Genomic DNA, 115,343 nt, shown 5'->3' on the forward strand with positions numbered 1-115,343 from the left:
AACCTCCAAATAATTTATAGTTATTAGTATATAATTTTCTGATAGATTGCTTTTGCAATTCTGATCATAACTTCTATACTACATCAATCTATTCGACACATTTCAATATATTCCTCTAAAAATTTACAAATAAATTGCCATTTACTGATTCATAAGACCTGCTTTTTTGATTTTATAGGTTTATTGGTCTAGTAGTGTCACAGTTTTACCATGAATTTTCCAAAAGGATTTTGCAGACCCATCAGCGAATACAATATTTAATAACAGCGGCATAAAGGAAGGAGTGATATCCACTTAAACTTTTGTCGAAGTTTTCCAGCAAGATTCCTCAGCCCGTTTCGTGTTTAATGTTATATAGGAGTAGTGTATTGCATTTCTCACGGGGTACACCTTAATTTTTACATCCACCTATCACCTCGACACAACAAGTACAGGCAATTCTGCACGTATCATCTACTTTCAGACATTACAAAGAACAACGTTCGGCTGCAATTCTAAGTAACACAGTCTGTACAGCATGCTCCTAATCATGACCAAAGTGTCCACACAACAGCATATCGGATTATGGGCTCTGAAATGATTTAGAACGAATGCACATGGAGGAGGCTGTAATGATGGCAAAAAAAGAAGTTGTAGCGATGCTGCTCGCTGGAGGGCAAGGCAAAAGATTAAAGGGACTGACCAAATCACTGGCCAAGCCTGCTGTTTATTTTGGCGGAACCTACCGCATCATTGATTTTCCTCTAAGTAATTGCTCCAATTCTGGCATCGACACGGTCGGTGTATTAACCCAATACGAACCTCTGGTGCTTCACTCTTATATCGGCATTGGCAGTGATTGGGATCTGGACCGCAAAAATGGCGGGGTATATGTACTTCCTCCTCATGAACGTGAAGACGGTAGTAACTGGTACCGTGGTACGGCGGATGCTATCTACCGTAACCTGAATTTTATCGAACAATTCGATCCTGAGCATGTGCTCATCTTGTCAGGGGATCATATCTATAAAATGGATTACGAGAAAATGCTTCAATACCATAAAGAAAAGGATGCAGATTGCACCATATCGGTCATTGACGTTCCGTTGGAAGAAGCTAGCCGGTTCGGGTTGCTCAACACCCACGATGATTATCGCATCTATGAATTCGAAGAAAAACCTCCTGAACCCAAGAGCACGCTTGCTTCCATGGGTATCTATCTCTTCAAGTGGGATGTGCTGAAACGCTTCCTGATCCAGGACGAACAGCAGGCCTCCACCTCCTATGATTTTGGCAAAGATATCATTCCCTTGCTGCTTGAAAATGAAAAATCACTATACGCTTATCCGTTTGAAGGGTATTGGAAAGACGTCGGTACAATCCACAGTCTGTGGGAATCCAATATGGACCTGCTGGATGAAGAAACGCCGTTTAATCTGAACGATCCGGATTGGCGTATCTTTACTCGGAATCCCAATCAGCCTGCGCAATATATTTCTCCATCGGCGAAGGTGCGGAATTGCATCATTAGTGAAGGCAGTGTGGTACATGGTGAGGTTAAACACTCGGTGTTGTTCTACGGTATTGAGGTGGGAGAGAACAGTTCCGTAACCGATTCAGTGATCATGCCAAAAGTGAAGATCGGTCAAAATGTACACATTCACAAAGCTATTATTGCCGAAGGATTGGTGATCCCGGATGGAGTACATCTGTCGCCCGCCCCTGAGGATGAGAGTGATATATTACTGGTCGATCAGGAAGAACTGGAACGACAGCTTCTCGAGGGAATGACAAGCAAAGCCTAATCTAAACCCCAAAGGACGGTGCATGCGATGAAACCATTGATCGGAGTTATTAACCTTGACCATGAGCTTGAGGAATTGAAGGAATTGACGTACTTTCGCTGCGGAGCCGCGGTGCCTTATGCCGGGCGTTACCGTCTGATTGATTTTGTATTATCCAATATGATGAATGCTGGCATTGAGAGTATCGGTGTATTTGTGCGTCGCAAGTACCGTTCACTCATGGATCATCTGGGAGACGGTAAGCCGTGGGATCTGGATCGCAAGCATGGCGGTATGTTTATTTTACCACCGGACTGGAACGATCCAACCGATACGTCACAAGGGGATTTGCAGCATTTTCACAATAATCTCGATTTCTTCCGCCGGGGTTCAGGGCAATATGTAGTCCACGCAGGTAGTCGGCATGTAACCAAAGCAGATCTGCAGGACGTGTACAGATACCATATTAGCAAAGGCGCGGATGTAACGCTGGTCTGCAAAAAAGTGGATCAACTGCTGCCTGAGCATGATGCCTGTGTCAAAGTTGAAGATGACGGGAACGGTAATGTGGTGGACATTCACCAAAGCGCCGATCACCCGAATATATATACAGAAATTTTCATTATGGAAAAAGAACTGTTCCTGCGCCAAGTGCAGCGCTGCATCGCTCATGGCGAAAGCCATTTCTTCCGTGATGTAATTCAGAAAAACCCGGATGGCTTGAACATTGCGGCGTATGCCTATGATGGCTATCACGCCGTGATCAATTCAATTGATAGCTATTACCGCAACAGTCTGGAATTGTTGAATAGCGGATTGTATGAGCAGCTGTTCAAGGAACAGCCTGTTCAAACCAAGATTAAATACGAGGCACCTGCCAAATACCTGGATACTGCTGAGGTGAAACATTCCTTGCTTGCGAACGGCTGCATTGTGGGCGGAGAAGTCGAAGACAGCATCCTGTTCCGTGGGGTGCATGTGGCGAAGGGGGCCAAAATTAAAGGTTCTATTATTATGCAAAAATGCTACATCGGAGAAGGCGCCGTTCTGGAGAACGTCATTCTCGACAAAGATGTAAAGTTAAGCGGCGGCCAGACGCTGATCGGCGACCCGTCGAACCCGTATATTTTGGCGAAGAGTACTATTATCTAATACCAACACTTAACCGATATCATCTATAAATATATATAAAATAAAAATCCTGTAGGATGGATTTAAGGTTCATGCTTCTTTGAAGCATTGGGTGCCACAGCTAAAGCTACGGTTATACGTGCTAACGCAGTGGAGGTGACGAAATCGATTCTGAAGAAGCGTAAGCGTTCGCCTTTGTCTTCAAATTTCAACCTTTTATAAAGTTCATCAAGAAATTTGAGAGACAACAGCGATCGGAAGAACGATTCGTAACCGGAACGGCCACTTTGCTGGATGTATGAGCACTTAAGTGTATGAACCGCCACCACCCTACAGGATTTCACCGGGAGGAACCTTCTTTTGTTTGACAACAAGGAAACGTTCAAGAGTATTTTTAGACGCAATCTGGTTAGCAAATTGGGCAAACCACTAGCAGAAGCAACGCAAGAGGATGTCTATCACGTACTTGGAAGTATGATTCGCGAATACGCGGGTCAAGATTGGGCGGCGTCGAATCAGGGGTTTAAGCAGCGCCAGGATAAACAGGTCTATTACTTCTCGCTGGAATTCCTGATTGGACGTCTGCTCGGCAACAACCTGTTAAATGTGAATGAATTGGAACTCGTCCGAGACAGTCTGGCTGAACTGGGCTTCTCTTTGGAAGAAGTGGAAGAGCAGGAGGCGGATGCAGGGCTCGGCAACGGAGGTCTGGGAAGACTCGCAGCCTGTTTTCTGGATTCACTGGCTTCCCTCGGCTATGCAGGACATGGATGCGGAATCCGTTATAAATATGGCTTGTTTGAGCAAAAAATTATTAACGGCAATCAGGTCGAATTACCCGATAATTGGCTCGAGAAGGGCAATGAATGGGAAGTGCGCCGTCCGGACAAAAAGGTGGAAGTGCAGTTCTGGGGCCGTGTGGAAGCCTATGAACAGGATGGACATTACCAATTTGTCACGAAGGATGCCGAATCAGTTGTAGCTGTTCCTTATGATGTGCCTGTGATTGGTTATGGCCAGCCCCATGTAAACACCTTGCGATTATGGAGTGCGGAGCCCAAGCGGGAGACTTCACTCGATACCCCTTCCAACTATTACGGATATCTGGATTACAGCCGTTCGGTAGAATCGATCTCGGAGTTCTTGTACCCGGATGATTCCCAATACGAGGGCAAGCTGCTTCGTCTGAAACAGCAATATTTCATGTGTTCGGCAGGCGTACAGAGTGCTTTGCGTACATTTAACAAGCTTGAGCTTTCGTATGATCGATTGCCGGATAAAGTGGCGTTCCATATTAACGATACTCATCCAACACTCGTGATTCCCGAACTGATGCGCATTCTGATCGATGTCAAAGGATATGGATGGGATGAAGCGTGGGATATTACAACCCGCACCGTATCGTATACCAACCATACAACGTTAAGTGAGGCGCTTGAAAAATGGCCTGTGGCCATGATCAGCAAGCTACTGCCACGCATTTACATGATTATTGAAGAGATCAACAAACGTTTCTGCGGCATGCTGCTTGAACGTTATCCCGGAGACCAGGATCGTATCCAGCATCTGGCGATTATTGCGAACGATCAGGTGCGGATGGCTCATCTGGCCATTGTGGGCAGTCATAGCGTTAACGGTGTTGCGGCATTGCATACCGAAATATTGAAGGAACGGGAAATGGCTCCGTTCTATGCACTCTATCCGGAGCGCTTCAATAACAAAACGAATGGCATTACCCATCGCCGCTGGCTGATGCATGCCAATCCGAAGCTGTCGAATCTGATCACAGATACGATTGGAAGTGAGTGGATTAGGGAGCCGGGCAGACTGAATGAGCTGGTAGGCGTTGCAGACGATGCTTCATTCCAGCAGCAGTTCCATTCCATTAAACGTAATAATAAGGAGCGACTGGCCGCGTACATCCTGGATCATACCGGGAAGGCTGTCAATCCGGATTCCATCTTTGATGTACAGGTGAAAAGGCTGCATGGGTACAAACGGCAGCTGCTGAACATTCTGCATGTTATGCATTTGTATAACCGTCTCAAGAGCGATGCTTCGTTTGATATCGTGCCACGTACGTTCATTTTTGGAGCAAAGGCCGCGCCAAGTTATTATTTTGCCAAGAAAATTATCAAATTGATTAACACAGTGGCAGATACGGTCAATCGCGATGCGGCCGTGAAAGATCGTCTACAGGTATTTTTCCTGGAAAACTACTCGGTCTCTCTTGCCGAGAAAATTATACCTGCTGCGGACGTTAGCGAACAGATTTCAACCGCAGGCAAGGAAGCCTCCGGTACGGGGAACATGAAGTTTATGATGAACGGTGCGTTGACCATTGGTACTATGGACGGCGCGAATGTGGAGATGGCAGAGCAGGTTGGTCAAGACAATATGTTTATCTTTGGTCTGAGTGCAGACGAGGTGCTTGAATATTACCGCTCCGGCAGTTATCGGCCAAATGAGATTGTACAGCAGGATGAACGAATTAGGGAGGTAGTGGAGCAGCTGGTACATCCGGGAACGTTCTGTGAGCGTGATGGTGAATTCTGGGATATCTATGATTCCTTGCTGGCCCATGGTGACGAGTACTTTGTATTGCGTGACTTTGCTGCCTACGCCGATGCGCATGCTGCCATTGATTTGGCATACCGCGATGTAGCGGGCTGGACACGTAAGGCGGTGCTAAATACCGCTCAATCCGGCATTTTCTCCAGTGATCGCACTATTAGTGAATATGCGACTGATATCTGGGGCATTCATCCGGTTTCCGGACACTGGAAAGGTTAAATAATTATTGTTTAACAATTAAATCCCCTTGTACACTAGGTGGATCTCTGTTGGGTTCATAAACCTTTGTCAGAGATCACTCCTTGTTGCACAAGGGGATTTTTGTATGAATCAGCCGATTGGTCGGGACACACTTTGTTTGCTATCACGCCGCCTTTCACGACGAAGGATGATCGGAACTGTGATCACTGCAGCGATCACCAACAACGGAGCTAATAAACCAGCGATGGGTAACGCCGATGCGCCATTCGCTGAGAAGACGCTCAAGTCCCAGAACCCGTGCAGGAATATGGAGGCCACGAGTGATCCGGTAGACCGCCGAGCGAGGTAGAAGATCGAACCGAGGCCAAAAGCGATCATTACCTGGAATAGGGCACCCGCTCCGATGCCCAAAAACATGTTCGGCAGGTGGAAGACTGCGAACATCGCTGTTGAGAGCAGCCAGACCCCGGTTTCCCCGAATCGGCTGCGCAGAGCAACCATTAACTGACCTCGATTGATCATCTCCTCATTGAAGCCGACCATGATACTGCCGAAAATGAGATACAGCCACATGAGGGGGGTGACACGGGTGAAATCACCGATTAGCATGTTCACGATCGCGATGACCATCATGATGATCGGGAGAGTCATTGTCGATCGAGAAAGACGCTGCCTTTCAACCAGGCTAGGACGCCACCATCCGTAGATCGTGACCATTGTGATGGTCAGCACGGCACCGCCGGACAGCGGTGCTATGTACCAGAGAAGAAGGGTCCGCTCACTCTCACCCACTCGCGTGTAATCAATGCCGTTGAGCAAGAAGATCGCGTAGAAGACTGCGCTGTATAGGAAATATGTGAGAACACCCCATCCTACGCGGGGACGAACCCGAAGGGCAGGGTCCAAAGTTTCTTGAAGCTTGTCCCTATTAATTGACATGTTAAACACTCCCATTATCCAATAATATTTTTTTATTTGCTCATTTTTCTTATGATTTTAACTTCGATTAAGTCAAGATATAGTCCCGCAAAGCCTTTGGTAACAGTGCCGACAATTTTGCGGAGTTTCATACCGAGGATGCGAACGTCCAGCCCTTTCATTTCACCCCACCTTCGACGCGCGCTTTTAAATGGTTAGGACCATGCGTCCTCCTTCCCGTAAATTCTATTATCTCTTGTGTTAATTCTTCGAATGATCCAGAAATCCAACAAGAAGCTTCGGTGACGAGGAGCATATTTTGATTACTGGCTTATTTAAAATTCTAGTTGCCCAAGTTAAATAGAAGCTAACCAAATGGATAAAAACCAGCTAAATTTTCACTGCTGTAGTTTAGGTTCTGTTTAGGTAACGATGTGGTATAAAGGATGAGGCAGACTGGGCCGAAGTCTAACTATGAACGAAGGGAAGGACAGGATTTTGAGGTGACAGATATACGGAAGTCCACGCCTGAGCAGCTGGACATGAAGATCTGTATCCCTTTAAAATAGACCTACCGCTCTGCGGGAAAAAAAGTCGGAGGAATTCAGACAATGAACGAACGTTCGTGGCTCCACTCCAGGTGGATGCTTGCTATCGTTGCCTGCATGGCAGTACTGTACACGTTGATTATGGGCAACTTGCTATTTGTCAGCGGGAGGATGCCTGGCGTGAATTATCAATATAATCTGGTACCATTAGAGACAATTAAGCCCTTACTTTTTGAAAAGAACAGATACCATACGGAAGCCTGGGTGAAGAATCTGTTCGGAAACATTGTTTTATTCATACCGCTTGGAATATGGATACCATGGTTATTCCGCATGTGCCGAAAGTTTTTACTATTTACAGGTATTGTTGTAATGCTTTTGTTAGCTGTTGAGATTACGCAATTGATTACCCGTGTTGGTTCGTTTGATGTCGATGACATTATTTTGAATACGTTGGGTGCCTGGATTGGATACATAGGGTTTACCTTATTCATATATTCACAGAGAAAGACTCGAAAATAAACTGCGAATAGCGGTCAAAGATCGGGTCTTTTTGTGTTCATGGATCTTTTCTGTTTATAAGAAGAGCATTTCGGATAAAACATACTAACGGGTTATATAGTAAAGAGTAAAGAAAGCGAGGTGGTCTATATCGTTTGGTGGAAAGAGAGTGTGGTGTACCAGATCTACCCCAACAGCTTCAAAGATTCCGATGGGGACGGTCAGGGTGACTTGCAGGGGATATATGATAAGCTCGATTATTTGACTGATCTGGGCGTGGATGTAATCTGGATCTGTCCTATTTACGATTCACCTAGTCATGATAACGGATACGATATCCGTGATTATTACTCCATTTTACGTAAGTACGGCACGATGGAGGATTTCGACCGTTTGCTGGCGGAAGCGCACAAGCGTGGTCTCAAGATCATGATGGATCTGGTACTGAATCATACGTCGGATGAACATGCGTGGTTTGCCGAGTCACGTTCATCGAAAGTGAACCCGAAACGGGATTATTATATTTGGCGTTCAGGTAAAAATGGTCAGGTTCCAAACAACTGGGAGTCCTACTTTGGGGGTTCTGTGTGGAAGCATGATCCGGAGACGAATGAATATTATTTGCATCTCTATACTGAACACCAGCCTGACCTGAATTGGAACAATCCACAGATGGCAGAAGAGATGTATGAGATGGTGCATTGGTGGTTGCAAAAAGGTGTGGATGGTTTCCGTTTCGATGCGGTGGCCCATATCGCCAAGGCAGAGGGGTTACCCAGCGCACATAATCCGGATAATCTGCCGGTCGTTCCTGCGTACCAGCTTTTTTCCAACCTCGAGCAAGTACATTCGATTCTGAACAAACTTAACGACATGATCCTGAAGCCTTATGGTCCAATGACTGTTGGGGAGACTTCCGGGCTTGGACCGGAACAAGCGCTGGCCTATGTTGGGACAGATCGGAATGAGCTCAATATGGTGTTCCAGTTTGAGCATATGTTTGTGGATGCTCAATCATCCGGAATCGGCAAATGGAACTATCGGGAATGGAGGCTGCCCGAGTTGAAAGAAATAATGAGCCGCTGGCAAACCGTACTGCATAACAGAGGCTGGAATGCCAATTACATGGGCAATCATGACCAGCCGCGCCCAGTATCCCGTTTCGGTGATGATGGAAAGTACAGAGTGCGCTCTGCCCAAATGCTGGCTACGTGGATGCTCACCCTGGAAGGTACTCCCTACATTTATCAAGGGGAAGAGATTGGCATGACCAATGTTGCTTTTCCTGATATTGAGGATTATCGTGATATTGAAACGATGAATTATTATCGGCAGCATATTGGTCAGGGGCGAGCGAAACATGAAGTCATGCAAGCGATCTGGCGCAAGAGTCGTGATAATGCACGTACACCGATGCAGTGGGATGATACGAAACATGCCGGATTTACCGATGGTGAGCCATGGATTCAGGTGAATGCGAACTATCCTGAGATTAATGTGGAGGATGCCGAACGTGATCCCCAGTCCATTTTGCATTATTACCGTAAACTAATCGCTCTTCGCAAACAACATAAAGTACTCATCTATGGGGCATATGAGCTGCTTTTGCCGGATGATCCCGATATTTATGCCTATACCCGGACGCTGGATGATGAGCAGATGCTGGTTATTCTGAATTTCCGGCAACATGAGCCTGAGATGCAATGGCCTGAAGGGTGGAACGAGGAGAATGCCAAGATGGTCATCAGCAATGTCAGTAAACGATATTCCACCGATAAGGGCGAGATTCTTCTTCAGCCTTATGAAGCACGGGTTTATCGAATGCAGCGATGAGGCGTTATTTTGCTTTGGCGAAGAGTTTTGAATTATAATATAGGTTGAAAATCAAACTAACGAACGCATATGTCAGGAGGATACCAAGTTGCTGAATATTACTTACCACGGACACTCCAGTGTACAACTGGGCACAGAAGAGAAGTCGTTAATCATTGATCCTTTCCTGCGTGGCAATGAACTTGCTGTCACCAAACCGGAAGACATCAAGACCGATGCCGTTTTACTGACACATGCACATATGGATCACATTTTGGATGCTGAACCGATCGCCAAAGCCAACAATGCCAAGGTGGTTGCGATTGTGGAACTGGCTACATATATGTCCTGGAAAGGTCTGGACACTCTTGGCATGAACATGGGTGGAACGGTGGATCTTGGTTTTGCGCAAGCCAAAATGATTCAGGCTTTCCATACATCCGGGATCGTGCTGGAAGAGGAACAACGGATCATGTACGCAGGATTGCCTGCAGGATATATTATTAACATTGGTGGCAAAACCATTTTGCATGCCGGTGATACTAGTCTGTTCGGTGATATGAAAATGATTGGCGACCGCCATGATATCGACGTTGCACTATTGCCTATTGGTGGACATTTCACCATGGGACCGGAGGATGCTCTGCAGGCTGCTGAATGGTTCAATGCCAAGCTGACGATTCCAGTACATTATGATACGTTCCCGGTGATTCGTCAGGATGCCGAGAAGTTTGTGGAGCAGCTTGCTTCCAAAGGTCTGGAAGGCCGTGTGCTGGCACCGGGACAATCTCTTACCTTGTAATGCTCTATTAATCACTGTTCAATCATAAAAGCAATACAAAGCTAAAGACGAATATCACGTCAAGATAACTGACGTGATATTCGTCTTTTTTCGGTTCCAAGTTCAATTTAGCACGCCTCAGTTGGTCCGAATGACAAAAATCTTGAAATCCCATTGTTGAGGTTCGAGCTGCAATGTTATAAAAAATTACACGGAAACCAAACGGAAATCCGAATTGACCGAAAAACAGGGGGAGCGTTCATGTCATTTGTGAAATCATTGTTTTTTCAAATTATTGTAGCGGTTATCATCGGGATTGGTGTAGGCATTCTGTGGCCTGATCTGGGCAGTCTGCTGCAGCCGCTCGGAACAGGTTTCATCAAGTTGATCAAAATGATCATTGCTCCATTAATCTTTATGGTGATCGTGACAGGCATTGCCAAAATCGGTGATCTGAAATCAGTCGGACGCATTGGGTTTAAAGCCATTCTGTGGTTCGAAATCGCTACGACGGTTGCGCTGGTCCTTGGACTCGGCACAGCGAACCTGCTTCGTCCGGGTGCAAGCATGAACGTGGACCCCTCGACCCTTGATGCAAGTGGCATCGAAGCCAAAACCAATGGCTCTGAACTGCCGCATGTCGTCGACTTTATCATGAATATTATTCCAACAAGTGTTGTAGATGCATTTGCACAAAATGCATTGCTGCAAGTGCTGCTCGTTGCCTGTTTGTTCGGGGTAGCCTTGGCAGCAACGGAAAGTAAGGCGAAGGAGAATGTGCTGACGCTAATTGAAAATGTACTGGGTATCTTGTTCCGTATTATTGGGTACATTATGAAACTGGCACCGATTGGAGCATTCGGAGCCATGGCATACACTGTTGGAGCATATGGTGCATCCACGCTGTCCTCCTTCGGCTTGCTGATTATTGCCTGTTACGGAGCTGCGTTACTGTTTCTGGTGATGCTTGCACTAGCTGCCTGGTGGATTACAGGACTGAACTTTTTGCAATTTGTAAAATATACACGTTCCGAAGTGATGCTGGCGATTGGTACAGGCTCCTCGGAAGTCGTTATGCCTCGCATGATGGACAAGCTGACCAAAGCAGGCTGTGATCGTGCTGTCGTCGGCCTTGTGGTTCCAACAGGGTACTCCTTCAATCTGGACGGAGCCTCGATCTACCTGTCGCTGGCGACCGTTTTTCTGGCCCAGGCGGTTGGCATTGATCTGACACTGGGACAAGAGATTACGATTTTACTGGTGTTAATGCTTAGCTCCAAAGGAATGGCGGGTGTACCTGGCTCCGCATTCCTTGCTTTGTCTGCTACAGCAGCGGCTCTGAATGCATTCCCGGTAGCTGCTGTTGCCTTACTGCTCGGTGCGGATCGTTTCATGGACACCATGCGAGTATTCACGAATCTAATGGGTAACTGTGTTGCGGCATTTGTCGTGGCGAAGTGGGAAGGGCTGCTGGACCAAAAACGTATGCGGGCTGTACTGTCTGGCGAGATCAGTGCCGAAGAGCTGGAGAGAGAAGAACAAGCGTCGATATCCTCGGTGAAGTTGAACAAAATGGAACAGGGAAAAGGAATGGTTTCGACGGACATGCTGTAATAAACAGGAAGTGAAAGGGCTTCGTATGAACTTTTAACTGATCCTATCTTTAAATTTGAACCGTCTGTTTACCCGCATGAAATCATGGGGTAACAGACGGTTTTTTCGTTTCAGATACAGATATCATGGAGTTCTCGAACGCATGCAGCAAAATAATTGTTACAGAGGAATCATTAATGGGGAATGTGTAGAAGAGGAAAAAGATAGCATATTGAAGTTTCAACTTGTATATACATGTTTAGTTATGTAATATATAAATGGAGTTAGGCCAAGAGAACCACATAAGCAATACAATTTATTGGAGGCGTTAACATGAGTTCAACCAACACAACTTCATCATCGTGGTGGAAAACTTCCACGGTGTATCAGGTATATCCCAAGAGTTTCAACGATACAACTGGATCGGGCACCGGAGACATTCGGGGATTGACCGAAAAGCTGGATTACTTGCAACATCTCGGTATTGATATCGTGTGGCTGCAGCCCGTATATGTCTCTCCACAGCATGATAACGGTTATGACGTAGCGGACTATTATCGGATTAATCCTCATTTTGGTACGATGGAGGATTTTGACGAACTGCTTAAAGGTCTGAAGGCACGTGACATGAAGCTGATGATTGATATTGTGGTGAATCACTCTTCTACGGATCATGAGTGGTTCCAGCAATCGCGTTCTTCCAAGGATAACCCATACCGCGATTATTATATTTGGAAGGACCCTGCTCCGGACGGCGGTGTGCCGAATAACTGGCAATCCAAGTTCGGCGGACCTGCTTGGCAGTATGATGAGCAGACAGGACAATATTTCCTAACGTTGTTTGACAAAACACAGGCTGATTTGAATTGGGAGAACGAGCAAGTACGCAAGGCAGTACGGGACATGATCAAGTTCTGGGCGGAGAAGGGTGTGGATGGTTTCCGTATGGACGTCATCAATCTGATCTCCAAGGACCAGCGTTTCCCCGACGATGATGGTAGCGTTTCCCCAGGCGACGGACGTAAGTTCTATACCGATGGACCACGTGTGCATGAATACATTACAGAGATGTATGAAGAGGTGTTTGGACCACATAATATGGTAACGGTTGGGGAGATGTCTTCGACTACGCTGGAGCACTGCATCAAATATTCAAACCCTGCTTCCCGGGAATTCTCGATGACGTTTAACTTCCACCATCTGAAAGTGGATTATCCGAATGGACAGAAGTGGGAACTGATGCCTTACGATTTTGAAGCGATGAAACAGTTATTTAGTGAGTGGCAGACAGGTATGCAGGCAGGTGGCGGATGGAATGCGTTGTTCCTGAATAACCATGATCAACCGCGGGCGTTGTCTCGTTTCGCAGATGATGGCGATTATCGTGCTGAGAGTGCCAAAATGCTCGCTACGACCATTCATGGCATGCAGGGAACACCTTACGTATACCAAGGCGAAGAGATCGGGATGCCGAATCCAGTCTGGAACGACGTTAGCGAGTTCCGTGATATTGAATCGACTAATATGTATCGACTGCTTCAGGAAGAACGGGGCAAATCCGCGGAGGAAGCATTCCAAATTGTGAAAGAGCGTTCCCGAGACAATTCCCGGACACCGATGCAATGGGATGGAAGCGAGAATGCCGGATTTACAACGGGTACACCGTGGATCAAAGTGGATGAACGATATCCGTCGATTCATGTGGCTCAGCAGATGGCTGACCCGAATTCGATCTATTATCACTATCGCAAGCTGATTGCTCTTCGCAAACAGGTTGGTGTGCTGACCGACGGTCTGTATGAACGTTTGGACGATGCACATCCGGATGTATTCGCATACGCGCGGACCAATGGAAGCGAAACGCTGCTTGTGGTATCGAACTTCAGCAAGCGGGACGTAAAATTTGCTTTCTCTGAAGCCGTCTGGAATGACCACATTGCGGGTAAATCAGCAGAGCTGCTGATTGGCAATACGGAGGTATCGCCTGCACTCGAGCAAGAAATCTCCCTGAGCCCGTATTCATCCTATATGTGGCTTGTACCGCAACAGGACTAATTCACATTATATAAATGGGAAGTGACAATATGGCAATTGATAAAAAACAGGTTGAGGAGATCGTACGCGCGGTCGGCGGCAAAGAAAATATCGAAGCTGCAACGCATTGTGTCACACGCCTCCGTTTTGCCCTGTACGACGAAAGTAAAGTAGATACGGAAAGTCTGGAACAGAACGATCTGGTCAAAGGCCAGTTCTCCTCTCAAGGACAATTTCAGGTAGTCATTGGACCTGGGCTTGTGGATAAAGTGTATGATGAAATGATTCAGATTACCGGGGGCGAACGTGCTTCCAAGGATGACGTGAAGGCTGTTGCGGGTAAAAAGCAAAACCCGATTCAGCGTGCGATCAAAACGCTATCTGACATCTTCATCCCGATCCTGCCAGCCATCATCACAGCCGGTCTCTTGCTCGGTATTAATAACATTCTGACAGGGCCAGGCATATTCTTTGATGGAAAATCACTGGTGGATGTATATCCAGCATGGAAGGATCTCGCATCTATTATTAATACCATCGCGAGCACAGCCTTTACCTTCCTGCCTGCGTTAATTGGTTGGTCCGCTGTAACAAGGTTCGGCGGCAGTCCGTTGCTCGGGATTGTACTTGGTCTGATCCTGGTTCATCCCGACCTACTGAGTGCTTATGGCTACGCCAATGCAGTCAACGAAGGCACCGTGCCTACGTGGAATCTGTTCGGCTGGCATATTGAGAAGATCGGTTATCAGGGGCAGGTTCTGCCGGTATTGGTATCAGCCTATCTGCTTGCCAAGCTGGAGATCTTCTTGAACAAAAGGGTGCATGATTCGATCAAACTGCTTGTAGTTGCACCTGTCACCTTATTGATTACCGGTTTCCTGGCATTTACGATCATTGGTCCGGTTACATTTGCCATTGCGAATGGAATTACATCCGGCTTGATCTATATTTACGATTCATACGCGGCTCTGGGCGGTCTGATCTATGGTGGACTGTACGCATTGCTCGTTATTACAGGAATGCACCATACGTTCCTGGCGGTAGACGTACAGCTGATTGGTAGCCAGGGCGGAACGTTCCTGTGGCCAATGCTGGCACTGTCCAATATCGCGCAAGGTTCAGCCGCACTTGCCATGATGCTCGTGCTTCGTGAGAAGAAAATGAGAGGACTTGCGGCAACTTCGTCCGTTTCAGCCTTCCTCGGGGTAACCGAGCCGGCGATCTTCGGGGTGAATATCCGTTATCGTTATCCGTTTATTTTCGGTATGGTCGGTTCTGCGATCGGCGGTGTACTGCTTACGATGAATAATGTTCAGGCCACCTCTATCGGTGTAGGTGGCGTACCTGGATTCCTGTCCATTTTCCCGAACAAATGGGGAGTATTCTTCATCGGTATGGCGATTGTACTGGTTGTTCCGTTCGTACTGACTGTTCTTTTTGGAAGAGCGAAGTTGAGAAAAGAAGACCGCAACGCAGATCAAGCTACTGTAGCTGGTGGTCAAACACCTTCAGCGAAATCCGCTTCTAGCACAACTACAACAAATGCAGTTGCAGAGCCACGCACACGCAGTGCTGCTCAGGTGGCGGATGAGCCTGTGAATACACTGGAAATCATGGCACCATTAACAGGTAAAGCTGTTCCGCTTGAACAAGTACCTGATCCAGCGTTTGCAGAGAAACAAATGGGTGAAGGGGTTGCCATTGAACCTTCTGGCAATCAGGTCGTTGCCCCGTTTGATGCTCAGGTTGCCCATGTCATCAAGAGCAAACATGCAGTCATTCTTGAGCACGCGAGTGGTGTGCAGATTCTGATTCACGTCGGGATTAATACGGTATCGCTCAAAGGCGAAGGTTTTAACATGCATGTTGAAACTGGAGAGAAGGTAAGAGCCGGGCAAACATTGCTTGAATTCGACCGTAAAGTGATTGAAGCTGCGGGATATCCGCTCATTACGCCAATCATTATTCCGGATGGTCAGGACATGGTTGATCGGGTGGAGGTCACTACAGGTGATGTTACATCCAATCAGAACGGTGTGCTTAAGGTTCATTTGAAAGGTTAAGTATACGAACAAATGGGGAGCTGCGATATTCGCAGCTTCTTTTTTTTATCCTGAGACCGAGATCAAACTGAACGCATACAATTTGTGTAGGGTGACCTTGATGCAGTTCGTTTTTTTTATTTATATCGTGGTAAACTGTATCTAGGATACATGTGGCAAAATCTCATGTTCACAGCGATCGGAAAGCTTGTTCATCAGGACTATGCATGTTCAGGTTGAGAAGTTCATATGGTTCAAAGAGAGTGGCTAGTCAATGGACGGAGGGGGAGAGCCATGACTCGTGTTGCGGTAATGGTCATTCATGGTCTGGGTATGCAAAAGGAAAATTATGCGGATACACTGATTTCGCGTTTGCATAAGGAATTGGATCAAGTTATGGTGTTGCCGGGAGCAGCCAAACAGATGCTGGATATTGAGCCTGTATTTTGGGCTGACGTATTTGAGGATCGGGAAGAGGCGCTGTTTCAGCAGCTTGTCAGCTCTCAAGGATTGAACTATCAAGTGTTACGTCGATTTGTAATACATTATCTGGCAGATGCCGTCGCGTATCAACCTGTGGAAAATCAAGGGCATAACTATGATGCGGTACATTATACGCTGAATCGGGCGATGCACGCACTTGCACAGCGGAATGGGCCAGAAGCTCCACTCTGTATCATTGCACATAGTTTGGGCGCGGTGATTGCAAGTAATTTTTTCTATGATCTGCAATATCCGTCTACTCGTACACCTTCCATCGTGGATGTTACTTCCGCATTGGAACGGGGAGATACCTTAACGAACTTTTATTCCTTTGGAACGACGTTGCCATTATGGAGCTTACGGTATCATGATTTTAGCCGGCCGATTCAGGTGCCTTCACCACTGGCAGGGCAGTACTTTCCTGGGCTGGAAGGGGAATGGATTAACTTTTATGATCGGGATGATATTCTGGGTTACCCGCTGCGCCCTATTGATCCTGCCTATGAGGCAGCGGTCAACGAAGACGTGGAAATTAACTCTGGCGGTGTAATTGGGAGCTGGAATCCGTTGAGTCATGGTGGATATTTCTCGAATGGAACCATGAATCGGAGAATCGCACAAGGTTTGGCGCGAACATGGACGTGGGTGAATCGTGGATCAGGTTAAATGTCAGTTATGGAAGGAGGACAATAATTATGGAATGCAGGACAGGCTGTGCCGCATGCTGTATCGCAATTTCGATCTCATCGCCGATACCCGGGATGGCTAACGGCAAGCCCGCAGGTGTGCGTTGTGTACAGCTGACGGAGGACAATCGCTGCGGAATCTTTGGTCAGAAAGAACGCCCCGCTGTATGCAGCGGATTACAGGCCTCGGAAGAGATGTGTGGCAGCACGGACCAGGAGGCGTTTGAACGTTTGAGCTGGCTGGAGCAGGAAACTGCCCCGAGTTCAGCGTGACAGAGTTGTTTTGAGGGAAAAGGATAATTATACTTAATATGGAAGGGGATTGAGATAAGAAAGGGGTATGGGATGAATGGAACTTGCCAAGCGGTTTGTAATGATCGTTTTGAATATGATTGGAGAACTGTGGATGGGCTTCTACAGGCGAAATTCAGACTTCTATGACAAGCAGACATCAGGGGCAAAAAGCAAACTTGGCTATTATGCATTTATTATTGGGGCGACCGCTGTAACCGTGTGCATTGTGAGCTGGATGTATAGTCAGGTTTATTCATAAAATGAGCAAACACATAAAAGAGAGTATCCGTACGCTGGAAATCAGTCGGATACTCTCTTTGGTATGTCCACTTCCTATTTTACGTGACCGAAGAGTGGGTGCTCACCTCTTTTTTCCTCAACATATGCATGAGAATTATCTTAAGGAGCGAAGAGACGATAAAGAAAATAAATAAGATGCGAAACAACTGATATCCGGACACCACCGATAGGTTGGCATTGACTTCATGAGCCATGATACTCATTTGGTCCATTCCGCCAGGTGCCATGCTCAGCAATGATGTAGCCGCGGAGAGGGAGAACATCTTCATTAATATATAGCTCAAGCCAAGCGAACCTGCAATGAGGAGAACACTGCTCGTGATTGCGAGTGTTATGGTTTGCATTTTGCGTTGCAGCTGCTGAGGACGAAGCATCAGACCCACATGACTGCCAATCATCAATTGTGAAATGTTAAGCAGGGACGACGGCAGATTGGGTGTGTGCATTGTTGTGCTTAATTGAATAACACACATGACGATCATGGGCCCAAGCATAAACGCTGTCGGAAACCGAAGCTTGCGTGCAATCCACGCACCAGCGACACAGAGCGGGGCATAGAGCAAGATTTCGGGAAAGAGTGTTGCCCAAGTTGTTGTCTCGATCATTGGTTGGTGCAAGCCTCCACCTGTCGTTCCGCCGATCCATGGACTAAACAGCAGGAACGGAACACAGAATACAATCATGATCAGGCGCGTGACCTGCAAAAAAGTAACGAGCGTCAGATTGATGGATTTCATCTCATCCGCAAGGGAGACCATCTGCGACAGCCCACCAGGAATGCTGCCAACCAGCAGGGAGGGAAAGTCAAAGTCTGTCAGCTTTGAAGCAACATAGGCGGTCAATGTACATAATCCGATTAAGAGCAGGGTCATGAGCAACATCATAGGTAACTGGTGCAGAATGCCTTGCAGTGCTTCTCTCGTCAGTGTTAATCCGATGGAGTAACCCACGATTAGAATACCATAGTCCCGAATGGAAGCGGGCCACATGAGCGGCAGCTTGGCAATCTGTGAACCAACCAGCATAAAAAACATCGGGCCAAGAAGCCAAGGAATAGGAGTATGGATCACTGTAAATAGTAACCCGCCAAGAATGGAGACACCCAAACTTAGAAAAAACCGAAAGACAACGTGGGAACCGAGCTTGTGCATCAGTTCCATCCGCGTTGTCTTCCGGCTGCATGAGGTAGATTGAAGTACATGTAAGATCACTCCTGATGATATGATACAATGATTGATCCTTGGACGGTGATTGGTTCATACCAAGCAGGACAGGCAGCTGATTTATCCACTGTCCTGCTGAATGGTTATCATTTATCTGTTCGCCGCGAGAACACGGGCAGATGGCTTCGGTTCTTTGAACATCATATAGTACATCAGCGATGAAATCACGTATAAACTGCCTGTAATGCTGAACGTGATCGCGTAACCCCAATAAGTGCCATAAGTGGTTACGAGGTAGGATTGAACGGGTCCCATCGTAGCCCATCCAATCATAAAGGCGGTCTGCATCAGTGAATTGGCGATTCCACGGCGTTTGTCCGATACTCTGTCCACCAGAATGGCGGATTGAATCGGATTAGCTGCATTCATCAGCGCTTGTCTGAATAAGAAACTCACCGAAGCGATGAGCAGCAGATTCGTGAAGCCGGTCAACAGCAGGAAGGGCAGTGACATGATCTGAAAGATGACGACAGCTCGAACACTGCCCACCTTGGCCGCAAGTGTAGGTCCAATCAGCATCGATACAATGGTCATGATCTGACCCAATGAAATGAGCAGACTCATGGCACTTAAGGATACCGAAAAACGGTTAGTGAAATACAGATTCAAATAAGGCACAACCAGTCCAGAACCAAATCCAATTAATAATTGGGTTATGACAAATTGACCGATCAAACGGGAATCTTTCTTTTGGTTAAGAGTATCGTTATTACTGCCTTGTTCTACGGAATGAACGACATCCTGTTTGCCATCGGTTGCAGATGTTGCAGATTCAATGACAGGTTGCGCCGGAGTATCCGCTTGCGGAGCCTTCTTATCTTCGGATACAAATAACATCGGAATAAACGCAACCAGTGTAGCTGCACCACCTACGAACAATACTGTCTGCAAACCCGTGACTTTGGCAAGGCCGGCTGTATGAAGCAGGTCTGCAAAAACGCCACCACCTAAGCTGCCGAGTACCTGAGAAGCGAGTACGAGGGAGGAGTAGTAGCTGAACATCTTCAGTCGTTGACTTTTCTTCACATTCTCAGCGAGGAAAGGAATGGCCAGTACTTGAAATACGCCAGCGAAAAGTCCTGAAAATACAGCAAACCAGATCAGTCCGCTAGCAGAATAATCGAAGGAACGGCCAATCAGAAAGATTCCGCTGAACAATGCGCCGGTAATCAGCAGCCGCTTACGGCTAAAGAAATCGCCGCATAGTCCGATGGGAACAAACATAATCGCTGTCGCAAGTGATTGAATACTTACAATCTGGCCGTTCATTGTATCATTGTAGCCTAGACCCTGAATGTACAAATTGTACAAGACAGAGAACATGCCATTTCCGATCTGATACAAGATGCTTGCCAGAAAAAACAATTGAATATTGCGGGACCAGCCCCGAATTTCAGCATGAATCTGTTGTAGAAGTCTCAAGTGGTTTCCCCCAGTCTGCCTGTGCAGTGATTTTAGTTTAACAGGAATGGGGGATTTGAGGAAGAATTGACCACCGTTTATTTTGCAGTAGGGGATTCCAGCACTCGGGCAATCACGAATCCATCGTAGCCTTTAGTGCCTACAGTCTGCAGTGCTGTAGCTTCAAGACGCGGGTTATCTGCAATTAATTTCAGGAAAGACTGAACGCCCTGAACTCTATTGTCCGTACTGTCTGCATTGATAACTTCGCCGTCCCTGACGATATTGTCACCAATAATCAGACTTCCCGGACGAGCCAGACGCAGCGCCCATCGCAAATAGTCGGGATTACTCGGTTTGTCAGCATCAATGAAGATGAAATCAAAGGGTTCTCTGTACTCTTCCTGAACGTCGGGAAGCGTAGTCAGGGCAGGACCTACTCGAAGATCAACCTTGTGCATAAGTCCTGCACGCGTGAGGTTGGTTCGTGCCATCTCTGCATGGCGTGGCTCTGCTTCCAGTGTGACGATACGTCCGTGGTCGGGAATGGCTCTGGCCATCCAGATCGTACTGTATCCGCCAAGCGTCCAGCACACGAGTTGCGCCTTGTATTTGAAGCAGGAGCTGAAGCAATTTCCCTTGATTAGGTGCTACATCATGAGCGGGCAAGCCGGCTTCCGCATTGGTACGTAGTGCCTGCTCCAGCAGGGAATCCGAGGGGATTAATAAGGTGTTCAAATAGTTGTCGACTTGACTCCAGGTTTGCTGTTGAGCAGAACCATTCACATTGTTCATCGTTATCTGTTCCTTTCCGATTGCATGTATTGGATTTCATACTTAAACTATAAAGCGAACAGATACATAAATAAAATATATATTATGTATGTTAATATAACTTTAGATTATATATTTCAAGTGAAGGAGGTGTAGCGGTTGAATTTGCACGGATTACGATTGTTTCATGCTATTGTGAGATATGGGGGAGTTACGCGTGCGGCGGAAGAACTCAACATTAGTCAGCCAGCGGTATCCTCTCAGGTAAAGAGATTTGAGCGGGAATTGGGCATTCCATTATTTGCTTCGGAAGGGAGAAGACTGGTTCTTACCGATGCTGGAATGCAATTAACAGGCTACGCGGAACGTCTGTTCATGCTGGAGCAGGATGTCGAGAACTTTGTGCAGGATTTTCGGGCAGGCAAGAAGGGGTTGATTCGTCTTACCGCAACCTATTTGCCTTCGAATTTTCTTCTGCCGGGCTGGATTGCCCGCTTCAAGCAAATGCATGAGGATGTGGAGCTGGTTGTGAGCACAACCAATACTCGGATGGCTTTTGACCAACTGCTGCGTTATGAGGCCGAGATTGCAGTTTATGGTGGAAGTGGCATTACACATTCAGGTGTTCATTGGGACGAATTGTTTGAAGATGAAATGTGGTTTGTGGTACATCCCGATCATCCTTATGCGGGAAAGGAAATTGAGCTTCGGGAGATGGTGGCAGAGCCCTTCATTATGCGTGAAGAAGGCAGCGCTACACGGGAGCGTCTCGTCTCTCTTTGCACAACAAATAACCTGGCCGCTCCCCGCATTGCGCTTCAGTTCAATGGGTTGAACGAAACAATTAGTGCGGTGAAGGCAGGTTACGGGGCCAACTTTATTTCTTCTCTGGTCGTAAAGGAAGATGTACAACAGGGCAGGTTGGCACGTGTATTCGTTCGAGGTGTACAGTTGAAAAACACGGTAGCCGTATGTACACGAGCAGGTGAAGTGTTATCTCCTGCCGCACAGCATCTGGTTGAACTCATCAGACAGGAAGCATCATTAATGAAATGAAATAAACTAGTTGAAAAATTGCATGAGAGCTAACGTTGAACGTCATCCGTCGCTGTTTTGTTCGCTCCTCTGGAGTATAATCGGGCGTACAGGGTGACTCCACCAACGATCAGAACAGGTATCCATACTGCCATCATAGGTACGTGGTGGAACAACATCGCAGCTAGAATAACGCCGCCCAAATAGATCACAACGGCACCTGCACGAAGGTAGGAATCTACTGATAGCGCTTTGACCAGCGAGCGGATATTGGCGTGTCGCAGTCGCTGAAGGATGCTTACCGCATCCTCAACCACGGCGGCCAGATTATTGGTGAGCACGGTCGTCGAGATACCGGCAATTCCAATGCGGCGTGCTGCAGTCGTTTGCATCCCCATGGCTGTGGCCAGCATGGCAATCAGCAGATAGGATAGTTGTTCCGAATATGGACTGATCATGGCGATGGCAAAGAGCAGAAGCAATATACTTTCTACAGTGAACACGGTGGTGACTCGCGAAGACCAGCCATTTTTCGTCTGCACATGTCCAATCATGTGTGCAGCAATGGCATTTCCGGCAATAAAACCAATGAGGGCAAGGAGTGCACGCAGCACAACAAATTCCTGAGCACGGGCAATTGCGATCCCCAGCAGTACAATATTGCCCGTCATATTGGCTGTGAGCACATGGCCCAGTCCCAGGTATCCGATCACATCTACCATTCCAGCAGACATGCATAACAGCAGCATTGCGTACTTTTGGAGGGTATTTTGATTCATAATCATCCGTCCTTTCCAAAAACGTAACCCCTCCAGTATACATCCACAACGCATGATCCTTCAAAATGAAGTTTATGATGCCAGCCAAATTTTCCATAGCAGCAAACATGTTTAAATCTTCCCCATCTTGAAGCTAAGGAGCTGCGAGCCAATCAAACATATTGTTCACTGCCGCCTCATGCGCGCTTTCCTGAAAGCGATGATCCTGTCCCCCATAAGCGTGAAACGTAACGTTGGCACCTCTGCGTTTCAGCCAATGATACATTCGGGTTCCATGACTGTAGTTCACCTGCGTATCAGACGTGCCATGCATGATCAGCACAGGACAATGGAGTTTGTGTGCCTTCGACAAGGGGGAACGGGCGAGATAAGCCTCCGGAACTGAACGTGGTGTACCGCCCAGCACTCTTTTCAAAGTACGTCTCAAGTCGGTTCGTTCATGATAGGTGCGTTCCACATCGGCGACACCGCTCCAAAGCACCAGTTTATGTACCTGCTGAGGCCCTTCATTGTAGGTTGTTGCTGTATGTACGGCATTAATGGCTCCACGCGAAAATCCCATCATTGAAATTCGCTTCGTATCGGCAAAGGGCCACTCTTGTACAAGTCGATAAGCGGCATGTACATCCTCGGCATCTCGTCCGCCATATTCGTCATGTCCTTCACCACCCTCGTTACCACGATATGATGGAGCGAACACGATATAACCTTTACGGACAAATTGCTCCAGCCAAGTGGTATTTACCCCACCATAGTTGCCCAGCCCACCCCGGCAATAGATCAGAACCGGCCAACGTGTATCAATACTGTCCATGGTGTGTTGTTCTACAGGAGGGTAGCGGCTAGCGAGCTGTTGCATTTGCATGGATTCTTGGGTCACGGTGAAGCTTTGGAAGGCAGAGCTGGTATGTGGGTCTTCTAATTGCGAGAAGGCGGGTAAGGAGCACCCGTCAGGCAGGCATAAATAGCCTTTTACCCGAAGCGCATCGGACGAATACGTCACATGATAGAGCAGGGGAATCGACCTCTTTCATCGGAAATGGCGTGCCAATTGACAATGATTCTTCTTTAGGATGCGCCTAAACGAGGTTCCCATACCTTTCCGTCAGCAACAGCCGTTCGGTGCGAGAAATTCGTTTATTGGCTCCATATGATTTATAATGGTTCAGGAGACATGTGGATTGACCTCTGTCCTCTTATTTATAAAACTAACTTTAGTGTGCACGAAGAAAGGAAGAAAACCATGATGAACGCTCCACATCCGATTGATCAATTCAAGAAATTTAAATATGAAATTACGAGATTTATGATGATCTATAAATTTGCTTTGGATCAAATGGAGACCAAAATTGAAGTGCTGAAGGAAGAATTTCAGTCGCTGCATGATTACAGCCCGATCGAACATACGAAATCCAGATTAAAGTCACCTGAGAGTATTATGAACAAGATGTTTCGTAAAAATCATGAGTTAACTTTTGAAAGTATCAAGGAAAATATTAAGGATATCGCCGGTGTACGTATTACCTGCTCTTTTATCTCCGATATCTACCGCATTAAGGATATGCTGTGCAATCAAAGTGACCTGCGTGTGCTGGAAGTGAAAGATTATATCCAGAATCCGAAGCCAAACGGTTACCAGAGCCTTCATCTTCTGGTTGAGGTGCCTGTTTACATGTCTAATGGACAAGAGCGGGCGTGTGTGGAAATCCAGATTCGTACCATCGCGATGGATTTTTGGGCGAGCCTGGAGCATAAGATCTTTTATAAATACAATAAGGATGTTCCTGAGCGTTTAACGAAAGAACTGAAAAGTGCAGCAGACTCTGCCAACGCATTGGATCAGCAAATGGAGAGACTTCACCGGGAGATTCAGGAGATCAAGGACGCCGAGAACGAACGTGATGAAGAAGAATTGCGCCGGATCATCATTAACAATCAACAGTTCACACTACCTTCCAACTTGCTCAAGCTGCTGGGAGACGGGGAACACTAAGGAAACGAGAACTACCGCAGGGAAAGGAATATGTTATTCATATGAAAAGTACACCAGCTTCATTAAGCACCAATTCTACATCCCGTGTACGTATGGCATTGATTCTGGGGACACTGTCGGCCTTTGGCCCGCTGTCCCTGGATATGTATTTGCCGGCGCTGCCCACACTGGCCGATGAGTTCCAGTCATCCACTTCCTATGCGCAGCTTAGTCTAACTGCATGTATGGTCGGACTAGCGGTAGGGCAGCTGCTGGCTGGACCTTTAAGTGATGTGCGTGGTCGTCGTACACCGCTTATTGCGGGCCTTATACTTTATACGATTGCTTCCATACTCTGCCTGGTCAGCCCAACGATGGGCTCCTTTGTTGTGCTGCGTTTCATTCAGGGTGCAGCAGGAGCTGCGGGAATAGTCATCTCACGTGCAGTAGTGAGGGATGTGTATTCCGGTCCGGAACTTACCCGTTTCTTCTCCCTCTTAATGCTGATTAATGGGGTCGCACCGATTGCTGCACCAATTATAGGCGGGCAATTGCTTGCGTATACGTCGTGGCGCGGCGTATTTATTTTGCTGAGTATCATCGGTATTTTGACTTTAGTTGCTGTCGTGGTTGGTCTTGGTGAGACACTGCCTACAGAACGACGATCCAGCGGAGGACTGAAGCAGACGCTGGTTACATTCCGCAAAATCGCAGGGGATCGCCTGTTCATGGGATACGCTTTAACCCAAGGGTTTGTATCTGCTGGCATGTTTGCCTACATATCGGGTTCGCCGTTCGTGCTTCAAAAAATATATGGCATCTCCCCGCAAATGTTCAGTGTCTGCTTTGCCATTAACGGTCTCGGTATCATACTGGCAAGTCAGATTGCCGGAAGACTTGCGGGTAAAGTATCTGAAACCCGTCTATTAGTCGCAGGACTGATAACTGCTGCTCTGGGAGGAACATCACTGCTCATCGCCATTCTGGCGGGAGGTAATCTGATTTCGGTCCTGATCCCGTTATTTCTTGTGGTATCCAGTGTGGGTCTGGTTAATACGGCTTCCTTCGCACTGGCGATGGCCAATCAGGAGAAATCAGCAGGCAGTGCATCAGCACTTATCGGAGTGATGACGTTCCTGTTCGGTGGTATTGTCGCTCCACTTGTGGGTCTTGGAGGAGAAGGCACAGCCGTGCCAATGGGCATTGTAATCGCTTGTGCGGATCTTGGCGCATTGCTGATATACTTTTTGATGGTAAGCAAAGGCAAGAGGGGGATCCGTCGGGATAAACAACGGTTGGCGTGAAATGTATTGCCTTGTTGTTCTGATTTGAAAAATGTATTGCTCGCAATAAAGAATATTTTGACTATAAAAAGCGCTCCAGTTGGAAGGCTCATTCCTTCAACTGGGGCGCTTGTTCTATGTCTGAACGTGCTTTAGCAGAGAGCAAACAAAATCTGTGTATTAAGCAGGATACCTGGAGTAAGGAACGGATAGAAGTAACCGATGACAAAACCGAACAGATTGGTGGAAGGCCACATTAAGTAAACGTCATTGTACGTGAATACAAGGGACCAGCGGTTATAACAGAAATTTTGCAGTACACGTTGCTCGGGATCACGAGGTGTTGCTACTCCTGTTTGGGCAAATTGCACAGCCTGGGTCAGATTCTGGGGCTGTTGCTGGATAAATAGTGGTAGAAGACCAGGGCTGCTTTTGATCAAGTTATACAGAAAAACCATTTCTGCCGGGGGCTGACCTACTGGGCGAGGATAGGCACCAAGCAAGGTAGGCAGATTGCCTTGTGTTAGCTGAGCGGGTATACCCGGTGCCGTACCGGGGACGCCTCCAGGAAAGTAAGGAGGTTGACCACCACTAGCTCCGCCCGGAATGAATGGGGGATAGGAACCTGGTGCTCCTGGGAAACCTGGCACTGGCTGACCTCCTGGAGCGCCTCCCGGGAACAGCGGCGGCAATTGAAACGAACGATCCTCATCATATCCTGAATAAGTGTTATAAACGTAATCCATGTACGAACATCCTTCCTGTCATCGTATTCTGGAATCAGCATATGGCGGCATCCGCCTAAATGTGAATCGTTGGAATGAAGGTGTCTTCGACCTTAAAAGGCAAAAGCTGCATTGACAACTTCGTTGATAACAATTATCATTGTCAATGGAATTGGACAAAAGTACATACCTGTATTATATGCATGAATAATGTATAAACGTCTAAGTCTGTCATAACAACTCAATCCATTGAGGTGTTCATATTGAAAGGGGATAGTCACGTGTTTAAGAAAAATAAAAAAATGATCATGCTTCTGATCACCGTAATGGTCATGTCCATCTGGCTGGCAGCTTGCGGATCGAAACCAGCAGATAACGGTACAGCAGCAGGAGAGAACAATACAGCAACGGAGACAGAGACACAGACAGAAGCTCCGACAGAACGTACATTGACAGATGCAATGGGGCATGAAGTGAAAATTCCTGCTAATCCGGAGCGTATCATCGCTTCGTATCTGGAAGATAACCTGGTTACACTCGGCGTTAAGCCAGTTGCTCAATGGTCTGTAGCCAACGGAATCCAAGAGTATTTGCAAAAAGATTTGGACGGCATTCCTACGATTGCTTTCGATCTTCCTTTCGAAGCGGTAACAAGCTTCAACCCGGATCTGATTATTATCGGTTCCGAAAGTGTGGTTGAGGGTGAGAAATACGCTCAATACAGCAAGATCGCACCTACTTATGTACTTGGCGATGAGATCAATAGCGATTGGCGCAAAACCCTGTTGAAAATCGGCGAAATTCTGAATAAAGGCGATGAAGCACAAAAAGCGCTGGATGAATACGAAGTGAAAGCCACAGAAATCAAGGAAAAAATCAACACAGTCACAGGTGGAACGAAATCGGCAGCGGCCATCTGGTTGGTTAGTGGCAAATTCTTCATCGTAAGTGACAATGTATCCAGTGGTGAAGTGATGTACAAGGAACTGGGACTTGCTGAGCCTGAAGTAGTGAAAGAAATCTCTGCTAATGCGACAGGTAACTGGTCTTCCATCTCGCTGGAAAAATTGGCGGAAATGGATGTAGACTACTTGTTCTTTGTGAATAGTGATGAAGGTACAGGTTCAGAAGCACTGAAAGATCCGGTATGGCAAAGCATCCCGGCAGTGAAAAACGGTAACTTGTTTGAATTTACCCGTTCGAGCAGCTGGTTGTATAGCGGAGTTCAAGCGAACCTTCAAATTATGGAAGACATTCAGAACAGTATTGTAAAATAATAGAGATCAAATACGAAACTGAATGCATACACTCCTTGGTGCGATGGGCACCAGGGAGTTTTTTGTGATTTCAACATTTTACGATATATAATAAATGAAGCGAAGATCGTGAGAAAGTAAGTATCATTTTACGATCATGGAAGGGGATAGCTTATGATGTATACTTTGGACCCACGAGAACTGACGGGCAGAGATAACTATAAACTGATGAGTGGTTCGGTTGTGCCACGCCCAATCGCATTTGTGACAACACTTTCTCATGATGGCAGCGTCATTAATGCAGCACCCTTTAGTTTTTTTAATATCGTTAGCTCTGACCCACCGATATTATCGATATCCATCGCTCGCAAGGATGGCGTTATGAAAGATACGGCTCGCAATGTGCTTTCCGGGAAAGAACTCGTTGTACATATCTGTGATGAATCGATCGCTCTTGACATGAACGAGACGGCTGCCTTGCTGGAGCCCCACGAGAGTGAGCTGGAACGGACAAACCTGACGACTGTACCAAGTACTGTGGTTTCCGTACCATCAATACAGGAAGCACTCATTCGGATGGAGTGTAAGTTGTATCAGCATATTCCGATATCGAACGATGAGGGAAAACCTGTGAGTGATCTGATTCTGGTTCGAATTGTACAATATCATTTCAGTGAAAACGTGTATGATCCTGCCACCAATTATATATTGATGGATCAGCTCAAACCGATCAGCAGGCTGGCAGGGAATGACTATGCCAAACTTGGCGAGAGATTTACCGTGGTCAGGCCGGAGTAACAGTGGAGCGGGTTGAACGACATGTTGAAGGAAGGGTCGGGATAACATAATAGTAATCATCCTTTAATAAGACGGACAACATGTGCGGAATTCGCATGTGTTGTCCGTCTTTGCGTGTTTCGTGAACATAAAGGGGGCAAGCCTCGAATAGACTTGTACTATATCCTGCACATGTGACATGAACCTATTTTATATATAAGGAGGTTGGAGCCGATGAACCAACTTGATGGAACTGTACCCGCAGCAAGTATCATGGGAATTGGAACGGCATTGCCTGTTCACCGCATTGAGCAAAAGGATGTGTCTGCTCGGCTCGCACAAGCGCTGGAGCATGAGCCGGATTCCAGACGATGGGCCAAGCGAATATTCAACCAGTGTGGTGTTGAGACACGTTATACATGTGAACCGAATCTGCTGGAGCCAGTTGAGTCTTGCCGTTATCTACCCTTTACCCAGAGGGAGAACGTTCCGACCACAGCCGAACGTATGGGAAAATATAAGGAAGCAGCCGTTCCGCTTGGAATTCAGGCAGCACGTCTGGCACTCGAGGATGCCGTCGTTTCGACCTCGGAGATTACACATCTCATTACCGTTAGTTGTACAGGGCAATTCCTGCCCGGTCTCGATGTTCGGCTGATTCAGCAGCTTGAACTATCGCCGCGTATTAACCGAATTCCGCTTGTATTTCAGGGGTGCGCAGCCGGTCTGAAAGCTGTACAGTTGGCGAATTCGATTGTGACGAGTGACAAAGACGCTACCGTTCTTATCGTATGTGTGGAGCTGTGCACCCTTCATTTTCAGCCTTCCGCCAAGCGGGATGATCTGTTCGCGGCGTCCTTCTTCGGGGATGGCGCATCTGCTTGTGTTGTGGGCCTGTCCGGATTAGGACGTAAAGAGCTGTTCAGATTGGGTAGCGGGGATTCCGTATTGCTGCCAGACTGTTCAGAAGAGATGATCTGGGAGGTGGGCAATACTGGCTTCGATCTATATCTTTCTCCACAGATCCCAAAACTGCTCGGCTTACATCTTGGTCCAGAGGTTGAACGATTGCTGGACGGCAGCGATCTACCGGAGATCTGGGCGATCCATCCTGGGGGCAGAGGTATTGTGGATGCGGTGCAGAAGCTGTATCAGCTGTCAGATGAGCAAGTTGCTTACAGCCGGAACATTTTACGGGATTATGGAAATCTATCCTCTGTGACGATTTTGTTTGTTTTACAAGCCATCCGCGATGATTATCGCAAAAGGGAGGAAGCTTCCAGCGGAATTGCACTTGCATTTGGACCGGGACTGACGGCGGAATTGCTTCCTTTTACTTATGTTCCTGCATCCGTTGAAGAAAGAGAACCAGTGAATCAAGGCATGATTTAAAAAGAGAACGGAATTACCAATCTGATAGCAGAGGAGCTTGGGTATGGGTTATCGCAGCCTTGCTGTCCTCATTAGCCGATATCCGCGGTTCATCATTCTCTGCTGGGTGTTTGTCATCGGGATGTCAGCCGTCTGGGCATGGAAATTGCCTGGCATTGTTCAGGATCATGGGTTGAACTTGGATCAGGGAGATGCTCATGCTGTAGAGCTTATTCTGGAAAAAGAGTTCCATGTTCCTGCTGATCCGGTTATTCTTCTATTTGAAAAAAAGACCGGCACTACCCCCGCCGAATTCCGGGGCTGGATTAAAGATCGTCTGCAACAGGTGAGTAAACTGTCAGGTGTAACGTCCATAATCTCTCCGCTTGAAGCACGTGGAAGCAGGATGCTGCGGGGGGACGTGGCCTATGCTTTGCTGGCGTTTGATGTACCGTCTCACAAGATGGGCCCGCCGCTTGAACAGCTGCGTTCTGTGCTTACAACAGACGGTCCGGGAACGATCCAAATCACAGGGAAATCCGTTGTACAGCAGGATGTGAACCGTCTCAGTTTTCGCGATTTGGAACGGGCAGAGGTTGTGGGATTGCCACTTGCCTTCGTCATTTTGTATTTTGCATTCAGAGGTCTTTATGCAGCGCTAATTGCAGTCATTATGGGAGTGTCCGGCGTCATAACGGCAATGGGAGTTACATCCCTGATGGGTTACCATCTGGCGCTCTCCAACTTTGTGATCAACGTTATTCCGATGGTGGGAATGGCGCTCAGCATAGACTTTGCTCTGATTATTCTCAGCAGATACAGGGAAGAACTCCGGCGAGGTCAGAATAGTGAAGCAGCAGGTTCGGGCGACGAAGAGGTTCTCCAAAGAATGCTGCGTACAGCGGGAAGAGCCGTATTCTTTTCTGTGGCTTGTGTGCTGTTAGGACTGCTTGGTCTACTATGGATTAGATTGCCGATGTTTCTGAGTGTATCCCTTGGAGCCATTGTTGTGCTCGTCATATCGGTCCTGCTGAATATAACACTGCTGCCAGCCATTCTATCCCTCTATTCTGTGCGAATCTTTAGACAGCATTCCAGGAATTCCATCTCTTCAAAACAGGGCCAGCATCAACAATCGTTGCCGTCACGTTCGATCTGGTCATTCTGGTCAGGCATGATTATGAAGCGGCCGATTAGGATGGCGCTGATTGGAACAGGTGCGCTGCTTCTCTTTGTTCTACCGGTTGCCCGGTTAGAGATCGCTATCCCGGATGCTACTTCCTTGCCTGACAGAATGGAGTCTCGCCAAGCGACTGAGCAGATTCAGCGCATTTTTGGACAAACGAACGTCTCTGCTGTAGAGATTGTAATTGGTGGAACGGGAGAGCCGTTGACCACATACCATTGGCGAATGGCGTTGAGTAAAATGCAAGAGCTCCAGCAGGATTCGAATGTGGTGGCTATTGAGTCCGCATGGGGGATCATGGTGCCGGACAAGCTGTCGGGCCAAGCTCAAACTAATATTAAAACTCAAATGAACATTCCATCACCTTCTTTGAGTGAAGCACTGAAAGAAACCCAATCTCAACAGCCTGCATGGCTGCGTTCATATGTGTCCGACCATTCCATTCGTATGGTGGCTACCATTCACGGAGCACCGGGCTCCGATGAGGCTGCATCCTGGCTCGAACAGATGAGGGCAAAGGACATCGCTAACTCCATGTCTTTCATACCCCTGCGTTACGGGGGAGAAGCAGTTATGCAGCATGAAATCATGCAAGAAGTTTCAGGTCAACTGCCCAAAGTGCTGGTGTTTGTTGTGGTATCGAATTATCTCGTATTGCTCGCAGCATTCCGGTCACTGCTCATCCCAATCAAAGCCATTCTGATGAATCTGCTCAGCTTGGCTGCTTCATTCGGCGTGCTCGTACTGGTCTTCAATCAGGGCCATTTTGGCATGGAGCCATCTGCCATTGCCATTATGATACCTGTGTTCATTGCCGGGCTTGTCTTCGGTATTTCGATGGACTATGGCGTTTTTATGCTGACCCGTATCCAGGAGGTTTACAGACAAACAGGGGATAGTGATCTGGCCGTACAGCAAGGACTGGCCTCAACCGGACGTCTCATTACTTCGGCGGCAGCGATTCTGCTGGCAGTGACTATACCATTTGCCTTTGCTGACGTGGCGGGTGTCAAACAGCTGGGAATCGGAATTACAGCGGCGGTGTTCATTGATGTAACCATTATCCGCCTAGTGCTGGTGCCTGCACTAATGAAACTGATGGGTAGATGGAACTGGTGGCTACCAGGGCACAGGGAATAAAAGGCCAGATTAAGAAGGATGTTCTCGGAGCCTGAAGATCAGGTATTCGAGAACATCCTTTTTTCATCAAAAAGGTGTGAATTCAGCCCAAAACAGGCAATAATGTTCAATTCATGGGTTGTACCGTGATTTATAATAGACTGGACAAGTCCGACATATATCTTTTTACATACGTCTATCATTTGAATCCACAGGAGGGATGAACGGTAATGTCTGATATTGAATCTTATCTGCAAAAACAAACAAGCCCGCGTGGACGCTCTGCGTACCAGACGGGTCAATCTCTTGAGCAATGGCGGAGGCAGTTGCGAGTACGGATTATAGATCGGCTGGGCGGCTTCCCATCCGTGGTGTCGGAGCTGAATCCTGTAATGCTCGAACGCACTGTATGTGACGGATATATCCGAGAACGGGTTGAGATTACGACCTATGCGGGGTTGCGCATGCCCATCTATTTGCTGATACCGGATATGGTAAGCGCTACCAAAGAATCACGCCCAGCCATTATAGCCTGTCATGGACACGGGTATGGCAGCCGGGAGATCTCAGGCATGGAACCCGATGGTTCACCGCGTAGAGGAGAGCCTGGTTTGCATAAAGACTTTGCCGTCGCCCTTGTACAGCGTGGATATGTGGTTGCCGCTCCTGAATTGCTTGGATTTGGTGACCGAAGGCTGGAGGAGGATCGAGAAGCACCACCCGGCGCAAGCTCCTGTACCAAAATTGCCGCCCATCTGCTCATGACAGGGCATACGCTTGCTGGGCACCGAATCTATGAAACGATGCGTGTGCTGGATTACGTAACCACACGTCCTGAAGCTGATCCAGCACGTATCGGAAGCATGGGCATCTCGGGTGGTGGACTCGTGACGGCATTCACAGCTGCATTGGATGAACGCTGTCGTGCGGCTGTCGTGAGCGGTTACGCAAGTACATTCCAGGGTAGCATATTGGACAGAAATCATTGCCTCGACAATTATATTCCAGGAATTCTGAGGGAAGCAGAGCTGCCGGATATCATAGGTCTGATCGCACCGAGGCCGCTATTTATTGAAGCCGGAAGTGAAGATCAGGTATTTCCACTACCAACAGCCAAAGAAGCTTATGCACGATTGACAGAGATCTATGAACAAGCGGGAGCACAGAAATGGCTCGATGCAGACTTTTTTACAGGAGGCCATGAGATCAGTGGAGCGAAAGCCTATGACTGGCTGGATAACGTTCTGTAAGGCAATCATATATAAATGAACCTTTGAGAGGAGAGTTTAGTTATGAAATGGTCAAAATCCGTGCGTTATCTGCTCTGCCTAACCCTGTTTACTAGTCTGATTGGAGGTGCTCTGACAGCTAATGGAGGACAGGTCGCCCAAGCTGCGGCGAATGAGTACAAATTTGACTTTGGCGCGGGTGCAGTTGAGAACGGTTACACAGGTGTATCGGCAACAGAGGCCTACACTTCAGCGAAAGGTTATGGATTCAATACACCTGCCAACATGCGTAATGTATCGGCATCTGGAACAGGTATTGCAAGCGATGCCGTACAGTTTGTCACTTTTGGAACGAAAAGTACGAATACGTTTAATGTGGATCTGTCCAACGGTCTTTACGAGGTTAAGGTGGTCCTGGGCAATACAGCCAGATCGAGTGTGGCGGCAGAAGGTGTATACCAGATCATTAATATGACGGGTAATGGGGCGACCGATCAATTTCAAATTCCGGTGACGGATGGACAGTTAAATCTGTTGGTTTCGGAAGGGAAAGAAGGCACCGCATTTACACTTAGCGCACTTGAAATCCGGAAAATTTCGAATCAGACGGTGACGAACCGTACGATCTATATTGGCGGCGATTCAACGGTCTGCAATTACTATCCGCTCAGCAGTAGTGTACAGGGTGGCTGGGGGCAGCTGTTTCCTTCCTACGTGAATACGAGTACGTTTCAGGTTCGCAATATGGCCTCTAGTGGTCAATTTGCAAGAGGTTTCCGCGATGATGGGCAGATGGAGGCGATTCTGAAGTATATTAAGCCAGGAGACTACTTCATTTTGCAATTAGGGATTAATGATACCAATGCCAAGAACAATACAACCGAAGCAGAGTTCAAGGAGATCATGCGTGACATGGTCCGTCAGGCCAAAAATAAAGGAGCTAACGTCGTTCTATCGACGCCTCAGGGTCGGGCAACTGATTTCAATTCAGCCAATGTGCATACTGCAGAAAATCGCTGGTACAATGCATCTACACGTGCACTTGCTCAGGAAGAGGGCGTGACGCTTGTAGAACTGAACAAACTCAGTTCGGCCTATTTCACTTCCATTGGACCGGCTGCAACACTGGCCTTGTATATGACAGGCGATACGCTTCATCCGAATCGTGAAGGGGCAGCCCAGCTTGCACGAATCGTTGCTGCTGATCTGAGAAGGCAGGGACTAAATGGATTTTGATTTGGTTAAAATAAAGCTTCGTTCCGCTGCTCCTCGAACATAGATTGGACTTAACTGAATCATATAGCCAAAAATACCCCCGGGACAGCCAATTAATCTACGGCATGTCCCGGGGGCATTTGATTGTAAAACAAGTGACTATTCCATCATATCCTTGGCTTCATGGTTGACCTTTTTACCTTTCAAGAGTGGTTCAAGTTCATCCTGTACACTCTGTTCCCATAGGGGCACGTCTGTACGATAGGCAGCCCGTCCGTTGAGATGTCCGGCTACTGGTGCTGTGATAAATACAAACACAATGCCAAGCAATACCCGAGCACTGATATAGTTATCGAAATACCAGAAGAAGAGAAACGTTCCGCTCAGTACACAAAGTACGCCGAGTGTAGTACTTTTGGTGGCGGCATGTGCTCGTAAATATACATCTGGCAGTCGGATCAGTCCGAACGCGCTAAATGCGCTCAGTAGTGCTCCCAGCAAGACAATGAGCCCAATGACAATTCCGGCGGTTCCATCAACGATCTCCTTCATTTTTGAATACCGCCCCCCGTTCAATATATCGTGCAAATGCAACTGTGCTTAGAAAAGCGAGAATGCCGATCAACAGAATGATATCCAGATAAGCTTGGGTATGAAGCATCATGGACAGAACAGCAACGATGGCAATGACGTTAATACCGATCGTATCCAGTGCCGTAATCCGGTCGGCCATGGATGGTCCCCGTAGCACCCGGTACAGACAACCCAGGATTGCGAGGGAGAGAATAAGCAAGGATATGAACAACATTGAGGATAACATTATCGTGTCACCTCCATAATGGCTTTTTCGAACGTATTTTTGATATCATCACTCATTTTCTGTTCGTCTTTGATATCCAGCGCGTGTATAAATAATTTGCGTTGATTCCCTGAAATTTCAAGTGGGAGGGAGCCTGGCGTCAGTGAGATGAGCAGACACAGGAGTGTAACTTCCCAGTCAGAGGACAGCTGTGTCTGATAGGTAAATATGCCGGGCCGAATATCAAGCTTCGGCTTCACGATCTGGCGAATAACTTCAATACTGGCCCGTACCAGTTCCTTGAACAGCAGGGCAATCAGCTTGATGATCGCCCAGACACGAACAATATAGAAGCGTTGCGGAAAGAAACGTCGCATACTCCCAATCAGCAGTAGACCCAGCAGGTAACCCGTGAGAAAGCCAACCCCATTCCACGCATTATTCAGAAACATCCATACAAAGCCAATGATCAAATTAAGTACAATCTGAAAGGCCATACGCATCTACTCCTTCAAGACTGCATCAATATAAACATTGGGATGCAGCAGAATGTCGCCTGCGCGGGAGGTCAGTTGGAACATGCCCTCAGCCCCCACACCCATTGCGATGATGAACACAAACAGAATTCCGGCAGGGATGAGCAGGCCGTTCACGGCGTAAGGTCTTCTCACTGCGCCTGCCGGCGGTTCACCCCAGAACGCCTGGATGAAGATGCGAAGAACCGAATACAACATCAGCAGGCTGGAAAGGACGGCAATGCCTGTCAGTCCGTAGAGACCTGCCTGCAACCCGCCTTCAAATAACAACAATTTCCCAGGAAATCCACTGAACGGAGGAATACCTGCCAGCGCAAGTGCACTGATGAAGAACATCCAACCAAGCAGTGGGTAGCGGTGGATCAGCCCGCCCATATTGTCGAGTTTGGAGGTGCCTGCGACCGCGATCAGAGCGCCTCCGAGCAGGAATAGCAGTGTTTTGATGAGCATATCATGCAGCATGTAGAAGAGTAGACCTTCCAGTGCAGGACGGCTGGCAGCAGCCATCCCGAAAGCTACAAATCCCACCCCTGCGATCACGTTGTAGATCAGTATTTTATTGACGTCACGATAGGAAATCGCCCCGATTACCCCGAGTACCATGGTCGCTCCAGCCATCCAGCCGATAAGGGCATGGAAGAAATCAGGATCATGATAGAATATCAGTGTGAATGTTCGCACAATGGCGTACAGACCTACTTTGGTCAGCAAACCGGCGAATAGAGCAGTGACCACTGCCGGAGGGGCTGCGTAAGAGCCGGACAACCAGAAGAACAGGAACAGTCCGGCCTTGATGCTGAAAACGATCAGGAAGAGGACAGCGATAAGGGTGATCACTCCGCTCTGTCCGACTTCAGCGATCCGATTGGACAAGTCGGCCATGTTTAAAGTGCCGGTAACAGAGTAGAGAAAACCAATAGAGGCAACAAATAGCGCAGAAGAGACAATGTTAATCAAGACATACTTGATCGTTTCTCGTAGTTGTCTTTCCGTACCTCCCAATACAATTAGTGCATAAGAAGAGATAAGCATCAGTTCAAAGCATACAAACAGGTTAAACAGGTCTCCAGTCAGAAAGGAACCGTTCACGCCTGCAATCAGGAAATGAAAGAACGGGTAAAAATGATGTTCTTCCCGTTCCTTATTTACACTTCGGAAAGCGTAGAGCAGGCATGCCAGTGCAATGATTGAAGCAGCCACGACGAGCAATGCCGATACCATATCTGCAACAAGTACAATGCCATAAGGCGGTTCCCATCCTCCCATATTGAGCGTCTGTATCCCGGATTGTGTCACTTGGGTAATCAGTACGGTTGAAGCGGCTGCCGTCAGTAAAAGGCCAATAACACTCACAACCCGCTGAATATTTACCCGCCGGAAGAATAGAAGGGCTATAACCCCGGTAATCAGTGGCAGCAGAATGGGCAGAACAACGAGATTATTCATAAGGACGCCCCCTAACTTCTTCCATATCGTCTGTTTTCAGCTTCAGATAGGAACGATAGGAGAGTACAAAGAAAAAGGCGGTTAGTCCGAAATTAATGACAATGGATGTCAATATCAGCGCCTGGGGAAGTGGATCGACATAGCGTTCAGCTTGCTCCCCAAGCAGCGGTGGTGCTCCAGTTTTGAGACGGGACATCGTGATCAGCAGTAGATGAACTCCGTGAGTGAGTATGGACATACCGAGCACGATTCGGAGCAGGCTCCGCGATAAGATTAAAAAGACGGCGACTGCAAACAAAATGCCAACGGCCACACACATCAATATTTCCATATCAGCGATCCTCCCCGATCTGTAGAATGATATTCATGGTGACTCCCAGGACGGCGAGATATACGCCGAGGTCAAATAGCATCGCGGTTGCAAGTTCTGTTTCTCCAAGTATGGGGAGATCGAAATAACCAAAGGTCTGGCTCAGGAAGGGTACGCCGAACAAAAAAGAGCCAGCTCCAGTCAATAAGGCAATGCCCAGCCCGATGGCCGTCAAGGTGCGGAAATCGATAGGTAACGCTTTGCGTACAGTATCCGTACTGAATGCCAGCGCGATTAAAACCAGGCCAGCTGCCGTTACCAGGCCGCCAATGAACCCGCCACCCGGGTTATGATGTCCTGCGAAGAACAGATGCAGCGCGAAGGTCAGAATGATAAAGACAACAACTTTAGTCGTCGTTTGCAACAACACATCGTTGCTTTGAAGTGGTACGGTATCCCAGGTTGATGAGCTGCGTTCACGGTTGCCATACTTTTTCGTATTGTCCGCTTTGTCATCCGCATCTTCTTCGGTTTCTTCAGTCTGTTCTTTCTTGCGGAATTTCAGTCTAGCGCCAAGGTCCCTCGCTTCGAGATTCAGATTAATCATGGAGTAGATGGACAACGAAGCTACCCCCAGTACCATAATCTCCAGTAGGGTATCGAATCCACGGAAATCCACCAGCAGCACGTTGACAACATTTTTGCCGCCAGCCAGATTGTAACTTTCCTGAATGAAAAAGTCGGAGATGCTATCCAGTGATGCGGTTCCGCTCGCTGCTAATGCAACAAAGGTCATGACCACACCTACTGCAATCGCAACAACCATATTCACACTGAGGTAGCGGCGGCTAGATTTGCCCCGTTGTAGCTCCGGCAGATGGTAGAAGCAAAGCAGGAACAGTGCAACCGAGACCGTTTCGACAATCATCTGGGTCAATGCCAGATCCGGCGCTCGGAACAGCACGAATAGTAATGTGACGAGGTAACCCACTGCGCCAGTCATTATGACTGCGGATAGTCTGTTCTTCGCAAAAGGGATCGAAACCGCTGCTGCGATCAGTGCGATGAGCAGTACTGCTTCATAGAAAGAAAAAGGGGCATTACCCTTGAAGTTCCACGTAATATTTTCCCCTGAGCGGAAAAAGGCATAAACCAGCAATGCAACGGTGAACGAGAAAATATATACCAGATAGTTACGAACCGAGCCATTCATATAGGCTTCTGTCCATTTACGTGCATAATGCTGAAGATTATCTAGTACGACATGGTACATATTGTTTATCGTTAACCCTTGTGGGTAATGCTCATAAATCGTTCTCCAGCGCGGCAGCAGTTTGTACAAAGTAATACCGAGGGCGATTACACCAATGGTCATGATTAATTCTGGTGTGATGCCATGCCATAGGGAGAAGTGAACATCAAAGTGTTCATTTCCGTTCAGCAGTGATGGAAGTACAGCAGCCATCGCTGGTTCAATTAATGATCCAGCCAGCAGATTCGGGAATAGACCGAATATGATCACCAGTATCCCGAGAATAACCGGAGGAATCAACATGCCAACGGGAGCTTCATGCAGCTTCTCAGCAGGAATCTCGCTGCGGGTGCGACCGAGGAATGTTTTGAACACAATAATAAGCGCATAGATCAGAGTGAACACACTTGCGAGCCAGGCGAACACAGGCAAGAGTACACTCCATGATCCGAGTCCAAAGATGCGGAGGTGTGTTACTTCCACCATAGCCTGGAAGAACAGCTCCTTGCTCAGAAATCCGTTAAACGGCGGAATTCCGGCCATGGCGAGTGCTCCGACGAGCGCTACCGTAAAGGTCACTGGCATAAATGAAGCAAGTCCGCCAAGTTTCCTTATATCCCGCGTGCCTGTCTCATGATCCACAATGCCAACGACCATGAACAGTGCCGCCTTGAAGGTAGCGTGATTGAACAGATGAAGCAGTGCTGCCGTAATGGCAACTGTGTACATCGCGGAGGATTCGCCATATCCGAAATAGATGGCTGCCGAGCCAACGCCGAGCAGAGACATGATCAGACCAAGCTGTGAGATGGTAGAATAGGCCAGGATCGCTTTAAGGTCATTTTTTTTCACGGCAAGGAATGATCCATAACATAGGGTGAGCAGTCCAACCCCGGTGACAAGCCAGAACCATAATCCCTGTCCACCAAAGATGGGTGTAAACCGGGCTACGACATACAGCCCCGCCTTGACCATGGTCGCCGAATGCAGATAGGCGCTGACAGGTGTTGGAGCTTCCATGGCGTCAGGCAGCCAGATGTGGAACGGGAACTGCGCCGATTTGGTAAAAGCTCCGATCAGAATCAGTACAAGAGCAGGCAAGAATAGTGAACTGTCCTGAATCTGGCCCCATTCCGTAATCGTTGCGCGAATACTGAACGTACCCGTCATGAGGTACATCAGCATGAATCCGGCAAGCATGGCAAAACCACCAAAAACGGTAATGAGGAACGACTTTTGTGCGCCCGAAGTGGACGCCTTGCGTTTGTAATGAAAAGCGATCAGGAGAAAGGACGTTATACTGGTCAACTCCCAGAATCCATACAGTACAATCATATTGTCTGACAGTACCACGCCAAGCATGGCTCCCATAAACATCAGCAGATACAAATAAAAGCGGTTTAAAGCTTCTTTGGTATCCATGTAGAAAATGGAGTAGAGCACCACCAGTGTTCCTACACCGGTGATTAACAATGTCAGCAGCAAACTTAGACCATCCAGATATAGATTAAATCCAATGTCCAGTGACGGAATCCAAGGGATATACCCGGATACTGTATTTCGCTGAGACACGGCGGGTACGAGGCTCGCAAAATAAACAAATAATAGGGCCGGGACAAGTAAAACCAGCCATCCCATATGTATTTTACGGAAGAAACGATGCAGCATGGCAAGTACAATACCAGCGGCAAAAGGCAGAATCACAGCAACATGAAGCAGGCTCAACATTACACCCCCAATGACTGAATTTCTAATGCTCTTTATTGTGACAAACAGTGCTCATATGGCTCTGTGAGCATGCTTGCTCTCTATATTCATAACCCAAGTATGTATATACAGAATCGTGACTATTCTTTGAATGGAAGAAACACGGTGTGAATAGCGTCCCCATATTGTATGGATATATATAATGAAAAAAGACATTATTTCCGATAAAGATGAAAACGAATAGGTGACATCCCGTAGTTCTTAACAGCATGAATGATGTTGAAAAAAGCAAGCTGGTTCACCGTTTATTGGAGGAAGTTATGTCATTCAAGCTTAAAACTGTTCTCACCATGACCTTCGCTGTGTTATCCCTGTTGGTTACACTCACGATTGGTTATATTCTAAGTCAAAAATCATCCATAGCTGTTGAAACGGAGATTGGTCATTCCCTCATCAGCACAGCTTCTCAGACTTCAGACAAGCTGGATCGTTTCATGTGGTCGCGTTCAGGAGAATTGGATCTTCTGGGCCGAATGATTGCCCTAGAGGACCGTTTCGAGCCTGCCGAAATGCAGATGCTGCTGAATCAGCTTCAAGATAGCTTTCCCACATTCTCATGGGTTGGATTCATGAATCCCAAAGGAAAAGTGCTGGCTTCCACAGACGGCATATTGCGCGGTGAAAATTTATCGGAACGACCTGTGTATCAGGAGGGAATCAAGGGTAAATTTATCGGAGATGTCCATGATGCTGTCCTTCTGGCGAAGCTTCTTCCGAACCCAACCGGCGAACCACTTCAATTTGTCGATATCAGCTTTCCGGTAAACTACAAGAACGGAGAGATTGCTGGCGTGCTTGCGGCACATTTGAGCTGGGCCTGGGCGAAGGAAATGGAGAAAAGTGTCCTGGAGCCGCTGAAACATGAAGAAAAGGACATCGAAATGTTTATTGTCAGTCAAAAGGAAAATACGGTGCTGCTTGGTCCAAAAGAATGGATTGGTCGTCCTTTGAAGCTATCGGGCATTGAAGGGGCAAGACTGAACAAAAGCAGCTGGTCTATAGAAGAATGGCCGGATGGAAAAGAATATGTAACAGGGTTTGCTACTAGCCAGGGGCATCTGGACTATCCCGGTCTTGGGTGGACGGTGGTTATTCGTCAGCTCAAGTCAGCGGCGTTTGCTTCCGTGACCGACATGCTCTGGTTCAATGTCTGGGCAGGGCTCTCGGTTACGGTGCTGTTTGCATGGATTGGCTGGCTGATCTCCCGCCAGATCTCGGCCCCGATTGCACGGCTGACTCAAGTGGCGAATCGGCTGGGTGCTGGAGAGCAAGTACAGATTCCGGAAAATCGAGGTTTTAGGGAAATCGAAGTACTATCACGTTCCCTCGGAGATATGCTGACTTCGCTAACAAATAAGGACTCGGAACTCGTTATTATGCAGAATCTGGCCCACTACGACCAATTGACCGGACTGCCAAACCGAACAGCGCTCGAGCACTATCTGGAAGAATCCTTGGAGATGGAAAGTGAAAATCACACATTAACATTCCTTTACCTTGATCTGGATGGATTCAAAAGTGTGAATGATACGCTTGGGCATCAGACCGGAGATGTTCTGCTGCAGAAAGTGGCTCAGCGTTTGACCAGTATCCGTCATGATAAGGGCATCACGGTAAGGCTTGGCGGAGATGAGTTCCTCATTGTGCTCCGCTCTGTGGGAAGCAATCCAAGAGAAGAAGCTCGTACCTATGCGGAAGAAATCATCCAGAGCCTGAATAAGCCGTTTATTATTGAATATGAACGAATTCATATTGGCTGCAGCATTGGGGGTGCTGAATATCCTACCAACAGTGGCAATCCGAGTGAAATTATCCGTATGGCAGATGAGGCGCTGTATGAATCGAAACGTGCGGGCAAAAATAGAATGACATTCTATCCAGAATTGAAGAACACAGTTAGAGAATAATATAATATAAATTGCAGTAACTGATCCGCATACAGGCAAGGAGCGATGAGATGTCTGGAAAATATACCAATGTACCCTATGGTTATGAACCTCCACCGGCTACCCGGAAAGGCACGCTGATTTTCTATGATTCATTTGAGCACATAACAGATGAACAGCTTGAACACGCCGCTGATATTGCGGACACACGTTCCTTTGTGCAACTTGTGCTCTATCCGCTGCATGAGAATACAGTGAAGCGAATGAGCAAGGATGGTGTGCAGCCTTTTTACAAAAGGGAAGATCGCCTTCATAACTGGAGAAGGGAGCATGCATCCTCCCGCATACGGGTGGAAGGCTGGGAAGGCAAGAGGAAGAAGTATACGCCGATCGAAGCAGCCCTGCGTCATATGGCAGAAGAATATCCCGCTCCCCATTTTCTGTATCTCACGGTGGAGATGGCGAATCAGTTCGCATCATTTGATTCGTTCAAAGATTGGATTAAGGAAGTACGTCTGATAATTGATGGAGCTGCCGTTAAGCTCCACCCGAAACTAGAGCAAAATGCACATCGCTGGGAATGGGCAGAATGAACCGGTACATTCGAATTGACGATTAGGCAGTAAAAAAAGTAGTGCTGCACAGCCGGCTTCCCGGTGAACAGCACTACTTTTTTTTGCATTTTTTTATGGAGTACTATACCAGATCAAGGGACGTCATCGTTTTATTTTTTCCTGTTCGTTTGGCTGCATAGAGACACGCATCCACTTCCTCAAACAGCTTGTCCTTCGACAGATGGGCGCTGTAGCTTTTGAGTCCGACACTTACCGTAATATAAGCGCCTTCAAGCTCCAAATGAACATGACGGGCGATCTTCTTGCGGATCTGCTCCACCAAGGCATATGCCTGCTCGAAAGGTTGCTCAAACATTAACAGTGCAAATTCTTCTCCACCATAACGTGCTGCAATATCGCTTGAGGTGATATTCTCCTGGATGACCTGAGAGACTCTCTCCAGAATGGCGTCTCCAACCCGGTGCCCATATGTATCATTAATTGACTTGAAGTTGTCAATATCAATCAGAGCTAAATGCAGACTCATGCCATTATTCGCATATTCAAATGCTTTTTCATAGTAGTCCTTAAAGGAGCTTTGATTATACAGATTGGTTAACCCGTCTGTCTTGGACTGCTTGGTCATAATTGCGTTTCGCACAATCAGATCCTGCTTGGCAAGCATACTGGCCTGAAGATCATCCAGTACCTCCACACCGCTCGTAACAATTAACTGTGCAACATATGTACCTACAATAAGAAAAGCGGGAATGGACACCATGTCAAACGAAGATAAGTACAGCCGATAGGCTGGGTCGCAGAGTACGATGACATAACCAATCATCTGCATGAGGCATACCGTCCATACTCTTTTCTTGCTGAAGAACAGAACAGAAGCAAAGATCGGCAACAGGCAGATGGCCAGGATGATCCGAATATCGTAATTGACATGAATGATAGTCCAGGCAATGACTGTGCTGGCCATGGACATGGAATAGAAGGAAAATGAACTGAAACGGCGTTCTACCCAACTGGCAATCAGAATAGCTAAAGCGCTGGATATCGTAGGCCAAAATAAAACGTAGATCATGAAATCTTCTGGAGTGCGATCATAATCGAGAAACAGAAAGCAGCCTATTTGAATGACAACATGCGTTAATACGACGACCCAGTAAGCACGAAGCATTTTTTTGATCCATTTGGAATGCTTGAATTCGTACTCGGTTGGGATATGGTTGCTATGTAAGTTGGGACTCTTCAATATATCACCGCTGACTGCATCATAATGATACGACAGACACTGCTCTCGTATGCTTTAATTATAAAACACATTGCACGAAACGCAAATCATTTAATTTGTGTTATGAAAACAAAGCTTACATAAGTGCAAATCGCATAAAGTTCTTTTATAGGACAAACAAAAATCCAAATCAGGCTCATAGACTGTGTGTGAAGGCTCCAATTCATATGATTCCAATTAAGATGAAGGGGAGGTGAGATCAATTCCTCTTGTCGTTCGTTCAACCGTTAATGCTACGGGAGCAATTACATTTACAGGTAACACGCTTGGACTGAGTCGTTCGGACACAGCCGGAGTACCCGGAACACAGGACAGTATTGGAGCTTTTACGACAACCAACGCTTCCGTCCAGTACGGAACCTATCCGCTAGGCACCACGAGCCTGTATCAGAGCAACAGTTCAGCGGCAATACTCGTTCTTCCTGCTGGCAGCACTGTCTTGTATGCAGAATTGATCTGGGGTGGAAGTTACATCAATGGGACAGTCAATCTGAGTGCTGCAATCAATAATCCGGTTACGTTTACTACACCAGCAGGTACATCCAGTGTTACTCCTGATCCAGCTACTTATAATCAATTTGATCTGGGGAATGGCGCTGCCGGCTATGTGCGTTCAGCCAATGTTACTTCGCTTGTACAAAATGGGGGAGCGGGTACATATACCACCGGAGCAGTTGTAGGAACGATTGTCATCACTAATGATGCTACAGCCAATCATGCAGGCTGGACACTTGGAGTCATTTATCAGAACCCCAGCCTGCCCTTTCGCAACATGTCCTTACGTGCAGGTGGAGTACTCGTCCAGTCTACATCGGCGCCAGTTGTTACCACACTGACTGGATTTGCTACTCCGCTTTCGGGTGCATTGGGAGGCAGAGCCCTGTTCAGTGCACAGGAAGGGGACGCGAACCGGACCGGGGATCAGGCACTATTCGGGCCAACCTCGGCAACTTCGGTTGCCTTGTCCGGACCAAACAATCTGGCTGCAAACTTTTTTGCTTCTCAAATCAACGGCGATACAGGAACCCTTAATACAACAGGGACTTTCGGAACGCGGAACCAGACGAACGGGGCTCCAGGCACCAATATTATTGGCGGACGTCAAGGCTGGGATATTACCAATGTGGATGTGTCAGCGAGACTAATCAATAACCAGTCTTCTGCGGTGTTGACGTTAACGACCTCCGGGGATGCATACATTGTCAATGCCAATGCGATTCAGGTTGATATCAATGCACCCAAAATTTCAGTGGCCAAAGCATCTGTAGCCTCTGGTGCGGTAGCGGGGGATAGCATTCTTTATACCGTTACCGTCAGCAATGCAGGTACAGCCAGTGCGGCCAGCGTTGTGCTATCTGATTCATTGCCTGTAGGGCTCACCTTCATTCCAGGGAGTGTGACGGTCGCTGGTGTGTCTCGCCCAACACTCGATGTAACCGCCGGCATTCCGCTTGGTTCATTAAACCTATCCAACAGTATTGTTGTAACCTATCGTGCACTCATTGGTCAGGATGCAAGCATACTGCAACTGGTGAACTCAGCGAATGCCGCCTTTACGTTTCAAAGTGTGGCAGGGGGCTCAGTGATTACGGGAGTCATTCCGTCCAATAACTCTACACTTCCTGTTTATTCACCAAACCTGTCCATTGTGAAGTCGGCGAGCACAACCAACGCCACAGTAGGTGACCAGGTCACGTATACGCTTCAGGTGAACAATGGGGGGAATGTTTCTGCCAACGTTACATTAACGGATAACATTCCGAGTGGCAGCTCGTACGTAGCGGGCAGCTTCCGACTAAATGGAAATGTGATTGCTGGTGCTAATCCTGCGACTGGCGTTAATCTGGGGAGCCTCGCGGCAGGAAGTACAAATACCGTAACCTTTCAGGTACTCGTAACAAGCTTGCCTACGCCTCCAACCCTTGTGGATCAAGCCACGGCCACCTATTCCTTTAACTCTCCTGATGGTCGGACTATTAACGGCACAGTAGCTTCGAACACCTTGACGATTCCCGTTACATTGCCCAATGTAACAACGGTAAAATCGGCATCAGTCATTGATGTTGCAGTTGGGGAGACGTTTACGTACACCATAGTTACTACCAATAGCGGCATCCAGGTAATTAATAATGTGGTACTCACGGATACTCTCCCCGCTGGAACTACGTTCGTACCCGGCAGTGTGACCGTCAGAGGGACTGTCATACCAGCGGCCAATCCGAGCAGTGGAATTTCGTTAGGAACGCTGACAGCCGGAAGTTCTGCGACGGTGACGTTTCAGATTAATGTGCAGTCCCTGCCCACATCAGGTTCGCTGGTCAACCGGGCTTCCGTATCCTATAGCTCAGGTGCGTTCACGGGCATTTCCAACTCTAATTCAATCACAACCCCTGTATACCAGCCGATCATCGGTATCAACAAGTCGGCGAGTCAAACGAATGCCACACTGGGAGATCAGCTTGCATATACACTAGTGGTGACGAACACTGGAAACTTAGGGGCACAAGTAACAGTGACCGATACGATTCCAGTAGGTCTGACGTTTGTCCCCAATTCAGTAACCGTGAATGGTGGTGCACGTCCCGGAACTAGCCCGTTAACCGGAATAACGCTGGGAAGTCTCCTGCCAGGAGCAACTGCAACGGTAGTGTTCCGAGCTACACTCACTTCACTCCCATCTCCGCCAACGCTGGAGAATCAGGGGACTGCTAGTTATACGTACCAGCTTCCGAGTGGACGGAATCTCTCAGGCAGCAGCCAATCCAATCTCGTTCGCATACCTGCATCTGCGCCCAATATCTCTATTAGCAAAACAGTAAACACTCCGGATGCAACTGTAGGAGATGTTCTTACCTATACGGTTGTTGCAACAAATGCTGGGAGTAGTGCGGTACAAAATCTGGTGATCTCGGATACGCCAACCGGTTCGGAATTCGTCTCCGGCAGTGTCACTATTAATGGAACTGCTGCAAGGAATGCAAGTCCGCTTTCGGGCATTGCTGTCGGTGCATTGAACAGTTCAAGCAGCGTTACAGTGACCTATCAAACAAGAGTGACATCCGTTCCGTCCACAGGTTCAGTCAGCAACCGGGCAAGTGCAGCATTTACGTCAGGCAGTTTTAACGGCGTTTCTTCGTCTGTCACGGTGAATACACCCATATATCAACCAGTCATCCAAGTAGCTAAAACAGCTAGCACCTCGAATTTGACAGTAGGGGATTCCTTTAATTACTCCATTCAGGTCAACAATTCAGGCAATATTGCTGCAACGGTTACCTTGACGGATCCGATTCCTGCGGGAGCTGTATTCAGTACGAATAGTGTCATTATTAATGGCGTACCAACACCAGGTGTTAGCCCGGTAACAGGAATTAATTTGGGGCCGATCGCTGCAGGCTCGAACGTAACGGTCACTTTTGTTGCCACGGTCACAAGTTTGCCTGATTCAAGGCAGTTGACTAACCAAGCAGTTGCATCATTTGCCTACACTCTTCCAAGTGGGAGAACAGTTGCCGGTTCTTCGTTATCGAACACCGTTAACATTCCCGTATCCTTGCCCAATGTAACGATAGTAAACAGTGACAATGTAGAGTACGGCGTGGTCGGGGATGTCATTCGATACACATCTGTTATTCGTAACAACGGAACAGTAGCCGTTAACAATGTGGTATATGTCAACCCTCTTCCTCCGAATACCCCATTTGTACCCGGAAGCGTCATTGTGAACGGGACTTCATTCCCGCTCTCCAATCCGACCGCCGGCATTCCAATCGGTACGTTGGCTCCAGGAGCCGAGGTTACCGTAACTTTTGAGGTGACGATTACTATGCCGATCCCTTCACAGATTAACAATCAGTCGACGGTCAGCTTCACATCCGGTTCATTTTCGGGGTCATCATCATCCAATACAACACAGACTCCGGTCATACAACCGCAAATTTCACTCATCAAAACAGCAAATACAGTTAATGCGACCGTAGGCGACACGGTTGTATATACAGTAACTGTCAGTAACACAGGCAATCTGGAGGCAAACGTTACAGTGACAGATACGATTCCTACTGTCACAACTTTTGTACCCAATAGCCTCGTGGTATCTGGTGTACCACAGCCTGGAGCAACACCAGGAACGGGTATTCCTGTAGGCATTGTGGCAGCGGGAGCGACAGCTGTTGTTACATTTGCCGTTGTTGTGGATTCACTTCCATCTCCGCAGCAACTTAGCAATTTTGCGACGTCATCTTTTACTTTCACACCTCCTGACGGGCGAACGTTAACAGGGACAGCCACCTCAAATACACTGACGTTTCCAGTCTCGTCGCCAAACGTTGCCGTAGTTAAAAGTACAGTTTCTACTGCGGCTGCCGTAGGGGATACTGTTACTTACTCCATTTTGGTAACGAACAGCGGAATAGCACCGGTAAATAATATTCAGTTTTCGGATCCAATTCCTACGGGGGCCTCTTTTGTTGCAGGAAGTGTCACTATAAATGGGGTAGTGCAGCCTGCTTCCAATCCGGCAGGGGGGATATCACTAGGTACGCTCGCTCCCGGAACGTCTGCAACTGTGACTTTCAGTATCAATGTCAATGCGATCCCACCAAGTGGACAATTAAGCAATCGATCCACAGTGAGTTTTACCTCGGGGACATTCTCAAGCACAACGTTCTCCAATACTGTGGTTACACCGGTATTTCAGCCCATTCTATCAGCACAAAAAACGGCGAGTACACAAAATGCTACCGTTGGGGATACCGTCAGTTACACGATTACCGTCAACAATCAAGGTAACTATGGTGCCCAGATTAACTTAACGGACAATATTCCTACAGGAACCATACTTGTTCCGAACAGTGTGATTGTAAATGGTCAGCCATTACCTGCAGCCGATCCTGCAACAGGCATTCCGGCAGGCACTGTTGCTGCTGGGGCAACAACAACGGTTACCTTTTCCGTAGTTATTGATACTTTGCCGACCCCGCAACAGCTGGTGAATCAGGCTTCGGTTGCTCTTTCCTTTACGCTGCCTGATGGACGCAACATCACGGGTTCTGTTTTGTCTAACATACTTACCATTTCAGTGTCGGCTCCCGATGTCGATGTGGTGAAATCTACGACATCTACGTCTGTATCTGTTGGTGATGTTGTGACGTACAGCATTGCAGTAACTAATAACGGAATAGCGACTGTCAGCAATGTGGTCTTTACGGATGCATTGCCGGCAAGTACTGTTCTTACAGCAAACAGCGTGTTTATTGATGGAGTTCCTCGACCGGGTGTCAATCCTTCAACCGGAATAACGCTTGGTTCCATCGCGCCTGGAGTTACCGTGACCGTTGTGTTTAGTGTGCAGGTTACAGCACTCCCATCCAGTGCAGTATTAAACAATCAGTCTACAGTGAGCTTTACATCAGGTGTTTTTTCAGCTACCACATTTTCTAATACGGTCACTACCCCGGTATACCAACCGATTCTGTCGGCAGTCAAAACGGGAGACCAGGCTATAGCAACGGTAGGGGATACGGTCGTTTACAGCATCGCGATTACCAATTCAGGGAACTTTGGGGCATCTGTCACGTTAACGGATACCATTCCGGCAGGAACAGAACTTGTGCCAAATAGCGTCATTATTAATGGAGCTTCAGCACCAGGAGCCGATCCGGCTTCAGGGATTCCACTGGGTGTAGTCTCCACAACAACTGTAGTCATGTTCTCGGTCGTGATCATCACCCTACCTTTAAGCCAGGCCATAACCAATCAGGCCTCAGCAACCTATTCCTACACGCTGCCGGATGGAAGAACACTGGGAGGCAGTCTTTCGTCCAATTCTCTCAATATTCAGGTGTCTGCTCCGAATGTCAGTGTCGTCAAGACGACACCAGTAATTGATGCTGTAGTGGGTGATACGATTGTATATGAGATGGTCGTAACCAATAACGGAATTGATCCTGTCAACAATGTCGTGTTAACCGATCCAATCAGTTCGGCTGTTACATTTGTCACGGGCAGTGTCCTGGTTGACGGCGTTCCGCGTCTCTCGGCTAACCCGACACTGGGGATAGCGCTTGGTTCTTTGGCACCTGGAGCATCTGTATCCGTTTCTTATGCGGTTCGGGTCAACACGCTGCCTGCACCACCGCAAGTGAGCAGTCAGTCATCGGTAAGTTTCACATCGGGTGTATTCTCGGGAGCGGCCTATTCAAATACCGTGGTAACACCAATTTATCAGCCGATTATTTCCGTAACCAAAACAGCGAGTACGTCCAATGCCACCATCGGTGACATCATTACCTATTCTTTTACCATTTCCAACAGTGGGAATTTAGCAGCCAATTTGACAATTACGGATAACATTCCAGATGGAGCAGTACTGCTTCCTAATAGTGTCCTGATTGATGGTGTTCCACAGCCAGGTGCAAATCCGGAATCAGGGATTGTTGTTGGGACGATACCTCCAGGAGGGTCTGTTAATGTAACGGTTACCCTTGAAGTGACTGTGGATTTCTTGCCGCAGAATCAGCAGCTGGTCAATCAGGCTGTGGCCAATTATACATTTAGTCCGCCGGATGGACGTCAGTTGACAGGTACGGTATCCTCAAATGTTCTGGTCATTCCTGTCTCTTCACCAGATGTCGTCGTTGTCAAAAGTACAAATGCCATTGATGCTGTTGTCGGTGATGTCATCACTTATACGGTTGTTGTAACCAACAGCGGTATTCAAGTGGTCAATAATGTGGTCATGGTAGACCCTGTACCCGTAGGAACTGTGTTTGTACCAGGAAGCATAACGGTGGATGGCGTGGCAAGGCCTACGGGGAATCCGAATACAGGGATAACACTCGGTTCGATTGCCGCCGGTGCTTCAGTTACCGTTACATTCAGAGTGGAGGTTGTGGTGATATGAGCCAATCTTCCGGTCCGTTGTCCCACACGCTACAGAATCAGTCACTGGTTCGATTCAGCTCGGGTGCGACTGAACTGGTACAGGTGGCCTATTCAAATACAGTAGTTACACCATGGATCGGCCCCAGGCTGGAGGTTCACAAGATTTGCAACGTTGCTGAGGCTGCTCTGGGGCAGACACTGACCTATCTGATTGAAATTGTGAATTCGGGTAATTGTGCTGCCATGGTCCATGTGTTGGATTCGCTCTCGTCAGAAACTTCACTTCTCCCCAATAGTGTACTCCTGGATGGAACTCCGCTGCCGGGAGTATCACCGGAGAGAGGGATTCCTACGCAGGAAGTCGTACCTGGAGCGACGTTGCGAATTCATTTTCAGGTGATCATCGTCGGTCTTCCACCGTCCTTGAAACTGGTGAATCAAGCGAAGATACGTTATACGTTTGTGACGCCGGAAGGACGAATGGTTGAGGGAGAAGAGCAATCCAACGTGGTAGAAGTAAACCTGGTCTCGTCAAGTCTGTCGTTGGTTTTGAATGCAGATCGTGTGCAAACCTTTGTCGGAGATATCGTCACTTACAACCTTTTGGTGAGTAACCCGGGTTTTATAATAGGAAACGATGCCAGGGTAACGATCCCATTACCCAAAGGTATTGAATTTCTTCCGGGAAGTGTCATTGTAAATGAGATTTTTGTTCCCGAGACGACGCCTGACTCCGGGATTATGATAGGCGAGGTACTGCCCGAAGAATCTGTTCCAATTCAATTTCGAGTACAGGTCACGGGAGGAAGCATAGCTGAGAATTTAACAATTCAGGCAGTGCTAGAGTACGTTTCAGGTGACACATTGGAGAATGTATACTCGAACGTAGCAACTTTACAAATCATTCAACCTCGGATTTCGATTGCGAAAAGTGTGAATCCACCCATCGCTACTCCTGGGGATACCGTTCAATACCAAATAACGGTACACAATGAAGGTTCTTTTGCAGTAGATGCTATCGTGACGGATTTTCTTCCGCCAGGTATGCGCTATGTTGAGGGGAGCCTGGGGTGGAACGGTGTGAAACGGCTTGGAACAAATCCAGTCAAAGGCATCAATCTGGGAACGTTGACTGCACGTTCCGTGGTTAATATCCAATTTGAAGTGCATCTCACAGAGCAGGAGCGGGGTGTACCTGCAGTCTTCGAACTGATGAATCAGGCTCGCTTGATCTATACATTTCGCTTGCCAGATTCGCGTTCTGTGCAACGAATAATTTCCTCCAATACGGCTGTCATTCAGTTGAAGTTTCCTATCATCTCGGTTCATGTGGAAGTGAAGCCAGACTTGATCGAAAGGGGAGGAAATGTAACCTTTCATGTACATGTAACCAACACAGGGTCCTGGCCCGCGCGGGTGCAGTTGGCTGATGTGCTCCCTCCAGGTGCCAAATGGATTGGGGAAGCAGAAGTACGGGATCGAGCGATCATTTCAGAGTATTCATCACCAAGATTTTTACATTTGGGTGAGATGGAACCTGGAGCGGAGAAATGGGTCAATTACATTGCACAAATATCCTCCACTGAACAACTGGGAATCCAGCAGGGTACCGTAACTGCAATGTATACCTACGAGTGGAACGGTCAGAGGCATTCAGGACAGTCCATTTCGAATGTATACACCATTATTGTTGAAGATGGCGATGAATGAAGGGGGATACTAGCTTTTTCCTGTAAATGTAAGGGATTTTTTGCTTCGTTATGGAGTCATGACATTACACGAACGTGAATGAATGGTATACTAATTAAATATGACCTCGGCAAATAACCCGTGGATTCGGGACGTCGGATTAGCTATAGAGGAGGCCGCTACATTGGCAAAAGCAAAAGTTGCAAAAAGACCTACCCGGGACGAGTTTGAACTGGAAGAGCTGGGGAACCAACTGGTTGAGGCGTTTCATGAACGTTCGGAAGTGTTGCTGACCGTATGGGGCAAGGAAGATCAGGTTCATGGGGTCATTGTGAAGTTGGACTCACGTACTCGGCTAGTACATGTTGAGTATACAGAGGAAGAATTTACGGCCAAAGTGCCATTCTTGGATATTATGCGCATTGATTCTCCACGGTATTGAAAAAATGATAAACAGGATCTGAAACAGGGCATCCGCCCTGTCAAATCTGTTCTCCCTGCATAAGATAACCCATACCTGTTGCAGAGGAGGTACGGTCAATGAGCGAAGTATTAGGTGGAGAAACAAGAGGAGGCTACGGATACGGAGGTTTTACTTCTGTAGGCGCCATTCTGGTTCTGTTCATCCTGTTGGTTATCATCTCCAAAGCGTTCCTGGTATAATGATTTTTTCCAGATGAATAAAGGAAGCTCTGCCATCGCGGCAGAGCTTTTTTTGTTTATATTTTGTCTTGTCGTTTGCGGCTGACTAAGCCGTAGATGACAACGATCACCACAGGGTAGAGAACGGCCCACCCGGCAAAAGGGAACACAATGGCCGTCGCCACAAAGGAAATCCAACTGATGGTTACCCCAGTACGACTGCCCTTGAGTAAACGTATTCCGGCTGCGCATCCGCCAAGATAGGTGAGAATAAAGGTTGCATTGGGCAACTGAATAAGTGTCGTGAGTGACACGAGGCCTGATCCGTATATGCACAACACTAGAGTAAAGCAGATGGCCAGGAAGCCAATTGCAGCAATGGGTGTATGGTACCGACGGGATAAGCGGGACATCCATTGCGGGGCAGATCCTTGTCTTGCCAGTGCATAGGCGACTCGGGATGCAGCACCAGCATATGCAATGACGGTAGCAGTGCAAATAAATATGCCAGTCAGCCCAGCAAGTAATCCACCCCAGGAACCGAGAGCCTGACTAATAATCCATACAAGAGAGACATCTGCTCCGCCATGAAGATAGCTTTGAGTTCCGACTGTCGCCAGTGCAGTTAGGAAATAGAGCACACCTACAATGATGGCTGCAATCGTTACACCTTTAATAGCTGCCTTGCGTGGATCAGTAAATTCTTCAGACAGGTGAGATACAGCTTCCCAACCGATAAAACACCAGAATAGAATGGCTCCAGCCTGTCCCACGCTGACCCAACCACTTGGCATAAATGGTGTGAAATGTATGGATTCCATATTCGGAATAGCAAATACAAATGCCATGACGAGCACGATAATAATCGCTAGCACAACGCCGATCTGTACCTTTCCGGCGACCTGCATACCTACGATGTTAATGATCAGTCCAGCCGCCAGCATGAGGGCGGCAATCGCTGTTCTATATCCTTCCCCGAGTCCCAGTGCAGCTGTCATGTAGCCTGCACCTGTAAGTGCAGCTACTGGAGCACCGATGGGAACGGACATTAGAAAGAACCAGCCAACTACAGCTCCTGCCCGTTGTCCAAAAGCGAGGGTAACGAAATGGGATACACCGCCTGCGTCCGGGTATCGGGCTGAGAGTAATCCCATGGACAGGGCAAGCGGAAGAATTAGCAGCACCATGCCTCCCCAGGCGAGAAGTGAAGCCGGCCCTGCCAGTTCGGCAGCAAGTCCGGGTACAATCAGGACACCTGAACCGAGAACTGCACTTATATAAAGCGCAACAGCTTGCGGCATACCTATTGTTTTTTTGAGCTGCGAAGAAGATGTGTTCATGAAATAAAAAGGCCTGCCTTCCAGATTGAAATGATTTTAGAGCGAGAACTATGTAATTATATAGGAAGAGATGCAATCAGTCATTGGCGAATTTTGTAGAAGTTTCGATATCGGTCATGCGGACGTTATGATAAAATAAAACCATCCCTAGAGAAAGAATGAGGTGTACCCCCTAATGAGTAAAGAGTTGACAGAAGCTTTGAACGAACAGATGAACTTCGAATTTTATTCGGCTCACGTATATCAGGCGATGGCTGCATACTGTTCCGGCGAAAGCTTGGACGGATTTGCCAACTTCTTCATCGTACAAGCTGAGGAAGAGCGGTTCCACGCGATGAAAATATACAAATTCCTGAATGACCGCGGACAACGCGCTACGCTTGCTGCATTGCCAGAACCGAAGAATGAATATTCCTCGATGCTGGATGTGTTCGAACATGGATATGCACACGAGCAGCAAAATACGAAGAAATTCTACAATCTGGCTGACATTGCCTTGAATGAGCGTGAACATGCCACGATGTATTTCCTGAAATGGTTCATCGATGAGCAAGTCGAAGAGGAAGCTCTGTTTGATAATATCATCCAGAAGTTGCGCCGCATCGAAAAAGACAGCAATGCTTTCTACATGCTGGACGCCGAATTTGGTAAACGTTCGTTCACAGCTCCTGCGGAGTAAGAGGGAACTAAGCAAAGCAAACAGGATTGATCCGAACGACAAGAAAATCGATCTACATATGAAAAGTCTGCTCTCGAGCAGGCTTTTTTGTTATACCATTTTAAGCTTCTTCGCTTGCTTCATATAAATTCCAGAAATGACTCTATCAGAAACCACAATTTGGGTTAATAGAATATATGTCAACATTGATCTATCCCGACGGATGTTCTTTTTCGAGCAAATCTATCAAATTCGTTTTATTTTTTTGGGTAATCTGACAAAAGTGTAACTCGAACGTAGCATTTGAAGCGAGAATGGGACGCACTCTTTTTGATAGTATTAGGATTATCGCCAAGGGCTGCAATGAGAGAAACATAGACACCCGGGGAAATACAAGACATAAGGGAGACTTTTATTATGCTACATATTCGTAAAACGTTCATCACCGCACTTGCTATTCTATTGATCATTCCATTGTTATTGCCGCAGTCGGCTTCAGCTGCCTCATCCGCATCCAAGCATGCTGGAAATAAAGCGAGCTCCAAGATCATATATCTAACTTTCGATGATGGGCCGACCGCCCACACGGGACAATTACTGGATATCCTGGATCAGTACAATGCCAAGGCGACATTCTTCATGCTTGGACCTCAAATGGAGAAGTTTCAGAAGGCTACTAAGCGTATTGTTGCAGACGGACATGGACTGGGCTTGCACGGCGTAACGCATGTTTCCGGTAAATTTTATAAATCCGCATACAGCGGCTTGAAAGAAATGCAGCAGGCCAATGAAAGCTTGAACAAAGTGGCAGGCGTCAAAACCAGCCTCGTTCGTACTCCGTACGGCAGCAAACCATATCTCAAACCGGCATATCGCAATGTTCTACTAGGTCAAGGGGGATTCCATCTGTGGGATTGGAATGTTGATTCCGAGGATTGGAAATACAAGAAGGATCACCAGAAAGTCTACAACAGCGTGATGAAGCAGATTCATAATGTGCAAAAGAGCGGAACCACCCCTGTGGTACTGATGCACGACCAGGAAGCGACATTGAAAGTACTTCCGCAAGTGTTAAAAACACTGAAAGCAGAAGGCTACCAGTTTGAAGTGCTGACCAAGAAAGTACAGCCCGTGAATTTCTGGAATGACAAACGTTAAAAATTCAGGCTAGACAACAATGTAAACTGATTCTAATAATGGCTTCAAGGAGGACAACAACATGAGTAAACCTAAATTATGGATGACGATTCCTGTGACAACAGCAGTGCTGCTTGCTCTTGCGGGGTGTGGTGGCCAGGATACCAAACCATCATCAGCGGACAACACGTCCCACGCGGCCGGCGAACAGGCTCAGTCAGGCAGTGGAGGAGCCGATTTCTCCAATGGAACGAAAGATAGCGGAACAGATACCACAGGAACACCGGGGACCGAAGGTTCTGCAGGAAGCGGGACACCGAATTCGGAAACGAGCAGTAAAGGTCAAACCCAGCAAAGTGCGAACGATGTCATTAAGGACATTCGCAGTCAGCTGAAGATGAAGAACGCTTCGTTACCTACTTCATTTTCTCTGGAAAAGGGAAAACATCTGACTGCATCGATCACATCGAATACTTCAGATGCGTTTCACATTAACTTTTATTCCACTGACCAGCCTGTTGCGGTGAATGATGCTTCATTGACGGCCTCTGGCAGCAAAGTGCCTGTTCTGGCATCCTATGAAGTGAAGACATATAAAGATTCGAACAGCACCGATATTTTCCCTGAGACAGATTTGAAAGACTTTCCGAAGGATATGACAGTGGATCTGGGACATGGTATCAAGGGTATGACTGAAGGCGCGGCGGGCAGTCAGTATCTGACTTGGACAGAAGGTAGATGGACGTTACAGATTCGTTCCATTTCCGAAGATAACATGAATAATCCGGGCATTGCGAAGAGAATGGTGGAGTATTTGGAGTCCCATACACTGCCTGCACCAAAGGATAAAGGATTCGTAAACGTGCAGTATCCAAGCGGTGGTAAAAGCGTTAATGTAACGATTTCCTGGCAAGATGGCAAGCAGATTCATCAGCTCCAGACCGAGCAGGTGCCACTGGAAGCTTTGGGCATGGTTGTTTCTGTAAAATAGAATGGCTTCAAAAAAACATCAAAAGGAAATAGGCTGGCCCGGGGGGAATGCTCCAGACCAACCTATCCTTGTATAAGCAAGGTGCACCGATGGGAAGGTGTGCCTTGCTTATTTATGTTTCATTGGGTTAAAGCGGTACTTTCATTTAAACCACCCTTTTTCTTTGGAACGGGTGATGGCTTCAATGCGGTTACTTGCATTTAACTTGTTGAGGATAATAGAGATGTAATTTCGCACCGTACCGGTTGTAATAAATAAATGTCCGGCTATTTCCTTTGTATTTTTACCGTCAGCCATCAGGCCCAGAACGGCATTTTCACGTTCGGTCAGCGGGTTCTCCTGAACATAAGCCTCGTCCACCAGGTCGGGTGCAAAAATACGTCTTCCATTCATGACCTGACGGATTGCTTCGGCCAGTTCCTCGATCGGGCTATCCTTTAACAGATAACCGCGTACACCACCTTTTAAAGCACGTTCGAAATATCCGGTCCGGGCAAAGGTTGTTAAAATAATGACTTTACAGTTCATTCCTTTAAGTTCCTCAGCGGCCTCCAGGCCACTTTTGACGGGCATTTCAATGTCCATCAGACAGATATCTGGTGAATGCTCCCTGACGAGAGCAAGGGCTTCCTGTCCATTGCTTGCGCGTCCTACCACTTCCATATCCTCTTCCAGATTGAGTAGGGAAGACAATGCCCCCAGCATCATACGTTGGTCTTCGGCGATTACGATCCTGATCATTGTTCAACCTCCTTTATCGGTTTGCGGACCAGCTTGGGAACATGGATGACAATGCCTGTACCTTCCATGTCTGCTCCGGAACGAATATCCAGACAACCGTTCACAAATTCAAGTCGTTCTTTCATCCCCAAGATTCCGGTTCCGCGCCGTTCTTGCTTGCGAGTACGTTCGATTCCGACCCCGTTATCCTGAACCGTTAATACATTATCGGCCAGTGTTTCCTCAATACGGATGGTGCATACCGCTGCTTGACTGTGTTTGACCACATTTGTAACAGCTTCTTTCAGACACATGCCGAGTACATTTTCATTGAGCTGTGACGTATCCTGTAACTTCGGATTGCCTTCAAGTACAAATTCAATGGAAGCGGCCTTCAAAATTTGTTCGGCACGGAACAGTTCATCCACCAGTTGTGTTCCACGCATAGTCGTTACCATTTCCCGGACTTCTTTCAGGGCCGTACTTGCCGTCTGTCTCAGATCGTTCAGTTCAATCTCGGCCTGATCAGGATTCATGCGAAGCAGACGCTTCGCCAGATCGGTTTTCAGACCGATAAGAGAGAGCTTTTGTCCAAGTGTATCGTGCAGATCGCGTGCGATACGTTGCCGCTCTTCCATTTTTACAAGATCATCCAGCCGTTTGTGGGCATTCTCCAGTTGGCCTTCCAGCTGTTCACGCTTATTTTTGTTATACGTACTGATCGGAAGCAGAATGGATGCCATAAGAGTAATGAATACAAACGGGAACTGACTGAGCAACAGGGTACTCTGTTTGATGAAACTATAATTAATGGTTAGAAAACTGGCTGCCAGGTTCACCGAATAGAGGGTGAAGAAACCAGCTTTATTTTTAATATTCCCAATAAAAAAAGCAAGAAACAATGAGAAATAGGCATAATCATAAGCGATGGTCATCGTAATCGATATGGCGATCAAGAGTCCAATCCACATATAGACTTGCCAGCCCTTTGTGATAAAGGCAAGCAGATAACAAACAAAGAAGAACAGAATGATGAAAATGCCCGCAACCATAGGCCACAATTTGGAATATTGCGAAATATAATAGAAGGGCAGGATGAAAAAGACGAGCCATACATACGGATTTAAACCTGTATTTTTATAAAAGAGCTGCATCCACTTTTGAATGAAAATTCTCCTCCTCGGACTTGCATTGTACTCAAACTTAGCCTGACTGTAGCATGACTTTAGCCTGAATACAAGAAAACGAATCCGACAGAGTTAAGGCTTCTCTGTCAGACCCGCTTGGTTGTTTACTCGAATTGGTGGTTGAACGTAAGGCTTGCGAGATAAGCGTTTGATCTCTCTGAAACTGACAAATTGCTTGGATTCTTCGTCCCACAGACGGAAGCGCAGGGCAGCCAGACTGGAACGTAACGTAATCGTTGTAGCCTTTTGCAGTGGCGGTGTTGCGTTATGTGCTTCTTCCAAATAATAGTTGGGAACACGTGGGCTCAAGTGATGCACATGGTGGAACCCGATATTGCCGCTGATCCATTGCAGCAGTTTAGGCAATTTGTAATATGAACTACCTTCTACAGCAGCCTTCACATAACTCCATTCATCTTCATTCTCAAAGTACGTATCTTCAAATTGATGTTGTACGTAGAACAGCCAGATGCCGAAGAAGCCGGAGAAGAAAAAGACGGGTGCCTGCACCAGGACAAAAGCCTGCCAACCGACTAGCCAGCACATAAAAGCGTACAGGACAACGATCAGAACTGTTGATAGATGCGTATTGATGCGCTCTTTACGTCTTGCGCCTTTACGGTTAAAGCGGTAGGCAAAAAGGAACACATAGATGGGACCAATACCGAACATGACAAACGGATTACGATAAATCCGGTAGAATAGACGACCCCAAGGGGAAGCGGCTTTATATTCCTCAACTGTCATCACCCAGATATCGCCAACTCCACGTTTGTCCAGATTGCCGCTGGTGGCGTGGTGAATGGAATGTTCGTTTTTCCATTGCAGGTAAGGCGTAAGGGTTAGTACACCTGTAATGGTGCCGAGAATGTCGTTGGCACGTTTGCTTTTGAAGAATGAACCATGACAGCAGTCATGGAAAATGATAAATGTTCTAAGTACAAATCCCGAGGCTACGAGGGCAATCGGAAATGTTAACCAGTAGGACACGGACAAGCTATAGTACGCTGCGGCCCATAATAATAATAATGGCAGTATGGAATTCACTAATTGTTGGATACTCAGGCGAAGATTGTTTTTCTCATAAGGGGTAACTTCTTTTTTTAGCGCCATTTCCTTGGATCTGCTCATTGACGTACGTCCTCCTTCAATGGTCAATAACTGTAATCAGTTATAACCTAACGCTTCCTGGGAAGATGTCTCCAAGTGAGGCGTTTTTATCATTGTATAAGAATGCGTCCAGTGCAGTAAGTCATAAACGTCAGTACACTGTAATGATGAATATCAATGATGACCCATGACATTTGTCATGGGTGGATGAAGTTAAACTGCTTTGCAGAACCTAAGTAAGCACTGATTTCGAATTCCTTTGTACAATTCGCGCAACAATTTGTATTATGTATACAAATTTTGTTCATGGCATGGTAGAATCTATCATTGAGTGGTTATGACAACTTATGAAATTGGTTGATAGGTTGATTTTCTGATGGATTGGATGGAGTGCATGATGAAGAAAAGAATAACGGATATTCTATTTATTATGGCGGGTGCATTTCTGTTTGCACTTGCAGTAAACCTGTTCGTCATCCCGAATGATCTGGCTGAAGGCGGCGTTACGGGGATTACTATTATTTTGTATTACCTTTTTGAGTGGTCTCCGGGACTGATGAACTTGCTCCTGAATGGTATTTTGCTACTTGTGGGGTATAAGTTTCTGGACAGAACAACAACGGTGTATACCATTATTGCGGTGGTATTCAACTCGCTGTTCCTGCACCTGACCGAGAGCTGGACGATTGCATCGGACGAGCTTTGGATCAATACCATTTTTGGTGGATTATTTGCCGGTCTGGGTATCGGCTTGATTGTTAGAGTAGGCGGCACAACGGCGGGCACGGTTATTCTGGCCCGACTTGCCAACAAATATTTGGATTGGAACATCAGTTATGGACTGTTATTCTTCGATTTGATCGTGGCGTTCTCGTCTTTCTTCATTATAGGGCCGCAAGGTTTGATGTGTACGATTGTCATGTTGTTCGTCGGCACCAAAACGATGGAGTTCATTATTGAAGGGCTCAATCCGAAAAAAGCAGTTACGATTATATCTACCAAACAGGATGCTATTGCACAGCAGGTCATTGAGAAGATGGATCGGGGAGTCACTGTCCTGTCTGGTCATGGATACTATACAAAGAACCCGAAAGAGATCTTATATATTGTCATTAGCAAACAAGAAGTTCCAATGCTGAAGAAGATTGTGCGAGCGGAGGACGAAATTGCTTTCATAACGATCCATGATGTGCGTGACGTATTTGGTGAAGGGTTCATCGAATTGTCCAAATCGTAATGAAGCGTATATATAAGGAAGTAAGGAGCTGCGGTGTTTATCACTGCGGCTTTTTTTGATGTATGTGGTGTAAATTCGAAATTAAATGATCACGATGAGATCAGGCCTTGATTTTGAAATCAGATCATCCGATACTGACAAAAAGCTGTACACGTATCAAGCTCGATGATATATTGAATTTAATTCGTTAAGAAACTTAACTAACTATAAAAGGAGGCGATAAAATGGCTGGCTCACCGCAATATATCCGCAATCTGAACGAGAATTTGATTATGGATGCTCTGATTGCAACTGGTGCGATGTCTAGGGCAGATATCAGTCGTCAGACCGGACTCAGTAAACCTACGGTGTCGTCAGCAATTGAACATCTCATTGAACGAAACTTGGTGCTGGAAACTGGTAGAGCCGATAATGCTCAGGGTCGCAAAGCAACACTCATTCAATTCAACGAATCAGCTTATTATGTCTGTGGCATCGATATTGGGGCAACCCGAATTCGGATCGCACTCTCTGATCTGAATGGTGAGATTATGGAGTACAGAACGTATCCAACGTTATCGGTCCAAAGTGGTAATCGAGCAGAGACGGCAACCCTTGATGTTCTTCGAAGCTATATGGATGACTTACTGTCGGAGAATCAATTGAATTGGGATCAGATTCGATGTGTTGGTTTTGGCATTCCTGGCGTTGTACTGCCGGACTCTGGAGATATTGATCGGATCGTTGCCCCTTTAGAGGGATTGGAAAAGTTGCTCTCGCTTGAATCATTGTCGGGGGCCTTCCCGTGTGAAGTGATTCTGGAGAACGATGTAAACCTGGCTGCACTGGGGGAGTACAGGAGGGGAGCTGCAGCAGAAGATTCCAATCTGTTTGTTTTTTTCTCCATCGGTACTGGAACGGGCGCAGGCATCATGGTGAACGGGCAATTGCTTCGAGGTATGGGCGGGTTGACAGGCGAGCTCGCGGAGATGTTGTTGGAAGAGGGCCATCGATTGGAGGATGTCCTATCTGCTGATGGTCTGATGGAACTGGCCAAGCGTCAGTTGGATGCCAGTCTACTTGAGGATCCTGATTCTGGTATAGAAGCTCTTCGTGAATACCTGACTCCTGAGAAACTGTTCGAAGCTGCGCGAAGTGGAGAAACGCAGGCTGTGCAGATTCTGAAACAATACAGCCAAATGATTGCTTCGGCTCTGCGGCATATTTGCGTCATTCTTGCTCCCCATCTCATTGTACTTGGCGGAGGTATTGGGGGAAATGGGGATGTGTTATTGCCGCATCTAAGACAGATCGTATCTGATCAATTCCCGGCGAAGCCTGCACTGATCTGTTCAGAGCTTGGCGAGCGGGCTGTAGTCACTGGAGCAGTGCAGGTGGCGTTACAACAAACGATGTTGAATCTTCAGCAAGAGGCATTGGAATAAGGGCGTTACTTCAATAATTATAAAGGTAAGTTGGATGGATGGGACGAGATCGAAATTGGCTTAACCGTTAACGCGGACAAAATGAGATTTGAATTAAACATCAGCTAGGCTGATTTAAAAATAGAGAAGATTCATCAGACATTGAACGGGTTGAACATCGCATATAGGAGGACAAAGCTATGTTTACCGACAAAAAGGAATATTCATTTTCAACTTGCTGGAACATCAAACGACACACTACGGGTCAGGGCATGATGGAGGAGATCAAATCCCTAGGGTTCAGACAGGTGGAGCTGAACTATAACGTTACGGACGAATTGTTGCAAACAATTGAACCGATGATTGAGCGGGGGGAAATCGGCATATCCAGTGTGCACAACACGTTCCCACATGTAGCTGATCCCGATTATGGGACCGATTCGGTTCTGCTCGGTTTCGACGATGAGCCTCGTCGTAAGCGGGCCATTGAACTGCTGCTCCGTTCAGCCGAGTATGCACACCGGTATGGTGCGAAGGCAGTCGTCGTGCATCCAGGTGAGGTGCCGTTTGAATATAACATTGATGAAGCATTGAAAAAGATATATCACGATCAAGGGCCGGACTCCTCGGACTATCAATCATTGTGGCAAGAGATGCTGGAGAAGCGTGAGGCGAGTAGCGCACATTACCTGAAGCGCATTCAGGAGAGTCTGGAAGAAGTGTGTGAATTGTCTGAACAGCGGGGATACGGAGTGAATTTCGGCATTGAGACTCGATCACGCTGTTACCAAATGCCGACGCTGCAGGAGGCGGGGGCACTTATCCGCGGTATGAAAGGGGCTCCACTCGGCTTATGGTACGATATTGGTCACGGTATGATGATGGACCGAATGGGGCTCTATGATAATGCACGCGAAGCAAATGAATTAATCGACCATGTCGTTGGGGTTCATATCCATGAGACGGTAGGCTTGTCGGATCATTGGTGTCCATATATCCATAGTAAGGACATGGCGTTTTTTGATTCATTCCTGGATATCATTGATCGTTCTCCGGTCAAAGTATATGAGTTGAAAGCAGCCTGCACACCGGAAGAGATTGATGAGAGTCACCGATTAATTACAGCTCGGATCGCCGGACGTCAAGCGGCACGTCAGCACGGATAATCTGGCAAGTGAATAGCGGTGAAAAATAAACGTAAAGAGAGCGGTCAGAATAACTTTATCTTTCGGGTGAAGTGGTATTCTGCCGCTCTCTTTTCGATGTGATATTCTCTAATCTGCAATTATAAGATATAATATGCATTAATCAGGCTATGGTATCCCTTCCTTCTGAACTCTTACAATGGTATTAGGGGTGCCGCTTCCCTGATTTTTTTAGTTTTTGGATTGTGTCATACATATGAAGAACCGCCACAAGCTAGGCCAAGTATACCAATGCTGAATATATTATCGTCATGTGGGAGAGTACAAGTGATGGACTTATTCTCAATCTATTTCAGCAGGAATTTGAAAGTGATCATTGCAGAGCGCAAGGGCAAGCTGCCTGTGCGTATATTGGCGACTGCACTGAGAAATTTGGAATCGCTGGGATATACGTTTTCGACGAAACTGATAGATGTGCTGAATACCTGGGAACGTGACAGGTTCGTTTTCTGGTTTGAGCAATTGATGGAAGAGATTCGAAAGATGAAAGGAATCAATTTAAAGGAAATCCTCGTGTATCCGAAATTTCCTAAGCGAAAAATGAATATTCAGGAAAGTAAATTTTATTTAAATGCTTTGATGCATTCCTGGAGACAGCAGTCTTTTGAACAGGAGCAGCGCATATTACTGCTGAACAAGTTGCAACTGCGTGTGATTCATCTCGGCAGTGAAGCAGATTTTTACCAAGTGGGAATGAACCTGCTTACAGCGAAATCAGCGTTATCGCCAGTTGCAAAAGAGCAGTTGGTCTGGTTTGCAACAAAGTACGAAGGCTGGTCCGCATTTGAGCCAGAGGCAGGGCAAATACCTGTGAGGGAAAATGCCGCCGTTTATTGTGCTGCTTTATTAAAGGCGGGGCGTGCTTCGGTGGAGCAATTCCAGCGGCATTTGCGTACGGCAACAGATATATTGCGGCTGGCGGTGGCGTGTTCCGATGGAGATGTCAGTTTGAAGGAGAATACCCGTTTCCGTTCATTTACCCGATCTGAACGACGGGTAATATTTGCTTTATTGGAGAATGCTTCGGACCCGTTGGAAGATTTGTTTCGATATAAAGGAAGCTGGCAGAGATTGGCCGAGCGGCTGCATCCGGGTGAATATCGATACCGTTATCCAGTGGCAGTAGCAGCGCTGGACCAGTTGCGACTTGGGGAACACCCGCTTACCTTTCATGGCAGAGTGGAGCGGGCATTTGAACAGAAGGATAACGAGCTTATTGTGGAGACGCTCGCGGAACGTCCGGGAGAGATGGTCGGTCAGCTGGACCGAATGATACGTTCCGGTGTTCCGGTACAGCAAGTGATCGGCAAAATGGAAACTGTGGAAGAGAAGGTATCGACAAGAGCGCTGCTTCGAGTGTTGGCCCACTTCAGCACACGGACGCAGTTTCAGGTCAGGAGGAGCTTTTTCCCCCAAGGCAACACGGCAAATCTGTATGTCTCCACTCAGCCGCTGCCGCCCCTCAACGTTGAGGATGTTCATGCGGTGATATCGGCGGTAGAGCATACACTGTTGAAACGATTTGCGGTACTTCCACCACTCGGTAATGTATACATTGATGAAAGACTTCAAGAGTTTTCAGTTCCATCGGGAAAACGTAGGGCAAGCGAATCTCTTCGAGCTCTATCGCTTGCGTCATGGATATCGTTACCCACAGGAGATACCGTTCGTTTTTTTCTGTCGTGGAGAGAAGGCTTGGGCCGTGAGGAGCGAATCGAATGTGTGAATTCCGATCTGTCAGGTGTTCTGTATGATTCGAACTGGCATGATATGGGTCAAACAACCCGGACCCCTCTGCAATCGAATGAATATGTAGCTGCAAATAGCGGGCTTAAGGTGACTACACCGGATGGAACGGCGAAGTATATGGATCTGCATTTGCCGTCCGTTTCTAAGTTAGGTGCACGTTATATTGTAATCATGGTTAACGCATTCAGGGATAATGCTTTCAAGGATTTGCCGGAGTGTTATGCTGGCTGGATGATGCGTCAGGCGCCACAGTCGGATGAAATGTTCGAACCTTCAACGGTACAGGAGCGAATCGATCTGACGGCAGATTCCCGTAGTTGTATACCAGCCATTATTGATGTACAGGAGCGGCGCATTTTGTGGTGCGATTTTGGCTTAAAGAGACTGCCTAAAGCGCATCCTCCGATGGGGGACAACATATCCGATTTGGCTTTGATCGCCCGGGCAATGACGGAGTTGAAAAGACCGGATTTATATACCTTATTCATGCTTCACGCTAAAGCGCGGGGAACATTGGTTGAGACATTAGGGATGGCCAATCTCGTATTTACAGCGGAGCTGGAGTCCAATCGTGTGGCTGAAGTGGCAGAGTATCTGACAGAAGGTCCACCCGTGGAGCGCACCGTGATTACACCTCTGGAGCAGGAGTATATTATGAAGCAGTTTTTGTAACGATGCAGGTTCGAATGTTTGGTCATAGATCATTGTAAAAGGGGTATTTGTCACGTTCGACCTGTGCGGGTCACCATGACAAGTACCCCTTTTGGGTGTGAATTAGTTTTATTGAGCGTATAAGCAGCACGAAAAGAGAATGGAGAAGTTAAGGTCGTTCCATTCCATTCGATTACACATTTTATTCGTACATTCGTTGTTCGACTTCAGCAAAAGCGATATCAGGGTTCTCATCGGAATTATCGATATAAGCCACGGCTGAGGCGGGCAAGGGCCAGGCTACTTGTTTACGTGCAAGTGAAGCTGTGAAGGCATCCCAGTTCTCCAGCTTCCACTCATCCAGCTGTGATTGTCTGGCTGTAATCCGCTCTCGATACAAAGCTTCATTTGCAAGATAAATATAGGCCACACGTACATCTGTATCATCCAGGGAACGTCCAATCTGTGCGAGTTCCTGCTCGATCCAGTCCGGAGTTCCGATTTCTTTGGTAAAGGGTCCTACAACAACCGTATCGATACCCAATTGCACATTGTCTAGTGCTGCATCCATCGTAATACGGTATCCCAAATCACGGCACAGCCGTTTGTATTCCGGTGAATCCCGATCGGATGGATCGAGTCCCTGCAGGGTCATTATTGCTTCAGCAGCAGGACGCAGCAGGATATCCATATCCAAAAAAGCAGCTTTATGTTTACGCGAGAGGGCTTTAGCAAGGGTTGTTTTGCCGCTCCCGGCCCCGCCAAGAAAGAAAATAAGTTTGCTCATGGTTTGAATTGCCTCCTCATAATGAATAGAAAGAATATGTAATGTGTGAGTACGAATAAGAGATTCATAATGGCACCTCAGGTGTGAAATGACTTGTTTATTTTATCATAAACGCCTTCAATTGATAGCTAGACAGAAAAGGAAGAATCAGGTAATATTATACCTAGTTTTACTATGCATAGATTTCCGATGTATATAGCTAAGTGGATTTATTAGGTTCATTTGAAGTTCTATGAACTGTAGTAAAAGTGGTAGTTGTTATTGTGCGTTGAAGCATGAACAAAGGGAGTGACAGCATTGCAGGTAAACAAACAAATGATTAAAGGCAGCACGGAGACATTGATTCTTACGTTATTGAAGGAACAGCCGCTTTACGGTTATGAATTGATCAAGGAACTCCATCGTCAATCCGAGGGTGTGTTTAATTTAAAGGAAGGTACGTTATATCCCATTCTGCACGCGATGGAGCTTGAGGGATGGGTGGAGTCTTACTGGATGGAGGTTGAAGGTAGGAAACGTAAATATTATTCCATTTGTGACAAGGGTGTGGAGGCTTTACAGCATAAAAAAGCCGAGTGGCTTTTATTCCGCGGTGCCGTAGATCGGGTGCTTGGAGAGGGAGGCTTAACATGACGGATCGACATGAGAAGATTAAACATTATCTTGATCAACTGTGTAGTCAGGTTAAGGCACGTGAAGTACATAATGATCTGCGTGATGAGCTTGGCAACCACATGGAAGAAATGATGTTGGACAAGGAGCAAGAGGGACTGAGCCAGGAAGAGGCAGCTGCATACGCCATTGAGCAGATGGGTGATCCTGCAGTGGTGGGCAAAAGTATGCACAGATTGCATCGTCATCGTATGCATTGGGGGCTGTTAGTTGGAATAATTGGATTGGCTACAGTTAGCCTGTTGTTAATGTGGATTTTTACAACCAATGTTACAGTAGAAATATATAAGGAGTTATATAGCAATCATGTAATATACACCGTTATGGGTTTCATATTTATGTTGTTCTTTATTTACTTTGATTATCGAAAGTTTAAAAGAGCGGCCTGGTGGATCTATATCCTACTTAATGCCATGCTGTGGATCAATCCAGCATTATCTTCAACTTACAATGGTATAAATAGATTTTGGACGTTACCATTCGGCTTTGTGCTAGATGTGACGACGGTTTCAATGTGGGTAGTACCACTAGCCATTGGCACAATTATGCTGGACAAGCTTCGTTCCAATTGTAATATGCAATCCATATTGACCTACATTGCAATGGTAGCGTTACCGTTAGTGCTACTATTTCAAATGTCGGACTGGGTTCGCATGTTTCTGTTTGGCACAATGTGCATTATTTTATTTGGCTGGCTCACGAAAAAATGGCTTTATACAGCCATAGGTGCTGTTGTAACAGGAAGTATTTTTGTATTGTTATTGTTTTTTGCAGATCAGTACGGCCGCCTGGAGAGGCTCTCTGTCGTTTTGAATCTTCAGGATGACCCTCACGGGAGTGGATATAGCAATTATTCCATTATTGAAATTATTCGATCAGCCGGCTGGTGGGGAAATGGGATTGATACAACGTTCGACATGTTTAAAACGAGTTATTATAATTACCCAGGTGTGCTGCTCATTGATGTGTTTGGCTGGTCAGCTGGGATACTGTTATTGGTGGGTGTCGTCTGGTATGTTGCCAGTATGATGAAGATACTACCTCGCATTCGGGATGATTTCAGTCGAATGATTATTGTCAGTATCACCGCCATGTTTGCATTGCAAATCATCTATTCGTTGGCGATGACTACCGGTAAGGTTCCAATCCTAAGTATTTCTTTTCCTTTTATTGGATATGGGAATCACCTGATTTATGATTATGCCATGCTTGGTTTACTTCTCGGTATTTATCGTCGGAAGGATATCATTTCCAAGAAAAATGAAAAAATACGGCAGAAGGTGAATGCCGACCCAATGACCAGTTCATAAACATGCAAAATCATTACCGAATCTTGAAACAAATGGATTGTTATGCTCGTTTAACAAGCATTCACGGGAACCAGATGTGCCTGAGGTTTACCCATCCCTGGCTGTTGAAGGAGAGGCCACGAACGGAAGGCAGGTAGGCAGTCTCCACAGGTTTTTCAGTTAAATGGAATAATAAACTCTGCTGCACCAGAAATTGTTCGATCCGATCCAGTTCGGCAGATCGGTCTGCTGCTATTTGCGAAGCAACAACAGCTTTCAGCATCTCTTGAACACTCTTCTTGGAAGATTCCTCCAGATGTTCGGATAAAGTGAGATAGAGATCGTACCTGCGTAATTCTTCGTCCCGGTCCCGAATTAGGGAGAAGAGAATCAGATCGGATTCCAGTCTCAGGTTCCCTTTGAATTGCTCCATCGTGCCTATGCGGACAGTACATGTGAAGCCGTACATTTCCAATGACGATGCCAAACGTCTAGCATCCATCCGATACTGAGGAATGGTTGTGATGTGTAAGGGGATAGGTAGATCAAAAGTAGAGTGCTGAGACAAATAAGTCAATTCTTCTGCATTCATCAACACTTTATCAGCATCTCCTGGATCACGTTCATTACTTTCATTCATGCCATTCCCATACAATTTAGTAATGCACGCCTGAACATGTGCTCTTACATCCGGATCGCTTAGCGGTCCGGTTTTTTGTGTATTACAAGTGAGTAATTTGCGTACCATCACGCCTGCACTAATCTGTGTCCAGTCTCTACCCTCAGACGAGGATGGATTATGAACAAGGTGGAAGAAAGGAGATTCGATATCTTGTTTTTCATCCAAATGTGCAGGAGCACTCCACGGGATTTGTAGAATATCTACACGGTCCAGGTGGGCTCTGCCTTGAAAATACATCGGAAAAGCTTCAAGTCTGCACAAGTGATCATCCCAGGTTGTAACCTTGAAAGGCCCGGTTCCTATAGGCCTTTGCATGGTATTCGGTACATCTGGTTCCTTGTCTCCATCTTTATGTTGCCCGTACGTGGCTTGTGAAACAATCGCTGCACGGCTCGTAGAAAGAAAGGGCAAAAACAATTCGTGAGGGGCTTTGAGTTTGAAACAAACGGTCAAGGGATCTGTTGCTTCAAGCGATAGAATTTGTTTGCTCACATCGCGGTATAATGTCCGCCGTTCTGTGGATTGCAGTCGTTCAAATGTATACACTACATCCGCGGCTGTCAGCAGGTGTCCATTGTGAAAAGTAATCCCTTTACGCAAATAAAAGAACCATGTTTTCCGATCTGAACTGATATCCCAGGTATGAGACAGACAAGGAACAATCTCCCCATGTTCATTACGTTGAACCAGCCCGTCGAACACATGACTGGTGACAAAAGATTCTGCCAGCAAATTGATAAAAAGAGGATCAAGCGCATGCAGTTGTTGGCGGATTGGTAACCTGAGCGTATCAATTCGCTCATAATGGCTACCAGTTTCCGTATGGTGTCCAGAATAACCAAGCAGCCACTGGTTTAGATGATCTTGCATTGTCGTAGAACTAGAATAAGCACCAACCTGTTCGGCGGCTTGCTGCAACTCGCGGCGATTCATGGCCTGCATCATGTATTCTGCAGCAATTTGATCAGCCGGAATAAGCAGGGTCAGCGTAGAACGCCGTCCACGTCCGCGCTGGGACACCCACCGTATCCAGTCTTGGGCAATCATTTTTTTTACGATCGTTAATGTGTTACGGTGTGTACACTCGAGCAGTTCCGCAAGGTCAGAAAGCGTTACTTCATGCTCTACAAGTTGACCAAACTGGCTATGGAGCAGCAAATATTGCTGATGTAATTTCAAGGTTTGGATTCCTCCTGGAGGTTGTAGCTGATGCAATATAATAAAATAAGAAGTTTTATCGTTTTTAATTTCTATTTATATTCTTATTTTATCATCTAGAATTAAACCTAGAAAGTTAATGGAGGTATTTCCCATGATTGATAAGATAATGGCTTCACCCAATCGCGCTTTAATTACGCTACTATCGGCATTAATGTTAGCTATCATTCATCAGTATTTGTTTTATGGCAAGGAGCCTGGTGTTTCTTATCCCATCTTTGTTATCCTCTTTTATGGCTTTATGTTCTTGTTTGCCAGAGACCGCATGCGGTCATTGACCATGATTAATGCTTTTGTGGCTGGGGTGGTACTGATGCTGGCGCTGACGTTTCTGTTATACGACAATAAACCGCTGCGTATACTTAATTTCCTGGTCGTACCAGGGCTTATTATCTTACATATGACTTATCTAGTCGGTAGAAAACAGAGACAATGGTGGAATATTGGATTGATCGGTACCGCATTGGACCATTTGCTGCCACAATCCATCCGTCATTGGGGAACGGTTGCAAGCATTATTGTGAAAACAGGAGGACGTGGCTTGGGCAAAACGCAGAAAACGGTTGCTTTCAAAGTATTCATTGGCCTTATCGCATCCGTTCCCATCCTCATCGTAGTCGTAGCACTGCTCTCCTCTGCAGATGGGATTTTTAATCAGTATTTATCTGGTTTTCCGGAATGGTTAAATCAACTGACACTGACACCAGGGCTGCCGAGAGTGATCTGGATTCTCATTGCGGGCGTTTTATTGTTCAGTTACGTATGGGGATTTGTGCAGCCGATGCAATATGAATCGGAGAAAAGAGAGAATGCACATTGGAAAAATGTAAAAGCAAATACGGTTGCTTCAGAAATCGAAAAGCGAGAAGACGTTTCCATGAATTCCATACAAGAGAATCCTTCCTTGAACTCAATCATTGAGGGTCAGACAGCAAATAAGATCTCATCAGAGGCAATTTCTACTCAAGCTCATCGTGAACCTTTTAGATTGGACCCCGTCATTATGGGCACGATGCTGATGGTTATCAACTGTGTATACGTTCTGTTTGTGCTTGTACAATTTTCTTATCTTTTTGGAGCGGGTGAGGGGCATCTTCCGTCAGACTTGTCCTATGCGGAATATGCAAGAAGTGGATTTGTGGAGCTGATACTGGTAACAGGCATTAATTTTCTCATCCTGATCATCGCCCTTCAGTTCACGCGTTCAAGCGGCAAAATAGGTTCAGTTGTGCATCAGGTGCTGCTCTTTGTCCTGGTGGGTTGTTCCGCAATCATGCTGTACTCGGCGTTTATACGCCTCAACCTGTATGAACAGGCTTACGGATATACCTACATTCGATTTCTCGTACATGCATTTATGATTTTTCTGGCCCTGCTGCTGCTTATTGCCGCTCTTCGAATCCGATATACATCCATACCGTTGATCCGCTGGTATATTGTACTGTCCCTTACAGCATATGTGATAGTCAACTATGTGGGTATGGATAAACGAATTGCGGAGCTCAATATTGCACGATATCATCAGACAGGCATTATTGATACATCCTACTTGGCGAGTTTATCTGCAGATGCCGTTCCGCTATTGCGGGAATTTGCCCAGAGAGAGTACCCGAATTTGAAAGGGGAAATGTTGGATCGTGAAGCCAACTTCGACTTGGGTGAAGAGAGTTCATGGACTTCTTTTAATATGGCAAGACATAGAGCTAATCTAGAATTGTCCAAATTGAGAATGGAATGAATTCATCAACCTGTTTTCCAACAATGAATTTATGCAAAATCAATATGTAAGTGTTATACTATAAAAACTAACCTATAAAGGGGGTGAATCCCTTGTTTGAACTTCAGGAATTGATACCGTATATATTTTCACTCGGACTCATTTTCACAGTCAGTTACGCTTATATTGCCCATCTGCATTGTGGCATAACAGAGTACTGGATGGAAGGTGGGGCCGGAGGTGGTCTGGAGCCTGGATTGCCAACCTTGTCCTTGGACGGACAACACAGACCTGAAGCTTTAAGTCGAATCGTCAGACGAAGAGAATCCCCGGATGAAGATGAACCAGATTGCCATTCCTCGTTGTATGTACTTTCTACAAAACAACGAGGAGGATATATATGGGACATAAGACAAGCAAGGGGTTCACTGTTACATCTGGCAAGGGACGGATCTATGGCCTAATTGCAATTCTTTTTGCAGTGATGCTACTGGCTGGATGCAGTAACAACGTCTCAGAGATTAATTCATCAACACCAGGGTTCTTTAACCATTATGTTGTATTTCCGCTGTCGTATCTCATTCAGCATATCGCAACGATATTTAATGGAAGTTATGGGGTAGCCATTATTGTGATTACCCTCGTTATCCGTCTTGCGTTGTTGCCATTGATGATGCGACAAGCAAAATCTCAGCAAGGCACCCGAGTGATCATGAATGCTATGAAGCCGGAGATGGATGCGCTCAAGAAAAAGTATGAGGGCAAAAACGACCCAGCCGATAAGCAGAAGCTTTCGCAGGAAACGATGGAGCTGTACAAGAAGCACAAGTTCAATCCGCTGAATATTGGATGCTTGCCACTGCTGATTCAGTTGCCCATTCTGTCAGGTATCTACACGGCTATTCGGCTTACGCCGGAGTTGTCATCTCACTCCTTTCTGTGGTTCAAATTAGGAGCGCCTGACTATGTGCTTGCAGTCGTGGTAGCAATAATTTATCTGATCCAAGCCAAGGTATCGCAAGCCAATATGGCGCCGGAACAGCGAAAACAATTCGCAATCATGGGATATATCTCTCCTTTGATGATGGCCTTTTTCTCGCTTTCGGCACCTGCAGCGATGCCGCTGTATTGGACGATCGGCGGTTCATTCCTGGTCTTGCAGACGTTATTGTTCCGCAAATTGTATCCGGTTGAACACCCGCAAGAGCCCGTGGCTGTGCAGGTAAAGAACAAAAACATCAAACCTGCGAAGCCCGCTAAGTCCTAAGTTTTCACTGATGAGATTGGTGCACTAGAATTATATAAATTTAACGTATGTGTTGATATAACGGATGTTCTGCACCATCATGTAGCGCAAAGATGCCTTGTCCCATGGGACAAGGCATCTTTTTGTATGTCCAGGTTATGACATTCAAATTGCCGGCATATCAGACAACTGGAAACGGGATACAAAATACCAGATTAACTCACGGCGGGAGGATACGTCTGTTTTGGCAAAAATGGATTTCAAATGATCCTGTACCGTGTAAGCAGATATATGCATCGCTTCCGCAATTTCTTTGGAAGAATAACTGCGCAGCACGTAACCCAATAGTTCCCGTTCCCGAATGGACAACCCATGACTCTCGGCGAGTAAAGGCAATAAGTCCTGCGGCATAGCCTGTTCAAGCCTGATCGCAATCTGATCTGGACCTGAGAACTGTTGCATGCGGCTGGCATGAAGCACAAGGTAACGGCCATCCAGGAGTTGAATGCAAACTTTGGAAGGCGAATGAAGGATAGGTTCTTGCGCAACCATCAGGTCGGAATCTGTACGAATCTGACGCTGTAAATGCGAACTGACTGCCCGGACTGGGCGTGGCAATACATCTGGTCCCACATGCTCCAGTAAACGTAATTGCGATAGCCAATACTGAGCAGGAGCGTTCACGGATAACAGCTCGAAAGCGTCGGATGTGATCATAATACCTGGGTCCGTGGGACTTCCGCTCTTAATCTCGTCCACAAGAGTCAGACTTGTGGATCGTAACATCGATGCAATAGAAGGAGTCCAGGCCTGAATGCTCAGTCGCTCCTCTTCCGTGAATAAGGGTTGTTCCGTCTTGCGATATAGGGTCAGATACCCCCAACAGGCTCCGCCACTGACCAGTACAGCCCGAAGTTCATCACCGAAACCTGCGGGTTGAAGGATGTTATGATATCGAGCGCTGGATACTGGGTTTCCGCTTATCGATGCATGAAGGATCGCTGTATACTCACCGCTGCGAATCAAATCAGCATACTTATGTATGTCTTCTTCCATGTATTCATTAACGAACAGCCGATCATGAATGGCTTCAATGCCGTCTTCTGTCACGGCACCCGTTGAGAGAAGAGTTTGTGGATCAACCGTTGTGAAGCAATACGCGTCATAGGGAACGATATTCTGAATTTGTTTTAGGACAGCTTCCCGGTAGGTACGCGAGGTCCAGGTTCCTTTTTCGAGAGAAGTAATGAGTCGCTGGTTCGGTTCCATACCTGATGTCATTAAAGCTATCTCCTCTCCTCATGCAGATATCCCATTGTTCTGGGATTGTAGGCTCTGCGTATCCTTTTATAATGAAATTAGACGAACGAAGAGTCAAGTCTAACTTGAATCCATGAGGAGTGTAGTATCGATGGACCACAATCAACCATCTATGAGCTGGGATACGGCAGATGAAAACCGTTACGAACAATCGATAGCCCTGAAAATTCCGGGTTATTCTCATATGCATGATCTGATGGAGCGGCTGCTTGTCGCTTCTATCACGGATAACAACGAGGCTAAAATACTAATTGTCGGAGCCGGTGGAGGTAAGGAAATAGCTCTGCTTGGTTCTCGCCATGCGGGATGGACGTTTACTGGAGTAGATTCTTCCCAGCCGATGCTTCAGTTAGCAGAGAGAAGAGTCCAGGAAGCGGGAATCGAAGCCAGAGTGCAACTTAAATTCATGACGCTTGAAGCGTTACCGGAAGATGAGGTCTACGACGGGGCAACAAGTATGCTAATGCTGCATTTTATTCAGGGGATCGAGTCCAAAAGACGGTTCCTGTCCAATCTAGCGGCCAGACTCAAGTCTGGGGCGCCACTCATTATTGCAGCAGTGAATGCTGATCTTCATTCGCCTGTATATCCAACCATGATGCAAGCCTGGCAGGATCACATGTTAAGTAATGGTATTCAGCTTGAAGAATGGGAGCGGTTTGCAGCTTCCCTTGGCCGAGAATCGGATCCTATCTCATCTGAACAAATGATTGGGCTGATGAAAGAATGCGGATTCTCGCACATTACACCTTATTTCGGAGCATTTTGGGTGGAGGGATATTATGCGAAACGAGACTAAAACAGATTCTGTGAAAGACCAGATTTGGGTTGTTGGCGGATACGGTCAGGTGGGGCAAATGATATGTACGCAACTGGGACGATTGTTTCCCGGCAAGGTATGGGCGGCAGGTACGCGGATGAATCGGGCTGAGGAATTCAGCCGATCTACGGGTGGTATAGTCCAGCCGCTTCAATTGGATGTACGAAAAGCGATTGATCCTGTTGTGCTTCAATCGGTCAAGTTGGTGGTCATGTGTGTGGACCAGACGGATACCCGATTTGTCGAGGCTTGTGCGAAAGCAGGGACAGATTATATCGATATTTCAGCCAATTATGACTTTCTGGGTCAGGTCGAACAGCTGCATTCCAAAATGCAGCGTTCCAAAGCAACAGCCATGCTTAGTGTGGGACTGTCGCCTGGTGTGACCAATCTGCTTGTGCGTGAAGCAGGTGCCCATATGGAACAAGTAGACAAAGCGGACATTACCGTTATGCTGGGACTGGGTGAGAAACACGGGAAAGCCGCGGTGGAGTGGACTGTGGATCAGATGAATGCTACCTATCAGGTCATGAAAAAGGGCAAGCCAGTCGAAGTGCAAAGTTTTCACGATGGTAAATGGATTGATTTTGGGGCAGATCTGGGCCGCAGGAAAGCGTATCGGTTTAACTTTTCGGATCAACACGTCGTTGCTCGTACACTTCGTATTCCAACGGTTTCCACTCGGTTATGTCTCGATTCCCGTTGGATGACCAGATCCATGGCAATCTCGAAACGTATTGGGCTGTTCAAACTACTGCATGTTCCCTCCCTTCGTAATGGTACGGTCAAGGCTTTTGGGGTTATTCCCGGAGGGGAGCCGATGTTTGCAGTTAAGATAGATGCAGTGGGATGGAAAAAGGGCAAACAAGTCCATGTCGAGCAGCTGCTGGTTGGCGAGCGTGAAGCAGATGCAACAGCAGCAGTTGCGGCGGCAGTAGCGGAGCGAATGTATCGGACGGAACTGCCGCATGGTGTTTATCACATTGAACAATGCCTTTCTTTGCAGCATATTCAGGAAGCACTACGTTTTCCATTGAAAGTAACAACGAAGATCACGTAAATCATATATGTGTTTGGATCATTTTTTTTGCTCAGGCTCTCCGATCTGCTATGATGGAACAAATAATCATGCTAGAACGGAGGGAGATCATGAACTGCATTGCTGTATTGCCTTATTACAAAGTACAGAGAGAAGTGACGGGTCTCGCACAGGAAGTACTGCAGAGCGATCGGTCCATGATCCTTTACTCGGACAAGATTGTAACGAAATACCGCGAGTTTAACATTACGGAAGTGTTCGACATGTCCTTTCGGAGAATGGGGAATGAAGGTGGTTTCTTCTATCTACATACCAGCACCGGAGTCTATCCTTATATGGTCAACATAGATCCCAAACCTTTTATCCAAAGTTTCAGAACAATGACGACTCAAAAATTAACTTAATCTTGACCTTGCCGTTACGTGAAGGCTTATCCTCGGATTTGGAAGTAAGACAATCCAAACCTAGAGGAGTTGGGAAACGAATGAGTATTTTAATCCAGCAAGCCACAATCTTAACGATGAAAGACACCGATTCCCCCTTCAAGGGGGATATTCGCATTGTAGGTGACCGGATCGTAGAGATTGCTCCCCACATTCAGGCTCAACCGGGTGATGACATTATGGATGGTCAACATAAAGTGGCAATGCCGGGCCTGATCAATGCTCACCAGCATACACCGATGAGTCTGTTACGAGCATTCTCGGATGATCTGAAGCTGATGGACTGGCTTGACCGTAAGATGCTGCCTGCAGAAGCCCGGATGACACCCGAAGATATATACTGGGGAGCACAATTATCCATCGCCGAGATGATCCGTTCAGGAACTACAGCTTACGCTGATATGTACATTCACATGAATGAAATTGCAGAAGCGGTAACGAAAACCGGTATTCGGGCATCGCTCACACGCGGCATGGTATTCGTGGAGGATGACGGGGGGCGCAGATTACAGGAAGCTGTCGATTTGGTGCAGCGTTGGTCGGGTAAGGCAGAGGGTCGAATTACGACGATGTATGGCCCGCATTCTCCCTATACTTGCCCAGTAGAACCTTTGCGGGAAGTCATCACGATGGCGGAACAGGAGAACGTGCCTATCCACATTCATCTGGCTGAGACGAAAGAGGAAGTTGTGAAGATTCGTGAACGCTATGGCATGACGCCAACGGAGTACTTGGAAGAGGCAGGTATGTTCGAAAAGGCACATGTACTGCTTGCCCATGGCGTACACCTGAATCGCAGAGATATTGGCAGATTGAAAGGCATGCGTGGTGGAGTAGCGCACAATCCGGTCAGCAATCTGAAGCTGGGCTGCGGAATTGCTCCAATTACCGAGATGATTGCACAGGGAATTAACGTGGGTCTTGGAACCGATGGGGCAGGAAGTGCGACAACCATCGATATGTTTGAAGAGATCAAGGCTGCAACCTGGCTGCAAAAGCTGGATTATGGTGACCCTACCCGCTTGTCCGCAAGAGAGGTACTACACATGTCTACACGGGGAAGTGCAGGTCTGTTGAACCTTCAGGATGAAGTGGGTGTGCTGGAAGCTGGGCGCAAGGCCGACCTGATTCTGATTGATCTGCAGAAACCGCATTTGCAGCCGGTTCACGAGCTGGAATCATTGCTTGCATACAGCGTGAATGGAGCTGATGTAGATACCACCATTGTGAATGGTCGTGTACTGATGAGAGGCAGGCAGCTGCTAACGATAGATGAGGAAGAACTTTTCCGTCAGGTAGAGGTTCGGGCGAAGCGTATTGTTGAAGGGATTTAATGTCCCGAGCGGAACTAAGCAAACGGAGTCCTAATGAATGTAGGGCTCCGTTTGCTTTTTCTTACATAGTGTATTTCTTTTACCAGGCAGACTCAGATTGTCCAGTTCATTATCAGTTCACACAAATTTGTTAGAATGTGAAATGGCCAATATAGATAGGGTGTATGACTTGGAGAGGAAGAGATCAAGATGACTATATTAGAAGTTAAACATGTGAAGAAATCATACACGCTGTATGGTAAGGAAAAGGTCCCTGTGCTCCACGATGTGAATTTGAGCTTTGAAACAGGAGAATTCGTCTCGATCCTTGGTGAATCGGGTTGCGGAAAGTCAACCCTTATGAATATTATTGGTGGAATGGACTCCGATTTTGAAGGGGAGATCCTTGTTCGTGGAAAGAATTTAAGTGCCATGACTGAGAAGGAAATGGATGATTATCGGAAAAATAATATCGGCTTTGTGTTTCAAAATTTCAATCTGATCCCGCATCTGTCTGTGCTGGAGAATGTTACGATTGCCATGCAAATGACGGACACAAGTGAAAAGGAACGCAATAAGCGCGCTATAGATATTTTGACCGAGGTCGGGCTGAAGAATCATCTGAATAAACGGCCCAACCAGCTGTCGGGTGGACAGAAGCAACGGGTTTCCATTGCTCGTGCACTATCAAACAATCCAGACATTATTTTGGCGGATGAACCAACAGGTGCTTTGGATAAGGAAAACGGAGATCAAATCCTGGCTTTGCTGGACAGTATTGCGCAAAAAGGAATGCTGGTCATTGCGGTAACTCACTCGCAGAAAGTAGCTGATTCCGGTACGCGTATTGTAAAGGTAGAAGAGGGGCGGATTAAGGATGATATTCATCTAAAAGATCGTTCCTTGACCACTTATGAAGGCAGTCGTGGTGCTTCCAGAAACTTGGGCTTACTGGCTTCTTTCAAAATGGCTCTCAAAAATATGAAACTCAACGGCAAGCGTAATGTACTGGTTGCATTGGGTGGGTCGATCGGGATTTTAAGCGTACTTCTGATGCTCTCCTTGGGTAATGGGATAACGAGTTATATGAACGACGAAATCAATTCAAGTATGGACCCTTTGCTTGTGGATATAACGAAGCCCAGTGCAGATGCCAAAGATATGCAAGGCCCGCAAGCCTTGATGGCAGCAGGCGAACCTTTTACAGCGACCGATATTGAGACCATTCGCAAATTCCCTAATGTGGATCATGTAGAGACGATCACTACCATTACAGGAAAATCGACTATGGTTCATGCAAAGCAAAGTGTGGCACTTACGCAGTTAACGACGTTAACGGATGCTTTTGATCCAGCAATGATAACAAAGGGTACGCTTCCGGGAGAAAATGAGATGTTGTTACCCCTCGATACGGCGAATAAATTAAGCGGAAATGACCAAGCTGAATCCATGATCGGCAAGTCTGTGGTTCTATATATCAATGAGATGGATGGCAATAATAAACCGGTAACTTTGGAGAAAGAAATAACCATATCTGGTATTTATGAAGCGTCAGATCAAAGATCACCCATGCAGCAATCTCCGGGTTACATTTCATCAGATACGTTGGAGCAAATGTATACGGACAAAGGAATAACGATTGGGCCGATTCAAGTTAATGCTTATGCAACCGATATGAAATATGTCAATGATATTAATGCTGCTGCTGTTGATGCTGGCTTCTCTGGCTCCCAGACGGCAAAAATTATGGAAAATATCACGACTTATGTGAATATGGCCACGATCGTTCTGTCTGGTATTGCAGGCATTTCGTTGCTCGTATCCGGTATTATGATATTGGTTGTGCTTTACATTAGTGTCGTGGAACGGACGAAGGAAATCGGCATACTTCGGGCGATTGGAGCCAGAAAGAAGGATATCAAGCGAATCTTCTTTTCCGAATCTGCTTTGTTGGGAGTGTTTAGTGGTATCATTGCGGTAGTCTTCGCCGTCATTATTAGTTACGTGTTGAACATCCTTTTGGTCAACGCTTTTGGAGCAAAACTAATTAATTTATCCGGATATTATATATTGTTCGGAATCATTGTAAGTACAGTGATTAGTATCATCGCTGGTTTGATGCCATCTTCCAAAGCTGCCAAGCTGGACCCGATGGAATCCTTACGATATGAATAAATACAGTTGTGAATAATGAAAATTGCGGAAAGGATAATGCATAAATGAACACGATTCTTGTGGTTGATGATGATTCCCATATCCGCAAATTGATTCGAATATACCTTGAAACTAATCAGTTTTCCGTTGTGGAAGCGCCGGATGGCCAAGAAGCACTGAATATCTTGTCTCATACCAAAATTGATTTAGCGATTGTAGATGTGATGATGCCACGTGTAGATGGTATTGAACTGACCGAAGATATTCGATCTTATATGGACATTCCGATTCTGATGGTGACTGCCAAAGGAGAATCCAAGGATAAAGTCAGAGGATTCAATGCAGGGTCAGACGATTATTTAGTAAAACCTTTTGATCCTGTAGAGTTAATCTTGCGTGTAAAATCTTTAATGAAGAGATACAACAAGATTTCATCGAATGTTATTCATATAGGCGGTGCAATGATTAATCTGAGCAATTTGACAGTGGAGGCAGGAGCTCAATCGGTTGAATTGAAAAAGAAGGAATGTGAGTTATTGTTTGCTTTGGCGAGTTTGCCAGGGCAAATATTCACACGTACACAGCTTATAGAAGATATATGGGGTATCGATTATGAAGGTGATGAGCGTACCGTTGACGTGCATATCAAAAGGCTAAGAGAACGGCTGGAACCGATCCCCGAGCTGATCATTTCGACGATTAGAGGACTTGGATATCGTTTGGAGAGTGTATGAAAATCGTGAGGAAAAGCCTGCGTCTACGAATCGTAGTTACTTTTTTTAGTATAGTGATCGTTAGTTTAATTCTCTCCTTTATTTTAAATATACGGTCTCAAGAAAACACACCGAATCACTCCATGGTCACGATTGCTGAAGATATCGCTACGATGATAAATCTGATTGATGATCCGGAAAAAGTGAAGACAAGTTTGAATATCTTTGCGCGATACGGCTTGAATATAACTTCCGTGAACGAACAAAGTGAAGTGCTTGCTTCCTTACCAGATGATAAAGTTCATGAATTATTCGATGAAAACACCAGGGAAGCGTTCATTCTATCCAATAAAGATGAAACAGCGATTGTCGGTGTTCCTAGGATGAATGAAGAGAAAGATGCGCTTCTGATCAAAATTAATTTTTCATCGATTTTTCATAATGTGAAACGTACATTAGTTATATCGCTATTAACTGTCTTAATCATAGGAAGCTTATTAATCATGTTCATGTCTGGGTACATTGTGAAACCGATCAAAAGGCTAACTGCTGCAGCTAAGAAAATGGCATCAGGCGATCTGTCTGTCCGTTTGAAGCATAATAATCCAGATGAGTTTGGTGAGCTGATGGAGAGTTTTAATCATATGGCTCGTGAGTTGCAAAAAATAGACTCGGTGCGTGATGATTTTGTCAGTAATGTCTCTCATGAAATGCAATCTCCACTAACATCGATTAGAGGGTTTACAAGAGCGCTGCAAGATGGTGTCATCCCATTGGAGGAGCAGAAAGAGCATCTGGATATCATATACGAGGAAACATTGCGCCTTTCCAGGCTAAGTGATAATTTACTCCGGTTAGCCTCACTGGATTCGGAGCACCATCCGTTTAATCTCACTACCTTTCAATTAGATGAACAATTAAGAAGAGCGATCGTATTAGCAGAGCCCCAGTGGGCGCACAAAAATATCAAAATTGAATTGGATTTATTACCTTGCGAAATTACCTTAGATAAAGATCTGTTTGAGCAGGTCTGGCAGAATTTAATCAACAATGCGATAAAATATACGGGGCCGGATGGGGTCATTCACGTCGCAATCGAGATGTCCCCGTCATCTGTGAAGGTATCCATTAGAGATTCAGGACAAGGTATACCGGAGGGAGACCTTCCGTATATTTTCGATCGATTTTATATGGTGGACAAAGCACGGAGCAGTGCACTTAGAGGCAATGGATTAGGACTTTCCATCGTGATTAAAATTTTGAAATTACATGAGTGTACAATTGATGTGGAGAGCAGGGTTGGAGAAGGAACGCAGTTTACGGTTACGATCCCAAGACCTTCGATTGCATCTTAAGTAAACTCAATTAGCAATATTTAAGCAATTGTGGTCCTTATGAATGCAGGACTCCTGTTGCCTGAATATTGCTTTTTGGTGTGCTGCGTAAGAGATTTAATATATTGTTTTGTTTAGTGGCAGATGATTTGATAAGATAGAAGAGATGCGAGCATCAATCCATTTGTAGTGTGACGAGAATGAAGTAGATTCAACGTTTGATTCTATCCGCTACCCTTGCACATCTATGTGAATATATGAACATAACAATTTATTATATAAAGAATGGAGCCATCCAATGAAATATCGCAATATGGAAGATTGCATTAATGATCTAGAGCAACATGGACATTTGATTCGAGTGAAGGAAGAAGTGGACCCTCATTTGGAGATGGCAGCGATACATATGAAAGTACATGAGGCGAAAGGCCCAGCTCTGCTTTTCGAAAATGTGAAAGGCTCGAAGTTCCAGGCTGTTTCCAACCTGTTCGGTACACTGGAACGAAGCAAATTCATGTTCCGTGGAACGCTTGAAGGTGTACAACGTGTCATGGCTGTTCGGGATGATCCAATGAAGGCACTCAAGACGCCATTTCAGCATATCAGCACAGGTCTTGCCGCCTGGCAGGCTCTACCTAAGCAGAAGTCCATCAGTTTGCCTGTAACTGCGCAAGAGATTCAGATTTCGGATCTGCCGTTGATCAAGCATTGGCCCATGGATGGTGGAGCATTTGTTACACTGCCTCAAGTCTATTCGGAAGACCCGGACAAGCCAGGCATCATGAACTCCAATCTGGGCATGTACCGGGTACAGCTAAGTGGTAATGATTATGAACTGAATAAGGAAATTGGACTTCATTATCAGATCCATCGCGGAATTGGTATTCATCAGGCCAAAGCAGTCAAAAAGGGAGAACCTCTGAAAGTGAGCATCTTCATTGGGGGGCCGCCGGCACATACACTTTCTGCTGTGATGCCTTTGCCGGAAGGCCTCAGTGAGATGACTTTCGCAGGACTACTTGCCGGCCGTCGTTTCCGTTACAGCTATAAGGATGGGTATTGCATCAGCAATGACGCCGATTTTGTCATCACGGGTGATATTTACCCGGACGAGACGAAGCCTGAAGGACCGTTTGGTGATCATCTCGGATATTACAGTCTGACCCATCCGTTCCCGCTAATGAGAGTGCATAAAGTGTACGCCAAGCCGAATGCGATCTGGCCATTTACCGTGGTGGGTCGTCCTCCGCAAGAGGATACTGCATTTGGGGATTTGATTCACGAAATTACGGGTGATGCCATTAAACAGGAGATTCCGGGTGTAAAAGAAGTCCACGCTGTCGACGCAGCAGGAGTGCATCCGCTTCTGTTCGCGATCGGAAGTGAGCGTTATACGCCCTATCAGTCGGTAAAACAGCCAACAGAGCTGCTTACGATTGCGAGTCGCATTCTGGGTACAGGCCAGCTCAGTCTGGCGAAGTATTTGTTTATCACAGCAGAAGATCAGCAACCGCTGGATACGCACCGGGAAGTGGAATTCCTGACGTACATCCTGGAACGAATGGATCTGCAACGGGACATTCATTTCCATACCAATACAACGATCGATACGCTGGATTACTCGGGAACCGGATTGAACAGCGGCAGTAAGGTTGTATTTGCAGCCTATGGGGACAAGAAACGGGAATTGTGCCGTGAAGTACCAGAGACATTGAAGGATATCCGGGGGTATAGCAATCCGCAGCTCGTAATGCCAGGAGTTGTAGCCGTTCAGGGTGCGCCGTTCACCAGTTATGCGGATACAGAACAAGAAATGAAGGCATTTACGGATATGCTAAAGGAAAAAGGAGACCTGTCTTCTTGTCCATTGATTGTGTTATGTGACGATAGTTCTTTCCTGAGTGCGAACCTCAGCAACTTCTTGTGGGCGACATTTACCCGCAGTAATCCGTCCCATGATATGTACGGTGTGAACAGCAGTTACAACTATAAACATTGGGGCTGTGACCAGATCATTATTGATGCCAGAGTGAAGCCGCATCAGGCGCCACCGTTAATTCCGGACCCATCTGTTGAGAAAGGCATTGAACGCTTTTTCGTACAGGGTGCGAGTCTAAGCTCGATCAAAATATAGATGAATTCAATAAAAGCCCAAAGATTTTTTTGGGCTTTTTGGTTATATATGTGTAAAACAAGATGTCCGTTATCTAAATACAAAATCAAACCGGGACTTTTTTGAAAATGGGACTGAGAATAAAGTCTTATACGTTCGTATTTCCTTTTACGATTAAGGTCGTTTGGACTATGGAGAAAAAGAATGTATTTATCGATATAAAGTAGTATAGGGATTTTTGGGACCCGATCTAACGGGTACTGTTGACTATAAATGATTGTTCAGGGGGAATACCGATTTGAGAATCCATATTATGAACCTGCAAGATGGAGACCGTCTAACTGCGGATACATTCAGCGAAGCGGGATTACACGTTCTGGGTCAGGGTACTGTGATCAAAAGTGAAGATATCACCTTGCTGATGCAGCACCGCGTAGATTATGTGGATATTGAACCACGCGAGGAAGAGATCACGGAAGCGGAATTCTTTGCTGCTGCAGCAAAATTTGCATCTGGAGCAAGCACAAGCACCAAGGAAGAACCGCCTGAAGAAGAAATGAAATCTCAATTTATACAAACTGTACATAACTATCAATCTGCGTTTCTAGAAGCACTGACGGTGGGTAAGTTCAACGCTACGATGGTGGACGATGCGCTTCAACCGATGGTGGAGGGACTGGACGAGCAAAAGGATGTCGTACATCTCCTGATGATGCTGGAACGGGATGATGTCAATAACTACACACATTCCATTCAGGTTGGACTGTTGTCATTTTACTTGGCCAACTGGCTTGGTTATTCCCAAAAAGAGAGTTACCAGATCAGTCGTGGGGGCTATCTTCACGATATTGGCAAATGCAAGGTATCTCATCGGATACGCAACAAGATGGAACCGTTAACCGCAGATGAACAGCTCGAATTGCAGCGTCACACGATCTATGGACATGATATTATCAAAAGTTCCATGACGGATGAAGCTACTGCGTTGGTAGCTCTTCAGCATCATGAACTTGAGGATGGTACCGGATATCCGATGCAACTGAAGAAAGATGAGATTCATCCATACACACAAATCGTATCTGTCGCTGACATATACATCGGAATGAGATCTGGCAGTCACGGAAGCAGCAATCCGAACCTGATTAACAACTTGCGAGATATCTATGCGATGGGATTCGGCAAATTGAATGAAAAGCCGGTTCAAGCTTTGATGCAGCATCTGCTTCCTAATTTTATTGGTAAACAAGTACTGCTGAGCAACGGCGAGCGGGGTGTTATTGTCATGAACAATACATCCGATATTTTCAAACCACTGATCAAGGTGGAATCGGAACAATATCGTGATCTGTCCAAAGAACGCACTCTTGCCATTAATGAATTAATTATCTAAGTTTGCATATCAAATGAATTCACACAGAAAACGGGCCTCCTATAAGATAACAGGGGACCCGTTTTTCATTTTGATCATGCGCTGCGTTGTTCTTCATGGAGACCAGGAGTATACTTTGCAAAGACCTTAATCTTCCTTTTTAGGAAAAGGAAACAGAAAAGGAGGGATCGTCCTTGATTGAAGTGGTAACCGAGATTACAATACATGCGCCCATCGAGCGATGCTTTGACTATGCGCGGGACATTGATATTCATACCCGGACGGTCTGGAAACATACCCATGAGCAGGCTGTAGCAGGTGTGACAACGGGCAGAATTGGTGAAGGTGATACGGTAACTTTCGAAGCGAGCCATTTTGGGATAAGGCAGAAGCTGACTTCCCGGATCGCCGAGTACAATCGGCCGTATCTCTTTGTGGATCAGATGGAGAAAGGTGCTTTCAAGAGCATGAGACATGAACACCGTTTCAGCAAGCTTGGCGAGCAGACCACTTGTATGAGGGACACACTGAGATTTGAAGCTCCCCTTGGTGTTCTGGGTTGGGTCGCAGAGCGGATTGTGCTCAAGAGGTATATGCAGGCTTTCCTGGAGAGCCGTAATTTGAAGCTAAAGGCGTTACTAGAGAATAAATAGAGCTGATCTGTCAGGAGGAGATGATGTTTGATGGAAAACGAATATTTTGTGGGTTGGGGTACACTTGCTCTTATTAATGCCGGACTTGCCCAGGGAAAAAACAGAAGTGGTCGTAACTGGTTTCTGATTTCCCTGTTATTTGGTCCGCTAGCCACTCTGTTTATCGTGGTATGGAATAAGCTGGATTAAGTTCATTTATTGATCCGAATTTCGATGGATATACCGATCAAAGGCCCAGAACAGAAGCGCAGCGGCACTAACGCCTGCACCCAGCCAGCAAACGCCAGTCCAACCTGCCCATGCGTACACTTGAGTAGAAGCAATGGAGCCGGTAGCACTTCCTATGGAATAAAAGATCATGTAGGCGCCCGTCAAACGGCTCTGCGCCTCAGGTCGGACTTCATAGATCAGACTCTGGTTGGTGACATGTACGGCCTGCACGGCAAGGTCAAGCATAATTACCCCAGCTATAAGCAGCCATAATGAGTGGTGAACATAGCCAATGGGCAGCCAGGATAGAAGCAATATGACAAGAGCGACGCCCGTCGTCTTTTGTCCCAATCCCCGATCAGCCAGTCTTCCGGCACGTGCAGCAGCCAGCGCACCAGCAGCTCCCGCAAGACCAAAGGCTCCAATAGCAGTATGTGACAGGGAAAGTGGCGGAGCGCTAAGTGGCAACACCATGGAAGTCCACAGAATGCTGAAGGCTGTGAAGATCAACATGGCGAGAACGCCGCGTGTCCGCAGAATAGGCAGCTCTCGGTATAGTTGCAGGACAGAAACGATCAATTGGGTGTAGCTGAGTTTCTCTCGTTTGGGTTCGTGTTTTGGGAGTACCAGAAACAGGGCGATAATCCCGAGTAATGTCATACTGGCAGAGAAGAGATAGACCGATCTCCAGCCGATCCAATCGTTCAAGGTGCCTGCTATAGTTCGCGCCAGTAATATGCCAATGACGATTCCGCTTGTGACCAGACCGACGATACGCCCTCGTTCAGAAGGTGCAGCCAGGGAGGCGGCAAAGGCAACGAGTGTTTGTGTAATCACGGCAAGCAACCCAATCGCTGCCATTCCAATAAATAAGATTTGACTGGATGATGAGGTACCTACAGTTATCAGGGCGATTACGGATAAAAGCATCTGGATAATGATCAGCTTGCGTCGATTCAATAGATCACCAAGAGGGACCAGTAATAACAATCCGAGGGCGTAACAAATCTGGGTTACGGTAATAACGATTCCAATAGAGGAATGAGAGATACTAAACTCTTCAGCAATGGAGTCGAGCAAAGGCTGGGCATAATAAATGTTGGCTACCGCCAGTCCGCTGCATAGGGCGAATAAAAGCGCGACAAGGCGGGACATGCCTGAACGTCCTTCGCTGAAGGGATGTGCTTGATGAGATGCATTTTGCATGGATGATTCACCTTTCTGTATTCGAATGTGCTAAGTTAGGGGAGCAGAAAGAACACTGTTGAATTTAAATATACCGATCAGTACATTATGATTCGGAATAAACATACTTCACGCTTTGACGAGATGTCAAGAGTTGAATTGAAATGTTTGATTGTCTTCTTTATATATCGAGATGGATTTGACATGAGAATTGGATATAGATAAAATAGTTATATACTGATCGATACATAAAGAAGGTGAATACATGGTTAGACAACGGGAATTTGATACGGATCAGGCATTGGAAGCGGCAATGCAGATTTTTTGGGATAAGGGCTTTGAAGCGACATCCTTAAGTGATTTGACAACAGCTATGGGGATTCAGCGTCCCAGTCTATATGCGGCTTTTGGTGACAAAAAGGAATTGTTTGAAACGGCACTTCGCAGATATACAACTTTGCATGCCGCTCAAGTCAGATCCAGGCTTCAACATACATCCTCTGTAAAAGAAGCCTTCCGTGCCTTATTTGAACATATCGGAGCAGAAGGGGATGTGACAGATGCTCGTCACGGCTGTTTTTGCATCAATACGATGGTTGAATTGGCTCCGCATGACCCCAAATTCGCTGTTCTGACACGCGAGCACCAGATGTATCTGGTAGCGATTTTCAAGGAGACGATTGAACGGGGGCAGGAAACAGGGGAATTGTCTAATGATCTCGACTCAAGTGCGTTGTCCAAGTCTCTGGTTGTATCGATGATTGGATTGACCGTGATGATGAAATCGGAGCCAGATCGCTCATTTGTACAGCAGAGTATTAAGGTTACGTTATCGTTACTTGAGGAATGAGGGAAGGATTTCATTTTTAGAAAGGGTGTTCATATGAAACGTTATTTTCATAGGATCTACCTTATCATTTTATATATTATAGGTGTGCTGCTGACAACATACGGCGGGATGGGGATTATCCAGTTCAGTTTGATTGTGATTGGCATACTTGCTTTTATTGCTATTGTGGGTTCCCTGACAGAGAATGATCAATCAAAATTAGATACGATTTTTTGGAAAATACGGTCCTTGCTTCAAGTGGCGATGGCCATACTGATCACGGCGCTGCTTTTCAAGCTATTCTGAAGTGAGAGCGACAAGCGGGAATCTGTTCCTGCTCTTTTTGTGTCTGAGGACATTGGGCAGATGAGGGCTTGAGTTGATACAATACAGATAGGGTATAGATTAAATTAGGGTGTATACTATGATTTACATATTCGGGTAACATGTTCAAAGAATGTTTGATGATGCACATATATGAGGAGGAGATTCAACCATGCAGACGAAGTTGCGTTGTGCCATATTGGATGATTATCAGAATGTAGCCCTTTCTTCAGCGGATTGGACTCCTATCCTGGATCGAGTTGAGGTTCAGACGTTCAATAATTACTTGGGATCAGAAGAGAAGGTCGTTCAGGAACTGCAGGATTTTGAAATTATTGTCTTGATGCGTGAGCGTACACCTTTTCCTGAATCCGTGATTACTCAATTACCCAATCTTAAGCTTCTGATTACAAGCGGCATGCGCAATGCCTCCATTGACCTCCAGGCTGCGGAAGAAAACGGTGTAATCGTGTGCGGCACGGAAGGCAGCTCGAACCCTCCGACTGAACTCACATGGGCGCTAATACTGGGTCTGTCCAGACAGCTGGTAACTGAAAATAACGCACTGCGCTCCAATCGGAATTGGCAGAGTACAGTTGGCATGGATTTGTACGGAAAGACATTGGGATTGCTCGGTTTAGGCAAGATTGGCAGCCGAATGGCAGAGATTGCACAAGCCTTTGGCATGAACGTGATCGCCTGGAGTGAGAATTTGACACAGGCAAGAGCAGAGGAACAGGGAGTCCAATGGGCAGAGACCAAGGAACAGCTGCTTGAACAAAGCGATATTGTTTCCATTCATCTGGTGCTCAGTGATCGCACTCGTAATCTGATCGGACGAGCCGAGTTGCAACGGATGAAAAACACCGCTTTATTGATCAATACGTCCCGTGCAGGCATTGTGGATCAAGAGGCGATGGTCGAAGCTTTACAGAATGAGTGGATTGCCGGGGCAGGTCTGGACGTATATGAACAGGAACCTCTTCCTGTGAATCATATGTTGCGTACACTGCCCAATCTGCTGGCAACGCCGCACCTGGGTTATGTGACTCAAGGCAACTATGCGATTTATTTTAACCATACCGTAGAGGATATTGAGATGTTTATGAAAGGAACACCAATTAGACAATTGCTTTCGAAGAAGTAGTTGCTCGGAGGTGGGTTTGATATAAAAGGGTGTAAATGAAGATAAAAAAAGGTGTTTCTCAGGAAGAAGTTCATTCCTGGTGAACACCTTTTTTGTGATTATCGGGGGTTTGGATTGTCCATTAAATCCGGTGACTTCACAATCATTCTTCTGTGGGTGGTTCTTGTGAAGATGAGCGGATCATGGCAACGCTGGAGCCGCGCACAATTAACCGTGGCTCAAATTGAATATGTTCGTAATCCGTGGTGCTCATCTCTCGAATCCGTTTTAACAGCAATTCCGTAGCAAGTCGGGCCACTTCTTCGCCCATAATCGAGACAGAACTGATCTGCGGAGACGTAACGGTAGTCCATTGGTTATTATCGACACCCACAACAGCGATATCTTCAGGGACACGAACGCCGAGTTCTTTAAACCGATTTACCAGTCCGATCGCGACCATATCGTTAATCGCGTATACGGCATCGGGCATGTGAGTCAGCCCATAGAAATAATCCGCTGCATTAGCTCCCGTATTCAATGAGAAATCTTCTCCGAAGTAAACAAGCGAGATATCTACATGTCCCAGTGCCTGCTCATAAGCTCGATAACGTTCTTCAATAATATCTTTGGGGGCACCGGCGTATGCGATGCGGGTCCGTCCAATCTTAATCAGATGTTCCATCACCAGTTTCCCTTCTGGCTGTGAAAGAGAAACGACATCTGCTTTCATGCCAGGGTCCAGCTTTTTACCGTAATTGATCATGGAAATGGGAAGGGGGGCTTTATCAATTAAGCCAGGCAACGTTTTGGGATATGCCAAAGGCATGAAAATAAGCCCGTCCACATGCAGTTTTTTGATCGTACGAATGGTTTCCAGTTCCGTTCGTGCATTACCAGCCGTATTGATTTGAACAACATGATACCCATGCTGCTTCGCCGTTTGTTCAACAGACCAAGAGATCTCGGGAATGATGGCATTGCGGATGTCGGGTACAACCAGTGCGATCTGATGCGTCTGGCGTATTTTCAAACTCTGGGCAGAGGTATTGGGGACAAATCCTAACTGCTCAATGGCCTGCATGACTTTATCCCGTGTTTTGTTGCTGATGCCATCGGAATTGTTGATGGCTCGGGAGACAGTAGCGATACCTACACCTGCAAGTTCTGCAACGTCCTTGATCGTAACCTTCTGATCTTTACTCACGTTTAGTTAACCTCACTTCATCGGAAACGATTCCGAATTTTGAAAATATGTACGAATGAAATGACAATCCTATACCTTGATTATAACATTTGAGCCAATAAGTATCCTGTGAATACGATTAAAGAGCAGAGATGTCTGTTGCTTTCCAAAAGAACCGAATGGATAAATAGAGATAAATCGTGCATTCTATATCAGTTGAATCAAATATACACGAGAGAGAACGTACAGAAAAGCACAGAGCAAAAAAATGATCAATATATTGAAAACGCTGGCATTACACCAGAATTATCGACGTAAAATTCATAAGATAGACATATGTGTGACAAATTATGTTTGACAGCCTATTTAAAATGTGACATATTTAACTTACGGAAACGTTTCCGATTATATCAAAACTTATGATCTGGGAGATGAAACAAATGAAAGCATTGCGTTGGCATGGAGTAAAAGATTTGCGTCTCGAAAATATTGATGAACCCCGCCCTGAACAGGGGAAGGTTAAAATAAAAGTGGAGTGGTGTGGAATCTGTGGCAGTGACTTGCACGAGTACACTGCTGGCCCGATCTTCATTCCGGCTCAAGCACCGCATCCGCTAACAGGGGAACAAGCACCTGTTGTGATGGGGCATGAATTTTCAGGACAAGTCGTTGAAGTAGGAGAAGGCGTGACACGTTATAAGGCAGGGGACCGCGTTGTGGTAGAACCGATCTATGCATGTGGTCATTGTGAAGCCTGTAAACAAGGGAAATATAATTTGTGCGATCAAATGGGTTTCTTGGGCCTAGCTGGTGGAGGCGGAGGTTTCTCGGAGTATGTAACAGCTGAGGAATATATGGTACATGCCATTCCAGATTCCATCTCATACGAGCAAGGAGCGTTGGTGGAACCTTCCGCAGTAGCTCTTCATGCTGTTCGTCAAAGCAAACTGAAAGTTGGCGACACTGCAGCTGTTTTTGGTGCGGGTCCAATCGGGTTGTTGGTTATTGAAGCATTGAAAGCTTCTGGCGCATCGGATATTTATGTAGTGGAATTATCCGAGGAACGTAAAGCCAAAGCGGAAGAACTTGGCGCCATTGTTATTGATCCTACACAATTCAATGTGGTGGAAGAAATCCATGCACGTACGCAAGGTGGCGTGAATGTAGCTTATGAAGTAACGGGTGTACCACGGGTGCTGCAACAAGCGATTGATTCAACGCGTATTGGCGGTGAATTGATGATCGTCAGCATTTTCGAACAGGAAGCACCAATTCTGCCAAACTCCATTGTTATGAAGGAGCGTACGGTCAATGGCATTATCGGTTACCGTGACGTATTCCCGGCTGTAATTAGTCTGATGGCTAAAGGTTTCTTCCCAGCTGATAAGTTGGTAACCAAACGAATCAGCCTGGACGAAGTGGTAGAGCATGGATTTGAAGCACTGCTGAAAGAGAAAAACCAGGTTAAAATTCTGGTGAAAGCAGAGTAACTTTACCAAGCGAATCACTAGCCAAGTAATAGAGTGGAAGTCAGCGGATGGAAACAGGCACCTAGATAGAGCTCAATTGGAACTGATCCGCAATCGGTAGGCAACCACCAAAAAATTATGACAAATAGACAACGTATCTTCGGATGCGATTGTCTATTTTTTTGCACGGAGCGGGCGGAATTTGTTGCAAGTACGTTTTGTTTTACATAATATGAAAAGATACAAATTGTATCTTTTTGCTGTAAAGGTGTATCTCATAAAAATGAAGGAGGAAGCGGACATGCAGAGGAATACGAAGTGGGCGGCCGTGATTTTGACGGTTATTGCAGGCATGGGCTGGCTGCTTATGGGTAATTCGAAACCCAAAAACAATGTTTCCACCGATCAGCAGCCGACTGCCGAACGGGCACTTGCTAAGGTGTCCAATGCACCCATCACATCAGCCGATGTGACGTCCAAGATCGAGTTGCTTGGAAAACCTTTTAAGAAAGCACCGTATGCCAACAATGTCTGGGATTTGCAATTGTACAGAGGAAAAATATATATGGGTCATGGGAACAGCAGTAATTTAGGTGTTTCACCTAATGCGGGTCCGATTCCAGTCATCTATTACGATACAGCCAATCCCAAATTTATAACCCAGGCCGTCACCAATAACAATCCGAGCATCGTTCCTTCGACCAAATTATTTGTAGATGAGGAACAGATAGACATTTATAAAGTGCTGAACGACAAATTGTATATTCCCGGAAATGATTCGGACGGTGAGCAGTGGGATATGGGGAACTTCTACCGGTTAGACGGAGATGTATGGACAAAGTATCGTAATCTGCCGCTAGGTGTACACGTATATGATTTGGCATCCTATCAGGGCAAACTGTTTGCAGCGCTGGGTACCGAGCAGAAACCTACTGTGTTAATCTCTCATGATCAAGGGGAAAGTTGGCAAAAATTCGCAACCATCAATACGTTTGGCTTCAGGGCATATACGCTATTTGAGATCAAGGGCAAATTATATGCTTCAGGCATGATGTATCCTGCCAATAATATTTGGGGTGATAAAACCAATATATTAGAGATTAATGAGAAGCTTGAAAAGAAAGACGTCGTCATCTATGGTAGCAAGATGCTCCCGGGATTATCCTATCAAACGGGCACCGTCCCGTATAATAAAATAGGGAAAAACATTAATTTCAACAATAAGCTGCTTTATATTGTCGGAGGGGTATTCAATGACGGGCAACTGTTACCCAAATCCTTGAATGTAATGACCGACATTAATCAGGCAACACGCGTCATTTTGCCAGATACTCAAGCTCTTCCTACGGATCTTCTGCTTCGGGAAGGGAAGGTCTATGTGCTTACCTACACTCGCAAAAGTGCGAATCTCTATATAAACCGGGTATATCAATCCACAGATCTGACCACATGGAATGAAATTCTCCGTTTTAACCAGGACACGTACGCTAAGTCTTTTGAAGAACACGAAGGTGATTTCTACTTTGGACTGGGCACAGACCCCGATGTTCTATCGATTTCATCAGGCAAACTACTGAGAGTTAATCGCAATGATATCCCTGTTAATTCTAATTAAACGAAAGGAAGATTATGGATTATATACTATGCTTCATCCACATTTTTGGTTACAGAGAGAGCCGTTTAGGTTAATTGTACAGGGCAGGCCGAGATCGTAGAACTTCTTAGCTGAAGCTACATCGGGCTTGCCCTATTTTGTGTTCAAGAGATGGGTAGTGCCTCTTTATCGAAAATTTGAAAATAAAAATTAGAAACTTTAAAATAGAAAGGTGATATATGTTAATCAATTCACTGAATAACTTCTGTGGTAGTAATACAAGAGCATGTGCAAGAAAGTATACATGTTTTCTTCCAATCTAATCGTAAAGGAGCATTACACAATGAATGTACCGTCAGCTTTGTTTAAACCATTTACCTCGGACAAGCTTACCCTGTCCAACCGGATCGTCATGGCACCCATGACTCGTGGATTTTCGCCCGAAGGAGTACCCGGACCAGAGGTCGTGGAATACTATCGTCGCAGAGCAGCCGGAGGTGTAGGGCTGATTATTACGGAAGGAACGGGTATTAACCACCCTTCATCCATTAGTGGCGCGAGCATTCCGCTGTTCCATGGCGAAGAATCACTGCAGGGTTGGGCGAATGTAGTCAAAGCAGTCCATGAGGCAGGTGGCAAAATCATGCCACAATTGTGGCATGTGGGTACAGCCCGCCGTTCAGGCGACCTGCCTAATGCAGAAGCTGAGCCGGTAGGCCCATCGGGAATAAGCATGGCAGGTGAATCTGAAAGACAACCATTGTCAGAAGACGAGATCAGGGGTCTTATCGAGGCGTTTGCCCAAGCAGCAGCAGATGCGCAGCGCATTGGTTTTGATGGTATTGAGCTTCACGGGGCACATGGCTATCTGATTGATCAATTCTTCTGGGAGCATACCAACCGTCGTACGGATAAATACGGAGGCGATCTGACACAGCGCACGCGTTTTGCTGTTGAAGTTATTGAAGCATGTCGCGCTGCAGTAGGTCCTGACTTTCCGATCGTACTTCGTTTCTCCCAATGGAAAATGGGGAACTACGACGCACGGCTGGTGGAAACATCAGAACAACTGGAGCAATTCCTTGCACCCCTCACGGCTGCAGGTGTAGATATTTTCCACTGCTCGACCCGTCGATTCTGGCTGCCGGAATTTGATGGCTCAGAGCTGAATCTTGCAGGCTGGACACAGAAAATAAGTGGCAAGCCGGCGATCTCTGTTGGATCAGTAGGGCTCGAAGCTGAATTCGTGGACAGAGCGAACGAAAACCAGGGAACAGGTGACGCTCATCTGGATCAGTTGAACGAGAAAATGGAGAATCATGAATTTGACTTGATCGCGTTGGGGCGTGTACTGCTGAGTGATCCGGAATGGCCAAACAAAGTTCGCGAAGGACGTCAGTCTGAAATTGTTCCGTTTACAGTAGAAGCATTGAAAACACTCTAAACTGAAAACAAACCTGATGCCGCCGAAAGGCGGCTTTCGTATGATCAGGTAAGCAAGTAATTAGGAGTTGTCTGTTTTTCTGTGACACTGTTTTTCTGTTACAATATATAGTACATAGAGGGGTGAATGACGGTGCTGGATACGATTGATAGCCATATTTTGCGGCGTTTGGCCCAGAACAGCAGAATCTCGTACACTGATCTGGCCAAAGAGGTCGGCCTTTCAGGGGTAGCGGTTAAGGAACGTATTGAACGTCTTGTAAATCAAGGGATTATTGAGCAATTTTCAATTGTAATCAGTGCCGAGAAGCTTGGGAAAAAAATTTCTGCTTATCTTGAGCTGGAGGTTGAACCCAAGCATTTGGACAAGATTGTGGCGGCGCTGAAAGAAAACGAGCGGGTGGCCGTGCTTTATGAAATGACGGGGGCTTGCATCCTGCACACCCACATTCTTGTGGAGAGCATCGAGGAAATGGAACACTTCATGAACGAATCGATTTACTCTCTGGAAGGGTTGCTTCGGGTGGAAAACCAGATTTTGTTGAAGCGACACAAAAACCAGGATGGATTGAATATTTAACGAACAAGAACCGTCAGGCTCTGAAGACTAACGGTTCTTGTTTATTTCCTTTACAGAAACAGAAGAGTGTGATTATTCCGTCTTGGACAATTTTGCCCGGTAGAAGGTTACGAAATATTCGCTGACTTCTGCCAGTTTCTGATCGTTCAATTGAATAGGCGCCGTCAATTTGATCGTTTCCTCATTAAACGTAGCTGTTGTGGCACCGATTTTGGCCAAGAGTGTATTGTCGTTATATTGAATGGTGATCATTTTGGTTGCTGGGTCCCATCCGATGTCTGCCCCGAATTGTTCAAAGCTGTTGCGCAGCAGTGCACGCTTCTGTTCTTTTTCCCCGAAGATTTTTTTGTTGATGATGCCATGAATGCCCCAGTTACCGTCAACAACCTGCGTAATTCCGAAATCCGTTGAAACGGACATCAGTGAATATGCTTCATCTTCAGTCAAATCCATGCCTCTCATCAGAAAAGACTTCGTTTTGTTGGCAGCGTCCTTCATCGCTTTATCCAGGGAAGACTGCTTGAAAATTTCTGTTTGTGCATCCTTGCCCAGTTCGGCCAAATGGTTCGCATAGCTGAAGCCGTGAACAACCCATTCGTTTTCATTCTCAAGAAGTGGGAAGTTGAGCGCCTTCAACTTGTTGACCAGCTCCGCTTTTTTGTGAAGAATGAGCTGGATATCCCCGGTCACTGATGTTTCGATCGCTGTTCCGTTCAATTCGGAATCACCTTGACCTGCGTGCGGATCACCCACAGAAAGCAGTGCTCCAGGTACAGATACCGGATAATACATCGTTGCCCCTTCGGTTACGCGCCAATCATCGATATTCCCGCCATAATACGATGGTGGAACGGAATCGACAACATCAGCTTCTTTGGGGGCCACGCTCATTGTGCCAAAATGCAGCCGGACAGGGACGTGAATGCCTTTTAGCACATCATGGTTCTCTTCCACCGTCGAGTGATCAACGATAACACCTGGATAATCTATGGTTGGATGTACTGTGCCGCTTGGATCGGTCTGTGGTGTCCAGCGATAACTGTACAGTGCCTTGGCGTAATCATTGCCACCTTTCGTCTCCATTTCATATATTGTAACAACCTCACGTGTATTCGGCGTTTCTTCCATCTCACCATATAAAAGGCCCCAGTTTGCAGCTACATTCGAACCATAGGTTTTACCGGCATATTCCCCGTTTCCGCTAGGGCGCAGCTTCATGTCCAAAATCTTCACTTCGAGTACATCGCCAGGTTCAGCGCCCTCGACTGCAATTGGTCCCGTCATGATATGTACGCCAGGTCCACGTTCAGCCTCATGTTTTTCCGTTTCGCTCCAATGGAAAATATCTTCTGCGCCGGCATCACCTTTGATCATGCGCTCATAATCATCGCCGGAGTGGTGCGTAACAGCTTCCACCGTGACGATATCCCCCGAATTAACCGTAAGCACGGGATCACCTTTCCCGATATTACCCCAGCGTACGTTTTCCGATTTTGCTTCAAGATAATGTGTTTTCGGAACGTTTCTAACTTGAACTGTGTCAGCATTTGCAACATAAGAGACTGGAAGTATTAATAAAACAGCAGATAACGCAGAGGAAACCTTCCATTTAAACCGATTTCTCATTCGAAAATCACTCCCATTCGATATAATGTCATTTTACTTAACATGATATGAATCAGAGTATAACAGATGTATTTTAGGTTAACAATATAAAGTTTTTGTTTTATTTTTCATATTTTTTAAAGTTATTTATCCAATATTCTTAAAATTATTAGATTTCCAAATTGAAATGCTTAGTAAATATTAGCTGCTTTTTGCCTTCCTATAATAATAATTTCAACATATGAAAAATTCACAACAGAAACCATTTTTCGCACCGCTGATACCTTTTCTCATCCCCTTCAATCACACACGCCTTAAGGAATAACACCATGAAGTACCACACAATTACCCGGAAAGGGGAAATTTTTTGCGTTTTAGGCTGTATTTTTAGAATTTGTACTGGAGCCGTCTCCATTTTGAAAATGAACCACCTTATGATAAGGTTATGCCTGAACCACATTCAGACTGAATGACAACAATGCTTAAGGAGGATGACCATCCTTGTATATCGATAATCACAAGTTAAAAAACAAACACATAAACACGCTTCAAATGCTGTTCCTGCTATTCGGAATAGTGTTGCTCTTATCCGCATGTGGAGAGTCACAGAAGCCCTCCTCGTCAGAGCAAAATAACAATAATGCCGGAACGGAGACCAATGCGAATTCAAACGCTGGTGCAAACAATCAGAATGGTCAGGATGATCAACAGAATACAGTGCCTCCTCAGGAAGAGAAAGATTCGGTAAAAGAGCAGCTCCACCAATTGTCTTTGGATGAGAAGATTGGACAAATGATTCTCGCGGGTGTTCAGGGGACCACTTTGGATGCTCAAGCGAAACAGATGATCACGGATCAGAAGGTGGGAGGGATTATTTTCTATGCGAATAATGTCTCGACCGTGCCAGGAACGGCAAAGTTCGTGCAATCCATTAAGGATGCCAATCGTTCCAATCCGGTTCCAATTTTCATGAGTGTGGATCAGGAGGGTGGCAAAGTTAGTCGAATGCCAGAAACGGTAGAGTCTATACCTTCCAATGGGAAAGTGGGGAAGACGAAGGATGCTGATTTGGCTGAAACGATGGGCAAATTGTTAGCAAGACAAATTCAGCTGGTAGGTTTTAACGTCGATTTTGCTCCAGTGCTGGATGTAAATAGTAATCCGAATAACCCGGTAATTGGGGATCGTTCATTTGGAAGTTCGGCCAGTCTGGTTTCACAAATGGGCATAGCTGAGATGAAAGGGCTGCGCAGCGAAGGGATTATTCCGGTGGTGAAGCATTTTCCCGGTCATGGAGACACGTCAGTGGACTCCCACTTGGATCTGCCTGTCGTGAACAAAACGGAGAAGCAACTTGCCCAGCTGGAGTGGATTCCGTTTGAGGCAGCGGTGAAGGAACAGGTGGAAGCGGTTATGGTAGCCCATATTTTGTTTCCCAAGCTTGATCCCGACCATCCGGCATCTTTGTCGGACGTCATTATTGGTCAGCAGTTGCGTGGCAAATTCAAGTATGACGGTGTGGTCATCACAGATGATCTGAGCATGGGTGCGATCGCGAAAAATTATAAGTTGAAAGATGCCGCCGTAGCGACAGTTCAGGCAGGAAGTGATATTCTGCTGGTAGCTCACAGTTATGAGAGTGCCAAGACTATTTTTGATACATTGAAGAACGCAGTGAAGTCAGGGAAGATTTCAGAATCCCGAATTAATGAAAGTGTATATCGAATTCTGGCGTTGAAGCAGAAGTATAACTTGTCCGATGAGGAGCAGCCGTCAGGAGATTTGAAGCAGTTGAATGCTGACATTGTGGATTGGCGTAAGCAGGTCGATGCCCGATAGTACCCACCTGTGTTATGATTTTGGAAAGAGAATTGCATATTCCATTATGACAGGTTGGAGGCGAGACCTTTTTTTATGTATACGATAATGATTATTGAAGATGATCCGAAAATTGCGGGTTTACTCCAATCCCATATTGAGCGATATGGTGACAGGGCCGTTGCGGTTGAGGATTTTGAGCAGGTCGTCCAGCAGTTTGAACAAATTAAGCCGCATGTCGTCCTGCTGGATATCAACCTGCCGAGTTACGATGGGTTCTATTGGTGTCGCCAAATTCGTTCCATTTCCACATGTCCGATTATTTTCATCTCGGCCCGGAGTGGCAAAATGGATCAGGTTATGGCGCTTGAGAACGGTGCGGACGATTATATTACGAAGCCGTTTGAGCATGAGATTGTCATGGCCAAAATTCGAAGTCAGCTACGCCGGGTGTATGGCGATTACGCTGCGCGTCATGAAGAGCGCAAGGTGGAACTGGATGGACTAACTGTTTATCTGGAAAGATTGGAGATGGAGCTCGGTGATCGCAAGATACAGCTGACCAAGAAAGAAACCATTTTGCTGGAGACGTTGCTGCGTCGGAGTCCCAAACTGGTTAGCCGTGAAACCATTTTAGAAAAGCTGTGGGATGATTCCTTTGTGGATGATAATACACTTAGCGTGAATGTGACCCGCGTGCGTAAACGATTGGCTGAGCTGGGCATTACAGATGCGCTGGAGACGGTAAGAGGTTCAGGTTATCGACTCAACAGCAATTGGAAGGCATCGTCGCCCTCATGAAGTTGTTTATCAGAGAACATATTGTACTGACTTGTTGGGTAATCGTTGTGCTGCTCACCGTGGTTGCGGTCTTTTGGTACGACGGCTATGACCACTGGTTAACGGCCACGTATGCGGTATCTCTGGGGTTAGTCCTATACGCAGCCTATCTCATTTATCGGTATCTGTCCCATCGCATGTTTTATTCCCGGATGTCCCATCGAATGAATGATCTGAAAGAATTTGTTCCATTGAATGAGCCCGCGCCCTTGCCGCAGGCATTGTCAGAACTGTTGGACTCACAGTACGGTCATTATTATGCGCACCTGCATCGTCTGGAACAGCGTCAACAGGAATACCTGACTTTTATGAATCAATGGGTTCATCAGATGAAGACACCTTTGTCCGTCATTGAACTGACGGTTGAGGATCAGGAGGATGAGGACCCCCGTTTCATCAGCATTCGAGAGGAAGCAGACCAGATGAGACGAGGACTGGAAACGGTGTTGTACATGGCACGGCTGGAGACATTTGAACAAGATTTCAGTGTGGAACCGGTATCCCTCAAGGCGGCCGGAGAAGAAGCCATCCATGAGCTGAAACGGTTCTTCATTCGCAATCACGTGTATCCCGAGATGAAAATTGATTCTGCGTTAATGGTTCAGTCGGATGCGAAGTGGATTCGGTTTGTCCTCGTACAGCTGTTATCCAATGCTATCAAGTACTCTTCCGGGGGGAACGGGCAAAAGGTAACCATCCAAGCCCATGAATCCACAAGATCCATTATTCTTGAAGTGAAGGATCAGGGAGTGGGTATTCCCAAGTCGGATCTCAACCGAGTGTACCAGCCTTTTTTCACCGGAGAGAATGGGCGTCATTTTAAAGAATCCACGGGGATGGGATTATATATTGTAAAAGATGTCCTGACACGAATGAACCATCGGATCGACCTTACATCCGTTCAGGGAGAAGGGACAACGGTAACCATTACTTTTGAAATCTAAATATAAGCGCATAATGCGGAACGAAATGAGAAGACGTCTGGTGCCCTGACAGGGATCGGCGTCTTTCTCGTTTTCTACATATGAGAAGACGATTTTTGGATAGTGAGACATGTAATCTTACAATAATGTCATGAAGATGAAAGGTTAATCCATAGGAGAATGGTCGAAACTTCGATAGACTGAAGTCAGAAAGTAGAGAACGACCTCGATTTGCGATGAAGTTCAGTTCAACTTGGTTTAATTCAAATCCGAAATCTAAAAGGAGCCATTAACCTATGGAGATATGTTCAGTAAAACAGATTAGCAAAATTTATAAAGGGATCGTGTCATACGAAGCCTTGTCAGGTATTGATCTCAGTATTCAGGAGGGTGAATTCGTTGGCATCATGGGTCCATCCGGTAGCGGCAAAACAACGTTGCTAAACATGATTTCAACCATTGACCACCCTACTTCAGGGGAACTGAAAATCGCGGGTAAGAACCCGTTTGAACTGGATCACGATGAACTGGCTCTGTTCAGACGCCGAGAGCTGGGGTTCGTATTTCAGTCGTTTAACCTGCTCAACACACTCACGGTTAAAGAAAATATTGTCCTGCCGCTTACGCTGGATGGAGTACCGGTTGAGGAAATGAATGAACGTGTTGATCGACTCGCAGAGAAGCTGGGCATCGCATCTCTTCTGAACAAACGCACGTATGAAATTTCCGGAGGTCAGGCCCAGCGGACAGCAATCGCACGAGCCCTGATCCATTCTCCCAAGCTGGTGCTGGCCGATGAGCCTACAGGAAATCTCGATTCGAAGGCAGCTCGTGATGTAATGGAGATGCTGGAACGTCGCAACCAGGAAGATCGGGCCACCATGCTGTTGGTCACGCATGACGCTGTTGCGGCAAGTTATTGCAGCCGGGTTGTATTTATTAAGGATGGACGACTTTACAACGAAATTCATTATGGAGATAACCGATCGACATTCTATCAACGAATCATCAACGTATTATCCCTGATGGGAGGCTCAGGACATGAATTTTCGCCAGTTCGCCATTAATAATGTTGTTCGGAACAAACGAATTTATTTGGCCCATTTTCTAAGCAGTACGTTTTCCGTCATGATCTTTTTTACGTATGCACTTCTTTTGTTTCACCCGGATCTGAAGGATGGACTGAAGGGTTCAAGTGGGACAGTGACCATGCTTGCGAATCAGGGGTTTCTAATTGCTGAGATCATTATTTTCATCTTTTCGTTTCTGTTTCTGCTCTATTCCGTAGGTTCATTTCTAAAGACGCGTAAAAAAGAATTCGGCATATTTCAAATCATTGGCATGACACGTAAACAGATGAACCGACTGTTATTCATGGAAAACTTGTGCATTGGACTTGCCGCCATTGTGGCAGGCGTTGGATTAGGAATGATCTTTGCCAAGCTGATCCTGTTGATCTGCGGTTCGATGCTGGCGGTGGAAGAAAGTCTCCGATTCTATTTTCCATTAAAAGCAATCGCACTTACTGTCGGAGCATTTCTGCTGCTGTTTGTTGTGATTGCGCTGAGCTCATCGCTACTGATGCGAAAAGGGTCATTGATTGACCTTGTAAAATCAGAGGAAAAACCAAAACCCGAGCCAAAGGCTTCTCGTCTTTTAGCACTTCTCTCCGTCATACTCATTGGGGGTGGATATGCGGGTGTATTTGCCTTTGTATGGATCACATACTCTTTCCCTTTGCTGCTTGGTAGTGTTGTTTTGGTTATTGCAGGCACGTATTTGTTATTCACCCAACTTAGTGTGTATGCCATTCGGGCGCTCAAAGGCAATAAGCGTTTGTTTTTCCGCAAAACGAATTTGCTGTTTCTGTCCGAACTTACCTATCGAATGAAAGATAATGCGATCATGTTTTTTATGGTAAGTGTGATTTCGGCTTCCGCCTTTACAGGCATCGGTACGATGCTGGCGATCGCTGATCCGGGATTGTCATCGATGTCAAATCCATATGCGTTTACCTACCAAAATTCATGGGATACACCTAGCGCAGAACGGCACATTAGGAAGATTGAAGAGACACTGATCGATAATGAGGTTCCGTACCAGAAAGGAAGTTATATTCCGCTGTTTGATGACGAAGGGGACTATATCATCAAACTAAGTGAATATAATCATCTTGCCAAGGCGCTCGGTTACCAAGAGCGAACTCTCGAGAATGTTAACGATTCCTTTATGACTCCGGGCAATCTTACGAGTCGCAAGACATTACGAGCAGAAGTTGGGCAGGGTTCAACTCAGAAAAATATCAGTATGTGGGAAGTTCAGGAAAAGGTCAGATTAACAACACCTGCAACCGATATCGTCATCCCTGTTGAATTCAAAAGGGAAGTATATGTGGTATCCAATGAGCTGTACGACAAGATGAATAAGGAATTTAATATTCAAATCGAGGCTGATGAAAATTATTATCCCGATAAAAAAACTCAATTTGTTGTGACAGATTGGATGGGAACGCGGAAGTTTGCTCCTGATCTGGTCGAATCCATTCAAAATGACTCAGATGGTCAGGGGTACTTCGAGATCAGCGCTCTCGTGCTGGATTGGCTTAATTCCAAACAAACTAATGGTATTATCCTTATTCTGAGCGGATTGATTGGCATTGTCTTTTTCACCTTTGCTGCAAGCTTTACCTACTTCCGGTTATATGCAGATCTGGAACGGGATGAAGAACAGTACCGCATGATTGGTAAGATGGGACTGAGTCGCCCGGAGCTTCGCAACATCGTAACCAGACAGCTGGTGTTAATGTTTTTCCTGCCAATAGTGTTGGCCATTATCCACAGTTCCGTTGCATTTGTTGCATTACAGCAGTTGGTTGATTTCTCTGTTATGGGTTATACTTTGCGCATTTTCCTCGTATTTGCATCTATGCAGATTCTATTTTTCCTGCTGGTACGCTGGCGTTATCTGCGTCATATGTATGCCAAATTGATCTAATATTAATCGAATAGAACAGACACCAGACCTTAGGTTCGGTGTCTGTTGACTTTTTCCTCCAAAGCAAAGTACTATTTCAATAGATACAATATGTATCGTTTTGGTATAACTTAAGTTTCGAAATGATTAAAAACAATATCAACATTGAGTTTCCTAGCCTTTCTAACCGAGAAGGAGGATTACATTGAGCATAACGATGTCCCGTGGACAAGCTTATCTGCAACGCTTGAACGATGAACGGAATGTATGGCTGGATGGAGAGTGTATTCGCGTAACAGAGCATTCTGCCTTCCGGGGAACTTTACAAACGATTGAAAGTCTGTTCAATCTGGTGGATGGTGCGGACACGAGAGAAACAGTGGCTTATTGGGATGAGCAGACGAATGGATATGTACATCAGGCTTTTCGAGTACCCCGCAATGCTCAGGAGATCAGCAGCAGGGCGGCAGCCTTTCGATTGTGGTCTGATCGCACCTACGGGGTAATGAGCCGTCTCTCGGATTATGCCCGATCCCGCCTGACCGGATGGTATGCCACACGGGATGCGATGGCTGCATATGACCCGGTATATGGAGGTAAAATCGCTGCCTATTATGATGAGGCAAAACGGAAGGATGCCTTCCTGACCATTGTCCAGCGTGACCCGCAAATTAATCGTGCTCTGCCCGTAGGGGAAGATGAAGATGCGATGCTTCAAATCATTCGTACCAATACAGAGGGTGTTGTCCTCCGTGGGGCGAAGATGGTGGCGACCGCTGCTCCATATGCGGACGATATCATTGCATATCCGATTCAGCGCATTCCTGGACATCGCCCGGAACTCGCGCATATGGTTATTGTGGCAGCAGGAAGTCCAGGATTACATATGGTATGTAGAGAATCTTTTGCAACATTAGATTCAGATACTGCTCATCCGCTCAGTAGTCAGTATGATGAGATGGATGCTGTATTATTTTTTGACGATGTATTTGTACCTTGGGAGCGTGTACTGCTTCACAACAATCCGGAAGCGGTATGGCAGATTCGCTGCAACGTGGCATCCTCCAGTCTGGCTTACCATCAGAGCATTATTCGGCTGCATTCGAAGCTGGAATTCATTACAGCCATCACGTCTTCCATTGCCAAGGAGATTGGAGTGGATGCCTTCCTGAATGTACAGGAACAGCTTGGGGAGATGATCAGCCAGATGCATACGATTGAAGGACTCATCATCGCATCCGAGGCACAAGCTGCGCCGGATGTTCATGGGAACTGGCTACCATCATTCAAATATATTGAAACAGCCCGTAATCTGGGGAACCGTTATTACCCGCGCGCTGTTGAGATTTTGAAGACTATTGCTGCAGGTGGCCTTATTCAGATCCCTTCCGGGAAGCTGGAGCTCGAAGGAAGTATCAGCCCCATGATGAACAAGTATCTTGGAGGCGTAACGATGCAGGCACCAGAGAAGATTCGGTTATTCCAGCTCGCCTGGGAGCTGACAGGAAGTCCGCTGGGAGCCAGACATGATCTGTATGAACGTTTCTATGCCGGTGACCCGGTACGTAATCGGGCGAGTCAGTATGTGCAATATGATAAGGACCGATTATATGCCCGGGTTGAACCCTGGTTACGTAGCAAGTGATGAATGGTACTGAAACTTTACTTATTTTAGCTTTATATTTGAAGCTCTGGCCCTGATGCCCGGGCTTTTTATTTAGGTTATCTTTAGAAATGGTTTAGATTGATTTAAGAGACGTAGTATATAGTAGTAACGTATAGACATATGAGCAATAACAAATGGAATGTACGGATACGAATTTGAATGAAAACTGAATTTATTGAAATAGGAATGAGAGGATTCGCATGAGATACACACTATTAATTGCAGATGACGAACCCGAAATTGTGGAACTGCTTCAGCTGTACCTCGAGAAGGACTACAACATTGTGACAGCCGTTAATGGAGTAGAGGCGCTAGAGTGTATCCGTTCAACTCAGATTGATCTGGTCATACTGGATATTATGATGCCTGTGATGGATGGACTCCAGTTGATCAAACAAATCAGGTCCACACATCATATGCCTGTTCTGTTCCTGTCGGCCAAAAGCCAGGACCATGACAAAATCCTTGGACTCGGACTGGGTGCAGACGACTACATCTCCAAACCTTTCAATCCTTTGGAAATTGTCGCCAGAGTGGAAGCTTTGCTCAGAAGAGTCAATCAATTTGATGCACCTGACGTGGCTGCTGCTAAGGAGTTAAATCTTGAGCTGGGTGAGCTCAGGCTTGATCGATCCCAATGTATCCTTTTTCGCTCGGATAAACCTGTGACATTGACCTCAACAGAGTACAAAATTGTGGAGCTTCTGCTTGAGCAGCCAGGCCGTGTCTTCACCCGTAAAAAAATATACGAAGCCGTCTGGGGAGATTATTATGCTCACGAGGACAGCACGATAATGGTACATATCAGTAACATTCGGGAAAAGATCGAGCGCGACTCCAGGCAACCGGAATATTTAAAAACGATAAGGGGACTGGGATACAAAATTGAAGCGCCCATGGAAAGCTAGAGAAAAGAGACTATTGCAAACGTCCCTGACACTGGACTTTTTGCTGTTTAACTTCTTTTTGTTGTTACTGGTAGCCATCGTGTACATTATCATTAATCTGGATGTGGTCGATTTCCGCATTTCGGATCAGGTGGTGGATCCTGATCTGAATGTGGAGGCACATGTGTATGTGACAGAACTGGAGAACGAGTGGCTGTCCGGAAGTTCCGATGAGGCCAATAATACCGAGATTCAGCGTCTCAAGGACAGTGGGGGATGGATTGAAGTGCTGGATGCGGAGCGGAAGGTCATTCGTTATATCGGGGACAAGCAGGATACGTTCACTCAATACAGTGAAGCTGAGCTATATGCAGGACTCGAAAACCGAAATGAGCAGCCTTACTATTACTCCATTAGTCCGCTTTCAACAGAGGGAGCTGCAAAGTACGTTTTGCTGAAGATTCCTCGTGACTTGGTCAGTGTACGAATTAATGATAATCAGCTGATTACCAATTTGAAGCATCCGTTATCGTTCTACATTATGATCGGGATCGGATTGGTCTTGCTGCTGATATTTGTATACAGCTACTGGGTCGCCCGTCGAATCAAAAAGCCGCTGAGTATTCTCTCTCTAGGTCTTACCCAGATGATCCAGGGAAATTATAGTACACGCATGTCCATCTCGGCAGAGAGGGAATTTGTCCAGATTGGAGAAACCTTCAATTATATGGCGGACGTCATTGAGAATACATCTGCGGAGAAACGTTATGCCGAAGAAAGCAAACAGCGATTAATTGTGGATTTGTCGCATGATCTCAAGACCCCGATCACGAGTATTCAAGGATACGCCCAGGCTTTGGTGGAAGGGCGAGGGGAAGATAAGGACAGGCAGCAGCGATATCTGGGATATATCTACAACAAGTCCGTTCAGGTCGCGCGTATGATTCAGAACATGCTGGAATTGCTCAAAGTGGATTCACCTGACTTCCGTATGCATATTCAACAGCGGGAAATCGGCGAATTTGTACGTGAGATTATGGCTGATACGTATGGTGAGATTGAGCAGAATCATTTTGGCCTGCATGTGCTCGTTCCTGATGAAGAGATCTATGCAAGGTATGATCCGGAGCTGTTGTCCAGAGTGATTCAGAACCTGATTACAAATGCCTTGTCCTACAACCCGCGGGGGACGGAGCTGCGTGTGGAGTTAATCCCACTGGACAACCATGTGGTTATCGAGGTTGCTGATACCGGTGTGGGTATCCCTCAAGAGTTATGGGCAACCATCTTTGATCCATTTGTGCGCGGGGATGAGGCTCGTACGGGAACCGGGGGTACAGGGCTTGGACTGGCAATTGCGCGGCGGAACACCGAGAAAATGGGTGGACGATTAACACTTTCCCGTCGTGGACGGGAGACGACGGTGTTCACTATACAGATTCCGAAATAAAGGACCGACATAAAGGGTAAGGTTGATATAAACATTTTGTCATTCTGATCACCATTTGCAAAATGCTCATATAGAAAAGGTTAAGTGGAGGGGAAACTTTTTGTTCAAAGTAAATTCGTTTGTACGTTTCAGTATTGCACTGGCACTGATACTGATTAATATCTATCTGTTATCACGTGTCAGCTTTATTTTCCAACCGCTTGTTACCATGCTTACGGTAATTACCGTGCCGATGATGCTGTCCGTATTCTTTTATTATCTGCTGCGGCCGCTCGTCAATTACATGGAAAAAAAGAAGCTGAATCGCACACTTAGCATTTTGCTGATCTATCTGGTGTTTGGTATACTGTTCGCCCTGTTTATTATAGGACTATGGCCTTCACTACGCGAGCAGTTGATCAACCTGGTAGAAAACGCACCAAATTTAATCAATTCACTGAGTTTGCAGCTTAAAGAGCTGGAGCAGAACGGTGTCATTACGGCTATGTTCCCGGAAGGATCGACCCCGTTTTCGCAGATCACGGATTACATTAACAAAGGCTTTACCTTTGTAACAAACTATGTGAGTGGATTCTTCTCACTCATCTCAAGCTTTGCGATTGTTCTGTTCACTTTCCCGATCATATTGTTCTACATGTTGAAGCAGGGCGAGAAATTTGGTCGTAAGCTGGTGCACATTGCACCAAAACGCTTCCAAAAAGACAGTCGTGACGTGGTACTTGAGATCGATCAGGCGTTAAGCGGCTTTATCGTGGGACGAGTTCTCGTGAATCTGGCTTTGGGCGTGCTGATGTATATTGGTTTCCTGATCATTGGTCTCCCGTATGCACTGCTGTTAACCGTAATTGCGGTCATTATGAACTTTGTTCCGTTTATCGGGGCGATTCTGTCCTCCGTTCCTATTGTCATTATGGGACTGGTGGTATCCCCTTCGGTTGCAATCTGGTCACTCATTATTATTCTGGTAGCACAGCAAATTCAGGATAATCTGGTTGCACCGTATGTATTTGGCAAAAAACTCGATATTCATCCGCTTACCACCATTATATTGGTGCTGGGTGCAGGGGACCTGGGCGGCATAATTGCCATTCTAATTATCATCCCTGTCTACATGATCGTTAAAATTATTTTGGTTCGAATCTATCAGCTATTCTTCAAGGACAAATGGCAGAATGCTTAAACATTTATAAATGATATAGAAGGAGTGGAAATCATGTCTGAAATCATCCCACAACCATACACTGAACCTGAGTATATTGAGCCACAATCTGTTCAAATGGGCGCCATTCATATTTCCAATGATGTAGTATCCAAAATTGTCGGCATGGCCGCTCAAACTACAGAGGGAATATCCTCCATGTCTGTTGGTCTTACCGAAGGAATCGCCAAGAGTATCAGCGGAAAGAGCTTGCAAAAAGGAATTGACGTTGCAATCAAAGATGATCAGGCATCTATCCAACTGCGAATCAATGTTCAATTTGGCAGAAAGATGCATGAAGTCTGTCAGGAACTTCAACATAATGTGCAGCAAGCTGTCGAGCAATTAACAGGCATTATGGTCAATGAAATTAAAGTTCAAGTGGTAGGCGTGACCATGCAGGAGCAGGTTTAAAGCAGAAACGAACGAATGGAATTCAGTCATAAGCAGGTAGTGATATCCTGTGTAAAAATACAAAAACAGCACTTTCCCATTAGCTGCATAAATGGGAAGGTGCTGTTTTGTGTTTGCGATAATACGTAGGGGCTTCGCCCATAACTTTTTTGAACATTTTCGAGAAAAGCAGCTGGTCGGCATATCCAACGGAACGGGAGATATCCCCAATGGTCAAAGCCGGGTCCAGCGTCAGCTCAGCCGCCCTGCGCATGCGGTAATTGACCAAATAAGACTGAATGCTGGTGCCCATCTTGTCTTTGAAGAGAGAGCATAAGTAACTGCGCTGCAAGCCAACATGAGACGCAATGGACTGTACGGTTATGGTATTGGCATAATTAATCTCAATGAAATCCATCACCTGAGTGACATAGGTTTCTTTCGTATAGTCCTGGAGTGGAATAGGTCTGTCCTCACCGGCTCGATCAATCAAAATGGAGAAAAACTGAAAGAGTAATCCCGTCATGCTGATCTCCCACCCCTTATGGGTGTTGCGAGAGCTAATCATGCGGTGCAGGCAGGAGCGCATCTCGTCATCTTCATTGCCCATCTCAAAGATCGGATGGTGCTCAGACAGGCAAGCCTGCTGCAATAACGAAGGGCAGGTGCTTCCTTGGAAAGCAACCCAGCTATACTCCCACGGATCATCCTGATCTGCTTCATAATGAACGACAGAATGGGGCACGATGAGGAACCCCTGTCCTTTGTGCAGCGTAACCTTTTTGCCTCCGACTTCGAAGGTGCCTTTGCCGTCCAAAATATAATGGATTTTGTAATAATCGCGCATGGCCGGGCCGAAGTGGTGACCGGGTGCGCAAGCTTCTGTGCCGTAATGAAGGAGCTGCAGCTCCTGAAAGTGATTGTTTTTGCACATATACGTAATCAAGGCTATTCACTCCTGTTATGAGGTCGTTATACCTTGCATTTTAACATATAAAAGGTGAAAAGGAATCGTTTTATAAATATCATTTGATGAAGATACCAATCATTTTTCCATATCGTTGTAGTGAAATGCCATATCGTTTTACATGGAAAGTGTCTAAGATGAAAGGGTATTCAATAACTTTTACAGGAAAAGAGAGATTAACGATGCCTTATACTGCGAGTGAACAACGATACAGTGAAATGAAATATGCCCGCTCTGGCAAAACCGGAATCAAACTGCCGCAAATAGCACTAGGCTTATGGCAGAACTTCGGTGGAAACCGCACCCTGGATATTCAGGAAGAGATGATCCTGCGCGCATTCGATCTGGGGATTAACCATTTCGACTTGGCCAACAACTATGGACCGCCTCCAGGATCAGCCGAAGAGAATTTTGGTGTCATTCTCAAAAAACATCTGCGTCCTTACCGCGACGAACTGCTCATCTCCACCAAGGCAGGTTATCATATGTGGAACGGTCCATACGGCGAATGGGGTTCCCGCAAAAACCTGATTGCCAGTCTGGACCAAAGTCTGAACCGGATGGGACTGGATTACGTAGATATTTTCTATCATCACCGTCCAGATCCGGAGACACCGCTCGAAGAAACGATGACTGCGCTGGATCATATCGTTAGACAGGGTAAAGCTCTGTATGTAGGCTTGTCCAACTATGATGCTGAACAGACCAAAGAAGCAGTTACTATTTTGCGTCGTCTTGGAACACCTTGTCTGGTTCACCAGCCAAATTATTCGATGCTGAATCGCTGGATTGAGGATGGATTGCAGGATGTGCTGGATGAGCACGGCGTAGGATCAATTGCATTCTGTCCGCTTGGCCGCGGTCAGTTGACGAATAAGTATGTGGACAAGATCAAGGAAGAGCGCGCTAATCCAACAGGCAATCTGAGAAAAGAAGCCTATACGGACGAACGGATCGCCAAGTTCGAAGCACTTCAGGCGGTTGCCGAACGTAGAGGTCAAACGATCTCCCAGTTGGCGCTGAACTGGATTTTGCGTAGCAACCGAGTTACTTCTGCTCTGATCGGCGCAAGCCGTGTGTCCCAGATCGAAGAAAACGTAGCCGCACTTCAGGCACCAGACCTGACGACGGAAGAGCTGAGTGAAGTCGAAAGCATCTTGGATGGCATCGGGAACTACGCTTGGTAAGATTGAACGCAGAGAAACGACTCTTGAAATTCAGAGTCATGTCTACAATGATTAAATCAATCTATATTTTATAGATATGTTGGGATAATTAAGGTGTCTTCCTGTGGTCGGGAGGACACCTTTTTTTGTCTTACTTATCTTCTTTATATGTAGAGATAAACCTTTTGGAACTTCGTCTTAATTGACCTGCGTTTATTTTTTTCTTAAACTATTTTATATCATAGCACCAGGTCCTAGGATTTAGGGTATAATATATGGATGCTATACATTTGAAATATGAAGGAGAGGCTCCATTTGAATTTTCAACAGTGGATTTCGCCTGAAACCTATAACCTGACATCCGAGATGGAGAATCACCCGTCGGATCGGGTTGCACTTAGATGGCTAAGCGATCATAAAGAATTGGAAGAGATCACTTATGGTGAGTTATTGAAGCAGGCAAATCGTCTTGCTGGAGGCTTGCGTGATCTTGGTTTGGAGAAGGGCGACCGGGTGCTGGTCATGGTACCACGCCGAATTATTGCCTATGTTATATACATTGCCTGTCTGAAACTGGGCATTGCTGTTATTCCTTCTTCCGAAATGCTGCGTGCGAAAGATCTGGAGTATCGTCTTCGGCATTCCGATGCCCGGGCTGTCATTGTCTGGTCCGAGACGACTGCTGAAGTTGAAAAGATAAATGCAGATCTGCCAGCATTGGCACACCGCATCGTTGCATCACCAAATGGTGATAATAGCGTACCTGGAGAAGGCTGGGTCAATGTACACCAGTTAATGCAAGGGCAATCGGATACGATGGCTGCGGTGGAAACACATCGTGACGATATGGCTATTCTCGCTTATACCTCCGGTACGACTGGCAATCCAAAAGGCGTAGTACATAGTCATGGTTGGGGTTACGCCCATTTGCGGATCGCTTCATCGTTATGGCTGGATATTCAGCCTTCGGATACGGTCTGGGCAACGGCAGCACCTGGATGGCAAAAATGGATCTGGAGTCCGTTTCTGTCTGTACTCGGAAGAGGGGCTACCGGACTGGTCTACAATGGATCATTCCAACCGAAACGTTATCTGGAACTGTTGCAGGAGCATCAGATCAACGTCTTGTGCTGTACGCCGACGGAATATCGGTTAATGGCCAAAGCAGA

94 protein-coding genes and 1 pseudogene (1 of these 95 running past the window's edge) are annotated in these 115,343 nt (G+C 46.3%); 69 read left to right on the forward strand and 26 right to left on the reverse strand.

Features of this window, described 5'->3' with window-relative positions; translation table 11 throughout:
* Window positions 1-614 precede the first annotated feature (614 nt).
* From HP548_RS19505 to HP548_RS19515, 3 genes are all read left to right on the forward strand, one after another.
* A complete protein-coding gene (locus HP548_RS19505; protein ID WP_281364891.1) occupies window positions 615-1,784 on the forward strand; it encodes a glucose-1-phosphate adenylyltransferase in 1,170 nt (389 codons plus the stop codon).
* Between the two features lie 27 nt (window positions 1,785-1,811).
* Window positions 1,812-2,915, forward strand: coding sequence for a glucose-1-phosphate adenylyltransferase subunit GlgD (gene glgD / locus HP548_RS19510; RefSeq protein ID WP_024631848.1), 1,104 nt, complete (start codon window positions 1,812-1,814; stop codon window positions 2,913-2,915).
* 339 nt (window positions 2,916-3,254) lie between these two features.
* A complete protein-coding gene (locus HP548_RS19515) occupies window positions 3,255-5,687 on the forward strand; it encodes a glycogen/starch/alpha-glucan phosphorylase (RefSeq protein ID WP_175382578.1) in 2,433 nt (810 codons plus the stop codon).
* 111 nt (window positions 5,688-5,798) lie between these two features.
* Here the strand turns inward: HP548_RS19515 and HP548_RS19520 are convergent, their stop codons facing one another.
* Window positions 5,799-6,608, reverse strand: a complete 810-nt coding sequence (locus HP548_RS19520; RefSeq protein WP_099852782.1) for a CPBP family intramembrane glutamic endopeptidase — start codon at window positions 6,606-6,608, stop codon at window positions 5,799-5,801.
* A gap of 32 nt (window positions 6,609-6,640) precedes the next feature.
* Complete coding sequence (locus HP548_RS33755) at window positions 6,641-6,769, reverse strand: hypothetical protein (RefSeq protein WP_257219271.1); 129 nt, start codon at window positions 6,767-6,769, stop codon at window positions 6,641-6,643.
* 429 nt (window positions 6,770-7,198) lie between these two features.
* Between HP548_RS33755 and HP548_RS19525 the strand changes: the two genes are divergently transcribed.
* The 9 genes from HP548_RS19525 (at window position 7,199) to HP548_RS19565 (ending at window position 17,620) form a co-directional block, all read left to right on the forward strand.
* Window positions 7,199-7,657, forward strand: coding sequence for a VanZ family protein (locus HP548_RS19525; protein ID WP_175382579.1), 459 nt, complete (start codon window positions 7,199-7,201; stop codon window positions 7,655-7,657).
* Between the two features lie 120 nt (window positions 7,658-7,777).
* Window positions 7,778-9,469 carry a glycoside hydrolase family 13 protein gene (locus HP548_RS19530; RefSeq protein ID WP_099852780.1) on the forward strand — a complete coding sequence of 564 codons (1,692 nt, stop codon included), beginning with the start codon at window positions 7,778-7,780 and terminating at the stop codon, window positions 9,467-9,469.
* An 88-nt stretch (window positions 9,470-9,557) separates the two neighbouring features.
* A complete protein-coding gene (locus HP548_RS19535; RefSeq protein ID WP_063563389.1) occupies window positions 9,558-10,250 on the forward strand; it encodes a metal-dependent hydrolase in 693 nt (230 codons plus the stop codon).
* A 240-nt stretch (window positions 10,251-10,490) separates the two neighbouring features.
* Window positions 10,491-11,843, forward strand: coding sequence for a C4-dicarboxylate transporter DctA (dctA, locus tag HP548_RS19540; RefSeq protein WP_175382580.1), 1,353 nt, complete (start codon window positions 10,491-10,493; stop codon window positions 11,841-11,843).
* A 312-nt stretch (window positions 11,844-12,155) separates the two neighbouring features.
* Window positions 12,156-13,877 (forward strand): alpha,alpha-phosphotrehalase, encoded by a 1,722-nt coding sequence (treC, locus tag HP548_RS19545; RefSeq protein WP_099852777.1) that lies wholly within the window; start codon window positions 12,156-12,158, stop codon window positions 13,875-13,877.
* A 29-nt stretch (window positions 13,878-13,906) separates the two neighbouring features.
* Window positions 13,907-15,919, forward strand: a complete 2,013-nt coding sequence (treP, locus tag HP548_RS19550) for a PTS system trehalose-specific EIIBC component (protein ID WP_175382581.1) — start codon at window positions 13,907-13,909, stop codon at window positions 15,917-15,919.
* A gap of 273 nt (window positions 15,920-16,192) precedes the next feature.
* Complete coding sequence (locus HP548_RS19555; protein WP_175382582.1) at window positions 16,193-17,047, forward strand: chemotaxis protein; 855 nt, start codon at window positions 16,193-16,195, stop codon at window positions 17,045-17,047.
* 29 nt (window positions 17,048-17,076) lie between these two features.
* Window positions 17,077-17,340 (forward strand): YkgJ family cysteine cluster protein, encoded by a 264-nt coding sequence (locus HP548_RS19560; protein ID WP_076290989.1) that lies wholly within the window; start codon window positions 17,077-17,079, stop codon window positions 17,338-17,340.
* A gap of 76 nt (window positions 17,341-17,416) precedes the next feature.
* Window positions 17,417-17,620 carry a hypothetical protein gene (locus tag HP548_RS19565; protein WP_099852769.1) on the forward strand — a complete coding sequence of 68 codons (204 nt, stop codon included), beginning with the start codon at window positions 17,417-17,419 and terminating at the stop codon, window positions 17,618-17,620.
* 79 nt (window positions 17,621-17,699) lie between these two features.
* Here HP548_RS19565 and HP548_RS19570 read toward each other — a convergent pair whose 3' ends face one another.
* The 3 genes and pseudogenes from HP548_RS19570 to HP548_RS19580 all read right to left on the reverse strand — a co-directional run bounded on the left by HP548_RS19570 (window position 17,700) and on the right by HP548_RS19580 (window position 21,080).
* Window positions 17,700-18,821 (reverse strand): AbrB family transcriptional regulator, encoded by a 1,122-nt coding sequence (locus tag HP548_RS19570; RefSeq protein WP_175382583.1) that lies wholly within the window; start codon window positions 18,819-18,821, stop codon window positions 17,700-17,702.
* Window positions 18,822-18,974: 153 nt separating this feature from the next.
* Entirely contained in the window at window positions 18,975-20,306 is a 1,332-nt protein-coding gene (locus tag HP548_RS19575) for an MFS transporter (protein ID WP_099852763.1), read from the reverse strand.
* Window positions 20,307-20,383: 77 nt separating this feature from the next.
* Window positions 20,384-21,080, reverse strand: a pseudogene (locus HP548_RS19580) (O-methyltransferase).
* 138 nt (window positions 21,081-21,218) lie between these two features.
* On the opposite strand from HP548_RS19580, the gene HP548_RS19585 reads away from it, so the two are divergent.
* Window positions 21,219-22,115, forward strand: a complete 897-nt coding sequence (locus HP548_RS19585; protein WP_175382584.1) for a LysR family transcriptional regulator — start codon at window positions 21,219-21,221, stop codon at window positions 22,113-22,115.
* Between the two features lie 29 nt (window positions 22,116-22,144).
* Here the strand turns inward: HP548_RS19585 and HP548_RS19590 are convergent, their stop codons facing one another.
* Window positions 22,145-22,873 (reverse strand): YoaK family protein, encoded by a 729-nt coding sequence (locus HP548_RS19590; RefSeq protein ID WP_175382585.1) that lies wholly within the window; start codon window positions 22,871-22,873, stop codon window positions 22,145-22,147.
* 133 nt (window positions 22,874-23,006) lie between these two features.
* The gene (locus tag HP548_RS19595) at window positions 23,007-23,876 is read right to left on the reverse strand and encodes a prolyl oligopeptidase family serine peptidase (protein ID WP_083679052.1); all 870 of its coding nucleotides are present in this window, start codon (window positions 23,874-23,876) and stop codon (window positions 23,007-23,009) included.
* Window positions 23,877-24,119: 243 nt separating this feature from the next.
* Here HP548_RS19595 and HP548_RS19600 point away from each other — a divergent pair, with 243 nt between their 5' ends.
* Together HP548_RS19600 and HP548_RS19605 are read left to right on the forward strand one after the other, a co-directional pair.
* Window positions 24,120-24,866 (forward strand): GTP pyrophosphokinase, encoded by a 747-nt coding sequence (locus tag HP548_RS19600; protein ID WP_076291139.1) that lies wholly within the window; start codon window positions 24,120-24,122, stop codon window positions 24,864-24,866.
* Between the two features lie 41 nt (window positions 24,867-24,907).
* Window positions 24,908-26,149 carry a multidrug effflux MFS transporter gene (locus HP548_RS19605; protein ID WP_175382586.1) on the forward strand — a complete coding sequence of 414 codons (1,242 nt, stop codon included), beginning with the start codon at window positions 24,908-24,910 and terminating at the stop codon, window positions 26,147-26,149.
* Window positions 26,150-26,280: 131 nt separating this feature from the next.
* Here the strand turns inward: HP548_RS19605 and HP548_RS19610 are convergent, their stop codons facing one another.
* Complete coding sequence (locus HP548_RS19610) at window positions 26,281-26,874, reverse strand: hypothetical protein (RefSeq protein ID WP_175382587.1); 594 nt, start codon at window positions 26,872-26,874, stop codon at window positions 26,281-26,283.
* 260 nt (window positions 26,875-27,134) lie between these two features.
* Here HP548_RS19610 and HP548_RS19615 point away from each other — a divergent pair, with 260 nt between their 5' ends.
* From HP548_RS19615 to HP548_RS19640, 6 genes are all read left to right on the forward strand, one after another.
* The gene (locus tag HP548_RS19615) at window positions 27,135-28,130 is read left to right on the forward strand and encodes an iron-hydroxamate ABC transporter substrate-binding protein (RefSeq protein ID WP_257219268.1); all 996 of its coding nucleotides are present in this window, start codon (window positions 27,135-27,137) and stop codon (window positions 28,128-28,130) included.
* A 156-nt stretch (window positions 28,131-28,286) separates the two neighbouring features.
* On the forward strand, window positions 28,287-28,907 hold the full coding sequence (locus HP548_RS19620) for a flavin reductase family protein (protein ID WP_175382588.1): 621 nt from the start codon (window positions 28,287-28,289) through the stop codon (window positions 28,905-28,907).
* Window positions 28,908-29,120: 213 nt separating this feature from the next.
* Window positions 29,121-30,278 carry a type III polyketide synthase gene (locus tag HP548_RS19625; protein WP_099852745.1) on the forward strand — a complete coding sequence of 386 codons (1,158 nt, stop codon included), beginning with the start codon at window positions 29,121-29,123 and terminating at the stop codon, window positions 30,276-30,278.
* Between the two features lie 43 nt (window positions 30,279-30,321).
* A complete protein-coding gene (locus tag HP548_RS19630) occupies window positions 30,322-32,583 on the forward strand; it encodes an MMPL family transporter (protein ID WP_175382589.1) in 2,262 nt (753 codons plus the stop codon).
* A 209-nt stretch (window positions 32,584-32,792) separates the two neighbouring features.
* Entirely contained in the window at window positions 32,793-33,812 is a 1,020-nt protein-coding gene (locus HP548_RS19635) for an alpha/beta hydrolase family protein (protein ID WP_175382590.1), read from the forward strand.
* A gap of 42 nt (window positions 33,813-33,854) precedes the next feature.
* Window positions 33,855-35,027 carry a rhamnogalacturonan acetylesterase gene (locus tag HP548_RS19640; protein WP_175382591.1) on the forward strand — a complete coding sequence of 391 codons (1,173 nt, stop codon included), beginning with the start codon at window positions 33,855-33,857 and terminating at the stop codon, window positions 35,025-35,027.
* 138 nt (window positions 35,028-35,165) lie between these two features.
* Here the strand turns inward: HP548_RS19640 and mnhG are convergent, their stop codons facing one another.
* Genes mnhG through HP548_RS19670 form a run of 6 tightly spaced genes read right to left on the reverse strand, consistent with a single transcriptional unit; the run spans window position 35,166 to window position 41,074 of the window.
* Window positions 35,166-35,558 carry a monovalent cation/H(+) antiporter subunit G gene (mnhG, locus tag HP548_RS19645; RefSeq protein ID WP_062324636.1) on the reverse strand — a complete coding sequence of 131 codons (393 nt, stop codon included), beginning with the start codon at window positions 35,556-35,558 and terminating at the stop codon, window positions 35,166-35,168.
* A complete protein-coding gene (locus HP548_RS19650; protein WP_063563408.1) occupies window positions 35,542-35,826 on the reverse strand; it encodes a Na(+)/H(+) antiporter subunit F1 in 285 nt (94 codons plus the stop codon). The genes mnhG and HP548_RS19650 overlap by 17 nt, the downstream gene beginning before the upstream one ends.
* Window positions 35,826-36,302: a Na+/H+ antiporter subunit E gene (locus tag HP548_RS19655; protein ID WP_076291000.1), complete on the reverse strand. Its 477-nt coding sequence runs from the start codon at window positions 36,300-36,302 to the stop codon at window positions 35,826-35,828. Before HP548_RS19655 ends, HP548_RS19650 begins: the two co-directional genes overlap by 1 nt.
* Window positions 36,303-36,308: 6 nt before the next feature.
* A complete protein-coding gene (locus HP548_RS19660) occupies window positions 36,309-37,787 on the reverse strand; it encodes a Na+/H+ antiporter subunit D (RefSeq protein WP_076291001.1) in 1,479 nt (492 codons plus the stop codon).
* Window positions 37,780-38,118, reverse strand: a complete 339-nt coding sequence (locus HP548_RS19665; RefSeq protein WP_024631879.1) for a Na(+)/H(+) antiporter subunit C — start codon at window positions 38,116-38,118, stop codon at window positions 37,780-37,782. The genes HP548_RS19660 and HP548_RS19665 overlap by 8 nt, the downstream gene beginning before the upstream one ends.
* A 1-nt stretch (window position 38,119) precedes the next feature.
* On the reverse strand, window positions 38,120-41,074 hold the full coding sequence (locus HP548_RS19670) for a Na+/H+ antiporter subunit A (RefSeq protein WP_175382592.1): 2,955 nt from the start codon (window positions 41,072-41,074) through the stop codon (window positions 38,120-38,122).
* Between the two features lie 251 nt (window positions 41,075-41,325).
* Here HP548_RS19670 and HP548_RS19675 point away from each other — a divergent pair, with 251 nt between their 5' ends.
* Window positions 41,326-43,023 carry a sensor domain-containing diguanylate cyclase gene (locus tag HP548_RS19675; protein WP_246318132.1) on the forward strand — a complete coding sequence of 566 codons (1,698 nt, stop codon included), beginning with the start codon at window positions 41,326-41,328 and terminating at the stop codon, window positions 43,021-43,023.
* A 50-nt stretch (window positions 43,024-43,073) separates the two neighbouring features.
* Window positions 43,074-43,595, forward strand: coding sequence for a hypothetical protein (locus tag HP548_RS19680; RefSeq protein ID WP_175382593.1), 522 nt, complete (start codon window positions 43,074-43,076; stop codon window positions 43,593-43,595).
* 103 nt (window positions 43,596-43,698) lie between these two features.
* Here HP548_RS19680 and HP548_RS19685 read toward each other — a convergent pair whose 3' ends face one another.
* Entirely contained in the window at window positions 43,699-44,817 is a 1,119-nt protein-coding gene (locus HP548_RS19685) for a GGDEF domain-containing protein (RefSeq protein ID WP_076291003.1), read from the reverse strand.
* Window positions 44,818-45,049: 232 nt separating this feature from the next.
* Between HP548_RS19685 and HP548_RS19690 the strand changes: the two genes are divergently transcribed.
* The 4 genes from HP548_RS19690 to HP548_RS19705 all read left to right on the forward strand — a co-directional run bounded on the left by HP548_RS19690 (window position 45,050) and on the right by HP548_RS19705 (window position 54,093).
* Entirely contained in the window at window positions 45,050-51,760 is a 6,711-nt protein-coding gene (locus tag HP548_RS19690) for a DUF7507 domain-containing protein (protein WP_175382594.1), read from the forward strand.
* On the forward strand, window positions 51,757-53,451 hold the full coding sequence (locus HP548_RS19695) for a DUF11 domain-containing protein (RefSeq protein WP_099852736.1): 1,695 nt from the start codon (window positions 51,757-51,759) through the stop codon (window positions 53,449-53,451). The genes HP548_RS19690 and HP548_RS19695 overlap by 4 nt, the downstream gene beginning before the upstream one ends.
* Window positions 53,452-53,614: 163 nt before the next feature.
* Entirely contained in the window at window positions 53,615-53,872 is a 258-nt protein-coding gene (locus tag HP548_RS19700) for a YolD-like family protein (RefSeq protein WP_076291006.1), read from the forward strand.
* A 98-nt stretch (window positions 53,873-53,970) separates the two neighbouring features.
* Window positions 53,971-54,093 (forward strand): dihydroorotate dehydrogenase, encoded by a 123-nt coding sequence (locus tag HP548_RS19705; protein ID WP_099852733.1) that lies wholly within the window; start codon window positions 53,971-53,973, stop codon window positions 54,091-54,093.
* 56 nt (window positions 54,094-54,149) lie between these two features.
* Here HP548_RS19705 and HP548_RS19710 read toward each other — a convergent pair whose 3' ends face one another.
* Window positions 54,150-55,412: an amino acid permease gene (locus HP548_RS19710; RefSeq protein ID WP_076291008.1), complete on the reverse strand. Its 1,263-nt coding sequence runs from the start codon at window positions 55,410-55,412 to the stop codon at window positions 54,150-54,152.
* 175 nt (window positions 55,413-55,587) lie between these two features.
* Between HP548_RS19710 and HP548_RS19715 the strand changes: the two genes are divergently transcribed.
* The 3 genes from HP548_RS19715 (at window position 55,588) to HP548_RS19725 (ending at window position 58,198) form a co-directional block, all read left to right on the forward strand.
* Window positions 55,588-56,091, forward strand: a complete 504-nt coding sequence (locus tag HP548_RS19715) for a ferritin (protein WP_076291009.1) — start codon at window positions 55,588-55,590, stop codon at window positions 56,089-56,091.
* Window positions 56,092-56,487: 396 nt separating this feature from the next.
* Window positions 56,488-57,228 carry a polysaccharide deacetylase family protein gene (locus tag HP548_RS19720; RefSeq protein WP_175382595.1) on the forward strand — a complete coding sequence of 247 codons (741 nt, stop codon included), beginning with the start codon at window positions 56,488-56,490 and terminating at the stop codon, window positions 57,226-57,228.
* A gap of 61 nt (window positions 57,229-57,289) precedes the next feature.
* Entirely contained in the window at window positions 57,290-58,198 is a 909-nt protein-coding gene (locus HP548_RS19725) for a hypothetical protein (protein WP_175382596.1), read from the forward strand.
* 141 nt (window positions 58,199-58,339) lie between these two features.
* Here the strand turns inward: HP548_RS19725 and HP548_RS19730 are convergent, their stop codons facing one another.
* The 3 genes from HP548_RS19730 to desA form a co-directional block, all read right to left on the reverse strand.
* Entirely contained in the window at window positions 58,340-58,939 is a 600-nt protein-coding gene (locus HP548_RS19730; RefSeq protein WP_076291012.1) for a response regulator transcription factor, read from the reverse strand.
* On the reverse strand, window positions 58,936-60,084 hold the full coding sequence (locus tag HP548_RS19735) for a sensor histidine kinase (protein WP_076291013.1): 1,149 nt from the start codon (window positions 60,082-60,084) through the stop codon (window positions 58,936-58,938). Before HP548_RS19735 ends, HP548_RS19730 begins: the two co-directional genes overlap by 4 nt.
* Before the next feature lie 93 nt (window positions 60,085-60,177).
* Complete coding sequence (desA, locus tag HP548_RS19740; RefSeq protein ID WP_076291014.1) at window positions 60,178-61,236, reverse strand: Delta(5) desaturase DesA; 1,059 nt, start codon at window positions 61,234-61,236, stop codon at window positions 60,178-60,180.
* 376 nt (window positions 61,237-61,612) lie between these two features.
* Here desA and HP548_RS19745 point away from each other — a divergent pair, with 376 nt between their 5' ends.
* The 4 genes from HP548_RS19745 (at window position 61,613) to HP548_RS19760 (ending at window position 67,481) form a co-directional block, all read left to right on the forward strand.
* Complete coding sequence (locus HP548_RS19745; RefSeq protein WP_062324740.1) at window positions 61,613-62,452, forward strand: YitT family protein; 840 nt, start codon at window positions 61,613-61,615, stop codon at window positions 62,450-62,452.
* A gap of 224 nt (window positions 62,453-62,676) precedes the next feature.
* Window positions 62,677-63,876, forward strand: coding sequence for an ROK family transcriptional regulator (locus tag HP548_RS19750; RefSeq protein ID WP_175382598.1), 1,200 nt, complete (start codon window positions 62,677-62,679; stop codon window positions 63,874-63,876).
* Between the two features lie 179 nt (window positions 63,877-64,055).
* Complete coding sequence (locus HP548_RS19755) at window positions 64,056-65,021, forward strand: sugar phosphate isomerase/epimerase family protein (protein ID WP_175382599.1); 966 nt, start codon at window positions 64,056-64,058, stop codon at window positions 65,019-65,021.
* 309 nt (window positions 65,022-65,330) lie between these two features.
* Window positions 65,331-67,481 (forward strand): cytoplasmic protein, encoded by a 2,151-nt coding sequence (locus tag HP548_RS19760; RefSeq protein WP_175382600.1) that lies wholly within the window; start codon window positions 65,331-65,333, stop codon window positions 67,479-67,481.
* 181 nt (window positions 67,482-67,662) lie between these two features.
* Here the strand turns inward: HP548_RS19760 and HP548_RS19765 are convergent, their stop codons facing one another.
* Complete coding sequence (locus tag HP548_RS19765) at window positions 67,663-68,247, reverse strand: AAA family ATPase (RefSeq protein WP_175382601.1); 585 nt, start codon at window positions 68,245-68,247, stop codon at window positions 67,663-67,665.
* A gap of 297 nt (window positions 68,248-68,544) precedes the next feature.
* On the opposite strand from HP548_RS19765, the gene HP548_RS19770 reads away from it, so the two are divergent.
* Window positions 68,545-68,880, forward strand: a complete 336-nt coding sequence (locus HP548_RS19770) for a PadR family transcriptional regulator (RefSeq protein WP_024631897.1) — start codon at window positions 68,545-68,547, stop codon at window positions 68,878-68,880.
* Window positions 68,877-70,229 carry an FtsW/RodA/SpoVE family cell cycle protein gene (locus HP548_RS19775; protein ID WP_175382602.1) on the forward strand — a complete coding sequence of 451 codons (1,353 nt, stop codon included), beginning with the start codon at window positions 68,877-68,879 and terminating at the stop codon, window positions 70,227-70,229. Before HP548_RS19770 ends, HP548_RS19775 begins: the two co-directional genes overlap by 4 nt.
* Before the next feature lie 61 nt (window positions 70,230-70,290).
* On the opposite strand, the gene HP548_RS19780 is transcribed toward HP548_RS19775, so the two are convergent.
* Window positions 70,291-72,069, reverse strand: coding sequence for an ABC transporter substrate-binding protein (locus HP548_RS19780; RefSeq protein ID WP_175382603.1), 1,779 nt, complete (start codon window positions 72,067-72,069; stop codon window positions 70,291-70,293).
* Window positions 72,070-72,202: 133 nt separating this feature from the next.
* On the opposite strand from HP548_RS19780, the gene HP548_RS19785 reads away from it, so the two are divergent.
* The 3 genes from HP548_RS19785 (at window position 72,203) to yidC (ending at window position 75,092) form a co-directional block, all read left to right on the forward strand.
* Complete coding sequence (locus HP548_RS19785; RefSeq protein ID WP_246318133.1) at window positions 72,203-73,846, forward strand: DUF4153 domain-containing protein; 1,644 nt, start codon at window positions 72,203-72,205, stop codon at window positions 73,844-73,846.
* A 92-nt stretch (window positions 73,847-73,938) separates the two neighbouring features.
* Complete coding sequence (locus tag HP548_RS19790; RefSeq protein WP_175382604.1) at window positions 73,939-74,289, forward strand: hypothetical protein; 351 nt, start codon at window positions 73,939-73,941, stop codon at window positions 74,287-74,289.
* The gene (gene yidC, locus HP548_RS19795) at window positions 74,226-75,092 is read left to right on the forward strand and encodes a membrane protein insertase YidC (RefSeq protein WP_099852708.1); all 867 of its coding nucleotides are present in this window, start codon (window positions 74,226-74,228) and stop codon (window positions 75,090-75,092) included. The genes HP548_RS19790 and yidC overlap by 64 nt, the downstream gene beginning before the upstream one ends.
* 144 nt (window positions 75,093-75,236) lie before the next feature.
* On the opposite strand, the gene HP548_RS19800 is transcribed toward yidC, so the two are convergent.
* Window positions 75,237-76,352: a helix-turn-helix transcriptional regulator gene (locus tag HP548_RS19800; protein WP_175382605.1), complete on the reverse strand. Its 1,116-nt coding sequence runs from the start codon at window positions 76,350-76,352 to the stop codon at window positions 75,237-75,239.
* A 130-nt stretch (window positions 76,353-76,482) separates the two neighbouring features.
* On the opposite strand from HP548_RS19800, the gene HP548_RS19805 reads away from it, so the two are divergent.
* From HP548_RS19805 to HP548_RS19855, 11 genes are all read left to right on the forward strand, one after another.
* Window positions 76,483-77,190, forward strand: a complete 708-nt coding sequence (locus tag HP548_RS19805) for a class I SAM-dependent methyltransferase (protein WP_175382606.1) — start codon at window positions 76,483-76,485, stop codon at window positions 77,188-77,190.
* Complete coding sequence (locus HP548_RS19810; RefSeq protein WP_175382607.1) at window positions 77,174-78,271, forward strand: saccharopine dehydrogenase family protein; 1,098 nt, start codon at window positions 77,174-77,176, stop codon at window positions 78,269-78,271. The genes HP548_RS19805 and HP548_RS19810 overlap by 17 nt, the downstream gene beginning before the upstream one ends.
* Before the next feature lie 89 nt (window positions 78,272-78,360).
* Window positions 78,361-78,654, forward strand: coding sequence for a hypothetical protein (locus HP548_RS19815; RefSeq protein ID WP_076291026.1), 294 nt, complete (start codon window positions 78,361-78,363; stop codon window positions 78,652-78,654).
* Window positions 78,655-78,734: 80 nt separating this feature from the next.
* A complete protein-coding gene (locus HP548_RS19820; protein ID WP_099852697.1) occupies window positions 78,735-80,027 on the forward strand; it encodes an amidohydrolase in 1,293 nt (430 codons plus the stop codon).
* 189 nt (window positions 80,028-80,216) lie between these two features.
* Window positions 80,217-82,181 (forward strand): ABC transporter ATP-binding protein/permease, encoded by a 1,965-nt coding sequence (locus tag HP548_RS19825; RefSeq protein ID WP_175382608.1) that lies wholly within the window; start codon window positions 80,217-80,219, stop codon window positions 82,179-82,181.
* Window positions 82,182-82,225: 44 nt separating this feature from the next.
* The gene (locus HP548_RS19830; RefSeq protein ID WP_099852690.1) at window positions 82,226-82,894 is read left to right on the forward strand and encodes a response regulator transcription factor; all 669 of its coding nucleotides are present in this window, start codon (window positions 82,226-82,228) and stop codon (window positions 82,892-82,894) included.
* The gene (locus HP548_RS19835; RefSeq protein ID WP_175382609.1) at window positions 82,891-84,228 is read left to right on the forward strand and encodes a sensor histidine kinase; all 1,338 of its coding nucleotides are present in this window, start codon (window positions 82,891-82,893) and stop codon (window positions 84,226-84,228) included. Before HP548_RS19830 ends, HP548_RS19835 begins: the two co-directional genes overlap by 4 nt.
* Window positions 84,229-84,505: 277 nt before the next feature.
* Window positions 84,506-86,341: a UbiD family decarboxylase gene (locus HP548_RS19840; RefSeq protein ID WP_076291030.1), complete on the forward strand. Its 1,836-nt coding sequence runs from the start codon at window positions 84,506-84,508 to the stop codon at window positions 86,339-86,341.
* Between the two features lie 277 nt (window positions 86,342-86,618).
* Window positions 86,619-87,710 (forward strand): HD-GYP domain-containing protein, encoded by a 1,092-nt coding sequence (locus HP548_RS19845; protein WP_099852681.1) that lies wholly within the window; start codon window positions 86,619-86,621, stop codon window positions 87,708-87,710.
* A gap of 182 nt (window positions 87,711-87,892) precedes the next feature.
* Entirely contained in the window at window positions 87,893-88,342 is a 450-nt protein-coding gene (locus HP548_RS19850; protein ID WP_343054918.1) for an SRPBCC family protein, read from the forward strand.
* 30 nt (window positions 88,343-88,372) lie between these two features.
* On the forward strand, window positions 88,373-88,531 hold the full coding sequence (locus HP548_RS19855) for a hypothetical protein (protein ID WP_175382611.1): 159 nt from the start codon (window positions 88,373-88,375) through the stop codon (window positions 88,529-88,531).
* Between the two features lie 6 nt (window positions 88,532-88,537).
* Here HP548_RS19855 and HP548_RS19860 read toward each other — a convergent pair whose 3' ends face one another.
* On the reverse strand, window positions 88,538-89,758 hold the full coding sequence (locus HP548_RS19860) for an MFS transporter (protein ID WP_175382612.1): 1,221 nt from the start codon (window positions 89,756-89,758) through the stop codon (window positions 88,538-88,540).
* 244 nt (window positions 89,759-90,002) lie between these two features.
* Between HP548_RS19860 and HP548_RS19865 the strand changes: the two genes are divergently transcribed.
* The 3 genes from HP548_RS19865 to HP548_RS19875 all read left to right on the forward strand — a co-directional run bounded on the left by HP548_RS19865 (window position 90,003) and on the right by HP548_RS19875 (window position 92,037).
* Window positions 90,003-90,587 carry a TetR/AcrR family transcriptional regulator gene (locus HP548_RS19865; RefSeq protein ID WP_076291034.1) on the forward strand — a complete coding sequence of 195 codons (585 nt, stop codon included), beginning with the start codon at window positions 90,003-90,005 and terminating at the stop codon, window positions 90,585-90,587.
* Window positions 90,588-90,620: 33 nt separating this feature from the next.
* Window positions 90,621-90,872 carry a hypothetical protein gene (locus HP548_RS19870; protein WP_175382613.1) on the forward strand — a complete coding sequence of 84 codons (252 nt, stop codon included), beginning with the start codon at window positions 90,621-90,623 and terminating at the stop codon, window positions 90,870-90,872.
* Window positions 90,873-91,062: 190 nt separating this feature from the next.
* Window positions 91,063-92,037, forward strand: coding sequence for a D-2-hydroxyacid dehydrogenase family protein (locus HP548_RS19875; protein WP_076291036.1), 975 nt, complete (start codon window positions 91,063-91,065; stop codon window positions 92,035-92,037).
* Between the two features lie 142 nt (window positions 92,038-92,179).
* Here the strand turns inward: HP548_RS19875 and HP548_RS19880 are convergent, their stop codons facing one another.
* Window positions 92,180-93,223 carry a substrate-binding domain-containing protein gene (locus HP548_RS19880; RefSeq protein WP_175382614.1) on the reverse strand — a complete coding sequence of 348 codons (1,044 nt, stop codon included), beginning with the start codon at window positions 93,221-93,223 and terminating at the stop codon, window positions 92,180-92,182.
* A gap of 419 nt (window positions 93,224-93,642) precedes the next feature.
* Here HP548_RS19880 and HP548_RS19885 point away from each other — a divergent pair, with 419 nt between their 5' ends.
* The 4 genes from HP548_RS19885 to HP548_RS19900 all read left to right on the forward strand — a co-directional run bounded on the left by HP548_RS19885 (window position 93,643) and on the right by HP548_RS19900 (window position 98,288).
* Window positions 93,643-94,692 carry a 2,3-butanediol dehydrogenase gene (locus tag HP548_RS19885; protein WP_175382615.1) on the forward strand — a complete coding sequence of 350 codons (1,050 nt, stop codon included), beginning with the start codon at window positions 93,643-93,645 and terminating at the stop codon, window positions 94,690-94,692.
* A 280-nt stretch (window positions 94,693-94,972) separates the two neighbouring features.
* Window positions 94,973-96,286 carry a hypothetical protein gene (locus HP548_RS19890; RefSeq protein WP_175382616.1) on the forward strand — a complete coding sequence of 438 codons (1,314 nt, stop codon included), beginning with the start codon at window positions 94,973-94,975 and terminating at the stop codon, window positions 96,284-96,286.
* A 322-nt stretch (window positions 96,287-96,608) separates the two neighbouring features.
* Window positions 96,609-97,709: an NADH:flavin oxidoreductase gene (locus tag HP548_RS19895; RefSeq protein ID WP_175382617.1), complete on the forward strand. Its 1,101-nt coding sequence runs from the start codon at window positions 96,609-96,611 to the stop codon at window positions 97,707-97,709.
* 126 nt (window positions 97,710-97,835) lie between these two features.
* On the forward strand, window positions 97,836-98,288 hold the full coding sequence (locus HP548_RS19900) for an Lrp/AsnC family transcriptional regulator (protein WP_217504764.1): 453 nt from the start codon (window positions 97,836-97,838) through the stop codon (window positions 98,286-98,288).
* 72 nt (window positions 98,289-98,360) lie between these two features.
* On the opposite strand, the gene HP548_RS19905 is transcribed toward HP548_RS19900, so the two are convergent.
* Complete coding sequence (locus HP548_RS19905; RefSeq protein ID WP_099852659.1) at window positions 98,361-99,914, reverse strand: acetamidase/formamidase family protein; 1,554 nt, start codon at window positions 99,912-99,914, stop codon at window positions 98,361-98,363.
* A gap of 480 nt (window positions 99,915-100,394) precedes the next feature.
* Here HP548_RS19905 and nagZ point away from each other — a divergent pair, with 480 nt between their 5' ends.
* The 10 genes from nagZ (at window position 100,395) to HP548_RS19955 (ending at window position 112,062) form a co-directional block, all read left to right on the forward strand.
* Entirely contained in the window at window positions 100,395-101,732 is a 1,338-nt protein-coding gene (gene nagZ / locus HP548_RS19910) for a beta-N-acetylhexosaminidase (RefSeq protein WP_246318134.1), read from the forward strand.
* Window positions 101,733-101,807: 75 nt separating this feature from the next.
* Window positions 101,808-102,512: a response regulator transcription factor gene (locus tag HP548_RS19915; protein ID WP_076291042.1), complete on the forward strand. Its 705-nt coding sequence runs from the start codon at window positions 101,808-101,810 to the stop codon at window positions 102,510-102,512.
* Window positions 102,509-103,495, forward strand: a complete 987-nt coding sequence (locus HP548_RS19920) for a sensor histidine kinase (RefSeq protein ID WP_099852656.1) — start codon at window positions 102,509-102,511, stop codon at window positions 103,493-103,495. Before HP548_RS19915 ends, HP548_RS19920 begins: the two co-directional genes overlap by 4 nt.
* A gap of 275 nt (window positions 103,496-103,770) precedes the next feature.
* A complete protein-coding gene (locus tag HP548_RS19925) occupies window positions 103,771-104,541 on the forward strand; it encodes an ABC transporter ATP-binding protein (protein ID WP_175382619.1) in 771 nt (256 codons plus the stop codon).
* A complete protein-coding gene (locus HP548_RS19930; RefSeq protein WP_175382620.1) occupies window positions 104,516-106,468 on the forward strand; it encodes an ABC transporter permease in 1,953 nt (650 codons plus the stop codon). Before HP548_RS19925 ends, HP548_RS19930 begins: the two co-directional genes overlap by 26 nt.
* Window positions 106,469-106,664: 196 nt before the next feature.
* Window positions 106,665-108,092 carry a 4-hydroxyphenylacetate 3-hydroxylase family protein gene (locus HP548_RS19935; protein ID WP_175382953.1) on the forward strand — a complete coding sequence of 476 codons (1,428 nt, stop codon included), beginning with the start codon at window positions 106,665-106,667 and terminating at the stop codon, window positions 108,090-108,092.
* Between the two features lie 221 nt (window positions 108,093-108,313).
* Window positions 108,314-109,021, forward strand: a complete 708-nt coding sequence (locus HP548_RS19940; RefSeq protein ID WP_076291046.1) for a response regulator transcription factor — start codon at window positions 108,314-108,316, stop codon at window positions 109,019-109,021.
* A 13-nt stretch (window positions 109,022-109,034) separates the two neighbouring features.
* A complete protein-coding gene (locus tag HP548_RS19945) occupies window positions 109,035-110,450 on the forward strand; it encodes a HAMP domain-containing sensor histidine kinase (RefSeq protein WP_246318135.1) in 1,416 nt (471 codons plus the stop codon).
* Between the two features lie 100 nt (window positions 110,451-110,550).
* The gene (locus tag HP548_RS19950) at window positions 110,551-111,630 is read left to right on the forward strand and encodes an AI-2E family transporter (RefSeq protein WP_076291048.1); all 1,080 of its coding nucleotides are present in this window, start codon (window positions 110,551-110,553) and stop codon (window positions 111,628-111,630) included.
* A 33-nt stretch (window positions 111,631-111,663) separates the two neighbouring features.
* Window positions 111,664-112,062 carry an Asp23/Gls24 family envelope stress response protein gene (locus tag HP548_RS19955; RefSeq protein ID WP_076291049.1) on the forward strand — a complete coding sequence of 133 codons (399 nt, stop codon included), beginning with the start codon at window positions 111,664-111,666 and terminating at the stop codon, window positions 112,060-112,062.
* 79 nt (window positions 112,063-112,141) lie between these two features.
* Here HP548_RS19955 and HP548_RS19960 read toward each other — a convergent pair whose 3' ends face one another.
* Window positions 112,142-112,987 carry an AraC family transcriptional regulator gene (locus HP548_RS19960; RefSeq protein WP_175382621.1) on the reverse strand — a complete coding sequence of 282 codons (846 nt, stop codon included), beginning with the start codon at window positions 112,985-112,987 and terminating at the stop codon, window positions 112,142-112,144.
* A 203-nt stretch (window positions 112,988-113,190) separates the two neighbouring features.
* Here HP548_RS19960 and HP548_RS19965 point away from each other — a divergent pair, with 203 nt between their 5' ends.
* Window positions 113,191-114,195 (forward strand): aldo/keto reductase, encoded by a 1,005-nt coding sequence (locus tag HP548_RS19965; RefSeq protein WP_175382622.1) that lies wholly within the window; start codon window positions 113,191-113,193, stop codon window positions 114,193-114,195.
* 345 nt (window positions 114,196-114,540) lie between these two features.
* On the forward strand, window positions 114,541-115,343 hold the 5' portion of the coding sequence (locus tag HP548_RS19970; protein ID WP_246318168.1) for an acyl-CoA synthetase. Its footprint extends 739 nt past the window's final position; only the first 803 of its 1,542 coding nucleotides appear in the window; the start codon lies at window positions 114,541-114,543; its stop codon lies beyond the right edge, outside the window.

It is taken from the genome of Paenibacillus taichungensis (assembly GCF_013359905.1).
Classification (GTDB): domain Bacteria; phylum Bacillota; class Bacilli; order Paenibacillales; family Paenibacillaceae; genus Paenibacillus; species Paenibacillus taichungensis.

Coding starts and splice junctions, on each gene's coding strand:
- HP548_RS19815 (WP_076291026.1), top strand. CDS start 78,361: ATGAACTGCATTGCTGTATTGCCTTATTACAAAGTACAGAGAGAAGTG.
- HP548_RS19610 (WP_175382587.1), bottom strand. CDS start 26,874: ATGGATTACGTTTATAACACTTATTCAGGATATGATGAGGATCGTTCG.
- HP548_RS19730 (WP_076291012.1), bottom strand. CDS start 58,939: ATGATCAGGATCGTAATCGCCGAAGACCAACGTATGATGCTGGGGGCA.
- HP548_RS19655 (WP_076291000.1), bottom strand. CDS start 36,302: ATGGCCTTTCAGATTGTACTTAATTTGATCATTGGCTTTGTATGGATG.
- HP548_RS19525 (WP_175382579.1), top strand. CDS start 7,199: ATGAACGAACGTTCGTGGCTCCACTCCAGGTGGATGCTTGCTATCGTT.
- mnhG (WP_062324636.1), bottom strand. CDS start 35,558: ATGAAGGAGATCGTTGATGGAACCGCCGGAATTGTCATTGGGCTCATT.
- HP548_RS19675 (WP_246318132.1), top strand. CDS start 41,326: ATGAATGATGTTGAAAAAAGCAAGCTGGTTCACCGTTTATTGGAGGAA.
- HP548_RS19720 (WP_175382595.1), top strand. CDS start 56,488: ATGCTACATATTCGTAAAACGTTCATCACCGCACTTGCTATTCTATTG.
- HP548_RS19925 (WP_175382619.1), top strand. CDS start 103,771: ATGGAGATATGTTCAGTAAAACAGATTAGCAAAATTTATAAAGGGATC.
- HP548_RS19870 (WP_175382613.1), top strand. CDS start 90,621: ATGAAACGTTATTTTCATAGGATCTACCTTATCATTTTATATATTATA.
- HP548_RS19900 (WP_217504764.1), top strand. CDS start 97,836: ATGACGGTGCTGGATACGATTGATAGCCATATTTTGCGGCGTTTGGCC.
- HP548_RS19835 (WP_175382609.1), top strand. CDS start 82,891: ATGAAAATCGTGAGGAAAAGCCTGCGTCTACGAATCGTAGTTACTTTT.
- HP548_RS19760 (WP_175382600.1), top strand. CDS start 65,331: ATGGACTTATTCTCAATCTATTTCAGCAGGAATTTGAAAGTGATCATT.
- HP548_RS19680 (WP_175382593.1), top strand. CDS start 43,074: ATGTCTGGAAAATATACCAATGTACCCTATGGTTATGAACCTCCACCG.
- HP548_RS19875 (WP_076291036.1), top strand. CDS start 91,063: ATGCAGACGAAGTTGCGTTGTGCCATATTGGATGATTATCAGAATGTA.
- HP548_RS19965 (WP_175382622.1), top strand. CDS start 113,191: ATGCCTTATACTGCGAGTGAACAACGATACAGTGAAATGAAATATGCC.
- HP548_RS19860 (WP_175382612.1), bottom strand. CDS start 89,758: ATGCAAAATGCATCTCATCAAGCACATCCCTTCAGCGAAGGACGTTCA.
- HP548_RS33755 (WP_257219271.1), bottom strand. CDS start 6,769: ATGAAAGGGCTGGACGTTCGCATCCTCGGTATGAAACTCCGCAAAATT.
- HP548_RS19895 (WP_175382617.1), top strand. CDS start 96,609: ATGAATGTACCGTCAGCTTTGTTTAAACCATTTACCTCGGACAAGCTT.
- HP548_RS19620 (WP_175382588.1), top strand. CDS start 28,287: ATGTATACTTTGGACCCACGAGAACTGACGGGCAGAGATAACTATAAA.
- HP548_RS19765 (WP_175382601.1), bottom strand. CDS start 68,247: ATGAGCAAACTTATTTTCTTTCTTGGCGGGGCCGGGAGCGGCAAAACA.
- HP548_RS19775 (WP_175382602.1), top strand. CDS start 68,877: ATGACGGATCGACATGAGAAGATTAAACATTATCTTGATCAACTGTGT.
- HP548_RS19710 (WP_076291008.1), bottom strand. CDS start 55,412: ATGAACACATCTTCTTCGCAGCTCAAAAAAACAATAGGTATGCCGCAA.
- HP548_RS19890 (WP_175382616.1), top strand. CDS start 94,973: ATGCAGAGGAATACGAAGTGGGCGGCCGTGATTTTGACGGTTATTGCA.
- HP548_RS19520 (WP_099852782.1), bottom strand. CDS start 6,608: ATGTCAATTAATAGGGACAAGCTTCAAGAAACTTTGGACCCTGCCCTT.
- HP548_RS19935 (WP_175382953.1), top strand. CDS start 106,665: ATGTCCCGTGGACAAGCTTATCTGCAACGCTTGAACGATGAACGGAAT.
- HP548_RS19855 (WP_175382611.1), top strand. CDS start 88,373: ATGGAAAACGAATATTTTGTGGGTTGGGGTACACTTGCTCTTATTAAT.
- HP548_RS19955 (WP_076291049.1), top strand. CDS start 111,664: ATGTCTGAAATCATCCCACAACCATACACTGAACCTGAGTATATTGAG.
- HP548_RS19715 (WP_076291009.1), top strand. CDS start 55,588: ATGAGTAAAGAGTTGACAGAAGCTTTGAACGAACAGATGAACTTCGAA.
- HP548_RS19840 (WP_076291030.1), top strand. CDS start 84,506: ATGAAATATCGCAATATGGAAGATTGCATTAATGATCTAGAGCAACAT.
- HP548_RS19830 (WP_099852690.1), top strand. CDS start 82,226: ATGAACACGATTCTTGTGGTTGATGATGATTCCCATATCCGCAAATTG.
- HP548_RS19750 (WP_175382598.1), top strand. CDS start 62,677: ATGGCTGGCTCACCGCAATATATCCGCAATCTGAACGAGAATTTGATT.
- HP548_RS19915 (WP_076291042.1), top strand. CDS start 101,808: ATGTATACGATAATGATTATTGAAGATGATCCGAAAATTGCGGGTTTA.
- HP548_RS19630 (WP_175382589.1), top strand. CDS start 30,322: ATGGGTTATCGCAGCCTTGCTGTCCTCATTAGCCGATATCCGCGGTTC.
- HP548_RS19805 (WP_175382606.1), top strand. CDS start 76,483: ATGGACCACAATCAACCATCTATGAGCTGGGATACGGCAGATGAAAAC.
- HP548_RS19650 (WP_063563408.1), bottom strand. CDS start 35,826: ATGTTATCCTCAATGTTGTTCATATCCTTGCTTATTCTCTCCCTCGCA.
- HP548_RS19745 (WP_062324740.1), top strand. CDS start 61,613: ATGAAGAAAAGAATAACGGATATTCTATTTATTATGGCGGGTGCATTT.
- HP548_RS19940 (WP_076291046.1), top strand. CDS start 108,314: ATGAGATACACACTATTAATTGCAGATGACGAACCCGAAATTGTGGAA.
- HP548_RS19560 (WP_076290989.1), top strand. CDS start 17,077: ATGGAATGCAGGACAGGCTGTGCCGCATGCTGTATCGCAATTTCGATC.
- glgD (WP_024631848.1), top strand. CDS start 1,812: ATGAAACCATTGATCGGAGTTATTAACCTTGACCATGAGCTTGAGGAA.
- HP548_RS19885 (WP_175382615.1), top strand. CDS start 93,643: ATGAAAGCATTGCGTTGGCATGGAGTAAAAGATTTGCGTCTCGAAAAT.
- HP548_RS19640 (WP_175382591.1), top strand. CDS start 33,855: ATGAAATGGTCAAAATCCGTGCGTTATCTGCTCTGCCTAACCCTGTTT.
- HP548_RS19665 (WP_024631879.1), bottom strand. CDS start 38,118: ATGGAAATATTGATGTGTGTGGCCGTTGGCATTTTGTTTGCAGTCGCC.
- HP548_RS19725 (WP_175382596.1), top strand. CDS start 57,290: ATGAGTAAACCTAAATTATGGATGACGATTCCTGTGACAACAGCAGTG.
- HP548_RS19755 (WP_175382599.1), top strand. CDS start 64,056: ATGTTTACCGACAAAAAGGAATATTCATTTTCAACTTGCTGGAACATC.
- HP548_RS19865 (WP_076291034.1), top strand. CDS start 90,003: ATGGTTAGACAACGGGAATTTGATACGGATCAGGCATTGGAAGCGGCA.
- HP548_RS19625 (WP_099852745.1), top strand. CDS start 29,121: ATGAACCAACTTGATGGAACTGTACCCGCAGCAAGTATCATGGGAATT.
- HP548_RS19505 (WP_281364891.1), top strand. CDS start 615: ATGGCAAAAAAAGAAGTTGTAGCGATGCTGCTCGCTGGAGGGCAAGGC.
- dctA (WP_175382580.1), top strand. CDS start 10,491: ATGTCATTTGTGAAATCATTGTTTTTTCAAATTATTGTAGCGGTTATC.
- HP548_RS19905 (WP_099852659.1), bottom strand. CDS start 99,914: ATGAGAAATCGGTTTAAATGGAAGGTTTCCTCTGCGTTATCTGCTGTT.
- HP548_RS19810 (WP_175382607.1), top strand. CDS start 77,174: ATGCGAAACGAGACTAAAACAGATTCTGTGAAAGACCAGATTTGGGTT.
- HP548_RS19600 (WP_076291139.1), top strand. CDS start 24,120: ATGAACGCTCCACATCCGATTGATCAATTCAAGAAATTTAAATATGAA.
- HP548_RS19785 (WP_246318133.1), top strand. CDS start 72,203: ATGATTGATAAGATAATGGCTTCACCCAATCGCGCTTTAATTACGCTA.
- HP548_RS19800 (WP_175382605.1), bottom strand. CDS start 76,352: ATGACATCAGGTATGGAACCGAACCAGCGACTCATTACTTCTCTCGAA.
- HP548_RS19705 (WP_099852733.1), top strand. CDS start 53,971: ATGAGCGAAGTATTAGGTGGAGAAACAAGAGGAGGCTACGGATACGGA.
- yidC (WP_099852708.1), top strand. CDS start 74,226: ATGGGACATAAGACAAGCAAGGGGTTCACTGTTACATCTGGCAAGGGA.
- treP (WP_175382581.1), top strand. CDS start 13,907: ATGGCAATTGATAAAAAACAGGTTGAGGAGATCGTACGCGCGGTCGGC.
- HP548_RS19590 (WP_175382585.1), bottom strand. CDS start 22,873: ATGAATCAAAATACCCTCCAAAAGTACGCAATGCTGCTGTTATGCATG.
- HP548_RS19920 (WP_099852656.1), top strand. CDS start 102,509: ATGAAGTTGTTTATCAGAGAACATATTGTACTGACTTGTTGGGTAATC.
- HP548_RS19825 (WP_175382608.1), top strand. CDS start 80,217: ATGACTATATTAGAAGTTAAACATGTGAAGAAATCATACACGCTGTAT.
- HP548_RS19820 (WP_099852697.1), top strand. CDS start 78,735: ATGAGTATTTTAATCCAGCAAGCCACAATCTTAACGATGAAAGACACC.
- desA (WP_076291014.1), bottom strand. CDS start 61,236: ATGAGCAGATCCAAGGAAATGGCGCTAAAAAAAGAAGTTACCCCTTAT.
- HP548_RS19570 (WP_175382583.1), bottom strand. CDS start 18,821: ATGGAACTGATGCACAAGCTCGGTTCCCACGTTGTCTTTCGGTTTTTT.
- HP548_RS19635 (WP_175382590.1), top strand. CDS start 32,793: ATGTCTGATATTGAATCTTATCTGCAAAAACAAACAAGCCCGCGTGGA.
- HP548_RS19555 (WP_175382582.1), top strand. CDS start 16,193: ATGACTCGTGTTGCGGTAATGGTCATTCATGGTCTGGGTATGCAAAAG.
- HP548_RS19695 (WP_099852736.1), top strand. CDS start 51,757: ATGAGCCAATCTTCCGGTCCGTTGTCCCACACGCTACAGAATCAGTCA.
- HP548_RS19660 (WP_076291001.1), bottom strand. CDS start 37,787: ATGAATAATCTCGTTGTTCTGCCCATTCTGCTGCCACTGATTACCGGG.
- HP548_RS19930 (WP_175382620.1), top strand. CDS start 104,516: ATGAATTTTCGCCAGTTCGCCATTAATAATGTTGTTCGGAACAAACGA.
- HP548_RS19605 (WP_175382586.1), top strand. CDS start 24,908: ATGAAAAGTACACCAGCTTCATTAAGCACCAATTCTACATCCCGTGTA.
- treC (WP_099852777.1), top strand. CDS start 12,156: ATGAGTTCAACCAACACAACTTCATCATCGTGGTGGAAAACTTCCACG.
- HP548_RS19565 (WP_099852769.1), top strand. CDS start 17,417: ATGGAACTTGCCAAGCGGTTTGTAATGATCGTTTTGAATATGATTGGA.